Source organism: Pedobacter sp. MC2016-24 (assembly GCF_015223055.1).
Classification (GTDB): domain Bacteria; phylum Bacteroidota; class Bacteroidia; order Sphingobacteriales; family Sphingobacteriaceae; genus Pedobacter.
Genome location: NZ_JADFBX010000013.1, coordinates 1 through 115,343 on the forward strand (window position 1 = coordinate 1; position 115,343 = coordinate 115,343).

Consider the following 115,343-nt stretch of genomic DNA (forward strand, 5'->3'; position numbering starts at 1 on the left):
ATTGATACTGGTTAAAGTTGCAGGTACATTATCGCTAGCGGTAACACCAGTTTTTGCAACCGCATCTGTATTCGTTAAAGTAATATTATACGTCAATACATCCCCCGGCCTAACCGTAGCAGGATTACCTACAATTGTTTTAGTTGCGGCAATTTTATTAACAAGCAATGCTGACGTATTTGCTTTTATATTATTACACGCTACACCTAATCCATTATTTGCGCATTCATAATATGGATCCGTGGGTGGAATATTAGGATCGGGATTAGTGGCATCTGGATCCGTAACATCATTAGGTCTTAATATTGTTGCATCTACAGTTATAGTACCTGGGCTAGCACTTACAGGAACCACAACAATACTGTATGTCACCGTGCAACCATTAGCTAAATCAAGTTTGGAATTATAATGGCGTTCATCTCCACTTATTAAGGGTACCGTTTCACTCGAAGCTGGGCAAGACTTAATAAATGTCGCACCCGTTATTTTAAACCCTACAGGAACATTAAAGGCAAAAGGCGCACCTGTAACATCACTTGGGCCATCATTTTTAACCACAACAGTATATGTAATACTTTCGCCCAATATGATCTGATTCTTATCCGGGGATACGCTTTCAACCTTAAGATCTGCCTTTCTCGTATCGATCTGTGTATTCAAAGTTTCCTCATCCCCTAAAATAAACGTCCAGGTATCTATAGATTTGACATCACCAAAGGTATTCGAAGTTGGGCTAGCGTTTGTTCCCCATATATGTCCATTGGTACTACTTGAGGTGCCCCCCGGGATTACAAACTGACTGGCATTTCTAGGATTAGAAGGTTTATCATTTTGGGAATATAGTGTAATGTCAGTATCATTCCAATATACTATATCAGACTCAACGGTCGTAAGATCTTCTCCAAGAAGCTGCAGTTTAATACCTTTCGGATTTATTTCTACGTCGAAATACGGAAAATGCACTTCTGCACCTTGCAACTGTATTGTCAATTTAGCCGGAGCCAATCCAGCAGGTAAGGGTAGGTTATTTCCATCTTTACCATCCCAAGAAACAGAATTATTTCCACTTTGAGCAAAACCAGATATAGTTCGAGTAACAAAATATCCGGGATCGCCAACATTTTTCGTACTGATAATATTGATGGTATAACGCCCGGAAAGATTCGCAGTAAATTTGATATTACCCCCTTTATTACTTACCTGTCCTTCAGTACCATCAACACCAAATATTTTTAGGTTTGTAACTTTGGGTTTTAGCCGTAGATTTTTAAGCCAGGTTGTTCCTCCTGGAACTGCACCGCTAGCTGTTGCAGGTAAGTCCGCAGCAGGCTTGGTATAGAACATCTTATGTGTAACATCAGTCTGAGAATCTGCAGTGCTTGGATTTTTAACTTTTCCTGAAAGAAACGTTGCTGTTGAATTATCCAGACTTTTATAAAGTGGTTCACCTGCTGTATCAAAAAAACCTTTATTGTTTACGAAAAACTCAAAACTGATTCCATTATTTCCATTATTATCAACGTAGTAAACATAACCATCTTTAGTTAATACATACATTTTACCGTAATAACAGTAGGTGTCTGAAAAATTTGCAAATATATCTAAGTTCAGTACGTTTGCATAGACCCTACCACTAATCCAATCGTCTCCCACAGCATTTGCGACAGAGACATCCCAGGCGGCAATCATGATGTGGTTACTTGCCGGCGCAAGCCAATTGCTGCTGGCTAGAGTTCCACTACTTTCTCTACCATTTTGCGTATTTGCACTTTCACCTGCAGGGGGGACAAAATCGACGCTATAAATGCCATCTCCACCTATCGGTACAGTATAATAAATGGGTAAATAGCGGTTTCCACCGGCAGCCTGACCGGGTAACCTGGGACCCGCCACTTCTTCAGCTCGATTACTAATTTTACCAGATGTAGTAAACGTAGCAGCAGATCCGTCGGGCTTAACTATTTTAATTGCAGCACTTCCAGTTCCCATTACGCTACTTGCGAATGTGATTGTTTCACCTGCCTTCGCATAAACATAGTGTCTGTTCAGATTTGCAAATGGATACGAATCGGAGCTTGTAGTACTCGATCTCAATTTAGCTCTACCGCCAACTCCCGTGGCGTATAAATCCTTAGACCCATCAGCATAACTTAATTGAGCCGCAAACAAGAAGCAGATCAATAATGATGCGAAATAATAAAATTTAGTAAAGTGTTTCATGCGATAATTTTTCTCTTTATATTACGTTATGGTTTAACCGTATTATACAAGGCGCAAATATGAATGTAGCCAACATAAGTCCGTGCTTCATCCGAACGACAAGGCGTTCATCCCACACGGATGAAACGTTTTCAATAAAATCCATCCCGAATAAAAAACTCATTTTAAACAACTTAACCTGTACTCAGAAGGCGTAAGTCCTTTTAGGGCTTTAAAATGACGGTTAAAGGAGACCTTAGAATTGAAACCACTCTTTTCAGCAATATTTTCCAGGTTATCTATGGAATTTTTCTCCAGAAGTCTGCATGCATGTTCGACTCTCAGACCGTTCACATACTCATAGAAATTCATTTTAAGTTTTACATTTAAAACCTGAGTAATGTGATGCTTGGGAACACGCATCAGCTTGGCCAACTTCAGGAGTGATAAATCCTGATAAAGATAAACTTGCTGGATGTCCATCAAATACTCCAGTTTAATTAAATAAACCTCAAGCTGAGCTTCAGCAATAGCAGATTTTTCGTATTTGCCTTCAAATGGGCTTTCTAAAACCAGGTCTACGGCCACGATTGGTTCAGGCTCCACAACATCCCTGTTTACAAAATGGTAGAACCTATTGATCACCAAAACACTGCATGCCATGCATCCGTACATCACAAGTCTGAATAAATTCGCTGGGGTATTAAAACCATCAATACCACCATTATAGTATGCACCAACGAAAGTGACCATGGTAGCAAACAACAACAATACTGTAGCAATGATTACCACAAGTTTATGCTTTTTAAACTGCTCAGCTATAGATGTAGAATTGTGTAACATCAACCAGATCATGTAAGAGCTGAAGGAAAATACTGTAAACAAAGCAAAATATCTTCCATACAAAAAAGTAGGATATTCAGGCATGTCATTAAAGACAAGCATAAAATAACCCATGCAAAATGACATAAACGGGATCGAATGGATCAATACCTTCTTTGCAGAAATCTTACCGTTCAGAATGATGTAAAAAGCAAAATATAAAAAGGGACCATACATCAATGCAAATGGAGCTAAACGATCATACACGGGATTATTCTGAAAAAAGTACGCGATGATGAGTATACACAATGCGTGAAAACCAACGTACACATTTGCACTTCTCAATAAACGATCAAAGGGCTTCTCAGATTTGGAACGATGCCAAACGCTATAATTAAAAATGGCAAGGATAATAACGATAAGCAAAGTGCACTTTAACAAGGCCATTTGCATCATAGCTTAATCGATTCAGTTGACTTTTGTTTCAAAACTTTCAGCCCCCTGTATTCCTTAAAATAGGAGCCTGCGAATAAAATAAAAATGAGCGATTTTGTTTTCATTTTGCTTTTGATAGATTTTCCGCAAAATAAACTTACACCACTTAAAAATACGCTTCATCCAAACGACAAGGCGTTCATCCCACACGGATGAATCATATCTATAAAAAATGAAAAAGAGAAAGAATTAATTTAAACCTCTTAAATCGTGTTGGTTACGCGGTAGGCTGAGGGCGTAACCCCTTTTATAGACTTAAAATGGCGGTTAAAGGAGACCTTAGAGTTAAAGCCACTCTGTTCAGCGATATTTTCCAGCGTATCAAACGAATTTTCCTTTAAAAGTATACAAGCATGCTGAACCCTAAGTCCGTTAACATACTCGTAAAAATTCATTTTTAGTTTCAAATTCAATACCTGACTAATGTGGTGTTTAGGAATACGTGTTAATTGTGCCAACTTAAGCAAGGACAAGTCCCGATGAAGATAAACCTGCTCATTATTCATTAGCTTTTCTAATTTGGATAAATAGGAATCAAATTCCGCTTCAGCTAGAACTGATTTTTCGTATCTGCCATCTAAATTGTTTACCAAACCAAAATCAGCTTCTGGAACGGGGCTTATAGCAGCATTTGACACAACCAAACTATAAAAACGATGAATGATCAGGCTGCAGCAAAACATACATCCATACATCAGGAATCTTAAGAGGCCAACTGAGGTTGTGAAATTATCAACGGCCTCATCAGAAAAGGCGCCAACAAACATAATCATAGTTGTAAACAACAAAATAATGACAGCAATGATCACAACAAGCTTATGCTGTTTAAGCTGCTGTTTTATAGGTTTGGAGTTGTAAACTATCGCCCATATACTGTAGCTCGTAAAGGATAATACTGATGCGAGCCCCAAACACTTCCCATAATACTCAACCATATCTTCTGGTAATCCAAATATAATCAGTAAGATATATCCTAAATTAAAGACAGCAAAAGGACTTGAATGCAATAATATCTTCCAAAATTCAATATTTCTGTGATGGATGATAAATAGTGCAAAATATAAAAATGGGCCGTACATTAATGAAAATGGAGCCAAACGATCGTAAAGAGGGTAAGGAAGAAAAAAGTGCTCTATAATAAACACAAATAAGGCATGAACACCAAGATATAAATTTGTAATATTTAATAACTGGTCAAATGGTGTTTTAGACTTAAAACGAAACCATAAATTCTGATTGATAGCAGTTACCGCGATTACAAGAAGTAAGGTACTTTTCAGCAAAACAGTTTGCGTCATGTACCAACGAGTTCAATGGATTCTTTATCCAGAATCCTATTGCTGATATATTCAGACGGATTAAATCCAGTAATCTCTTTAAAATATCGGTTGAATGAAGTTTTGGAATTGAAGCCACATTCATGAGCAAGTGATTCGATTTTCAGCCGCCCCCCTTCATTTTTTAACCGTTCAATGGCGTAGGTTATTCGATATTCAGCGATGAAACTATAAAAACTTTTACCAATATGAATGTTAAAAATTTCTGAAAGGTAATGTTTAGAAATCTGAAGTTCTTTGGAAAGGATTTCTAGAGAAAGGTCTGCACGCAGAAAGCACTCGGTTGATTCGAAGTACCATTTGATCTGTTTTTTGTATCCTACTGCCTGCTCCTCTCCCAACCCGGAATTGATATAATTCTGTTCAAGCTTCTTTCTAAATGAAGTCAGGCGCCTTTTTTTCATCTTCGTCATTAACGAAGCATAGGCTAGTATGAACGCAGCAATAACCCCCAGCAAACCATAGGTAAAATATCGGTAATCAAAACCCATATCTATATCCAGGGCATACCAGCAAATGAACATCATCGAAGATAATACAGCAATGATCACATAAAACCCAGAAATAATTAATAACAATTCATATTTGGGCTCCAGGCTGTCCACATCTTTCGTTCGATCTGAAATAACCAATCCTGCATAAACCATGAGGGATATTGGAACTGCATAATAAAACCCCATGTACCCGTCATGCATTGGTTTTGACCAGGAGTAACCCAACCCATTTCCGACAAACACTGCTGTAAAGAACACAGCAGACACCAGGGCTGGCAAGAAGTGAAGCTTGTTTGAATAAACTGACCGTTCATCATCCTTTAAACAATTATTCGCAAAATAGACAAAAGGCCCTAGCAACAACCATCCCGGACTCCAAAGATTATCCGAAATCTGTATACCACTTGAGAAAAACTTTACCTTATAAAAAATATTGGCTACAATGAGGCAAAATATAACAAAAATGTTAAATTGATACCCTCCAACAGGCATTCTGAGTTGAAGGGAAGTAAATCTTGATCTACTTTTATTAAACATAACAGTTCGAGCTCGTTTCAGTAATAAATTATAAAGCTAATAAAATTTAATTATAAAAAATCTGTTGCGCGTTAAAGACATTCCAGATGTGATTTCAAATGTTCTTCTCCTATTATATCCAATAATTCTGTTATGCCATAATATTTAATAGCAGTAACAATATCAATATGGAATAGTATATCTTCAACTTTTAAACCGCCAATATAAACATCCGAAAAGTGTACATTTGAAGCCGAAGCAACATGTGCAATCTCTTCATTTTTTAAAGTCAAATTCATTTTATCAAAAAAAATTAAATTTCAAATACACTGTTAATTACGTTAAGCAGATTCTGTTTCATAGTTTTTTCAATTGAATTTTTGATGAGGTTGTCCATTTATACTTTTTAAGTTTAGGACCTGAATTTATGAGAAAAAAAAACACTTCATTACAACGATAAATGGAAACTAGGCATTATAACAAGAGCATGGTATATTATTTACGCAAATAGCAATAATTTGTGATATGGTTTATTATCTATACCTAAACATAACTTATTAGAACCGTGTAGTAAAAAATGGATGTTAAAGGGTTTACATTTATTTATTAACTATGCCAATTGTAAATATTTGTTGATAATTAGTAGATATTTATAACATATCGAATTTCGTATTTTTGTTACATTAGGTAAACTTATGGAGAAAGCCAATACAATAGCCATTGTCTTCGATGACCATCTTTTATTTGCCGATTCTTTCTCGGCACTGATAGAACGCTTGGAACTTTTTAGCGCTGTTCACACACTTAATGATAAAAGGGAATTGACACATTTTCTTATCAAACACTCAAAAATAAAAATTTACCTGTTTTTGGATTATTATCTGAAAAATGAAAACGGTCTTATGCTTATCAATGAGATAAAACGTTTGAATCGACAGCTTGTAATCATTGTCATGAGTTCAACTGTTAGCCCTGTAGTAGTTACAAATATTCTGGATTACAAGCCACAGGGATTTATTTCCAAATCATCCGGATTTGATACGATAATTGAGTGCCTAACTACGATAACAAATGGGCATCAATACATATGCCCGGTAATTAGTAAAATTGTTGATCATACAGATAACTCAACAAAAACACCACTTACAGCACGGGAACTGGAAATTCTACAGTACTTTGCGCAAGGATTATCCATCGCCCACACTGCCGAAAAAGCATATCTCAGCAAACATACGATTGTAGCGCATCGGCGCAACATGATGGCTAAGGTAAACGTAAATTCCATTACTGAGTTATTGTTATATGCACGCGAACAGGAATTAATCTAAACATGATCTGAAAAAATCTATACGATAAACCTAATGAAAAACAAATTTTGCCTCTTGTCAGGCAATATAGCTCTCCTTTTCTTATTTTTTCTCCTCGTCAGCAAAACTACTACGGGACAATCAACAGTCCGGGCAAGAAAGGAATTTGAAAAGCTGGCCAAGGCCTACCATACAAACCTCATTTCTGCAGACAAATATCTGGACAGTACCTATTCGTTAACACAACAACTGGTAAGTGAAGGAACCGAATTTAAAACGCAGGAATTGGTAGGTCTCCTTAGTTTGTATAAAGATATTGCCTGGGGGAAAAAGGAGTACGGACGTCCACGAGTAAAGTACTACAGGGCACTGGTTGATAATGCAGAGATATTCGGACAAACAGGTGCGGCTATGTATTATAATGAAAAACTAGCCCAGGAAATGGCGAAAAACGGCAAAATACGACCTTTGTTGGGAGACGTCTTTAAAATCAAGGCTTTCAATGAGCAAAGTTTATACGATAAAGTGATCTCCACGTATAAGGATAAAGAAGGATACATCAAGCATTTGCCGGAACAGTTGCGGAATAATAAAACAGACAATGTCAATGGAATGTATGCTATAGACATCTTAGCTGTGGCCATCGAAGCCTATATAAAGACCAGAGATACAGCGGCTGTTTATCGAACAGCCCTACTCGCGGATCAAATCGGCAATGCACTCAGAAGAAAATACCCAATAAACAGGCAGCACATGCTTTACAATGACTTTTATGCCCTGACCAGACATCACGACATTGCTCTTCTTGAGCATAACCAAATCAAAGTAGGATTATTACTGGATAGTATACAAACACTAAAAACCACATATGACGACCAGCCTATAACTTTTATAGAAGTACCCCTTTACCAAATGAAGACAGACCACTTCCTCATTTTAAAAAACCTGGATAGCGTCCGATCTTATATCGAAAAACTCGCATCACTTCCCAATTTTTTTAAAAGTCAGCAACCGATACTTGATGAATACAAAGCCCAACTACAGGCTATACAAGGTAATTTTCAAGGGGGCTATACATCGTTAACCAGCGCACTTGCACACGAGCGAAAAGCAAAATCGGTATTGATGGCAGAGATGGACTCTTTGCTATACGCCCATACCGTAGCTGAAAACACGAAGACTGAACTCAGGAAGTCAGAAGAAGTCAAACAACTAAGAACCAATTTGTTAGTACTCATTTCAATTGCAGCCTCTATTTTTATACTAACGATCTACCTGGTTATGATATATCGAAGCAGAAAGGCAAGTAAACAGATCGAAGCACTCAACAATGTAGCCAATATGCAAATCATCGCAATGGAAGAAGCAAAACACCAGGCAGTAAGAGAAGAACAGCAGCGGCTTGGACAAGACCTCCATGATGGTCTTTCTTCATCTATTGCCGCCATTAGGCATCAATTGGAGGTGTTATCGATGGATATCAATGATATCGCCCTGAAAAACAAATTAAATATGCTCCAACACGAAACGGAGAATGCCTATAAAGCGGCCCGAAACAAAAGCCATGAATGGTTTAGTGCCGGAGATGAACAACAAGAAGAGTCATTTGAAAAGCAGATTAAACTACTTACAGACAGTTCCCTGCCTGATAGTCGCTACGACAAAACTATCCACATCGACGATAGCGCTTTGAAATGTGTCGATATGGATACGCGAATAGCAATACTCCGGATCATCCAGGAGGCTGTCACCAATATCATCAAACATGCCAGGGCTAAACATGTAGAAATCTTGATTTATGAGGAAGAAGATACCCTCCTATTGACCATAAATGACGACGGGATAGGGTTAGATGAAAAGAGATCCAGAAAAGGAAAATCAGCTATGGGGTTACAATCCATCCGCCGCCGCGTTCAATCTCTTAACGGCGACACTAAGATACATTCAGATGTAAAAGGAACCGAAATAATCGTATCTATTCCATTGGTACACCCATAATTTAGTATTGACTATCAGAGGCATACTTACCTAAATCCATCAGCTTATAATGCTTATAATATCCTTGATGGCGTGCTCAACTTGCACAAACATAAATTGAAATCCGGCCTGTTGCAGTCGTTTAGGCAATACCCACCTGCTTTTTAAGATCAACTCGGGTTCAGTTCCAATAATCTTTGCACCCAAGGCGAGTAAAAAGGTAGGCGTTGGCAATCCGAACGGCATCCCATAGGCATGCCGCATCAATTTCATCAATGTGATATTTCTTAATGGCTCCGGTGCTGTACAATTGACTATCCCATTGATCTCTTCGTGATTCAATAAGAATTCCGTACATTTTGCGGCATCTTGCTCATGTATCCAGGAAACATACTGCATCCCATCACCTTGTTTTCCGCCTAAACCAAATTTCACCAGGTTCAGTAATCGTGGAAAAGCACCGTCATGCCGTCCGAAAACAATGCCCATTCGGAGCGCAATTTTACGGGTATGAGGTGTTTTGGTATGAAAGAAGCTGTTCTCCCATTGTTTACAAACCTCGATAGAAAATCCATATCCGATATCACCAAGGTCTTCGTCCTGGGCCCGGTCTTCTGCATGGCGGTAAATCGTTGCAGAGGTAACATTAATCCAAAGCAAAGGTGGATGTTTCAATTTGGTAATGGCTTTTCCTAAAAGCTGGGTTGGAATCACTCTCGAGCTGATAATTGCTACTTTATTTTTAGGTGTATAACGACAATTGACATTTTTGCCACATAAGTTAATCAGCAGATCCGCTCCTTCCAATTCAGAGACCCAATCCCCTTCCTCAACAGCATTCCAAACCACTGTTTTGATGCGATCGTCAACATCCGCAGCTTTTTTCCTGCTCAGTATAATGACTTCTGTAGCCAGGCTTTTATAATATTGTGCCAATACCTGGCCAAGGTAACCATTACCTCCGGCCAGCACTATTTTATTGTATTTCATCATGAAAGTATTTATAGAATACAGAAAAGAACGATCAATCGATACAGCACCCAGGTTAAAGTTAAGGTCCAGCCAATTTTAAGCAGTTTACTGCGTCGGATGTGCTCTAAACACATTAAGCCTGCAACAAGCATAAACCAGATGAGGTAACAGATTGGATTTATCTGAATCCAGGTAGCCAGGATTAATCCTGGCAGTAGCAACAATGCACCAGCAAAAGAGATGGTCATCATATTACCCAGGTAAGCCCATCTTTTTTCAGCGTTTACCAAGCTAATGACAATTCCTTGAAACACAATCTGCCCACCACAAATCAGATATTCCCGGTATGCATTTCCTGTAGGTAAATAGTTACCAAATAGCTGCGTGTATTTAGAAAGAATAGCCGCGGTGACTATCCATGTAAACAACAAATAAGCTAACCTATATTGCAACTTAAAGCTAGGCTGAATTTCAAAACTACTTTCGGCAAGACTGGCGGGTATTATGACACGTCTGTTGTAGGAAATAAAGGCATAAAGCTTAGTCATCAACCAGGTAAAAAACAGGTTGGCGAACAAAGGTTTGAATACAGGATAGGCTACTGCCAATACTTTGAAAAGACTTTGCACACCGTAGGTTACCTCACCTGTTTCCTGGTTAATCAAAGCAATTTCATTTGCAGCACGCTGCCTGTCCAGCATCGGACAAGCCTGGGCCGGGATTTCCTGATAAGCTGCCCTCCCCTTCACATCCAGCATACCCGTTGAAACAAACAATTGCGTATATACTTTGCACATTGGACATTCGGCGTCAAATAAGATCTGGTGGTTTTTTAGCGTATTCATGGTTTAAAATGTGACTTGGTACTATTTATTATTATTGTATTTTCAATAAAAACTGAAACATATAGCGATAAAAAAAATCTTACTTGAAGATTTTAAAAATAGAGCCCCAAAACCAGTTCTCTTCAGCTTTAAGCATGGTATCTAAAGTTTTATCCACATTTTTCGCTAATTTATTGATATCGGTAACAGACTTATTAAAGGTTTTAAATTCTGGATCATTGAGATCACCTTCCACTTTAGTCAGTTCGCCAAGAATCTTCAATACAGGATCCAGTTCTCTCTTTCTACGTTCCTTAGCGACTTGCCTGGCAATGTTCCAGGTGTCCTTATCTGCAAAAAAATATTCCTTGCGTTCACCAGCTTTGTGCTGCTTTTCAATTAAGCCCCAGCTGATGAGATCCCGCAAGGTCATGTTTGCATTACCCCTGGATATGTTTAATGTATCCATCACCTCCTCTGTAGTTAAAGCCTCAGGCGAGATTAATAAAAGTGCATGAACCTGTGCCATAGTACGATTAATGCCCCATTCAGAACCCAACTTACCCCATGCCTCAATAAACTTTAGTTTTGCCTGTGCTAATTCCATGCACAAATGTAATATAATAAATTAAACTTTCAATAATTATTGAAAGTTTAATTTATTATAATCCAAATCCGCCCAGGACATCCAATTCCCGACCTCTTTTGGGCTGGCCCTCCAGAATAGGTAAAGCCTGCAGTACCAAATCGGCTACCCCCTCGGTTTTAAGTGAATTGTCATGATCTTCTTTGCTGTCCCAGAATTCTGTGATCCTGAAACAATCTTTTTCATCCTTAACTGTACTAATGATATACATTCTACAGCCCTTAGTAGCAGATACTAATTTAGATGCCTGTAATAATATTTCGCCCAGCTTTTCGCCATTACCCGGAGTAGCTTTCAGCTTTCCCTGAAGTCCGTATTTACTCATTTATATTTGGTTTTATTGATATGTCTTCACATAGAACACAAAACTAAGATACAAATTTCTATTTCTTTATTGGCTGGATTTCGTAACATTTAGAATAGGCAGATACATAGAAACTGAATTAAAACCATACCTGGATTTAAAAAAGTAATATCCGGAAGTTTGAGGGGAAAAAATGAGCGAAAGACGAGATTCGAACTCGCGACCCCGACCTTGGCAAGGTCGTGCTCTACCAACTGAGCTACTTTCGCTTATATTTGACACGAAGATAGCTTTAGTTTTCATTTTTCCCAGCGCTAAATTTACCGTAGGGCCAAATCAACTGAATTTCAGCGGATAAATTTTTAATTTCTTAGTCCATTTCTTCAACCGCTGTTCCATTTTTTCGATTCATTTTAAAAATAGCAAACATCACCCCTACCGACAACAGGATCAAAATTAAATAACTATAGCTCAAATTACGTTCGTCACTTGCAGGTACGATGCTCACAATCCCATAACTCAGGAAAGAAACAATCACATAGGTGAAGCCACCTGTAAGTCCACCGGCAATACCCGCATTTTTAGGAAATTTACTCAAACAAAAAGTGAAATAATTGTTAAACGTATAACCTGCACCAATATGAATGATGAAAGCAAAAAAGATCAAGGAATATAAATTGCTGACGAAATTCAGACTGCCAATCATTAAAGCTACAAAAACGAGCTGGATGAACACGTTAATCACCAATCGTTTAAAAAATGGCCTGTTGATGGTAGCCTTGCCAATAAAACCGCCAACCATCCAGGCAAACCCCAATACCAATGAGCTGTAACCAGCAATCACCGGCGAGAGGTGTAAATGATGTTCAATGACAAATGGACCGGTCATGTTATAGGTCATAACCATACAATAGGCCAATCCCAACATTACAATCCCCAGCGTAAAACTTGTCGTTTTCATCATGTCGATATAGATATTGACAATTTTCCTGAAACTAAATTCGGTAAAATGCACCAACGTTTCTCCGCTAAACAACCATTCCAAAATGGCCAGCACCAGGGCAAAACCGGCAAGAAAATAAAAGTTAGATTCCCAGCCGAATACAGTTTGAAGATACCCACCAATAAAAGGTGCGATGATGGGACCGGTTGACCAAATGATCGAGAATAAACTTAAATAATGTTTGAGCTTATCGCCACTAAATACATCTACAAAATAAGCCCTTTTGGCAACTACAATCGCTCCGACCGTCAAACCATGTATAATCCGCATCACATAAATGATGTAAATGTTATGCGTTGTTGCAATGGCAATACTGGCTAAGGCAAAAATGATCAGAGAGATCAGACAAATTTTATACCGGCCAAAACTATCCAGTACACTCCCAATAAACAATTGCGAAACGCCATAGCTGATTAAAAAGATACTTAAAGTCAACTGAACCTGGACACTGCTCACGCTCATTTCACCAGCCATGGTAGGCAGAGATGGAATATAAATATCAGTAGCAAAACCAGATAAGGGAATTAATGCAAATGCCAAAATGGTTGCAATACCCTGGTTTTCCGTTTTTATGGATTTTGTTTTAGTCGTAATCGTCATCATATCTGATGCAAAATTAAGTTTTTAGTCACAACCGCAGGTTACAATCTCCAAACCAAGACTTATAAAATTCAAACAAAACAGTTAATACAAAAACACAAAAAATAGATAAATAAGCTCTAAACGATTTAAACATAGAAATCGAAAAATTAAAATTTACATTATTCAAACAAAATAAATTGAAATCTGCTGGAGGATGAATTGCTAAATCCTGGCTCTTGTTGATAAGATTACCACACAGGACCCCATGAGTGCAATAAAGACAAAGGCAATACGCAATGTAAAGGCACCTGATAAAAAGCCGATAACAGGTGGTCCGATTAAAAACCCGATGAAACTGATGGTAGATACCGCGGCAATCGAGGCTCCCGGGGACATGGTAGTCGATTTACCAGCTGCACTGTAAACCATGGGCACAACAGAAGAAACTCCTGCCCCTACCAACATAAACCCCATAATTGCTGTCGGCAGTGCAGGAAAAATCACGGCTATAAGCAAACCTATTGCGCTTAAAGTACCACTAACCTGCAGGGTTCTTTTTAATCCGAAACGTGCTGCAAATTTATCCGCAACAAAGCGACCCAGCGCCATGGTACACATAAAAGCAGTGTATCCGGCTGCCATCCAACCTTTTTCAGCCAGCACAATTTTCTTAAAGTAAATGACACTCCAGTCGAACATTGCACCTTCACAGATCATAGAACAAAAAGCAATCAGTCCGAGTGTAATCAATGATTTGTCCGGGATCGCAAAGGCAGAACCCGTATGTACAGGTTTACGGTCATTGTGCAAATACCGCCAGCATACTACAACAGAAATTACAGTAACTATCGCAATAAATATAAAGTGTGGCGCCGGCAGAATATTTTTACCGATCATGAAAGTACCAATACCTGCTCCGATAAACCCGGCTAAGCTCCATACACCATGAAAAGAAGCCATAATCGGCTTGCTATATAAACTTTCGGTAGCTACGGCCTGTGTGTTTACTGCGATATTAACAGCATTGCTCGCCAGCCCGAAACCGACTAAACAAATTACCAATTGATAAATTTCTGTAACCATACCTAGTGTGATGAGCATCAAACCATACATCACCAAGGCAGCAGCCAAAAGCCGCCGACTACCAATTTTGGTTACAGTCCAGCCCGATAAGGGTAAAGAAAGCATTAGCCCTACCGGTAAAGCAAATAACACTGCGCCAAGACCAGCATCTGATAAGGCCAATTTTTGTTGTATGGTCGCTATACGCGATGCCCAGCTGGAAAAACACAAGCCAGCCATAAAAAACATCGCAGCCACTGCGCCCCGGGTTATTTTTGGTGCGTAGCTCATCTATAGAAAAACAAATCCATCATCTGGCAAAGATGGGATTTTTATTGCTTAAAGCCATCTTTGGACGCTACATCGTAGGACTAATCGGCAACGGTTCAGTAACTTTCCACAGACGCTTCGTTTTATCTTCTACCAGACTTTTGATCGGTGTCTTTTTAGCCTCTGCCTTATTGGTATTCCAAACTATGGTAAATATGGTTTCCTTTTTGTCCTTGTCATCAATAAATATGATTTTTTTGGACTTCTTAGGATATTTTCCATCGTAATGGTATTTGCCATCCCGATATTCCGTTTCAATTAATCGGGCCATCACCACGTAACCTTCCTTAGCTTTCAAAGAATCTTGTGTATAGTTTGCCGGATACATTGCATTATTAATATTGATGCGGCCTCCACCATACCCACCCGGATTGAAATATATTTCCTGTACAATAAACGCAGAATCTGTTTTCAGATAAACGGGATCTGTTTTAAAAGCAACGTATAACTTTTCCAAGGGGTTTTCTTCCAATTCCTGCAATTCGCTCCAACTCGGCATTATTGGTGGCGGTGGGGGCACCTTGATCCGGGGTGGTGGCAAAGGTGCCTTCACTGGTTTCTTACTTTGCGCCTGCAGTTGGCCCGTCACCAGCAGTGCACAACTCAAAATGAACAGAACTTTATACATTTTCGCCATAGGTTTATCGTGTTATTTTTATTTCATACTCAAAAAGAGTACCGAACATATCAACAACCAGATAAAAATCAATTAACAGTGAAATGTCAATCGCTGCTTAAAACTTGATGGAAAGGCTTTCAGTAATCAGGCTAGCATTTTTATAATATTCAAAAACCCAATTGTTGTCTTTTTTAAATACAATTCCTTTTGCTGTACCATTATCTCCGATAAAATAATCCGCTGCAGAAGTCTTAAATAAGGACAGTACAATTTTTGGTGTATTGTCGATCAACTGAAAACCGGTACCTGTGGGTTGCGCATACAAAGTACCAGAAGCTACATTTGCTGTAGCCTGGGCAGGCACTGCTGTGATCACCGTGGCCGCTGTTGTCGTTGCATTAACTGCTGCCGCAACAGGTGTAGCAACCGGCTGAACAGGTGTAACCGTCGTAGCTACTGGTGGCGTTCCCCGAGTAATTTCATCTATAGAACCTACAGCGTCCATTAAAGCCAATGTAAAGGCTGGCTTGTATTCCTTTTCCCGGCTTTTACCTTCTTTACTTTTAACAATGATATTTCCTTTACAATCCTTCAGTACCAGTGTAAGATTGGTGCTAAACATGCTGTTTTTTTCCAATACCTCTGCACTTAAGGCCAGGCATTTATTATTGGCAATTTCAGTCGGTAAATTGGCATCATCCAGATACGCGATATAACCTTTATCTTCTAAAAGACTTTTAAGCCTGATATTTAAATTATATTGATTCTTCTCTTTCAGAAAGCCGAACTTTTCGGGTACCAGTACATATTTATAATTGGGAACCGGAATTGTGTTTTGGGCAAAACCAGAAAAAGAGAGTAGCAAAAGGAATAAAGAAAGGTACTTTTTCATATCGTATGTAATTAGCTATATACAAATATAGTTTTTTACTGAATAAATAGAAGCAGCGTTCAGGATGTTTGAAATCTTAGGTACTCCAGTGGCGTCTTGCCAGTATAGCCTTTAAAGTCTTTCAGAAAATGGTTTGAATCATAATAGCCATTTGATAACGCAATTCGCATCAAATCGACTTCCTCATCCCGGACCAATTCAAGATATGCATGGATAAAACGTTGGAGTTGGATGTACACTTTAGGCATGAATCCGATGTGCTGTGCAAAACTCCGTTCCAGCCATTTGTAATTTACACCGATGTCATTGGTCACATTGCGCACGGTACTTTGGCCTTTAATTTTATGGATATAATCTAATGTTTGATGAAGGGCCTCAGGTGTACAGTGCGCACTGAAAGTCGTATAAATATATTCTTCTAGAAATGCAGTCTTTTCTTCAATCGTATTGCATTTAAAAAAAGAGCTCATACTAAAATCACTGCATTTGGCAATAGACTCGAATGGCACAATCGGTTTGTGTTTAAAATGATGTGCATCTAAACCAAATAATGGATAAAAACTACCAGGATAAAAACGGACGATATATACCTGATTTATACTGGCATTGTATTTTATGTACACATTTTTAATTGCACCCGCACTTGCCCATCCTCCTTTAATTTCGAATGTTTTATTTTCTGCCAAAACTGACACTGTATCATCCGCTTCAGGCAAAAACACAAGCACAGGAAAACCATCATTAAATATAAGGTGAGTATCCTGCTTTTGATCTCTGGAGAAAACGTAGAATCCCTCAACAACAGATTCAACTACTTTTGAAGGATTAACTCTATAACCTTCCTCACTAAAATCCCCTAATTGTATCTTCTCCAGATAGTTTATCGGCATGTCACAAAATTAAGGGAAATATTCATGATCAAAGCATAATGTCATGTCTAATATTTACTATGGAGATAAATTTCATTTCATGATTTGCTTGATGCTTTTCAAGAATTCAGACTGCTGGTCGACGAAAGGATAATGGGAACAATTGCGAATGACATAAAATTTATCTTTACCGACGATTTTTTCCAGGTCTGACAATTGTCCGGGAGAGAAAACACCATCATTAGCCCCATAAACAGCAAACAGTTTTACGCCTTTAGCTGATAAACCCTTCAAAATTGGCTTTGTGTTGATATTCACGCGGGACTCGTTCTTATAGAATAAAATTGGCGCCTGGTCATTACGGATGTTGACTTTCGAAAATTTACCATGCTCATATTCTTGATTAACCCGTATGGATTCGTCCGTGGGCTTCGGCATTTTGAAATAACCAAAACGAGAAGCAATCTCATAAGTGAGTTGGCGATATGCCGCCCCGTTTTTATCTAAGGTATGGATGTGTTTGATCTTGTTCACAGAAGCAGAATCGTTTTGAGCCAGTGCCTGCTGTGCCGCGGTGCGAAGTATGTGATCATAACTTTCCTGTTGCGCAAAAAGAGCACCTATCAGGATCATGCGCTCAACTTTCCCTGGGTATTGGTTTGTAAATAAAGTCGAAACAATTCCCCCGAAACTGTGCCCGATCAGATTTACTTTTTTCAATCCGTACTGTTTGATCAGTTGATTGAGATCATCAAAAGCCTCAGTGAAGGTCACTTTGGCTGCAGGATCTGCTGAACGACCTTCAGCTCGTCTGTCGTACACGATCACAAAGAAGCCGAGGTCAGCTAGTCTTTGCGCAGTTGTCCCCTCAAATAGCGTCGCATTCCCCCTTGGACCACCATGAATAAAAATAATCGGTGGATTCTTGCGATCTCCATAGGCTTTGGTATATAAATTCTGTGCAAATGTTGAATGTAGGCAAGTACATACCATCACTGCAACGACCGTTAGTATTTTTTTAGCAAGCATAAAATAGGGCATATGAATTCTACGTAAAAAAATGAATCGAAAACCAAAAATCCCTCTCTACTTTCGTAAAGAGGGATCTGTACCCAGCGCCGGAGTCGAACCGGCACGGTTTCCCACAGGTGTTTGAGACCAGCGCGTCTACCAATTCCGCCAGCTGGGCTTGCTTATTCAGCGGGCTGCAAATATATGAATAGAATTATAAATTACAAATTATTATTTAAATTTTCTTCTTTAAGCTTTTTATCAACCCAAAAAGGGGCAAAAGGCAGCAAAGAAGCCACACCAATCATGGCTGATTTTTTAAAACTCCATTTATACTCTGTCCAGGCCATGATCAACAATACGATGTATAACATAAACAAGAGGCCATGTGCCCAACCGGTATATTTAACCGCCAGCGGCATATCTGCCCAATATTTCAAGGGCATGGCAATAAATACCAGTACAACATAGGAAAGACCTTCAGCAACGGCTATTTTTCTAAAAATGGATAATGTGTTCATATGCTTAATTTGAATGGCAAAGATATCCAAAGCAGCGTTTCAAAAAAGCTAAACCACAGATTTTGACAAAGATATAACAGCAAATTAAAGTGCGTTGGAGCTGTGCCCCGCCTTATCGATGCTTTCGCGAATTCTCCAAAGGTATTTGTTGCGGTAATAAAGATCTTTGATGGCATCAAGTGCCTGCTCCTGCCCTGTCTTATCCTTTTCATCAAAAGAGGTTGTTAAAGCCGCTATTTTACCTGTAATGTCCGCCTCTATCTTCCCAACCTCTTTATTCAATTCCGCAAGCCGAATGGCATCCGGGTCAAACTGCAGATCCATCAAGGATTCGTTCACATCCATCATCTCCATTAAAAAGGATTGAGGGAGCACATAATGCTCCCCTTCTACCACTTTACCTTTCAATTCTAAAATATAATTCAGGCGCTTCTGCGGATCCGTCAGCACCTGATAAGCTTTATTGTTCACCGTTGAAAGTTCTAAAACCTCCGCCTGCTTTTCCGCATCCTCATTGATGTAAAAATCAGGATGGTATTTTTTACTCATTGCATAAAATTTTTGCTTTACTAGCGCAGTATCCGGATTAAAAGAAACCGGCAAATCGTAAAATGCAAAATAATCAGTCATGATCGCTAATGTTTAAAAAAGGCTTTAAAAATATCATTTCCCAGCACAAACACCATTAGCGTTAGCAGCATCACAAAACCAACGATCTGCGCCCTTTCTAAAAATTTATCACCCAGTGGCTTACCTTTGATCATTTCAACCGTCAGGAATACCACATGTCCACCATCCAATGCCGGAATCGGCAACAAGTTCATAAATGCAAGTGCAATAGAGATGAAACCTGTAGAAGCCCAGAATCTGGACCACACCCACTCGCCGCCATAAACTTTGCGGGCAATCTCTACCGGACCAGAAAACGCCTTATTCGGCTTAATTTTACCGGTAATCACTTTCCAGATTCCCTTACCATTATCGCTAAACACTTTCCATGCCTGGTGCATACCAATTGGAAGTGAAGCAAAAAGCCCGTATTTAATGGTTTCCTCTTTAATCTCATTTACATTAAAGCCCATACCGATCTTACCGGCAGTATCCACGGCAACGTTATACCTCAGGTTTTCACCTGCACGATCTACATTGAACACTACAGTTTTGGCTTTATACTTTTGCAAAGCTTCGCGGACATCCACATCATACTTCACCGGAACCTCATTGATGGCGGTAATACGGTCCCCTTTTTTCAGGCCGGCTTTCTCCGCATTGTTAAATACACTGTCAATCGTAGTACTCAATAAAGGCATGCGGTTAATGAAAGCATCAATTCCCAGATCTGAAACCTTATTTAAAATATTATCAGGCACCTTTACATCGATGGTCTTATCGCCACGAATCACTGTCAGATTGGTATTTCCCAACAATACGTTCGAACTGATCAGCTCATCAAAACGGATCACTTTATTTCCATTCACAGCAATCACACGGTCACCTTTTTGCAAACCAATTTCCTGACCTATGGTACCCGGGTTAATCCCGTTCATCACCGAACTGTTTGGAATATAATTCTCTCCATATTTAAATGTCAGCATCCAGAAAATCAAAATACCAACAATGACATTCACGATTACCCCACCTAACATCACAATCAAACGCTGCCATGCAGGTTTAGACCTGAATTCCCAGGGTTGTGCCGGTTGTTTCATTTGCTCAGTATCCATAGACTCGTCTATCATACCTGCAATTTTCACATAACCACCCAAGGGTAGCCAGCCAATGCCATACTCACAATCTCCTCTTTTAAAGCTAAACAATTTAAAGCCCCAGGCATCAAAAAACAAATAGAACTTCTCTACCTTAATTCCGAAAGCACGTGCGGCCAAAAAATGCCCCAACTCATGTAAAATTACCAATATCGATAATCCCAGAAGTAACTGGGCCGCCATAATCAATCCACTCATATTTTTATTTTATGTTCTATTTTGATCTAAAAAATTCTATTTTGTTACTAGTTGATTCGCAAATATACGGGTATGTTGGTCCGTTTCTAAATAATTATTCAGGCTGGGCTGTGCAATAAAAGTCACCTCGGACATACATTCCTCGATTACATCACTCATTTGTAAAAATCCAATCCGGTCTTCTAAAAATGCTTTCACCACTACCTCATTAGCAGCGTTGATGATACAAGGCATATTACCTCCTGCGCGCAAAGCGGTATAGGCCAATTCTAAATTTCTGAAGGTATTCAGATCTGCAGGGTAAAAATTAAGCTCAGGGTAATCCATAAAATTAAACCGCTTAAAGTCTGTCTTAATCCGATCTGGATAAGCAAAGGCATAATGTATAGGCAGGTTCATGTCTGGCAGCCCCATTTGCGCCTTCATCGAGCCATCTGTAAACTGTACCAGAGAGTGCACAATAGACTGCGGATGGACAATCACATCAATCTGATCTACCTCCAGATCAAACAGCCATTTGGCCTCAATCACCTCCAGACCTTTATTCATTAAAGAGGCCGAGTCAATGGTAATCTTGGCACCCATCACCCAATTTGGATGTTTTAAAGCTTGATGTTTAGTCACATCCTGTAAAAAGCCACGGTCTTTCCCCCTAAAAGGGCCTCCTGAGGCTGTCAGGTAAATTTTCTCTACGGATTTCGGATCTTCACCTACCAGACATTGAAAAATGGCGGAGTGTTCAGAATCCACGGGAATGATTTTTACCCCATGAGCCTTAGCCAATTGATTGATCAGATCACCTGCAACCACTAAAGTCTCCTTATTGGCCAGAGCAATGTCTTTTCCAGCTTTAATCGCTGCGACGGTAGGCCTTAAACCAACAGACCCCATTAGGGCAGTCAGCACCAGATCGACCCCAGGTAAACTTGCTGCCTCACAAAGCGCTTCCTCTCCGCACAATACAACAATTCCAGTACCTGAAAGGGCACTTTGAACCGCCTGATATTTACTTTCCTCTCCAATCACCACCATAGCCGGCTTAAAAGCCAAAGCTTGTTCTATCAGCAGGTCCGCATTATGTTGAGCAGTCAGTGCCAAAACCTTGTATAAATCAGGATTGCTCCGGATTACCGTTAAGGCCTGGGTTCCTACAGAACCCGTAGCACCTAAAATGGATATATTCTTCAATTTATAAAACTAGTTAAATCATCTGCAATCTTCCTGTCATTTGCCAGGCGGGGCACCTTATTTTGTCCGCCAAGCTTACCCTGCGATCGCATGTAACTTACAAACGCATCTTTTTGCATGGATCGTATCACCAAAGGTTGCAGTATTTTCCCTTCAATCAGGTCAAAATAATAAATATTCTTCTTTTGTAAAGCCTCATCTACCTTTTTACTAAAGGCAACCAGGTCTTCAGGCACTTCAGCAAACTCTACAAACCACTCGTGGTAAGGCAATTCACCATCAGGCGCATTCACTTGAGGCGCTACTGTAAATTCCGTGATACCAATTCCGGCTTCATTGGCTACCGACAATAAAGCATGTTCCACTTCTTCCCCAATCACATGTTCCCCGAAAGCAGAAATGAAATGTTTGATACGGCCGGTCACCAATATTTTATAGGGATCTTTAGATACAAATTTCACAGTGTCGCCAATTACGTATCCCCATAAACCAGCATTGGTATTCATCACCAGTACATAATTGTGTTCCAACTCCACTTCTCCCAGGCTTAAACGCCTTGGGTTATCAGTATAGAAGTCCTCTGCGGGGATAAACTCATAAAATATTCCCGCTTTGGCCAGCAAAAGCAAACCTTTATCCTGCTGACTGTCCTGATAGGCAATAAAGCCTTCCGATGCGGGATAAGTCTCAATCGTATCTATCTTACGGCCGATACTGGCTTCAATTTTTGCACGGTAAGGTTCGTAATTTACGCCGCCGTAAACAAAAAGCTTGAAGTTTTTAAAAATGTCTTTGATCTTCTTTCCGCCAGATTTGGCCGACAAGCGGTCAAAATACATTTGCACCCATGGCGGTATCCCTGAAATCAGGGTCATATCCTCCTGAATGGTTTCTTCCACAATTGCATCTACCTTTTCTTCCCAGTCTTCAATGCAATTGGTCTGGTAAGAAGGCAATCTGTTCTTCTGCAAATAAGCAGGAACCAAATTGGCCACAATTCCGGACAAACGACCGACATTGATACCGTTCTTTTTGCGCATTACCGGGCTTCCCTGTAAAAAGATCATTTTACCATTGATAAAATCTACATTTCCCGTTTCATGGATGTAAGTCAACAGCGCATTCCTTGCTGCTTTGATGTGCTCAGGCATAGATTCTTTAGAGATCGGGATGTATTTCACACCTGAAGTTGTCCCCGATGTTTTGGCAAAATATTGTGGTTTTCCTTTCCACATGACATCGGACTCTCCCGCTACTACACGGTCTATATAAGGCCTCAGCTCTTCATAATCTCTGACAGGAACCTGCTTTTTAAAATCAGCATAGTTTTTAATTTCTGCAAAACCATGGTCTTTACCAAAGCTCGTGCATTTTGCCGCATTGACCAGGCTTACTAAAGTATCCTGTTGCGCCTGTACCGCATTTTTTTTCCATTTGTTAATGCCTTTAACTACAAAGGCAGCAAATGGCTTACTTAATGCCGCTTTTAATCCCATAAATACCCCCTAAACTAGGTTATGAATAATGTCAGGTTCACCTTCACCTTTGTATTCGCTCATCATTTTGCGGTAAGCAATGGTTAAAGCTACGCTTGACAATGGAACGATGATGAAAGAACTCAGAATATTGATAAAGAAAGCAATGATCGGCCATTGCAAATAACTCACAAACAGGTATAGCAAATGAAAACCGCCCAATACCAGTAATAGTAAAAATATCTTGGTAAAATTACCTTTGGTCGTTGCCAGGCTAAATTTGATGGACAAAAATGGCGACAAATCTTTATCGATGATAAAGAAAGGGAAAAAGGAAATTCTGATCCAGGTAATAAAAATGGCAACAATACCTACTGAAATTGCAATATTGGTGATGATGTGCATTTGTATTCCGGTATAAATGAAGGGAAAAGCCACGAGAATCACAACCGTATAAACCCCAACAATGCAAGCTGCAAAATACAACATGGCTACTAAAAAACGGATGATGTGCTTACGGCTCGGTATTGTACTTACAATACTCACCTCATGTTCCGCATCGTCCAGCAGGTGAAAAATGTATTTAAACAACGATAAGTTGATGGTAAAATAAAACATGACAAAGAAAAATGCCATCAATATGCTCAATCCCATGTTCACGTCTTTTAAAAAGAAGGCCATCAGTCCCGAAGCATTGGAGGTGATAAACATCAAAAAGCAAAGTGTGGCAATGGAGAAGTAATTCCTCTTGGTTACCCCCCAGGCTTTACTAATCACCTCATTTACAGTAAACGTACTTTCTTTTAAAAACTCTATCATTGTTGTTTTAATACTACTCTTTTAAAAAAATCCTGCATAAAACCTAAGCCATAGGCTGTCAGTTGTATAAACGAAGCAATAATACTCAAAAATGCAACTTTTAACGATTTATTAACCTGCCAGGAGTGAAAAAATATCAACAAAAAATACAGACCCACTATAAAATTACATAAGTATGCTAATGGCCAGTAAAATAGGTTCATCAATACAGTAAAGATCATTCCACAGGTTGCTATAGCCGGAAAGAAATGAACCAGCTTCAGTTCAGCTGGAAAATGTTTGTAAATATTGATCCTCGCACGGCCAAAAAAGTGTAGCTGTTTGTAAAATTGTGCAAAACTTGTTCGCCGCTTATGAAACACTTTAGCCCCAGGAATCAATCCGATTTTAAAGCCCTGGCTATGTATGCGAATGCTGTATTCAATGTCTTCACCCAATCTCGTCAAAATGAAGCCACCTACCTTTTCCCAAACTTCCCTGGACACGCCCATGTTAAAACTACGGGGGTGAAACTGGCCGATATGTTTGGCATTTCCCCTGATCCCACCGGTGGTAAAAGGCGAAGTCATGGCATAGCTGATTGCTTTTTGCACAGGTGTAAAACTATCGTGTGCAGCATCTGGCCCTCCATAAGCATCAAGTTTATGCTCAAACAGGTAATCGCGAACAATTTCCAGGTAGTCTGCCGGAATCAGACAATCAGAATCAAAGATGACGAAATAATCACCTTTGGCGCGTTCAAAACCATAGTTACGCGTAAAACCCTGTCCTTCATTCGGTTTCACAAAATATTTAACATCCAGCTTATTGGCATATTTTTCTACTATTGCCTTCGCATCAAGGCTTGATCCGTCTTCAATTACCAATACTTCAAACTGCAAATAGGTTTGCTTTGTGAGGGTATCCAGCAACTCATCAATTTCCTGGGGACGGTTGTAAAGGGGAATAATTATCGAAAAAAACATGGATTATAAAATCTCTTTTTCTATCAGGTAATGGTTACGCTCGCTCGCATTCCGGGTAACCAGTTCAGCTACAAAACCCGTTAAAAACAACTGTGAACCTACGATGATCGCAACCAGGGACAAGTAAAATAGAGGTTGGTCTGTCACATCCCGGTAATCAATATTCATCGATATGTGGTACAATTTCACTCCGATCAGCCAAAGTGCCATAAAAGTTCCGACCAGGAAACTCAATACCCCCAGCGAACCAAAAAAGTGCATCGGTCTTTTGCCAAACTTGCCTACAAAGAAAATGGAAAGTAAATCCAGAAAACCGTTGATAAAACGGCTTAAGCCAAATTTGGTAACACCGTATTTACGTGCCCGGTGTTCAACAACCTGCTCCCCAATTTTTTTAAAGCCGGCCCATTTGGCGATTACCGGAATATACCTGTGCATTTCGCCATATACTTCTATGGTTTTCACCACATCGTTCCGGTAAGCTTTTAAACCACAGTTAAAATCATTCAACTGAATGCCCGACATGCGGCGTGTGGCCGCATTGAATAACTTGGTGGGTATGGTTTTTGTAATCGGATCGTAACGTTTCTTTTTCCAGCCGGAAATGATATCAAATTTCTCTTCTTTAACCCTCCTGAAAAGTTCAGGAATCTCATCAGGGCTATCCTGTAAATCGGCATCCATGGTAATAACTACATCACCCTGTGCCGCAGCAAACGCGACATTCAGTGCGGCTGACTTACCGTAATTTCGCCTAAACTTAATGGCTTTAACGGCCGGATATTCAGTTTTCAGCTGCTCAATTACAGCCCATGAATTGTCTGTACTACCATCATCTACAAATAAGATCTCGTATACAAAGCTATGCTCCCGCATCACCTTGACAATCCAGGTGGTTAATTCAGGAAGAGATTCGTCTTCATTATATAATGGTATAACAACAGAAATATCCATATGAGGTGATAACACTTAAAACAATTCGCAAACTTAATAAATTTTAATTGGATATATTCACCCCTTCCAATCGCAGGGAATGTCTGATTGATCTAGAAACAATTACAACAACAGCATTGCAAGAAGGCTAAGTTAAAAGCGCTAACCTCTACCTCCTCGTTTTATTTACTTACTTGATAAAGCTCTTCTAATAAGTACGATTGCTAATTCGCTTCCTGTCCTGAGCTACAAAAGAAATGTAACCTACATACTCATTTAACAGTTCAGGTAAGGTCATCTTCATCAACCAGCATATTTTTTTGGCGCTGAACAAAATTAAATCCTTGGCCAACCTAAAGGACAAAATATTCCAGTTCGCTCAAAATCGCATTTTCAAGATTTTTTTCGCTATTTATTTACACACTGCGTACACAATTGATTCCGAAAAAATCAACCCATGAGTCTTTTAGTAGCAGATTTAGTTAATGGTATTTAACTTTATGTAGGATAGTAATTGTTTTCGATAATTAGTACTCAATGAGATTTTCAGGTTTCCAACCATAGTAATTACATTATTGTCGATATGGATAAGGTAGTCTAAAGAAATTAAAAACGATCTATGCACCTGCGTGATGTATGAATAATACATTAGTTGTCTTTTCAATTCCGAAAGTGTGATGTGAGTAGTTATGGACTTGTGGATTGTAAATATTTCTAAATAATTCTTTCTACATTCTACAGCAACGATGTCTTTAATATTGATTCTGGCTAAACAATTGTGCCCTTTCACTTTTACGAAAAAGAAATCTTTTTTTTTGTTACTGGCTCCATATTCAAATAATTCGGCCGACAATCTTTCTTTTAATGTGAAAGGAGAATTTAGTATTGTACTTGAGGCAATGCATAAATCTGAATGATTGTAGAACTGGCTACGAAATGCACAATGTATATAAGTCGTTGTAAGAATGATGCTCTTAACTTTTTGTGAAGCTAGGTGTGCCAGAGATGAATCCGAAGTTATACACATAAAAGTATCAACAAATAAAACGTCTATAACTTCAGTTAATTCTATTTTTTCTGAAGCTTCAGCTATAGATGTGAAACATCCAAGTAACTGATAATTTGGCGTTAATGATATACACTCGTTTAATAGTTTTAGAATCTGAATATCTTTTCCAATGGCAATGCAATAAGTAGGCATATTTGATTTACAGAGCTTAATTTTAGCCAAAATAAACAATTTCTAATAACAATCCTGTGATTTCTAATAAAAAAGAATCTGAGTTCAATTGTAGAGCTGTAAATATCTATAACTAATGTTTATGTCCCTATATCAAGTTTATTAGTCCCAATCTGATATCATTTCATCCTTAATTTTTTTATACTAAAGCAATACAAACTAGGTTTAAAAACATCACAACAAACTGTTTATCAATTTGATAAAAAAAATACACTTTCAATTTCTATAATAAATCTAGTTGGACACCTACTTAAGGGGCATACAATACTCAACTTCCCTTTTATTGCTTTTAACCTATAAGTTTGCCGTGTAGTTAATATTTTTTAAGAAAGGGATGCATATGTAATAAAGCTCACATATTATTAGGAAAAATCCAGGATTTTATCCTTGTGAAATAGATATAAATTATAAAAATTAAATTAATAAAAATGAAATTTAAAATAACACTTTCAATTCTGCTAACGACTATTTTTCTTTTTAGCAGTATCACTACAAAAAGTTTAGCAGCAACTAATCCTTGCCATGATGCTTGCATTGTAGAATATAATGATGCATATTATGATGTAGTTTCAAATTATAGAACTGAAATCTACGAATGTTTTCCGTCAGCACCATGGGTTACCGACGTATACAACTTATGGAGTGCGGCCAATTATCAAATGCCATTACTTGAGGTCCCTGGCATCGTTGAAATAATATTATCATCTGATACTAGCGTACTAGGTTGCCTGGGAGAAGTTGAGAGCTTACATAATGGTGCATTTGAAGGCATTGCAGATGGTTTGCAACGTTGTATTGAAGATTGCCATTAGTTTATTTGCAGACCCTATTAAAAAAACAGAAACCATCATGGTCTTTCAAATCACACGGTCGAATGAGTAAGATCATGATAGCTTCATCACAGCTAAAAAACAAATTATCAACAGATGAAAAATTTATCATTTATAGCGATTGCTTTCCTAATCTTGATTACCTCCTCTTGTACTAAAGAGGAAAAAGAAAGTAACATATTATCAAGTAAAATTCCTTACCGCAAAATGTCTGCATCAGAGAAAATCTTATTCAAGAATCAATTGGCACAGAAACTAGAGGTAGACTCAAATTATATCAAGTTTGATGACAATGTACGCAAACTCGTATCTATTCGCATAGAGGCTCACAAAGCGCATAAAAAGTCTTTATCACAAAAACAGATAGTAGAATCATATACCAATATGAATTACAAAGACGAAGCGACAATGGCTAGACGTGCAGTTTTTGAGCGACTATTATTATTACATATAACAGTTCCTGAATTGAAAACGTTAGATCGTTCCGCTAGAAAAGCTGTTTTTGAATTGGCTTCGAAAAATAGAAGTATAAAATAAAACTAAACCAAATTGTCCACGCGAGCGTGGACAATTTGAAAGACTAGTCTTGAGCTTTAATATTGCGTACATCTTCAGTTAAATCGTGATTTTCCCTATTCCCGAATGAGATAAAATTACTGATTCCATCATATTCCCCATTTCAGTATACGTTTCTGATATTGGAAAAATAAAGTGGTTTTTAATGAAGTTTGTCAAATACATTTTAAAACTTGCAACTTTTTTTGCCGCTTTCCATTGATTTACAATTTATTCGCAAAAGAACATCCCGACTCTTATGTCTCACTTTACTATTTAGATCAAAACACCAAGGGCGTTCTTGCCAACTACGAAACTACCTATCCTTATTTTTCAAAGTTAAGCCCTGATGTACAGGCCACGCCACTTGGAAAGGAACTTGCAGCAAGATTACTTGCTGTGAAAGGTAAGTTGACAGGTCGGCCTTACCTCGACTTCGTGTCCACCACCCCAGAAGGTAAGCAGCTAAGTCTGAAAGAAGTGCTCAGTAAAAACAAATACACACTGGTTGACTTCTGGGCAAGCTGGTGCGGCCCCTGCAGAAAGGAAAATCCAAATGTAGTTAAGGTTTATAATGCTTTTAAGGAAAAAGGATTTACGGTTTTAAGTGTATCCCTTGATGAAGATGCAACCAAATGGAAAGCGGCAATTGAAAAAGATGGGATGCCATGGTATCATGTTTCAAGCCTGAAAGGCTGGAAAGAGCCTGCCGCCGAACTTTACGGTATTCGTGCAATTCCGCAAAATGTACTGGTAGATGCTGAAGGAAAAGTTGTAGCGACCAACCTCAGGGCAGAAACGCTGTATAAGAAGATTCAGGAGCTGACTAACTAATTGATGCAACATTTAATAAATTCACCTAAAGGGCGTATCAAAACATGATACGCCCTTTTAGGTTCTACCTTACCTGGCTAAATTTCATTTGAGAAAGCAACCACGACAGGAATAATTCCAGACATTAACCAGATAAATTTGGATATCAAATTTAAACATCGTAATATTGCGATACAAAATATGGGACTTACCAAATCAGAAATATTCACAGACGAGCAGAACCAACTTTCGCAATTGTTGAAAGCCATGGCGCATCCGGCCCGTATTGCTATTTTACAGCAAATCATATCGGCCAACGCCTGCATTTGTGGAGAATTGGTAGATGAACTTGGTCTGGCTCAAGCCACCATATCACAACATTTAAAAGAACTTAAAAACGCCGGGATTATCCAGGGTACCATAGAAGGTGTAACCGTATGTTACTGCATCAATCCGGTAACCTGGAAAGTATTGGAAACACGGCTTGGTGCATTTTTAAACTCTTTCAAAAATCCAAATACCTGCTGCTGACCTTTTTTTAACCACATCAATCGTAAAATTGCAATATTATGAATACTAAAGAATTATTAACCTGGAACACCTTTAAAAGCACTTTGGAAAAAAATCCGGATCTGACGCTTCAGTTTCAATATGCGGCAGACAAATGGGTAGATGCTTCCTATCACATTACCGAAATTAAACAGGCACCTATTGTTTCCGTAGACTGCGGAGGTGTAATGAATACCTGGACTGAAATTATTGTGCAGCTTTGGGAACCTGCCATTAAAGAAACAGACAGGGCCATGCAGGTCAGCAAAGCGCTTAAGATCATCAGCCTGGTTGAGAAATCGTTTCCACTAAACCCGATTGCTGTGGTTAAAATAGAATTTGGGAACTCCCAATTTGACACCCGTCAAATGTATCCGGGGGATTTCCTTAAAGATGGTGATCAATTGATTGTAAATCTGAATCCGGATTTCACCCAGTGTAAGGCCATCAACAGAGGTGAAAGCTGCGGTACAACCGAAACAGGTGAAGCATGCTGCACAACAGAACCAGAAAAACCAAAATTAGTGATGATGAATTTGGCTGGGGATGGCAATACCTGCACGCCAGGATCAGGTTGCTGCTAATTACAAAACGATGAAGAATATATTGATATTATGTACCGGCAACAGCTGCAGAAGTCAGCTTGCTGAAGGTTACCTGCGCCATTTTGCAGGTGAAAATGCACAAATCTACAGTGCGGGAATTGAAACGCATGGAGTAAATCCCAGAGCCATTGCTGTAATGGCCGAAATTGGTCTGGATATCAGTCGCCATACTTCCAACCATGTAGACGAGTATAGCGGAATCCAATTCGACTACCTCATTACAGTATGCGACAATGCGAATGAAGCCTGCCCTTATTTCCCCGGTCAGGTAAAGCGCTTCCATTACAATTTTCCTGATCCGGCAAAGGCGAGGGGAACAGAAGAGGAAATTATGCAGGAGTTTAGAAAAGTGAGGGATATGATCAGAGCTTACAGTTTTGATTTTGTTGAAACGCAATTAAAAGCCTAAGAAATTTATCATGTCAGCAAATCATTGTGCCCCGGCAAACAGGAAACAATTGTCGTTTTTAGACCGGTACCTAACCTTATGGATTTTTCTTGCCATGGGCACAGGTATTGCCATCAGCTATTTTATTCCCTCCTCTACAAATTTCATCAATTCCCTTTCAAGCGGCACAACCAATGTTCCGCTGGCCATTGGCCTGATCTTGATGATGTACCCTCCATTGGCCAAAGTAAACTATGCACAAATGGGCAGGGTATTTAAAGATACCAAAGTGCTGGGCGCCTCACTCCTACTGAACTGGATTGTCGGCCCACTTTTAATGTTCATCCTGGCCATTACCTTTTTGAGAGAGGAACCAGCGTACATGACCGGCCTGATCCTGATCGGCCTGGCCCGCTGCATCGCAATGGTGGTGGTATGGAATGAACTTGCTGAAGGGAACCGCGAGTACGCAGCTGGCTTAATTGCCTTGAACAGCATTTTCCAGGTACTGTTTTACAGTGTACTTGCCTATTTTTTCATCACCGTGTTGCCACCCTGGTTTGGCGTACAGGGCTTGGAGGTAAAAATCTCCATGCTGGAAATTGCGGCAAGTGTAGGTATCTATCTGGGGATTCCTTTTATACTTGGGATCATTAGCCGCTATGTCCTGATCAACTGGAAAGGTGAAAAATGGTTTATAGATAAATTTGTAGCTTTCATTTCGCCAATTACCTTAATTGCCTTATTGTTTACCATCGTGATCATGTTTAGCCTAAAGGGCGCGCTTATTGTTCAGATTCCTTTTGATGTATTGCGCATTGCCCTTCCCTTGCTCATTTACTTCGTACTGATGTTCATCATCAGCTTTTTTACAGGTCGGTATTTCGGTGCAGACTATGCCAAACGAACTGCCATTGCCTTTACCGCAACCGGAAACAACTTTGAATTGGCCATAGCCGTAGCGATAGGGGTATTTGGGATCAACTCTGGACAGGCATTTGCTGGCGTTATCGGGCCCTTGGTAGAAGTACCGGCACTAATTGCGCTGGTCAATCTGGCCTTCTGGCTTCGGAAAAAACAACAGGACTAAACCCTTTACTGTTTCGCCAGACGTTTAATGTCGTCAATCTCCAGAATATGTTTAGGGTAGCCTTTAAGTACACTATTGATCATCGCCAAGCCAACTTCCTGCATCGTGCAAACCTGACCTGGTAAAAGTAAACGCAGCACAGGATACATCCTACTGATGATTTTATAATAATTTTTGATATTCTTTTGCCCGTTTGTAGGCTTCATAAAGCCAGGTCTGAAATTATATACAGATTTGAATGGCAAACGCAAGAGCGCATTTTCAGTCTTACCTTTTACACGCGCCCACATGATCTTTCCAGTTTCGGAACTGTCACTGTGGCCACCAGATACATGACTAAACACCATCTCCGGATTGAGCTTTAACAAAGTATTGGCAAAATGCATGGGCGTATCAAAAGTTACCCGGCTGTAGTCTTGTTCGTTCATTCCTCTTGAACTGATCCCAGCGCAATATAAACAGGCATCATAGCCACTTAATTGTTCTTTAAAGCTTTCCAGATTAAAAAAATCAGGAACGATGCATTCCTTCAATTTTTCATGCTTTTTCCCGGTGTAGGATTTACGACCTACGATTAATATTTCTTTGACATCCGGGTGCTCCAAACATTCAAACAATACACCCTCGCCTACCAAACCTGTAGCACCTGTAATGATTACCTTGATATCCATATGTCAAGATATGGATAATCAAGGTAAAATAGGTTATAAAATAATTATCCTTCGCTGGTATCGCCAAACTGCAAAGGCGGGTCTTTTCTAAAAATAGCCCCAAATATTAGTGAAACCACAAAAATGATAATCACACCAATCAAATGACCTTGTACAGTTTGCATAAACGTACCGTTACTCTTTTTCTCAAACTCGGCATTCATCTCCTCTTCCTTCTTATCAATCTCCTCTTCAGAAACCCCTTGTTTTTTCATCAATTGCAAACTCGCATTAACTACACTCCGCTGTATTTTTGAGGACATATCTTTCTCAATCAACTTGTTGAAAACAAAGTTTCCGCCAACCGATATGACATAAGAAACCAGGAACATGATAAAGATGCCAGAAGTAGCCTGCCTTAAATTCCAGTATCCACCAATCTTTTTACGCAGATCTCTCGCAAAAAAGATAGCAATAACAATGGGAATGATGATACTAATTACAATTGGTGAAACAAACACTACCGCCATCGAAGTCGTACTCACCAGTATATAAGATGAAATGATACCCAAAATCAGGGCGATTAACCCAAATCCAATCCCGTTTTTTGCGGCTTCTGGCTTTAAGTTTTCTAAACTTTGCAATTGATCTGTTTTCATGAGCAGCGAAATTAAGCAATATTAAATGCAGCAATTAATACATAAACCGCAATGTCAAATTCTTTATTGGCACTGTAAGTTTCCAATTCTTTAATGATCTGATCACTTGCTTTAGGCTGGTGAAAAAAGGTCATAAAAGGAACAAATAACTCTTCCATTTCCTCACTCAGATCGATCATACCGGCATGACTGCAAATATCCTCTACACTGCTGTCTACCAGGTTCTGATTCGTAATCAAATCCTCATAAATATGGAACTCATCCTGGAACTCATCTTCCTCTACCAATAAAAACTCTTTCAGGAAATCTTCCAGATCTGGCTCAATCTGCTCATCGTGGCATTCGTTGATGTACAACAACAAGTTTAGCAATTCTGTACCTCTGTCTATGGTTTCTTCTTCAATGTTGGACCATTCATCAGATTCCAGGTAATCCTCTTCCAGTTTGTACACATCACTGGCAAAGAAATTGATCATCAAAAGATCAAAAAACACTTCTCTCAACTCTTCAAAAGCCGGATACTCGTCAAAAGCTTCGTCAAATTCCTCCAGCTTCTCCATAAAGCCCAGGTCTTTACTAAACACTTCAATCAGCGTCTCTTCCAGTTTAATTGAATTTTGTCCTGAGGCCTCCGCAAACTTATCTAAAGATGCGATGAGGGCCGTTTTTACGTGATTATCCATACGTTTGTAATTGTTTGTTGTTATATACCAGTTTTACCTGGCCTGTCAGTTTTTTATTTAATAAAGGCGAGTTGGCAGATTTAGAATAATTGCTTGTGGCAGTATAATCCCATACTTTAGCAGGGTCATATACCGTAAAATTCGCATCTGCACCTACTTCGATCACCGGCGGATATATGCCAAGTACCAGACGTGGGTTGATGGATAGTTTTTCTGCAATCTGTTCAGCATCCAGTCCTGCTTTGATCAACAAAGGCAATACGGTTTGTAAAGAAATGATGCCATAAGCAGCGATCTCAAATTCCACATCTTTAAATTCTATCTCATGCGGACGGTGTTGTGAACTTATCGCATCGACCACCCCTTCTTTCAATCCATTGATCAAGGCCTTCACATCAGTTTTACTACGCAAAGGAGGTTTTATCTTGTAATTGCTGTCAAAATCGTTAAGCAATTCTTCTGTGAATACCAGGTGATGTACCGCAACGTCGCAGGTAACTTTTAAACCATCCTTTTTTGCTTTCTTGATCAGCGCTACTGAACCCGCAGTTGAAATGTTACTGAAATGAATTTTAGCATCATGGTAGGTTGCCAGGAAAATATCACGGCTAATGTGCATTTCTTCTGCCAGCGCAGGCAGGCCTTTCATACCAAGCAGCACACTATTTTTACTTTCGTTAATTTGTGATTTTCCAGCGATAGATTTGTTTTCCGGATAAACCATCAGCAAACCTTTAAAACCTTTGGCATATTGTAAAGCGCGACTCATAAATCCGTCATCTACAATCGGTTTATGACCATCTGAGAAGGCAATAGCGCCAGCTTCCTGCATATCGTACAATTCGGCCAGTTCCTTACCTTCCAGGTCCCTGCTGATGGCTCCTATCGGCAGTACATCAACCAGGTTACCTTTTGCTTTGTTAATCAGGTAAGCGACCTCACCTTTGGAATGCACCACAGGTTTACTGTTTGGTAATACTGCCAATCCGGTAAAACCTCCTGCCGCAGCAGCAGCAGTAGCGGTATACACATCTTCTTTAGTTTCAAATCCAGGATCTCCGATTGAACAGTTCAGATCAAAAAAACCAGGCGAAAGTACTGATCCCATCCCATCAACAACGGTTTCCCCCTGATCAGCTTTAAAGGTACCCAATGTCGTGTTTATAGCGGTTATTTTACCCTGTTCTACACGTACATCACATTTCTGTTTGTTAAACTTACTGTTGGGATCGGCTATCGTTACGCCCCTGAGGAGAAGATTCATGTCGTTGTTCTATTTTTTGGATTATTAAAAAATCGGATCAGTAGTATTTCTATTGCGATGAAAATGATTGCCAAAATTAGGCAAAGTTTCCATAATTCGCTGCCGCTGTTTTTGAGCTGCAGATTTAAAGCATTGATATCAGTTGTCTTTAATTCTTTTTCAGTCGCATAACGTAAATCAGATTCTGCACGATTGTCGTTAAACGCGACAACAGCTATCAGGTCGTTTCCATTTTTCAATTCGTAAAAGCCGGATTTACGAACCTGGTCTGCCACATACAACAAAGTTTTACCTGGTGTTTGCCTCACTTCCGGAATTACCTCAAACTGCTCGGATACCAGTTTTAAATGTTGATTGGCCATCAGTCTGATCTGATCACTCTCCAACAAAGTGCTCTTACCCACTGTATAATACAGCGGCTGCTCCTGTTTACTTGAAAAAGCGAAATTAAACATCAGTGGTACAAATACAGGGTGCCTGGCCAGGTTGCCATTTTTCTCGTTGAGATCACTGGAGGATAGATAAATGCGACCCGCACCTACATGGTATTGTGCAATAAGAAATCTGTTTAATGGCAAAGACAACACATTTTCTTTATGGTCTGAGCGCTGTTCCGCATAACTGAAATAACGGCTTACCTGAGGCAGATCAATGTTTTTAGGGATGTCCTCAAAAGCATCTTTAAAAAACGGACTTTTCAGGTCCATACTACTGGCAATTGCCGGCCCGCTAACCAGTTCTTTAACAGCTGGCAGCGACAATGTCTTTAAAAATGGACTATATACATTTGCCCCAGCTTCCAGATCAGGAAAAACAACAACCGAACCTCCAGCCTCAACATAAGCTTTTAACTGTTGCGCAAGGCCCGAAGCAGGATTCGTTAATCCAGTCAGCACAATCAGGCTGTAATTGGAAAACTCAGTATACCGGATATTGGATTCGGGCATTTCGCTGAGCTTAAAATAAGCATCCGCAGCAAACAACGACCTCACAAAACGCCCCGAAGCATTCCCCGTAACACTTAAAACCTTCAACTCCGGATCTACTTTAAAACTAAAATTCAAAGCATCATCAAAAGTTAAAGGAAAATCTTTAATACGAAGTACACCCTCTTGCCAGCCGGCAGTTAAACCACTAAACGAAAGGGTATCTCTCACTGCTTTTCCTGCAGGAATTTTAACATTTGCGACAGCCTTCTGCTGGCCGTTTACCGTTAATTTTAAAGGAATATCAGCCGCATCGGTTTCACCATAATTTCGAAGTTGAACTACAAACTGTTCTGGCTGACCCGGCCTGTGTACAGGCGATAAAGACCAGACGCTATCAACAGATACGTTGGGAATGCTGTTTGCTTTTAAACGCACATAGGAATAGGCTACCTGCTTATCGGTTTGAACCGGTTTATCACCCACAAAGTTTTGTTGAAAGTCTGACAGTATATAAGCTTTTTCATTTCTATTGGCAGAAAGATCGGACTGCAGACGGTTAACCACCTGCTGTAAATCCGGGCTATTGGCTGAAATCTTAACTTCATCCAGCAATTGGATAAACTCCTCTTTATTGACCAGACGCTGATGTTTACCTTCAAAATCATTGGTCAGCAACTTGAACTGATCCGTAATCGGATAAGCGGCAGCAATTTCCTTCGCCTTACGTTTCGCCTCATCCAGCAGCGTGCCCTCTTTATTGAGCATCCCCATACTGTAAGAATTGTCGATATACACCCGGATCAGGTTACTCAGACCTGCCTTCTGTTCCCCGCCTTGCTGTAAGTAGGGCTGTGCAAAGGCCAGTACCAGGAATACAATGGCCAGGATACGGCTGATCAATACCAGCACATGCTTTAATTTTTCGCGGGAAGAATTCTGTTCTTTGGCTTCTTTAAGAAATTGGACATTGCTGAAGTAAACCTTCTTGAATTTCCTGAAATTAAACAGGTGAATTGCAATAGGAATGGCTATTGCCAGCAGTGCAAAAAGAAAACCTGGGTATAGGAAATTCATTAAAAACCAAAGGTAGAAATTTTACATGAATTTCTTCATAGCTGTCCACAAAGTTTCATCCAATCCGTAAACATCTGGTCTGAACTGCATCGCACCATGGTCTGACCAGGCTGTTACATAGTTGATAATCAAAGGAATTGGTTTTTTAACGCCAAACCATTTCGGTTTAAGTTGAAACACATTAACTGTATCCGATTTTTTGGCCAGCTTTTTACGGAATACATCCATTTTGGTAGTATCAAGCGGTGGCAGGTTCACTTCCATGCGCAGTTGGTCAAATTGATATTTATCTTTCACCATCGTCTGCGCAAATTCCAAAGGCTTCTCTACGCGCACGCAACCGTGACTAATGGCACGATTGGCTCTTGCAAATCCACTTTTATTATTCGTATCGTGCAGGTAAATACTGGATCCATTATCGAATATAAATTTAAATTTCCCCAGTGCATTACCTTCACCAGAACCTTGTTTAAATTGAAAAGGCAATTTCTCCCGGGGGTATTTATTCCATTGTATGGTATCCGGATCCCTGACTTCCTTACCTCTGTAATAGACTTTGATGTTGTTGTTGGACAGGTAATATGGATCTTTAACCGCCTGCCAGTAAATCTCGCTCTGGGCAATGCTCACCGGAATGTTCCATACGGGATTGACCTGGATGGAATTCAGTTTACTATACAAAATCGGGGTCTCATGGTTTTTAGGTTTGTCATCCAGACGCCCACTTTTAGCATAAGCTTTCAGTTTTTCGGCATAATCCTTCTCGCGGGCGCCGCCTACACATACCTTCATATGGGTTAGTGTATCCTGATGACTAAACCAGGTTAAAGAAAAATCAGGAATATTCACTTCTACGTATTCTTCACCCAATTCAGGAATTTTCCAGCGCAAACGCTCCATATTAACCCGGATGGTCTTCGCCTCCGCGCCATTTCTATCCGGACCTTCACTGGCAAGCACCTGTTGCAAAGCGATGTACTGCTCAGATTTGGGCTGGATATCCTCCAGTAGCTTACGCAGATTATCTGTATTTAAGACTTTGTTGATGGAAGCACTATCCGGCCGCTGAACAGGTACATAATAACGTGAAAAAACTTTCCTTGGGTTAACTACCCCGTAATAAAGATAGTTGTTGTATTTAATCAGACTTTCTGCAGCATTCAACTCCAAATCAGCAATTACAGGATATACCTCTTCAATGGATTTGAACTTATTGGCATTCAGGCTTTCCAATAAAGCGGAAAGTTGCTTATACCGGAAATTATCCGGATTAAAGCCGTGTTCTTCGCTTCTGCTGACATAATCCTTCAAGGTATCTAAACCACCTGTAGGAAAATACCTGTTGACCAGTTTCGGTTCCAGGTTATGCACCAAATAAAAATGAGTCAGCAATTTGGGATTTGAGAATTTACCGGCCAAAGAATCCAAATGCTTTTTAAAAACCACATTGTAAACGGCAGTATCAAACTTGTTGTAGAGTTTATTATTGAAATGGGTAGCAAGCATAGTACCTACTTCCGGTACTTCCTTAAACCAGTTACAAGAGCTTATTAATAATAAAAAAGGGAATAAAATGGGCAGTAATCTTTTCAAAACGGTGTCAATTAGCGGCAAATTTAGCTGTTATTAATAACAATACTTTGCTTAACTCAAATTAAATGCCAGTTTAAAACGTAATCAGCCGGAGACTCCATTCCGAGGCAAAAGAATTAAAACCAAATTTTATTTGGATTTGCAATTTCAATGTATATATTTGCAATCCCCAAGCATTGCTAGCCATTGTTGATAAGGGACTTAAATAACATTATGAACACAGCTTTGAACCATCATTTACATTTGCACCATCGCCAATTGGCGATGTATATGTAATGTTTTGTACTTCAAAACTTGTTTCCGAAAAATTATTTCTTGTCCAATACAACAATCTTAAATTAGCAATTTGAAAACACTTAAAATAGCTATCCAGAAATCGGGTAGATTAAACGAAAAATCAGTAGAAATTCTTAAAAATTGTGGTTTATCTTTTGAAAACTACAAAAGCTCACTCATCTCAAGCGTAACTAACTTTCCTTTGGAAATTCTCTTTTTAAGAGATGACGATATTCCGGAATATGTACAGGATGGCATTGCCGATCTGGGTATAGTTGGTGAAAATGTAATCGTAGAGGCCGGAGCAGAAGTGACCTATTTACAAAAGCTGGGTTTCGGAAAATGTACTTTAAAAATTGCCATTCCTAACGAAAGCCGGATTACTGAAATTGCACAACTGGAAGGCCAGGCGATTGCCACTTCTTATCCGGTTATTCTGGAAAAATACCTGAAAGAAAATCATGTAAATGCGGACATTCGTACCATTTCCGGTTCAGTAGAGATTGGCCCTGGTCTGGGGCTGAGTGATGCGATTTGCGATATCGTTTCTACGGGTGGAACCTTAAAAAGCAACGGACTGAAACCTTTTGCCGAAGTGATGAAATCTGAAGCAATCCTGATTGGAAAAGCAGGTTCAGAATTGTTACCTGAAGTGCAGGAATTGCTGCAAAGAATTCGCTCTGTACTGCGTGCAAAAGAAACCAAATATGTGGTACTGAACGTGGCTAAAACCAATCTGAAAAAAGTGGTGGATTTATTACCAGGTGTGAAAAGTCCGACGGTTGTGCCTTTATTTGATGAGGAATGGGTAGCAGTTCACTCGGTCATTGCAGAGCACGATTTCTGGGAAAAAATCAACAGCCTGAAAGCTGCGGGTGCCCAGGGCATTGTGGTAATGCCGATCGAAAAGATCATCGCTTAAGGCTGTTTACAGAAAAACAGCCCTTAACCATTAGTTAAACATAAAACATAACAAATTGAAAATCTACAGTTATAACAACTTATCTAAACAGGAAATTGAATCAATCTGTTTACGACAGCTGGAAGATGACACCACCATACAGGAGCGGGTAAAAAGCATTGTGGCTGAAGTAAAAGCTCAGGGCGATCAGGCCCTTTTCAATTATGCACTGGCATTTGACCAGGTACAACTGGCTCAATTGTTCATCACCGGCGAAGAGATTACCAGCCTTGCAGCATCGATTCCTGTAGCGGCAAAAAATGCAATTGATACCGCTTACCATAACATCAAAGCTTTTCATGCGGCACAAGCCGTTAAAGAAGCAAAAATAGAGACCATGCCAGGGGTAACCTGCTGGAGGGAAAGCCGGGCCATTGAAAGTGTAGGACTTTACATTCCGGGCGGAACAGCAGTTTTACCAAGTACCTTCCTGATGCTGGGCATACCGGCAGTATTGGCCGGCTGCAAAGAAATAGTAGTGTGTTCACCACCTCAGAAAGATGGAAAAACGAATTGTTACCTCGCCTATTGCGCACAATTATTGGGCATAGAAAAGATTTACCTGGTAGGCGGGGCACAGGCTGTAGCGGCCATGGCTTACGGAACAGAAAGCGTTCCTAAAGTTTCTAAAATATTTGGTCCGGGTAACCGATACGTAACTCAGGCCAAGCAATTGATCCAATCGGCTACCATGACGGCAATCGATATGCCTGCTGGCCCATCAGAGGTTTTGGTGCTTGCCGATGAGACTGCCAATCCGTCATATGTAGCCTCAGACCTATTGGCCCAGGCCGAACATGGCACTGATAGTCAGACGATTTTAGTGGCTACCTCCAGGGAAATCATAACCCAGGTAGTTGAACAAATAGACCTTCAAATTAAAGCTTTACCCAGACAGGACATCGCGGCGGCAGCCATAGCCAACTCTTACGCCGTATTGGTTGATGATCTGCTGCAGGGAATAGCCTATAGCAACATGTATGCGCCTGAACACCTCATCCTTTCAACAGCGCATTTTGAAAAACTTATCCCCGAAATTGAAAATGCAGGTTCTGTATTTTTAGGAAACCTGACGCCGGAAAGCGCTGGTGATTATGCATCAGGAACCAACCATACCCTGCCAACCAGTGGTTTTGCCAAGGCATATTCAGGTGTTTCACTGGATTCTTTTGTAAAAAAGATCACCTTTCAACACATCAATACCATTGGACTGAAAAACATAGGCAATACCGTAGAAATACTTGCCGCAGCAGAAGGATTGGACGCGCACAAGAATGCAGTAAGCATTCGTTTAAAATCATTAGAGGAGTTATAGTCATGATGGACATCAATAAATTACAAAGAGAAAACATTAAAAACCTTCGCCCCTACTCTACCGCGAGGGATGAATATAAAGGACAAGCCAGTGTATTTTTAGACGCAAACGAAAATAGTTACGGCTCCCCATTGGAAGAAAACTACAACCGTTATCCAGATCCTTTACAACTGGATCTGAAAGATGCCATCGGCAAAATCAAAGGTGTTCCAATTAAAAATACTTTCCTTGGAAACGGAAGTGATGAGGCCATAGATCTGTTGTTCCGGGCGTTCTGTGAACCGGGAAAAGACAATGTCGTTATCCTGCCACCAACTTACGGCATGTATGAAGTTTCAGCAAACATCAACAACGTAGAAATCCGCAAGGTAAACCTATTGCCCAATTATCAGCTTGACCTGGATAAAATTGCCGAAGCGATCGATGAAAACACCAAACTGATCTTCATCTGCTCACCGAATAATCCAACGGGAAATTCAATCATCAGAACAGATATAGAAACCATTTTAGCCAATTTTAATGGCCTGGTCGTGATTGATGAAGCCTATATCAATTATGCCAGACAAAGGACTTTCATCCAGGAACTCACCGAATATCCTAATCTGGTAATCTTACAAACCTTTTCGAAGGCATGGGGACTAGCTGCCTTACGCCTGGGCATGGCCTTTGCCGCCCGGCCTGTAATAGATGTACTCAATAAAGTGAAACCGCCTTATAACATCAACCAGGCTACACAAGACATTGCATTAAAAGCACTCGCCAATATTGAACAGGTCAATGAATGGATCAAAATTACCGTAGCTGAAAGAGACAGCCTGAGCAAACAGCTGGAAGCTTTGCCTATGGTGAAAAAAGTACATCCCTCTGATGCCAACTTCATCCTGGTTGAGGTTGCCGAAGCACTTAAAACTTATGATGCGCTGGTAGCACAGGGAATCATTGTCAGGGACCGCTCAAAAGTGACACTTTGCGAAGGGTGCCTGCGCATAACAATTGGAACAAAAACCGAAAACGAAACACTTTTAAATGCGCTTAAATCAATTTAAAAGCTAAACTCAGAACCAAAACAATGAAAAAAGTATTATTTATCGACAGGGACGGAACGTTAATCATCGAACCAGAAGATCAGCAGATAGATTCCTTCGCCAAACTTGATTTTTATCCAAAAGCGCTATACTATCTTTCTAAAATCGCAACAGAACTGGACTATGAGCTTGTTATGGTGACCAACCAGGATGGCCTGGGTACCAATTCTCATCCAGAAGAGAACTTCTGGCCAGTACATAACTTCATCATGAAAACTTTAGCCGGTGAAGGTATTGAATTTAAAGAGGTGATCATCGACAAAACTTTTGCACATGATAACGCCCCTACACGCAAACCAAATACCGGATTGCTGCAGCACTTTTTTAATGAAGGCTATGACCTGGCGAATTCCTTTGTGATCGGCGACCGCATCAATGATGTGATCCTGGCCAAAAATCTCGGTGCAAAAGCGATCTGGTTGCGCAATAACGATCTGTTGGGTGCCAATGAAGTATTGGAAAAGGCTGAAAATCTGGCCCACTTCATTGCTTTGGAAACACAATCCTGGGTAGATATTTATACCATGTTAAGAGCCGGGACCCGTACCGTACATCATGAACGGAACACCAACGAAACGAAGATCAGCATTGATATCGATCTGGACGGAACTGGTAAAGCCGAGATCCATACGGGACTGAACTTCTTTGACCACATGCTGGACCAGATTGCACGTCACGGCAGTATCGATTTGAAAATCAAAACTGATGGTGATTTACACATTGATGAACACCATACGATAGAAGATACTGGTATTGCTTTGGGCGAAGCTTTCAGCAAAGCAATTGGCAATAAACTGGGTCTGGAACGTTATGGATTTTGCTTGCCTATGGACGATTGTTTAGCCCAGGCAGCGATTGATTTTGGCGGTCGTGCATGGATCGTTTGGGATGCAGATTTTAAACGTGAAAAAGTAGGTGATATGCCGACAGAGATGTTCTATCATTTCTTTAAGTCTTTTACTGATGCAGCAAAGTGTAATCTGAATATTAAAGCTGAAGGCGATAACGAACACCATAAAATTGAAGCGATTTTTAAAGCTTTTGCCAAAGCAATTAAAGTAGCGATTAAACGCGACCCCGATAAATTAGTCTTACCAAGTACAAAGGGAATCTTATAATGATTGGAATTGTAAACTATGGAGCCGGAAATATCTTTTCTCTGACCGCAGCGTTAGAAAGACTGGATATTCCTTTCGGCATGGTCAATACGGCCGCAGAGCTTGACCTGTATACCCACATCATCATTCCCGGTGTAGGACATGCCGGTACGGCCATGAATAAACTCCTGCATACCGGATTGGTAGCTCCAATTAAAGCGCTAACCAAACCTGTGCTCGGTATCTGTGTAGGTATGCAATTGCTTACCCAACATTCTGAAGAAGGTGATGCCGACCTGATGAATATTGTACCCATCAAAACGCGGTTATTCAATAAGGATCAAGGCATTAAAATTCCGCACATGGGTTGGAATAATATCGAACACCAAAACAATTCTTTGTTTGAAGGTGTTGAAAACGGTACACAATTTTATTTTGTGCATTCGTACTTTATTGAATATAACGCTACTTTTGACATCGCGACTGCAAACTATGGGATGCCATTTTCAGCAGCTGTAAAAAAAGACAACTTCTACGGTGTACAGTTCCACCCAGAGAAATCTGGAATCGCCGGAGAAAGGCTATTAAAAAATTTTTCAAACTTAAAACAGTAAAATGTACATTATTCCAGCAATTGATATCTTAGATGGAAAAGTAGTTCGCTTAAGAGAAGGCGACTATGACCAGAAAACAGTATACGATGTTTCCATCGCCGAAATGATAGAGACCTACCGGTCTAACGGTACAGAATTCATACATATTATTGACTTAAACGGCGCCAAAGGTGATTTCAGCAATCAAAAAGCGCTGTTTGACATCATCAAAAAAACGGATATGCGTGTGCAATATGGTGGCGGAATCCGCACCATAGAGCAGGTGACCAATTTACTTGATGCCGGTATACACCGCGTAATTGTGGGTACACAAGCCATCACCAACCCTGATTTTTTAAAAGAACTGAGTACCGAAGTGGGCAAAAAATACGATTATGCCAACCGCATAGTCATTGCGATTGATGTACTTGACGAAGTGATTAAATATTCAGGATGGATGGAAAGTTCTCCAATCAAACTGATGGACTACGTGGATAAATGTTTACAACTGGGCTTTTTCAGATTTCTTTGCACAGATATCAACAAAGACGGAAAATTGGGTGGCGCAGCGGTTGATCTGTACAAAAAACTATTGGAGCACAGTCCTTTCATTAAATTGATCGCTTCTGGTGGTGTAAGCTCAATGAAAGATATTGAGGAACTGGATAAATATGACATCCGTTCTGTAGTAGTTGGAAAAGCCATTTACGAGAACCGGATTACGATCGAGGAGATTAAAGAATGGAATTTGAAGCAAATGACTTCTTTATAGCCCATGCTCAGTAAACGCATTATCCCCTGCCTGGATGTAAAAGATGGCAGAACGGTAAAAGGAGTGAATTTTGTAGACCTGAAAGATGCCGGCGATCCGGTGGAGCTGGCCTGGCAATACGCGCAACAGGGTGCTGATGAACTCGTATTTCTGGATATTACGGCTACGCATGAGCGCAGGGGAACAACAATTGAAATGGTCAAGGCAGTTGCCCGGCAACTCAATATCCCCTTTACCATCGGTGGCGGCATTACCTCGGTAGCAGATGCAGAAGCCCTGTTAAACTCAGGTGCTGATAAGATCAGCATCAACTCTGCCGCAGTCAGGAACCCGCAATTGATCGAAGATTTAGCTAAAGCTTTTGGTGTACAGTTTGTGGTGCTTGCTGTAGATACCAAACTGGTAAATGGCCGCAATATGGTTCACCTGAATGGCGGCAGACTGATCACAGAACTGGAAACGGAAGATTGGATTTTGAAAGCGGAAAGTCTTGGGGCTGGTGAAATTTTATTAACCTCTATGGACCATGATGGTACTAAAAATGGTTTTGACTGTTCATTGCTCGATAAAGTAGCCCGTTCCATCAACATTCCGGTGATTGCCTCTGGCGGTGCAGGAACAATGGCTCATTTTACAGATGTATTTTTACAAACTGGTGTAGATGCAGCATTGGCCGCTTCGGTATTCCATTTTGGTGAAATTCCGATCCCCGACTTAAAAGAAGAATTAAAGAAACACAACATACCGGTAAGGTCATGAAAATAGATTTTGAAAAAACACAGGGTTTAGTACCTGTCATTATACAGGATGTACAAACCCTGGAGGTTTTAATGCTGGGCTACATGAACCAGGAAGCCTGGGAAAAAACACAGGCAGAAGGTAAAGTAACCTTCTTTTCCAGGTCCAAAAACCGGCTCTGGACTAAAGGAGAAGAAAGTAGAAACTTCCTTTTTGTAAAGGAAACACACATCGACTGCGACAACGATACCATCTTGATTAAAGCCAGTCCGGTTGGGCCAACCTGCCATACCGGCTCACGCAGCTGTTTTAAAACCGATTACAACCAGAATTTTATTTTTGAGCTGGAGCAGATCATTAAAGACAGGTATGATAACCCTTCAGACGAATCTTACGTCAATAAATTGCGTAATAAAGGATTGAACAAAATTGCCCAAAAGGTTGGTGAGGAAGGTGTAGAAACCGTAATTGCTGCTTTAAATGAAACCGATGTTGATTTTGTCAATGAAAGTTCTGACCTGATTTTTCATTTACTGGTATTGTTGAGGGAAAAAGGAAAAACCCTGGCAGATATTGGTATAAACCTGGAAGGTAGACATAAGAAATAAACCCATGCTTAAACACCTCCATACCCTTAGCGGCCACCAAAATCCAATATATGCCTTAGCCTCTGCTGAAGATCCTACCCGATTTTATAGTGCAGGTAACGATAAAGGTGTGGTAGAATGGTCGCTAACCGATATGGCTTTTGTGAAGATTATTGTACCTGTGCAAAGTTCCGTGTATGCTTTACACAGGTACAACAACCTGCTTTTCATCGCGCAAAGAAGTGGCCTCATCCTGGTATTTGATTTAAAACAACAAAAGACCCTGGCTACACTGAGTCACCATCAGAAAGGTGTATTTGACTTAAAAACCATCGCACACAAAGACGAACTGATCAGTACAGGAGAAGATGGTATCGTCGCCATCTGGTCGTTAAAAGACTTTAGTTTGTTGTATCACTTCCCTGTGATCCCAAACACCGTTCGGGTGATTGCGGTAAGTACGGATGAACAACAAATAGCCATTGGCGCAAAAGACGGCATCATCAGGATATACCGTACTGAAGACTACAGTCTGGTTAACGAATTGCAGGAACATACACTGCCCATCACTGCCCTGCAATATGCCCCAAATGGCGATTACCTGATTTCAGGCAGCAGAGATGCGCAGCTCAAAGTTTGGAGCTTACCAGAATACACCCTGATCAATAGCATTCCTGCACACATGTTTAGCATTTATGCCATCGTCTTTCACCCCAGTTTACCTTATTTTGCCACCTGTAGTCAGGACAAGAGCATTAAACTATGGAGCAGTACAGATTTTAAGCTATACAAGATTTTAAGCATTGAAAAAGGCACAGAAGGTCACTTCCACTCCATTAACAAAATGATATGGAGTCAGGACGGCCGTCAGCTGATCTCAACAGGAGACGACCGCCAGGTGATGGTCTGGGATGTTACCGCCTAGGCAAAACCTGCCGAAACTCAGTTAACCTGCACCCTTTTCATCCCTTCCCTGCCATAAAATACAGGAAAATACATCATTTCTGCTTTTGCAGGATTCAATACATAACTTCCTGAGTACCTTGGCATCAATTCCACATCAAAAGTATACTTTCCTTTTTTCAGCTTGGTACAAAATATGGATGTTTTTTGCTTAAAATATTCCCTGTGGGTTTCTACACCCCAAAAACTTTGCATTTTATTCTCGTAAGAACAGCCTGCCGGAACCGGGATCTCAATCATCACATAATCTGCATCAGCCCGAACTTCTACTTCAGTCCTCAATACGACCAATGTGCCAGCTTTCAGTTTTTTAACCACGTCGCCTTGTTGTACAAAGGAAGTTTTAACTGTAAAATCTTTACTTACTTTTTCCGGATTCGGATTATGAAACTGCTGGTAAGCTGTAAAATAAACCGGCGCATTCCCTTTTTGTTTCACCTGTACTTCCCCTGCTTCCATTACTTTATGGAAAGGGAATTTGGTAATCGTTTCCGTTTGGTTCAAAACCAATGATGCAGGTTCCGGTTTTTTACCCTCCACTATCAGATCGGGCAAAATGGTTTCCAGAATTAATGAAGATTCATAAGTATTGCGCCATTGCCCATCTCTGCGCTGCTCTAAAAAATAGCGTTGAATATGGTCCAGCTGTTTTGGATAACCACCATTCCTTTTCAAAATCTGGTAAGCCAGCAAGGAGTTCTGGATGCTGTTGTCCCAGAACCGGTTACTTTCCGCGCCCCAATAAATGTTACCAAACATCGTTTCTTTCTTCAGGTCCAGCATCCATTTCAGGTCGACAGAGATTCCAGCCAACTGCTTCAATTGCACCAGTTGTAACCTTTCATACAAAGGTTGTTTGGCTAGTTCCGGCATATCCGGATGTTTTTTGCGCTCCAAAGCATAACTGGCCTCCAGATCTGTCCTTTGCTTTTCAAGCGCTAAAACCCAGTCCTTCAGGTAATATTTATCATCGAGCAGGTGCAGCATTTTAATGCCATAAACCTGGTTAAAACCCGGATTACTGGCCATTTTATCCACCAGGTAATTGTACAACCGATCTTTATCAAAACTGACGGTATAACCTTGTTTTTGTGCTTCCAGTAAAGATTCTACTACATGCAGACTGATCCACAATTCTTCGTTACTATTTTGCCACCAGCCCCAGGTACCTTGTGGCGTACGGCTGTCCACCAGCTTTTTCAGCAATTTTTGAATGTTCTTTTCCTCTTTAAATTCCTCGCCAAGGTATTTGCGGATCTTTTTCTCCAGCAGCAGCGCTTTCAATTTAGAAGCCGTTTGCTCATTACACAAATACTCATAACGGTTTACCTTTTCAATCTCATCCAGCAAAGTCGGAAAAACAGAAGCTTCGGCATTGAGCGTTACTTTGCCCAGTTTCGCATCAAATTGATAAACAGCAGCAGTATCTCTCGACAATACATCGAAATAACCTTTAGTCTCCAGAACGCCCTTTTGGAATAAAGGAATTTTACGCAGTTCCCCATCAAAATAGCCGCTTTTTTGTGTCATGGTATAGGTAAAACTTAAGCTATCCAGTACGCCCACATGTTCCGGACTAACCTTCATTCCAGCACCTTTGGCTACAATTGAAATGGTATCAATTTTAGCGTTTTTAAATTTTACAGCAGTATTGAGCAATTCGGCACCATTGTAACTAAATTTACGGATCACTTCCTCTTCCGAAGGACCATAATTCATCAGTTTACCGATCACCCTAATGCTATCTCCTGCCAAAGCAAACTGCGGCGAAACAAAATTAGCGCTCAACATTTTAAAGGACTTGATATTGCTTTCTGCCTGTCCACTTTGTTTGCGTCCGTTCATGGCCACAACCCTGGTATTCCAATTGGTGATGTCATCTGGAAACCTGACGGTAAACGTCGCATTTCCAGCAGCATCAGTTAACAATTTAGGTTGCCAGATGGCATAATCAGAAAAATTAGTCCGCATGCTACCCTTTTGTTGTACCAATTCTCCAGCTGCATTTGCCATCGCGTTTCCACCCTTGGTTTTAATAATGATCACACCTGCCGCTGCACTGCTACCATAAATGGCAGTTGCCGCGGCATCTTTTAATACATCGATGGAACTGAGAGTAGCCGGATCCAGAGCCTCCATGTCGCCGCTAAATGGCACCCCATCAACGATAATCAAGGGCTTCTGACCGCCTACCGGGGCCATCCCACGAATCATTATTTTTTTATCAGCATTGGAAATTGCAACACCAGCTACCCTTCCGGCGAGTGCATTTCCTATCGACATTTCTGAAACAGAGCCTGTTAATAACTGTTTGCGTTGTGTACCATAGCCAACCACCACAACTTCGTTTAAAGATTCATAGCTTTCAGCAATGATGATGTCTCCTGCATCTGCATTTGTTAAAGGAACTTCTTTACGTTCATAACCAATATATGAAATAACTAGCATGCCGCGTTCAGGAATCTTGATTGTAAAATAACCCTGAGCATCTGTAGTTACTGTATTTTTCGTTCCTTTAATGATCACCACAGCACCCAATATCGGCTTCTTGTCAGATTCAGCAAGCACGCGGCCCCGCATCACGCCTTTAAGCGTAGCCGGATCGAAATAAACCGCATTGATGTCTTCGACAATATTATCCCTGGCAGTATATTGACCATACGGGTTACTGCCAATATTTACACTTTTGATCTGAAAGTCTATTTTACGGCTCAGTTGATCTGCAGGATGGATCTTTAAACCTTCCCATTTCACATAATTCACACCGGCTGATCTGATCTCCAGCTGCTCAGCCACTACATACCTGTTGTCTTTAAACAAGTAAATAACCCGGTATTTGCCCTTTTCCAAAGGATTAAACTGATTTGTATTTCCCGGATAGATCTCTAAAAAGTCTGGCTGATCATAGCGATAGATGAGTATATTTTTGAGGTAAGGAAGTTGTTTCAGTATGGTGGTATCCAGGTTCATGACCAATCGGCCATATTGCTTATCGTAACTACGGGAATTGGAAAAGAGCGTAGTGGTACTGCTTCTCAAATCCAGATATTCATTCCAGATGCGGTCTATTTCTCCCCGGCTTACCGGATATGCCTTGTAATCCACGCCAGGATTTGAACCCGACGCCAGCTGCCTGTTGAAACCATATTTGCCAGCGTAGGATTTCTGTTTAAGCAATCCCGGCAAGAATGTATACGTATAACCTGGTTCCTTTAGAAAATTCATATTCAAAATACCAGAACTGAAAGACAACAGATTTTGACGAACCGGCCCAACCAATAAGGCATTTTGATCGCCTTGCGGATTACGGTAAAGACTTTGCAAGCTACTCATCCGCTCAGTTAGCGGAGGGTTTAACAACAGCGTATCGCCCTCCATAGCGAGCAAACTCTTATCGCCATGAAAATTATCGGCGATACGTATCATGTACTGGCTCAAAGCATTCGCTTCCTGCTCACTCAGTTCACTTTTCTCTTTAATTACCCTGGCCACGGTATTTTTAACATCGGCCAATACACTGATGATTGTCTTTTTACCCTGCGGAAATGAATAGTCATCCAGGAAAACAGAATGGTTAGCTGTACGCAGCTGAATGCTATGACTCCCGGGACTAACCTCAAAGGCGTAACGTTGTAATTGGTTGGCCTGACTAAAATAAACCGGAAGCCCGTCAATGTATAAAATATGCACCGGTTCAATGGCACCATCTTTTATAACAAATGGGGCAACTACTGCTTTGAGCCGATCATTTCCATCTTCCTGTAAAGTATAGACGCTCTTTGTTTGCGTAAACTTATAATATTCAATGGTATCCAGGTTCATCGATTTTGCCCATTTATCCCAGTTGAGCTGCAAATCTCCAGTCCACTGCAGCACCTGCGCATTCGCCATTGGCTTCAGTTTACGCGCATAATGCCCTTTTCCAAAATTTGGCAGGCCAGGCGCATAACCATTTTTAAACTTAGCGGTATAAGCATAGGCGGTCACATCAGTTTTAGGAACAGGCTTGTTTTCTGCGTCGGTGACATTAACCAACAGATTAACCTGCTGACCAGGGTAAACCACATCAGGCCCAATCAACTTCACATTTAACAAATTGGGCATGTAATACGTACTGTTTTCCAGGCTCATTTCCTTACCGGCCCACAAATAATTGATCCTGACATGCACAGCTTTTGCGGTACCGTGTTTAAATAAAGTATCCAGATTACGGGTGTAGCCCTTAGACAATATGGAATTCCCTGAAAAAACCGTAAACCAGAAAGGCACGCGGTGCGCATTGTTGACTACAATACGAACTGAATCTTTACCCTGGGCAGCAGCGATGCTAATTCCCGGTTGCAGGCTTGTTATTTCAATCTCCTGGCGATAACCACTGGCTGTTTTTATCACGTAAGCCTCAGCGTTATAATTGAGCTTAATGGCCGTTGGAAGCTGAATACCCAGCGTATCGAAGGCTTCTTTATTGGGATATTTCCTTTGCAAAACAGCCGGTTGTGGAACAGGTTTTTCATCAACGAGATAGTCCAGGTACAAGCTGTCATTTTTAAATTCGTATTTAATGCGCTTGTTTTCATAGTTATACTTTAACCGTTCTGATGCTGTTTTTCGCTCATTATTGCTGTTCAAAAAGGTAAAATAAGCTGTAAAATTCAGGTCGGCCTTTGGAAAAACGCTATCTGGGATCACCAGTTTCGTTTCACCAACCGGGTCCATAGTCACCGTAGTTTTCCACAAGGAATCTTTTACAAATACGCGGCCCTGGTGGTATTTAAACACATCGTCAGCACGTAAAATAACTTCCACCCGGCCGTCCGGCACCACCAGTTCATTCTCGTCGGTAGCCTTCATAAACACAGTAACCGGACTGCCAGGCCCATAGCTTTTCTGATCAGACCGGACTTTAAAACTGACCGATTTCAATTCATAATCTTCATACCTGAAACTGCCCGTATAAACGGTTTCCCAATAATCCCCTTTTGGCTGTTCTAAACTGATGGTATAGTGCTGGTCTAATTGCAATTTCAGACTGTCGGCCAGAACAAAACTATAGGTATAACCACCCTCCCGATAGGGATCCAGATTGGTTAAAATCCTCTTTTTCTGGCCATAATTATCCAGGGAAACCCGTAAAGTTTTATTGTACAAAGATGTGCCGTTTTTGTCGACCAGGTAGGCTTTAAATTTCACTGTATCCAAAGGCTTATACATAGGCTTATTGAATACCATGTATCCTGGTAAAGTACTGTTTTTTATCTTCCTATTCCCATAACGATCCGGGTTAAACCACCTGCGAAATGGCATCCAGATGTATTTGACTGGTGCACTATAAATGAATTTTTTAAAAAAAGAGTTTTGACGACGGGCATAGACATTGTTGTTATTTCCGACTTCATATGTAAAATAATTGCTTACGCCAGCGTATTTTACGGCAATCACCTTTATTTTTTGTCCGTAATTTGATTTGTAAAGACCGGCTTTTGCATCAAATTTTACAGTTTTCCCCTTCCCTATTTTGACCTCTGCATCGTCTATCCGGTTCCCCTTTAAATCGGTCACCATAAATTGAAACTCCTTTCGGTTATTGATGAATTCCAGATTTACATTTTGAACCGGCTTTAACGTATAGGTTAGTTTATTTTGAACTGCCGTTACGTATAAATAGTTTCCAAAAGGCAATTTTCGGTTCAGGGGCTTTGCAGAATCGGTATAAAAAGAATCAATCCGGCTGTGTAAAAAGCTTTCTTGCACAATAGCACTTGATTTTGAGGCAATGGCAAAAGCTTCATGATCTTTAATCTGATAGATATAAGTATAGTAAGCTGCCTCCCGGCTACTGCTTAATTTTTTCTGGGCAAAAACTGCGTTGAAGCTGCATAAAAATAGCAGGAATGAGCGTAAAAATAGTTTCATAGAATTGCATTTATATATGGATGCAGAAACCTGCATTTTCCATAAACATAAACACAATTTACATTAAAAAAATCGTTTTACAATTCTCAGTTTGTGCGAATATCGCCCCAATTCAGCACTATAAATACCTTCAGTATCCATTTTATCTATTTTTACCCGGCCCGAGGCATGGATAATTTCACTTGCGCTGAGCATAATACCTACATGGATGATGCGTCCTTCAGCATTATCAAAAAAAGCAACATCTCCTGCTTTTACTTCCGGCAAAAAATCAACCGAATTTCCTTGTTCGGCCTGCTGCCAGGCATCTCTTTTCAGGTCAATACCGTTCAGTTTGAATACAGTTTGTACAAAACCAGAACAATCTATTCCATAAAAATTCCTTCCGCCCCATAAATAAGGTGTATTCAGGAACAATAAAGCATCATTTAGCAGCTGTGCGGTAACTACCTGTGCTGGTGCAATAACCGGCTCAAAGTTAAGTTTAAACTTTTCAGGGCCCAGTGTACAAAAGCCGGCATCAAATGCAGGTAAATTACTACCAGGCGATAAGTAGTAATTTCCTCCTGTTGAATCTGTAACGATATTCAGCATAGCGGCAGGTACCAGGTATTTAGAATTTTTACCTTTCAGAAATTCTGTTTCCGAAATTTCGTAGACTTGCTTAAAGTCCATCCAGCCTTCGTAACCATCATAAGCATTCCGAACCCTCAACCAGCGATCCGTCCTTTCCAGGATTTCCACATGGTCGCCAAATAGCAGCTGTGAACTCATTTCTGCCTTGTCCGCATCTGCTACTCTTAAAGGGGCTATTGCCACTCTGCAAACTCCGTATTGTTGCTCCATAATTGAATTATCAGTGCATAAAATTAAACTTTTACATGGTTATTTTGTTAGTTTTATAGTAAACTTTAATTCAAAAATCATGAACCTCAAAAAAATCTTAATTGCTGTTGATAACAGTACCTGTTCAGAAAAAGCTGCAAAAACAGGTTATGAAGTAGCAAAAACTTTTGGAGCAGAGGTTGCGCTGGTAAACATCATAGAGCCTGTTCCGGCTAACATTAATCCGGATCTGACACTGGCACCTGTTTTCCTGGAAGCGTACGACAATAGCGAAGAGAACAGCAATATATTATTGCGGGAATTGGAGTCAAAATACAGTTTAGGAATTAAAACAACTTATTTAAGTGTCATTGATAGTGCCGCACATGGAATCATCAACCAATCTGATGAGTGGGGATCTGACCTCATTGTGATCGGTACTTACGGCCGTACCGGTCTATATCATTTTTTAATGGGTAGCGTAGCAGAACACGTGGCCAGAAAATCGGCCTGCCCGGTTTTGATCATTCCAAATAAATACGAGGAAAAAACTGAGTAAAGCCAGCGTTATATGCTAGTCGTATCAACGTCGTATTTACGGGGGCTTTGATGGGGCCTTTAAGCGGCGTTGCCGGGGCCTTGCTGGGGCTAAAACCTCCGAAACACCGTGTCATCGCCTGCTCAAAAATAAAGAAAGGCCTTCCCTATTCCAGAGAAGGCCTTAATTATACATTAACCGGCTTAATTTTCCTGGTGTAACCAGGCTTTTTTAGCCAAAAGTTCATCTTCGGTTTCGCGCACATCTTCATCATCCACACAACAATCAACCGGACATACCGCTGCGCATTGAGGCTCGTCATGAAAACCCTTACATTCTGTACATTTATCAGATACGATATAATAAACTTCATCAGATACCGCTTCCTGCGATGCCTCTGAATCTATTTCTTTACCACCGAAATCTATGATCCCATTTAAATTGGTACCATCAGAAAATCTCCAGGCTGTGCCTGCATCATAAATTGCATTATTAGGGCATTCAGGCTCACATGCTCCGCAGTTAATGCATTCGTCTGTTATTTTAATAGCCATGTCTTCGTCTAAATCTATTTGCTAAGTTTACCTTTGCAGCAGCAAATATAACACATAAACTTTAAAATTGTTGGAATATGCCCATCCTAAATAGCGAAAAACTAATTATTGCATTAAAAAAACTTAACGAATTCCTGGTTAATCCCGATGAAGATTTTAAAAACCTGATGTACTCAGCCTCCAATAAGAACGCCTGGTTTAACCTTGAAGAAGTAGAAAAAGCAGTAAAGGCATTGCAACAAATGCTGGATCCACAGGATCTGGAGTTGTGGTTCAGAGATATTGTGGTCAGCAATACGCCTAAAAAAATTGGTTTAATCCTCGCGGGAAATATTCCGATGGTGGGCTTTCACGATGTGATTTCTGTATTGGCCACCGGAAACATCGCATTGATTAAATTGTCTTCTGCAGATGACCAGTTACTTCCTGCCCTATTGAAAAGGCTGATTGCTGAAGAACCTTTGCTCGAAAAACACATCATCTATGTAGAGCGTTTGAGCGGCTTCGATGCGGTAATTGCTACCGGCAGTAACAATTCTTCACGTTATTTCGATTACTATTTCGGCAAAGTACCACACATCATCCGAAAAAACAGGAATAGCGTGGCTGTCATCACCGGAACAGAAGCACCGGAAAAACTGGCCTTACTTGGTCACGATATATTTGATTACTTCGGTTTGGGCTGCAGAAACGTCTCTAAAATTTATATTCCGGAAGATTATGACATTAAGCATTTCTTTGAACCGATCGAGTCATTCCAGAACATCATCAACCATTTCAAATACAACAACAATTACGATTACAACAAGTCCATTTACCTGGTTAACCTGACACATCATTACGACAATGGCTTTTTATTGCTGAAAGAAGATTCCAGTCTTTCCTCGCCCCTGGCTGTTTTGTATTATGAAAAGTACAGCAATCTGGCAGAGCTCGAAGCCCTGCTCAATGGCCAGGCTGAAAACATTCAATGTGTAGTGAGTGCAACGCCTTTAAAACTGAAAGTCCCGGTACTGGGTTTTGGACAGAGCCAGACACCCAAGTTGTGGGACTATGCCGATAATGTCAATACAATTGAGTTTTTGAACAGCTTAAATTAATATGCTTTAGCTAAATCTCATTTTGAAATACTATTTTTGAACAATGTATGTTATTAAAGTAAAAGGTATAGCCAAGATTCCCGACTACGTACAGTTGCGGGATGACAAGTTTACATTGCTTGCCTATTTCAGGGTTGACCGCCCGGATAAGTCCCTGGATAAACTAGGCCTTGGCGATCGGTTACCGGACATAATGAATTTTATAAATGATTTGCCCTTCGGACAAATTGCTAAATTAGAGATCTAAAATGACAGGAAACGCAGTTATAAGTTTAAAGAATGTAGATGTATTTCAACAAAAACACCTGGTTTTATCTAACGTAAATTTAAGCGTAGATAAGGGTGAATTCGTTTTTTTAATCGGCCAGACCGGTTCTGGTAAAAGTAGTTTACTGAAAATCATTTATGGAGATTTACACATCGGTAATGGCGAAGGTCAAATTGCCGGTTTTGACCTGAAAAAACTGGCTGGTAAGGAAGTGCCTTACTTACGCAGAAAGCTGGGTATCGTATTCCAGGATTTTCAATTGCTGACGGATAGAACCGTAGAAAAAAACCTGGAATTTGTATTGAAATCAACAGGTTGGACCGATAAGGCCCTGATCAGTGAACGCATCAAGGACGTATTGGAAAAAGTTGGTTTACGCTCTAAAATCCGTAAAATGCCTCATGAACTTTCGGGTGGTGAGCAGCAACGCGTAGTCATTGCCCGTGCTTTATTAAACAACCCTGAAATTATCCTGGCCGATGAGCCAACCGGAAACTTAGATCCGGATACTTCTGAAGAAATTGTGAACCTGTTGAAACAGATCAGTCTGAACGGGACTGCCGTTTTAATGGCCACCCATGATTATCACATCATCCGTACACTGCCTTCCAGAATCATCAAATGTGAAAACGGCGTTGTACATGAAGATGCCAAAATAGTGTAAACCGTTTTCTGACAAAATTTTCTTAATCAGCCATTCTGGTCAGTCTTTTCCAATGAAAACTGACAGCATGGCTGATATTACCTATTGGCAAACCTTTTGAGTTTATCACCAAAAATTCTACTATACCATGTTTAGCAAGAAGAAAAAAAACGAAAATCAAGATCCAACTGAGCAAAATCAAGATCCGATCACGGAGAATGGCGCAGATGCCCAAGTGAACAACGGAGAAAATAACGCCGAAGGCGCTGAAAATACCGAGGCTGCTCCAGAGCTGTCTGCAGAAGAAAAGCTGCAACAAGAGAACGCTGCTTTGAATGACAAATACCTACGCTTATTTGCTGAATTTGACAATTATAAACGCCGTACCCAAAAAGAACGTGTAGAGCTTCTTCAAACTGCTGGTAAAGATGTAATTGTTTCTTTATTACCTGTACTGGACGATTTTGACCGTGCAAATAAAGCCATGGAAAATAACAATGCAGATTTGAATGCCATCCGTGAGGGTGTAGCATTGGTTCACAATAAATTAAAAGGCCTTTTAAATCAAAAAGGTTTGAAAGAAATGGAAAGTGTCAATACCGTTTTTGATACAGATCTTCATGAAGCCATTACCAAAATACCTGCTCCAAATGAGGATATGAAAGGTAAAGTAATGGATGTATTGGAAAAAGGATATACTTTAAATGACAAAGTAATACGCTTTGCCAAAGTAGTAGTGGGTAGTTAATATTTTATGAGTAAGAGAGATTATTATGATGTGCTTGGTGTCACAAAAAGTGCACCTGCTGACGAGATTAAAAAGGCTTATCGCAAATTAGCCATCAAATATCACCCGGACAAAAACCCGGATGACAAAACTGCTGAAGACAAGTTTAAAGAAGCAGCTGAGGCTTATGAGGTACTGAGTAACCCGGAGAAGAAACAACGCTATGACCATTATGGTCATGCCGGTGTTGGTGGTGCTTCGGGCGGCGGCGGTTATGGCGGCGGCGGCATGAACATGGAAGATATCTTCAGTCAGTTTGGAGATATTTTTGGTGGCGGCGGCGGCAGTCCTTTCGAAAGCTTTTTTGGTGGCGGACAACAACAGTCGCGTGGTGGCAGACGGGTAGCTAAAGGCAGTAACCTGCGCATCAAAGTAAAACTTACTCTGGAAGAAATTGCCAACGGTACCGAGAAAAAAATCAAAGTAAACAAACAGGTAACCTGTAAAACCTGTGATGGTAGTGGTGCTAAAGACCGCTCATCCATCAGTACTTGTAAAACCTGCGGTGGCAGTGGTGCAGTACGCCGGGTAACCAATACCATTCTTGGCCAGATGCAAACCACCTCTACCTGCCCTACTTGTAATGGCAGTGGTTCACAAATTACTTCTAAATGTACTTCCTGCCATGGCGAAGGCATTACCAGGGGTGAAGAAACCATTACCATCAATATACCTGCAGGTGTTAGTGAGGGCATGCAATTGAGCATGAGCGGTAAAGGTAATGCAGCACCAAATGGCGGCGTACCGGGAGACCTGATCATTTTGATTGAAGAAACTCCGCATGAAACCCTGAAGCGTGAAGGAAACAATGTGGTGTATGATTTGCACGTATCCATCATTGATGCCGCCCTTGGTTATAGTGCTGAAGTACCTACCATCGATGGAAAAGCTAAAATTAAAATCGAACCGGGTACGCAGAGTGGAAAATTATTGCGCCTGAAAGGTAAAGGTATTCCGGAAATCAATTCATACCATCGTGGTGATGAGATTATCCACATTAACATATGGACACCAAAAGCTTTAAGTTCAGAAGAAAGAAGCATGTTGGAAAAACTAAGGGAATCTCCAAACTTCAAGCCTCAACCGGGTAAGAATGACAAGAGTTTCTTTGAAAAAATGAAAGAATATTTCGAGTAACAGCAAAAGGCCACTGCATCAAGTGGCCTTTTTTTATGCGCTATTGGTAACAAGATTCAGGATTTAATGTCTAATATTACATTAAACCATTAAGAGCCAATGAAGGTAGCTGTCATCGACCTGGGAACCAACACATTCCACCTTATTATAGCCGAAATCACTGCTTCCGCAGTTGACATCATCTACAAAACCAATTTACCAGTTAAACTTGGTGAGGGTCGGATCAACGACAATGTCATCATTCAGCCCGCTTTTGAACGCGGCCTACTCGCCCTGGAAGAATTCGCAAATCAGATTAAGGCCCATGATGTGACTGTGGTTAAAGCTACCGCAACATCGGCTGTACGCAGTGCCGAAAACGGATCAAACTTCGTCAAAGCCGCTAAATCTTACGCAGGAATAGAAATTGATGTCATTACCGGAGATCAGGAGGCTGATTACATTTACCAGGGTGTAAAAGCAACGGCTGCAATCAAAGCTACCTCCCTCATTATGGACATTGGCGGTGGAAGTACAGAATTTATCATTTGCAATCAAGAACGATTGCTCTGGAAAAAGAGCTACAACATTGGCGCCGCAAGATTGACACAGGCTTATTTTAAATCTGATCCGATCAGTGCAACTGAACAACTGGCCATACAAACGCATGTAGAAGCGGCTCTGGCCGATCTGATCCAGGCTTGTCAATTGCACCAGCCAAAACAGCTGATTGGCTCTGCAGGAGCTTTTGAGACCTTCGCAGGCATGTTGGATAAAGATTTAGATTTGAAGACGGTTAAGGCTGCGCCTATTGACTTACCGGGCTATCGTCAGCTGGCAACCCAGCTCATTCAGGCTACCCATGCCCAGCGTGCTGTGATGCCAAACCTGATCGCATTGCGCGTGGACATGATCGTTGTTGCCGCATTAATTACCAATTATGTCATCGATCACACTAAAATAGAAACGATCACATTATCGACCTACGATTTAAAAATGGGTGTTTTGCACGAATTGACCGCTTTATAGCCGGGCTAAAGCCTTGTACAGTTTTTCTGTAGGCAGGCCCATCACATTGGTATAAGAACCCGTAATTTTCTCAACAGCAACCAGGCCAATCCATTCCTGAATACCATAGGAACCTGCTTTATCATAAGGAAGGTATTGATCTACATAATAAATGATCTGCGCTGCAGAAAGTGTATTAAAAGTAACTTCGGTCAGGTCGTAAAAAGAGGTGATTTGACCTCGATAATTGATGCTAACCCCTGTATATACCTGGTGTACTGCGCCCGATAGTTTAGTCAGCACTGCTATGGCTTCCGCCCGATCGGCAGGTTTACCTAAAATGTCTGGGCCAAAGGCAACAATCGTATCAGCAGTGATGACAATGTGATCCGCATCAAGGTCATTAAAAGCCAGTGCTTTTTTTTCTGCGATATAAACGGCTATTTCTGCAGGACTTAAATCAGCAGGATAACTTTCATCCACATCTTTAAGTACAATTTTAAAATCCAGCCCCATGGCTTTAAGCAATTCCTGACGGCGTGGTGATTTCGAAGCAAGTATAATTGGAAGCTGTTGTTGATACATAAGTATGATTTACGCCAGGTAATGGTGAACCGTGACGTTTGGGCGAAAATAATAAAAGCGACCATAAGTCGCCTTTATTATTTATCTTTTTTTCAATACTGATTACTCAGTACCGCCGCCAGCTGGTTTACCCGGACCGCCGTTCATTCTTTTTTTCATGTTCTCAGCCCTTTCCGCTTTCCAGTCGGCATAAGCTTTTTTCTGATCGTCGTTTAACACGGCATTGATTTTAGTGTCGTTCTCTTCGTTTAAAGTTTTCATCTTGGCCATCATCCCTTCTCTGTCACCTTTGCTTTCTTCACGCATTTTAACCATAGCGGTTGCCTGATCCAACAGTATCGCTTTCACTTTGGTTTGCTGATCAGCAGAAAGGGTCAGTTTCTTGGTCAGTTGTTCTGTGCTTCTGGTCGCCCGTTCTTCAGGAGTAGGCATTTTACGATCACCACCACCTTGTGCTTGTGCAAATGTTATTACACTAAATAACAGTCCGCAAATCATTAATAATTTTTTCATCTGTTTACTTTTTTTGGTTTTACAGCTATCTAAGCTCGGTGGTTAGAGCACAAGCGGAGGCCATAGGTTTAACCAGCATAAGCAACATACCTGTTACAAAGAAGAAATGTTTATTTGCCGGAATCGGCAGCAGAGGGATTGGCATCAAACCATTGATGCTGTACACGGAGTACTTTTTCAACGACGTCCCGAACTGCGGTTTTTCCGCCATTGTAAGGGGAAATATATTTTGAAATGGCTTTGATTTCCGGAACGGCATCAGCCGGACAGGTTGGTAATCCAACAAGTTGCATGACTTTGAAATCCGGAATGTCATCTCCCATATAAAGAATCTGCTCTGGCTCAAGCTGGTATTTAACTACGAGTTGCTGGTAAACAGCCACTTTATCAGCAACACCCAGAAAGATCTCAGTAATACCCAGGCCTTCAAAGCGTTTTTGCATGGCCTGACCACTTCCACCGGATATGATGGCAACCTGGTAGCCTTTTTTTACGGCCAGTTGTAAAGCATATCCATCTTTGATGTTAAATGTACGCAGGTATTCACCAGAATCGGAAGCAATGATGTCTCCGTTAGTCAATACGCCATCAACATCAAAGATGAATGTGGTAATTTTTTCCAGTTGCGTTAAAAACATCAGTGGTTAATCCTGGTTGTCTCTCCATTCGTATACCCAGGCCGATTGGATTTGTTCCAAATGTCCTTCCGTACTTTCTTCCCTGGTACCTTTAAAATTAGGCAATTCCAATATCCATTCTAACAATTCAGTGAAACGGATACGGTAAATTTTAGCTTCGTTAAACTCGTCGCCGAATTTCTCATACAACTCCTGAGCAATGTCTTCGTGGTCGTTCCAGTGTATAGGTAAGGCAAATTTATCCTGCATGTTATGTTATAGTTTATTGGTTTGTAATTAATGACCTAAGAATTCTGACTGATCCGGAATGGTGACTTCAATATCTCCGTTGATCACCACACACTGGCAACCCAAACGTGAAGTAATTCTTGGACGCACCGCCCGGTCAATGAAATCTTCCTCTTTATCCGATATCTCCTGGATATTATCCATGCCTTTTTGTACATAAACATGGCAGGTACTGCAACCACATACACCACCGCAGTTGTGCTGCAGCTCTATTCCATTATCCAAACAAACGTCTAAAACCGACTCTCCACCTGCTATAGGCAGTTCTATCGATTCTTTACCTTGTTCTTCAAAATTTATCTTTAATTTAAAAATACTCATAATTGTGTTCAAAAATAAGCACCAAAATTGGCAATTACATTATGAATGCGTCTTTTTAATGCTTTTACTTAAAAATTTATATATTTCCTGTAAATCGGTACGATTTTCAAGTAGAGAAATGTGCCTTTTCATAGTTTCCTGATCGTCCCGCACTGCAGGACCGGTCTGTACTTGGATTGTTAATGCGGCCTGCACCTTTTCTGCAGTTTGCATAATCAGGGGCCTGAGCATCTCAAAATCCATTTGATGCTCCGCCAGAATTTCCCCACCCAAATGGTACAAATGGTTCACAAAGTTACAGGCAAAAACCGCAGCCAAATGCAGGATTTTTCTCTGCCCGCCATCTATTTCGTAAACCAATGGGGACAAGGTTTGCGCAAGGGATTTCAATACATCCAGATCATCAGCATCCTTTGCTTCCAGACATAAAGGTACATTGGCAAAATTCAGGTCCCTGGATTTAGAGAAAGTTTGCAAGGGATAAAACACCCCATAGTGTTGGATTCCGGCATCCGATAAGACAGACATGGGCGTAGCACCGGAAGTATGAACTACCATACCATTTACCCCAGATAATGCATGCGCCACAGTAGTGATCGCATCATCCTTCACTGCAATCAGGTAAAGGTCTGCCTCTCGGTTCAATGCGGCCAGATCAGCGATTGCCTGGGCGCTGGTTTCCTGTGCCAGTAAATCTGCATTTAAAAGATGAGCACTATATACCTGCACAATTCGGGCTCCGCTCGCTTTAAAAGCTTTCGCCAGATGTGTTGCCACATTTCCCGAACCGATGCATACAATATCCATTATACAGTTTTAACTTCTTTTTGTCTCCTGAATATAGAAATCAGGAATCCGATAACCATCACAATCGTACCTACCCAATACAAATTGATATACGGGAATTCGATCGATTTAAATACCACCCATTCTTTTGCCTGTTGTGGCTTTTCATACACTTGCAACTCTACTTTCTGTTGTTCAGGCAGGATTTTGGTGAAACGGAACCTCAAGCCCAGTTCATCAACATTTCGCGCAAAGTCAAAGGTATTGTTGCCCTTAATCAGGAATATCGGTTCGGTTTTATACACTTTACCATTCAGATCAATCTCCAATGGCAAACCGACAGCCAGATCACCCGGAGCAAGAACCAGACTTTTCGCTTTTGGCTGATTGTTTAAACCTTTAATCGTTACAATTCCACTGCTGGTGTGCAAGGTATCCCCCGCTTTTACATTGACAATCCTTGGCGCCTTGTAGTTCTCTTCTTCCGCATGGCCTTCATGATCGTCGTGGGTATCTCTTTTATCCGGAGCACTGGTGATGTGGGTATAAATATCGTAGGTTAAGTAATGTTTGGTATCCGGAGAGGCAATTAAACCCATTTTTTCATTCACCTGCACATGCGGGTTGAGTTCAAAATCTTCCTTAATTTTTCCGGTTTTCTCATCAATCACTTTAAAGTTCAGCTTATAGAAAGTATTTGGGGCAATGGTTGTATCACTTACATAAGTTACCGTATAGCGCCCCATTTCCTTAGGCTCATTTCTATACAGTACGATGTTCTGTCCGGGTTTTTCTACCTTTTCAAAATCTTTAACCGGGATAAAATTACTTACGTTCAATGAAATCGGCTTATTGGTTGCCGCAGCCACCAAAGCACCCAGCAACAACAAGGCAAAGCCAATATGTGCTACTGCTGCACCCACCAGTTTACGTTTTCCAGCCAGTGCTTGTGATAAGATCCGCGCATTGGAAATGACTGCAAAAACACAACTGAAAGTGAGCAAAATATACATCAGGTTATGGTATACATCTGTAATGTAAACAAAGCCTGCTGTGATGACCACAGAGAAAACAATGGAAGCAATCAGACTGCTGTAAAATTTACGCATGTCTGTACGCTTATATTTTAAAAACTGCGAGAAACCGGAAATGATGGTGACCAGGATGGCAAAAGGTGCCTGCCATTGGTTGTAGTATTTAATGGCATCAATAGGTGGGGCAAACTTAGTTCCGAAAGCCTTGTTAAATACCGGTACCGATGTAGAGAAAATAACCTGGATACAAGCTACCGTTACGACCAGGGCACCAATAAACATCCAGAATTCCCTGGAATAAGTTTCTTCATCTTTATTGGTGATCGGTAACTCTTTCCAACGCAATACCAGCAATACCGCAGGTATACTCAGAAAGACTACATTATAGAGAATCAATTGCCAGAACATGCCCAGATCGGTAAACGAGTGGACTGAAGTTTCGCCCAACACACCACTTCTGGTTAAGAACGAAGCATAAAGCACCAATACAAAACTGATCAATACCAGGACGATGGCGGTAAAAAATGCATGGCCAGTATTTTTAAAGGCGATCATCACATGTAAACCGGCAACAAGGGTCAGCCAGGGAATGATTGAAGCATTCTCTACAGGATCCCATGCCCAGAAGCCTCCAAAATTCAACGCTTCATACGCCCAGAATGAGCCCATGATGATACCTGTACCCAAGATCATGACTGCAAAAAGTGCCCATGGCATGGCTACCTTAACCCAGTCTTTGTATTTCTTTTGCCACAAACCGGCTACTGCGTAAGCAAAAGGAACCACCATACTTGCAAATCCCAAAAACAAGGTTGGCGGGTGAATCACCATCCAGTAGTTCTGCAATAGCGGATTTAATCCTTTACCGTCAGTAATAAATTTCAAATAGTTCTTATAATTTTCAGGATCAGCAAAAATGGGTACCGTTTCCTTTAAGTTCATGGCATCCCGCAACAGGATAAACGGAGAACTTCCGATACGTTCACCAAATATTTCTACGCCCAGCAACATCGAGGTTAAAAACACTTGCGAAAAAGCAATCACGGTCATCACACCATTCTCCCAGCTCTTAGCTTTCCAGATCAGGATTCCGCCCAGTAAAGACTGCCAGAATGCCCAAAGCCAGAAACTCCCCTCCTGTCCTTCCCAAAAAGCGGATACGATATAATAGACCGGAAGTGCTTTGGAAGAATGAGAATAAACGTAATAATACTCGTTTCTATGATTTAAAATAAGGGCAAACAGTGTTACACCAATCCCAATTACACTTACCCAGTTGATGAAAAATGCAGCACGACCAATGCGGTTCCAGGACTGGTCTGCCAGGTCTTTGTTACGGGTGGCAAAAAAATAGGAAATGGTGGAAAGTAAAGAAGCGGCAAATGCTAAAACAATAAAGAACTGGCCGATTTTACCGGGTAGGAGGTTCTCTCCAATAAACTGTATATCCATTAAAATTAATTGTATTTTTCTACTTTACCATCCTTTTTAACCTCTACCAGGTTATCATTATATTTAGATGGGCATTTCATTAATATTTTGGAAGCATAAAAAGTATCATCCTGCATTTTACCGATCAACACCAGTTTTTCAGAGCGCTCAAAGTCCTGAGGTTTGGTACCAGCATAAATCACTTTGTTCACCCGGCCTTTTTCATCCTTCATAAAAAACTCAAAACGGTTGGCATCTTTTAATGCATCATAGTGCATGCCTTTCTGCTTTTCCCAGTAGCCCATAATGTGGAACTCACGGTTATCTTTGGCAGCTTCACTAAAGGTAGAATAGGTATTTGTATCTGCGTTTAAGCTTACCAGAAAGCCCACACATAAAGCAATAGTTATTAAACCAATAATTGCACTTTTTCTCATTTTTACGCTTTATTTTTGTCAATGGTCATGAGGGTATCCCGTACAGTTTTAAAAAGACCACCACAAAGATAAAAATTATAAGTACCTAAAGTCTTTTAGCTCAATCCAAAATGGTATGATGACAGTTTATTGATAGTTCTCTGACAAAAACCAGATATTCAGGGGAGCGGAAGGAAAAAACACGGATTCACAGCTCAGTTGAGGTACTGGCTTTTGATCAGTCCGGGCATTTCAGCCCTCAATTTAAGAACTTTGAGCCGGGAGACATTTCTAATGTAAGGGTCCCAGAGGTTATTGGGATAGAAATCCTGGTGTTTCATCTCTGCACCATACATGGTTTTAAAGGGAAGCAATTCTGTAGCCACCGGATTTGCATATTTTCTGGAAGCATCTATTTTTTTAACCAACCGGCTAATGGTTTCAAATTCCGCCTTAGTCCTGAAAAAGGCAATGGAACGATAATCGCTGCCAATGTCAGGCCCCTGACGGTCAACCTCGGTTGGATCATGCGAATTAAAAAAGGCTTCGCTGAGCTGTTCAAAACTAATCACCTCCGGATCATAGTATACCTGAACGGCTTCCGCATGACCTGTAACCTTACTCAAAACCTGTTCATAAGAAGGATTCACGGTGTTTCCACCAGCATAGCCACTGATTACTTTATGTACTCCTTTCAGTTCTATCATACATTCCTGCATGGCCCAGAAACAGCCGCCGGCATAGGTCGCAACAGCCTCTCCTCCTTTTGGTTCTGGAATCAAGGCAAAGCCGCTTTTACTGTCCAGTTGCTGTCCTTTATGCTGACAGGATGGCAACAAGCCGAACAGCACACAAACCAACACACCAATCAGAATCCCTTTCATGGTAACAAGATACCAAAAAAAAATCCGCAATGCCATGCGGCATTACGGATTTTCTGAATTATTAAACCGACTTAAGGCCAAACACCAAGGTTCATGTAAGACACGGCGATCTTATCAATTGAACCCACAAAAGCTGCTGTTCTTAAAGTCTGAACACCTGGTTTTGTAATCAGGTTTTCCCTGATCTCATGGTAAGAATGAATCATGGTATCTTCCAGTCCGGAATTAACCAGTTCCATTTCTGATGCACCTTTTACAATCATCAAACGGTTTTCAGCAGGAATTTTCTTACCTGTCAAGTTCTCCAATGTGTTGATCAGGTTGGCATTTGAGTTTTCAGCATAACGGTTTTCCATACGGCCAAACGCTACGTGTGAAAGGTTTTTCAACCATTCAAAATAAGATACGGTAACACCACCGGCATTGCAATACATATCAGGGATGATGATACCACCCATTTCTGTAAAAATAACTTCAGCCTCTGGTGTACATGGACCGTTTGCGCCTTCAGCAATGATCTTTGCCTTGATATTTCTGATGTTGGCTTCAGTAATCTGGTTTTCAAGTGCTGCAGGTACCAGGATGTCGCATGGTTGCTCCAAACCTTCCATCGAGTTTTTAAATTCTTTAGCACCAGGGAAACCTAAAATAGAGCCTGTATTTTTACGATGTGCAAATACTTCATCGATGTTTAAACCATTTTCATTGTAGATTGCTCCTTCAAATTCGCAAAGACCAACAATGGTAGCACCAAATTCTGCCAGGAATTTAGCCGAGTGGTAACCCACATTTCCTAAACCCTGAACAATAACCCGCTTATCACCTAAACCTGCTTTAAAGCCAAGTTTAGCCATATCTTCAGCTACGTTTACGCATTCTTTAATGGCATAAGCTACACCACGACCGGTAGCTTCTTTACGACCACGGATACCGTGCAAAGCAATTGGCTTACCGGTTACACATCCCAATGCATCCAGTTGTCCGGGATTCATGGTGATGTAAGTATCCGCAATCCAGCTCATTTCACGTTCACCAGATCCATAATCAGGAGCCGGAACGTCAATACCAGGACCAATAAAATTCTTCTTAATCAACTCGGTAGTATAACGACGGGTGATGGTTTCCAGTTCCGCAATCGTATAGTTCTTAGGATTGATGCAGATTCCACCTTTGGCACCGCCAAAAGGCACGTTTACAATTGCACATTTATACGTCATCAAAGCCGCCAATGCCATAACCTCATCCTCATTAACCATCTCACTGTAACGGATCCCGCCTTTAGTCGGACTCATGTGGTGAGAGTGTTCTACGCGCCATGCATCGATAACCTCAAATCCATTTCCTCTACGGATCGGGAATTGGAAACGGTAAACACTGTTACAAGCTTTAATCTGATTGAGCAAGCCCTCTGGATGGGAGGTGAATTGCGCGGCATTGTCAAAATTCTTACAAACATCTGCAAAAAATTTTGTCTCATTTGCTGTATTAGCCATTATTTGTTTTTTATGAATTTGAAATAAGTTCTCAGTTATAGTACAAAATTGCACTAAAAAAAGTGATTAATGCAAATAAAGAATAACTTAGTGTAAGTCCAACACCAGCCCCTCAAGGGGTCAAAAACAAGGGCTAAACGATTTAAAATTAGTTTTTGGTCGCAGATTTACGTTCTAATTTTTTTAATCTTTTTTCTATAGAGAACAGAAAGAAAAGTAAGCCGAACAGAATTACAGCAGCGCAAACCAAAACAACTGTTATTTTCCCGGACTTATGCATGCTCTGTGTAACCGCAGATTCCTGTTCCTGGGCAAAGAGCTGCACCGTCATCAATAACATGGAAAGGGTAATTAAAAATCGTTTCATAACTAAAGGTTGTTGTTCTTTTCTAATAAACGTACTCTAAACAATAAGGTGTAAATCCAGCATCCCACCAGGATCCAGCCCAAACAGGCCGGATAAAAAACCAGTCGCATGTGACTGTCCAGATCATAAGAATTGAAGCCCGGGTTTCCGCCATTTCCAGGATGGAGTGAATCTGATAAACGCGGCAATACAAACAGCAGCACCACCATCATCGGAAAAGCAAAAATATTATAGATTGCAGAGATCTTGGCTCGCTTCTGTTCTTCATCAATGGCATTCCGGAGTACCAGGTAGGCGAAATACAACAGCAGTGAAATGGCAGCAAAATTTTGCTTCACATCAAAGCTCCAGGCTTGCCCCCAGGTAAACTTAGCCCATATGGCACCGGTAACAATGCCCAGAATTCCAAACACTACACCTACATTTACACTTTGAACGGCCTTCATGTCGTCAATTTCACTATTGGTGCTCAGGGTTTTCACACTATAAAACACCGATACCCCAAACAATACAATCATGGCAAACCACATCGGCACATGAAAAAACAAGTTCCGGATCGTCTCGTACAGATTTTGCTTATAAGGGAAGCTGAAATGTTTCGGTTTATCCTGTTCAATGCTCAGTTCATCTTTACGCAATACCTGGTCGCGATTAACCATTTCCTGATCAACAATAACAGCTTCACTCAGGCTCATCACCCCTTCATTGGCACTTGTACCAATTAAATGTAAAGTACTGTTGTGGAATGCTGCGGGCAGGTTAAACGTAACCTTAGCCAGCTGGTTATTCAATGGTTGTACAGCCACTGCCTTGAGCAATTGTGTTTCATCCTGAAGGTAAAATTCCAGACTTTTGGCATCATCTGCAAAAAGGGTATTGTAACCATTCACGGTAACTTCCAGCGGTTGGTTGGGAATTAACTTGCCATAAGCAATATTTTCAATACCCGGACGTAAAGGAATTGCAATCCCTGCAATTGTAGCGTACACTACCAATAGTGCACCTAATATTTTCCACCAATTTTTATACATATATCAATCTCTCCAAAGATAAGGAAATAACAAGAAAGAAACAGCGCCAGCCATTACATTCACAATAAGCAGGGTCGCAATTTCATCCAGACTTACACTTCTGTCTAAGCCATCAATGGCATTTTTTGCGAGTTTAATCAACACAATCAATACCGGGATCACCAGGGGAAAACTCAGCACAGCCATCAGCATCCCGCCATTTCCAGCTTTGGAAGCTATAGCCGAAACCATGGTAAAAATGGTTGAAAAACTCAGGCTCCCCAATAATGCCGCTACAAAATACATGGGCAGATCACGTGGCACCAGTCCGAATACCAGGCTGTAAAACAGCAAAGCAATACAAGTTAGCACCGTCATGAGCATCACATTGTATAAGGTTTTGGCAACAATCAGGGCCAGCGGACTCGCAATGGTATAAATATACAGCTGCCGCCCCTTACTCTCCTGCAAAAAACTCTTGGCTACCGCATTAATTGACGCAAAAAGCATGATGATCCAGAACAATGCGTTCCAGGTAATCTTATCAATGCTCACAAAAGACAGGAAACAGACAAAAACAGTAGAAACCACGTAGAGTAAAACACCGTTTAATGCATATTTTGAGCGCCATTCCAACAACAGCTCCTTCTTAATTAAGAATTTAACCTGATTTAATAAATTCATCCAAGCGCAAAGATAATTTTAAATCACTTATTTTTATTTCAGGGAAGACATTTGTAAATTAAATATCTATAATATTGTATTCCAATGATAAATTCGGTGAAACCATGAACCCATACGTAGACATTATCCTCCGAAGCCTTGCTGTTTATGTTTTTATGCTGGTAGCCATCAGGCTAACCGGTAAAAAAGAACTTTCGCAATTGAACACGACCGATGTGGTCTTGATTTTACTGATCAGTAATGCGGTTCAAAATGCAATGGTTGGTACGGATACCAGTTTGCAGGGCGGATTGGTTGCTGCAGGCGTGTTGTTCCTGCTCAATTACATCCTGAAGAAGCTGATGTTTAAAAACAAAAAGCTCAGAGACCTGATCTCTGAGCATCCTGAAATATTAATCCGGAATGGAAAACTCAATTTTGATAAACTCGGCAAGCTGGACATCACCAACGAAGAGCTGGAAGAAGCCATGCGCGAACATGGTGTAGACAATTATAAAGATGTCAAGCTGGCCATTATGGAAGTTGATGGGAACATCAGTATCATTACAGGCAATCAACAACTCAGGCAAAGCCAGTATAAGCGCAAAAGACAGCACAAAACACTGGGCGATCTTCCTTAGTTCTTTATGCAACCATGCCGCCGGCCGGCTGCTCAGGCGTCAGCACCACAACTTTAGGTTTCCGTACTGTAATCATCAGAAAAGCACCAGCCACAATCACATACCAGCCCCATTTGTATTTAACCATACCTGCGGCAAAGTTTACAACCTTTTTGAAATGCAAAAAGCCAAATGAATCATGAGCTTTAAAGTATACGCCGGCCAGTGTAATGCCAACTAAAACAAGTCCGGCCCAGCCGGTAAACTTAATGAATGAAGCCTTGCCCAGAAAAACACCAAGCAATCCGATCGCCACCAATACGTAAAAAGCAATGGCCAGACGCTGGTCCAGATCAAAATAATTCCAATTGCCCATAATTGGAACACGTACCAACGGACACATGCCGCCCAGCGCCATTAAAACTGCGCCAACAATCCCCTGTGTTCTCATTTTCCGGTTATCCTTTGGTATTTATACCCATTTTATCAGCAAAATGTGCACAGTAATCGCGCAAATCTTCGATAATTAAAGTCTCACCCGTTGCCTTCAGGAAACTATCTCCCATGGTTTGCAAAGTTTCATAAAAGAACCTTTTCATTTCATCAACAGGCATATCTTTGGTCCATAGGTCGATACGCATGGAATTTTTATAATTGTGGTCCCAAAGGGCCAGCATCATCGATTTTACAGGTACCTTTTCTTTATTTTCTGCGTCTGTAGATTCCCAAAGGATATTTTCCGGCACATTGTGATCATCCAGTTCAACGGTGATCTTAATTTCTGCTTGCTTCATTACTATAATAAACTAACTTTTAAAATAAACATTAAAATGATGGTGATGAGGATCATCATCCCTTCTACAATCCACAATTTCTTGAGATCAGGGATAAACTTCCTGAAAATCAGGTCTGACACAAAACCAACTACCGCTATCAAAATACAAAACCCGACCATAAATCCGGTCATATTTACATGTTGTGGCTGTTGTGGTTCAGGCTTAACCAGCAACAGCACCGCTGCAACAAGGCAGGTGGCCGAAGTCAGGTTAAGGGGGGTTAATTTTGCTTTCAATGGGGTACCGGTATCATTACTTTTTAAACTTCCTTCTTTTCCATGCCGGTTCTTTAGCCGGTTTCTTCCTGGCAGCAGCAGCAATCGCAGCAGCATGTTTTTTCTCGTGGAAAGCGCCTTTAAAATCAGGATCTTCCTTACGCTTCTGATCGTCTATTGCACGTGCAATGGCTTGTTTTTCTTCGTAAGGGGTTTCTTCCACAAAAACTTCTGCCGGCAAAGGTAAAACAGGAATCGTTTGACGGATTAGTTTTTCTATCTTTTTTAAGTAATATTTTTCTGCTTCGGTGTAAAAGGTAAGTGCATCACCCTTGGCATATGCCCTACCGGTACGGCCAATGCGGTGAACATAATCTTCAATAATAATCGGCACATCAAAATTGATCACATGGCTCACTTCGCTCACATCAATTCCTCTGGATGCCACATCGGTAGCCACCAGAACCCTGATGTTTCCTTCTTTAAACGCATTGATGGAATTGATCCGGGTATTCTGACCTTTATTGGCATGGATTACCCTTACAGCTTCCTCTCCAAAACGTCTCACAATAAAACTGTGGATGTTATCGGCTACTGTTTTAGTTTTACAGAAAATGATCAGGCGCTTAAACTCTTCATCATTTTTCAGCAAATGCTGCAACAGGTTAATTTTAGTTTTGAAATTGGGCACCTCATACAATACCTGTGTAACGGTTGCCGCTGGTGTAGCTTGCTCCCCTACCTCAATGATTGTTGGATTCTTTAAAAAATCGCCTGCTATTTTCTGTACCAGGTCGCTCATGGTAGCCGAGAACAACAAGTTCTGTCTTCTGCGGGGTACAATTTCCAAAATCCGGTGTATGGAGCCTATAAAGCCCATATCCATCATTTTATCTGCCTCATCAAGTACCAGGAACTTCAGGTATTGTGTATTGATGTGTCCGGCCAGGTAAATGTCCAGGAAACGTCCGGGGGTTGCAATAATAATATCTACACCCGCTTTAATTTGTTCAATTTGTGTTTTAGGGCCAATGCCGCCAAAAACCACAACCGACCTGAGGTCGGTATAGGTAGAAAACATTTTCACATGCTCAGCGATCTGCATGGCCAGTTCTCTTGTTGGCGCCAGGATCAATGCCCGGGCCGAATCGCCCTGCGCATATTTTAACTGCATTAAAATCGGCAACACATAAGCAGCGGTCTTTCCTGTTCCGGTCTCAGCGATACCAAAAATGTCCTGTCCCGATAACACCGGAGCAATTGCTTTCTCTTGTATCGGAGTAGCCTCGGTAAATCCGGCATCAGCTACAGCGTTTAAAATCTGCCTGTTTAATTTAAAATCCTCGAAATTCTTGGCCATTTTACAAAATTAGGCAAAATTTTCTTAGCGGCCGTACTATTTAACTTCGGCAGGGCTTACATTTTCCTGATGCTTTGCGCCAATTGGTACATAAAACCCTTACTTTTGGATAGATCAAAAGGAACGAAATGCAAAAATACAGCCTCCTATTATTGGCCATGGTGATGCTACAGCTCAGCACCAAAGCCCAGGATTTATATCTGCCAAGAAACATCAAAAAGGCCTATCAAAATGGCACCAGATCAATGGATGGTAAACCAGGAAAAAACTACTGGCAGAACAAAGCAACCTTTGACATGATGCTTTCTGTTAGCCCGGAGACCAAAACGGTAACCGGAACCGAAACCATCGCTTATACCAATAACAGTCCGGATACACTATACCAGGTAACCATCAGGTTTGTCAACAACATTCACAAACCGCAATCTCCCCGGGCTGGATATGTCAGTCAGGACTTCCTGACCTCGGGATTGAACATCAGTGCATTTGCGGTTGATGGTAAGAAATACGCTGTAGACAGTAAAAACTGGGGCACCGTTGCCGATGTAGCACTTAAGAATCCCATTTACCCCGGGCAGACCAGCAAATTCGATATCGCCTGGACCTACCCGCTTTCTAAACAAAGTGGAAGAGAGGGACAACTGGACAGCAGTACATTTTTTGTGGCTTATGCTTTTCCAAGAATTTCCGTGTACGACGATTACAACAAATGGGACAAAATACCGCATGCAGACCGCAATGAGTTTTACAACGATTTTAACGACTATAACTTTACGGTAAAAGCACCCAAAAATTATGTGGTATGGGCCACGGGCGATTTACTTAATCCGGAGGAAGTACTGCAAGCCAAATTTGCCGATCGACTGAAAAAATCCCAGACCAGCGACCAGGTCAGCAACATCGCTTCTGCACAGGAAATGGCGAAGCATGAAGTCACCCAACAAAATGAATGGAACAGCTGGAAATTTACAGTGAAACACATCACAGACGTTACTTTTTGTTTAAGTGATCACTACGTATGGGATGCGGGCAGTGTGGTTGTAGATACCAAAACCGGAAGAAGGGCCAGTACCCAGTCTGCATACCATGTAAAAGCGAAGGATTTTCCACATGCCGTAAGCTGGACCAACCAGGCCCTGGCCTGGTTCTCTGCAAACTGGCCGGGCGTACCCTATCCTTTTGCTAAAATGACTGCAGTACAAGGTTTTGCCGATATGGAATACCCCATGATGGTAAATGATGCCAGTACGGATGACCTGGAATTCTCACAATTTGTCCTCAACCATGAAATTGCACATACTTATTTCCCCTTTTATATGGGTACCAACGAAACACGCTATGCACATATGGATGAAGGCTGGGCCACCACGCTGGAATACCTGATTGCCATCGACCAGCTGGGCAAGGAAAAGGCCGATGAGAATTATAAAAACTTCCGGGTTAAAAAGTGGATCAATGACAATGCTACGGAACAGGACCAGCCAATCATCTCTTTATCAACCCAGGTTTCGGGTGTAGGTTACGGCAACAATGCCTATGTGAAACCCTCACTGGCTTACCTGGCTTTAAAGGACATGCTGGGCGATGCATCCTTCAAAAAATGTTTACTGGCCTATATGGATCGCTGGAACGGCAAACATCCCATTCCATGGGATTTCTTTTACAGCATCAATGACATTTCGGGAGAAAACCTGAACTGGTACTGGAACAACTGGTTCTTCAGCAACAATTACATTGATCTGCGTATAGATAAAGTAACCAAAAAAGGAACTGAGTTTAAACTTGACCTGAAAAACACAGGTGGTTTTGCCATTCCATTTGATGTGATCATCACCTTTGCCGATGGTAAAAAACAGATGATCCACCAAACACCATCCGTCTGGAAAGCAGATCAGAAAGCCGTAAATATCTCCTTTAAAGCCGCACAAACGGTATCAGAAATCCGCATAGACGGGGGCATATTTATGGATGCCAACCCAACAGACAACACTTGGAAAAGTAATTGACATTTTTTTTATTTAAGTTTGCCTTCATGAACTCTATTCTGATAAAAGGGGCCTCTATAGTAAACGAAGGCCAGATATTTGTAGCCGACGTACTCATCAAAGACGGATTTATTGAAAAGATTGCAGCAAATATTGAAGCTGGCAGTGCACAGGAAATCGATGCTGAAGGTTTACACCTGTTTCCGGGAATGATTGATGACCAGGTCCATTTCAGAGAACCTGGCCTAACCCATAAAGCAGATATCTTTACCGAAAGCATGGCCGCGGTAGCTGGTGGCATTACCTCTTTTATGGAAATGCCCAATACGGTTCCAAACACTTTAACACAGGAGTTGCTGGCCGACAAATATGCCATTGCCTCAGAAATGTCGCTGGCCAATTATTCGTTTTTCATGGGCGCTTCCAACAACAACCTGGAAGAAGTACTCAAAACAGATCCTAAAAATGTTTGTGGCATTAAGGTTTTTATGGGTTCATCGACAGGAAACATGCTGGTTGACAATGAAAAGGTACTTGAAGACATTTTCAAACAGGCACCCATGCTGGTGGCTACGCATTGTGAGGACGAGGCAACCATACGTCATAACCTGGCAATTTACAAAGAGAAATACGGCGATAATCTGACCATTGACATGCATCCCCTGATCCGCAGCGCCGAGGCCTGTTACAAATCCTCTGCTTTAGCTGTTGAACTTGCCAAAAGATACCAGACCCGCCTGCACATCCTGCACATTTCAACTGCAAAAGAAGTGGGCTTATTTGACAATACCACTCCGCTGGCAGATAAAAAAATCACTGCAGAAGCTTGTGTACATCATTTGTGGTTTAATGATCAGGATTATGCAACCAAAGGAAACTGGATCAAATGGAATCCGGCAGTAAAAACAGCAGCAGATGGCGCCGGTGTGCTGAAAGGATTATTGGACGGGCATATCGACGTGATTGCTACCGACCATGCGCCACATACCATCGAAGAAAAAGAACAGCCTTACAGCAGTGCACCCTCTGGTGGTCCCCTGGTACAGCATGCTTTACCGGCATTATTTGAAATGTATCATCAGCAAAAAATATCATTAACCCAGATTGCTGAAAAGACAGCGCACAATGTGGCCGTTTGTTTCAACATAGATAAAAGAGGTTTCATCAGAGAAGGTTACTGGGCAGACCTGGTATTGGTGAACCTGAATGATCCATTCAAAGTAACCCGTGCCAATGTACTGTATAAATGCGGCTGGTCGCCTTTCGAGGGACAAACCTTCCAGGCCGAAGTAACCCACACCATTGTTTCCGGTAACCTGGCTTATCAGAAGGGCAGATTTACCACGCAGGAAACCGGAAAAAGATTAGCTTTTAACCGATAGATGAACGCGGCTTACAAACCTTCGGTTAAACGGTTTTCCTTATTGCTGGGCATTACCATCCTGGTTTATCTTTTTGGGATGGACAGCAAACGTGTGGAGCACTTCTACTCCGAAGGTTTTTACAGCATCAGTTCCGTTATCCAACGGGCCATTAGTGGAATCGTCCCTTCCCCCATTGGTGATTTGCTGTACATCCTCCTGGTTTTTTATATATTAAGGCGCATTTATTTGTTTTTCCGGAAGCTAAAAAGCCGGAAATTAAAAAAAACAGACTGTTTGGTGATACCGCTGCAGGTGCTGAATTTGCTGTTGCTTTTGTACCTGACATTTAAAATATTATGGGGCTTGAACTATTCCCGCATTCCCATTGCCCGGCAACTGGGGATTCAAAATGAAAAATACAACACGCCAGAACTGGTATTGTTAGGCCAATATTTCGTCAGACAGGTTAACGCACTGCAAAACCTGCAAAGAGCAGATTACAACATTAACGACCTAAAAACAAATGCCAAAGCAGCTTACGACAAGCTGGCTAAAAAACAGGTGTTTTTTAAATACAGCAGTCCGAGTCTAAAACCGGTACTCAACAGCTGGCTCATTACCCGATTGGGCACCGAAGGGTATTACAATCCTTTATCAGGCGAAGCCAATTTAAACATGCGCTTACCTGCCATTAATTTACCCTTTGTAACCTGTCATGAAATTGCCCACCAATTGGGTGTCGCCCGCGAAGATGAAGCCAACCTGGTCGGCTATTTGGTGGCCATAAATAGCGATGATCCGATATTCCGGTATTCTGCCGCCTACGCGATGCTGAGAAGTATTTTATTCGAGATCCGGGTTAAATCACCCGATGATTTTGACCGGCTGTTTAAAACCATCAATCCGACCACGATCAAAGATTTTGAAACCGATAAGAAATTCTGGCAGGCGTATAACGGCAACATGTCGGAATATTTTGGTGCCATATTCGACCGCTTTTTAAAACTGAACGACCAGCCTAAAGGAACAGATAGCTATCAGGATATTGTGATGTGGCTTTACAATATCCATAAAAAGGACATTTAAGCAAGAAAACCATTAAAACATTACAACCTTAAAACAAAAAAACAGTTAAACATTCCTAAATTTGCCGCACTATGGCAAAGATCTCTATAAACCTGGCGACAGGTTCACTGCAAAAAGAAGAAATCATCGTTGGGATTGATTTGGGTACAACCAACAGCCTGGTGGCATTCATCAACCCGGATAAAAACCCACAGGTTATCAATGATACCGGCAAAGGCCTTTTGGTACCCTCTGTTGTACACTTTAATGCGCAGGGCGATGCCCTTGTAGGTAATGAAGCCAAAGAATTCCTGATCACTGATCCGGAGAACACCATTTTTTCTGTAAAAAGATTACTCGGCCGTTCCTATAAGGATGTAGCCAATCATCAGGATACTTTCTCTTATAAAATCATTGACGATGAGAATGATTCACTGGTCAAGATTAAAGCAGGTGATAAATTTTATACACCGATAGAACTATCCGCTCAAATACTAAAAGAACTTAAAGCCAGGGCTGAACATGCACTAAAAACTCCGGTTAACCGTGCTGTAATTACCGTTCCGGCTTATTTTAACGACAGTCAGCGCCAGGCAACACGCGATGCTGGTCGCCTTGCCGGACTCGATGTACTCAGGATTGTGAACGAACCTACAGCAGCAAGCCTGGCTTACGGCATAGGCCTGGATCCAACCCAGCGCAAAACCATTGCCGTATATGACCTGGGTGGCGGAACATTTGACGTTTCCATTCTGGACATCCAAAATGGCATTTTCGAAGTTTTATCTACCAATGGCAATACCTTTTTAGGTGGCGATGATTTTGACCGTGCCATTGTCCATTATTGGATAGAAAAAAACAATTTAGATACGGCTGAACTGAATGCCAATGGCGGATTGATGCAATCCTTAAGGTTAAAAGCCGAGGAAGCGAAAAAAGCATTGACAACCCAGAATCTTTTCAACGAAAAGTTAGGCGAGATCTGGTGTACTTTAGATAAGCAGACCTTTGAACAGTTGATTGCTTTTAAAGTAGCAGAGACCATACAGGCCTGCGAACGTGCATTAACCGACGCTAAAATCACGATAGAAGATATTGATGAGGTGGTATTGGTGGGTGGTTCAACCCGTACACCATACGTTAAAAAACAGGTAGCAGAGTTTTTCCACAGGGAACCACACGATCAGATCAACCCGGATGAAGTTGTTGCCCTGGGTGCAGCCATCCAGGCTGATATCCTTGCTGGTAACCGGTCAGACATCCTGTTACTGGATGTCACCCCACTTTCTTTAGGCATTGAAACTATGGGCGGCCTGATGGATGTCATCATCCCAAGAAATGCCAAAGTTCCGACCAAAGCGGGCAGACAGTATACCACTTCTGTTGACGGGCAGGTAAACATGAAAATTTCCGTTTATCAGGGTGAACGCGATCTGGTACAGGAGAACCGTAAACTGGCAGAATTTGACTTGAAAGGCATTCCGGCAATGCCTGCAGGACTACCTAAAGTAGACATTAACTTTTTACTGAATGCCGATGGAATTTTAACTGTACAGGCCATTGAACTTCGTTCTGGTGTAAAACAGGAAGTGGACATTAAACCGAGTTATGGTTTAACTGACGATACGGTAGAAAAAATGCTGATTGACAGCATCACGCACGCCAAAAGTGATGTGGCACAAAGGATGCTGATTGAAGCCAGAAGTGAAGGTGAACAATTGGTTTATACTGCAGAACGTTTTATAGATAAACATGCTGTTTACTTAAGCGAGCAGGAAATTTCAGACACCAAAATTTATATTGAAGCCCTAAAAGCCGCTTTGGCCAGTCAGGAAAAAGATGACATCCTGAAAAAAGCAGATGAACTGAACGAATTTACCCGGCCATTCGCTGAACGCGTGATGGACATGGCCGTCTCCTCGGCGATGAAAGGAAAAACAATTGAGTAAAGTGGTTTAACCGTTTTACTTTTGATAGGTTTACAATAATGAAACGTTGTTTTATTATTGTAAACCTTTTTTTATGCTTGCTGCTCTGCACGTCCTGGGGTTTCTTTGCCCATATGCGCATCAATAAACTGGCTGTTTTTACACTCCCTGCAGGCATAAACCGATTTTATAAGTCCAACATCAGGTACATCAGTGATCACGCAGTAGACCCCGACAAAAGGCGCTATGCCGACACCGCAGAAGCAGCCAGACATTACCTGGATGTAGAATGCTACGAAAACCATATCGACAGTATTCCACGCAAATGGAATGATGCCGTAGCACGTTATGGATTAAAGAAACTCAACGACAACGGCATTTTACCCTGGCAAATTCAAAAAAGTTATTACAAACTGGTGAAGGCCTTCCAAACCAGGGATTCTTTGAAAATCATGATTTACTCGGCATACCTGGGCCATTACATTGCCGATGCACATGTACCCCTGCATACCACGCAAAACCACAACGGTCAGCTGAGCAACCAAATCGGGATCCACGCATTTTGGGAAAGCCGGCTACCCGAGTTATTTGCTAAAAACTACAATTATGTAGTTGGAAGTGCCCGATATATCGACAATCCCTTAAAGGAAGCCTGGAAAATCATCAGCCATACCCACAAACAAGTAGATACGGTATTGAAATTCGAAGCAGCGCTAGCGAAGCGCTTCCCGGCTTATCGAAAATTCAGCTTTTCAAAACGCAACAACCAAATTGTCAGACAGTATGCGGAAGCGTATGCCAGAGCTTACCACGACGAAATGGACCACATGGTAGAACGCCAGATGCGTGCAGCGATCTTATATACTGGATGCTACTGGTATTCGGCATGGGTTGACGCCGGTCAACCCAGCCTTGAAAATCTGGTTAAAAGAGAAACTGAGGATGATGATCAGCAAGCCATAGAAAAGGCTTACCAAAAAGGAAACATCCTTGGCCGCGAAAATTAAGCTTTGTTTTCTTCTTCAGCGATCACTTCAGTAGCCACCACTGGTTTCTTTTTAAATTTCGAACGAAGCGCGGCGAAGATCGCAGGGAAAAAAGTAACCACAGCAATCACGATGATCACAACATCAAAGTTCTTTTTAACTACCGGAATTTGTCCCAGTAAATAACCTGCCATTAACAAACTGGCAATCCAGGCTACCCCACCAACAACGTTAAAGAAAGTAAACCTGCCAAAAGGCATTTTGGCTACTCCGGCTACAAAAGGTGCAATGGTTCTGAAAATAGGTAAGAAACGGCTAAAAATAATCGCTTTTCCGCCATGCTTTTCAAAAAACATGTGCGACTGGTTGTAATATTCCAATTTTAGGATTTTATTGCTCTCCTTGAATACCTTAACGCCAAAATAAGTACCCAATTTGTAATTCAATGAGTTACCGGCAATTGCGGCTACGATTAACAAAACCAGCATTACCCAAATGCTCAATCCGGTATTACCGCCGGCAATCAGGGTTCCCATAGCAAACAACAACGAGTCGCCTGGCAAAAACGGGGTAACCACAAAACCTGTCTCGGCAAAAATGATTAAGAACAAAATGGCGTAAGTCCAATTTTGATAATCTCTGATGATCTCTTCCAGGTGCTTGTCAATGTGCAGGAGGAAGTCTATTAAAAAAGTGAAAAATTCCAAGTTTTGTAGATTAAGCCCAAAATTAAAAATACCATGGCAATAACCATGATATTTTTAACATAGATGTGTAATTATTAGATGCTATTGACTAATTCTGTAAAATCACGTGTCCGGTTAAATTGGCAGCAGAACTTCCATCAACCCAAATGGTATAGTTTTTACCTGCAACAATCCCAGGATCAAAAGTAGGCGCATCAGTAACACCAGGTGATGCAAACGTAAATTTGGTTCCCGGATCAACCGATTGATAGATGGCATTGGTCAAATCACCATAGGCAAGCGAAGGGATAAAAGCTGATGTCTGGCCGGTTGAAGAAACTGCAGTCACTGCGATGGTGTTGCTACCGCCAAAACTATTGATATTTAAAAACCTTACTTTGGCTTTATTTACCGCAGGTGATGACATGTCATCGCCAACAACAAAGGCACCAATTGCTGAAGAGTTTTTGCTTTGATAGTTGAACACAGTGATATTGATACCCAATGGGATATTGTAGGCTTCAGTTTGTGCCTTTACAACGGTAGTACCAGCATCATAAAACTTAAATACGGTATTTCCAGAAGTCATTGTGAAATATTCTGAGGCATTACCATAGGCAACACTTGTTGTATTTTTCTTTGTATCATTGATGTAAAGATCTTGTGCAGCAGAGCCTTGAAGTGTATTCACATATCTAACCCTAAGGTCTCCAACTGGATCAGGTACCGGATCACTCTTTTTGCTACAAGCAGCAAACAACAATACCAAACTTGAACAAACCAATAAAAACGACTTTTTCATATGCATATTTTTTTAATTGAATCCTAAAGAAAAGGCCTGGTCAAAAACCAAGCCATTTCTTTATTTATAATGTTATAATTAATTGTAATTGTTTAACATAACTGGCATTACCAACATCAGTACGTCTTCGTTTTCGTCATTGGTTTGCGGAATCAACAGACCTGCACGGTTTGGTGTAGAAAGCTCTAAAGTTACTTCTTCACCACTCAGGTTACTCAACATCTCGATCAGGAAACGTGCATTGAAACCGATTTCCAGATCTTCACCTTCATATTGACAACTTAAACGCTCATGCGCTTCGTTTGCAAAATCCAGATCTTCTGAAGAGATGTTCAACTCACTTCCATTGATTTTCAACCGAACCTGGTGTGTGGTTTTATTCGCAAAAATAACTACCCTGCGTAAAGTATTCAGGAATAAAGCGCGGTCGATTACCAGTTTATTTGGATTGTTGGCAGGAATTACTGCTTCATAATCCGGATAGCGCTCATCGATTAAACGGCAAACCAGGTTAATGTTGTCAAATTTAAAGAAAGCACTGGTTGCATTATAGTCCACAGATACATTGACATCTGTTGAAGGTAAAGCTGCTTTCAATAAAGTCAGTGCTTTTTTAGGCAGGATAAACGACGAAGACTTGTCAGCTTTGCTGTCCATTCTTCTATACCTTACCAATTTATGTGCGTCTGTAGCTACAAAAGTGATGAACTGCTCAGAAAGTTGACAAAATACGCCTGTCATTGCCGGACGCAGCTCGTCGCTACTCACTGCAAAAATGGTTTTAGTAATGGCTTCTGTCAATACCGAAGCTGGTAAATTTACAGATGACGCATTTTCAACAACCGGGATTTTAGGAAAATCATCACCGTTCTCTCCACTCAGCTTGTACTTACCGTCACCAGCACTGATCTCAATCGAGAATGTAGCATCGTCAATATTGAAAGAAATTGGCTGATCTGGCAGTGTTTTTAAAGTGTCCAGTAAAATCCTTGCCGGCACAGCAACTTTTCCGCCCTCTTTAGACTCAACGGTCAAAGATGTGGTCATGCTGGTCTGTAAATCTGTAGCAGAGATGGTTAAATTTCCATCTTTAATCTCAAACAGGAAATTCTCCAGTATAGGCAAAACAGTACTGCTGCTTGACGCACCGTTAACTGTTTGCAAATGTTTTAAAAGCGTTGATGTGGATACAATAAATCTCATAGTATGATCTTGTCAGTTCTCAAAAATATAAAAATTACCTCGCATACTTGCGCCTGCGGTAATAATGTTGAAAAATTGCGAATGATATTAACAATAGCAAGGGCAGCCCTACATTGATCAGCTGCCATTGGAATTTTTCAGTACGTAAACGTGCCCTATCCAATAACCTGATTTTGACTTCTTTATTGCGCAGGGCGATTAAATTATCATCATTACACAGATAATCAGCTAAATTTAGCAATAAGGCTTTATTGCCATAATTTTTTTGGGTGTAACGGTCAAATCCCAATGGAAATACCGAGCCATCCTTAGCACTCACCTGATTTTTAAAAATATCCCCGTCCCCGATTACCACCATTTTAGTGGCTTTACCTGAGGCCGGTAAAGGGTAAGCTTCGGGAATACCCGGCGGCACAGAACGGTTCAAAAACACAGAGGAAAAGTTTCCTTCCAGCAATACGCCCATCACCTGGGGCCTACTGGCATAGGATCTGGGATCCGGCTGCTCTGCCACCATCTGTAAAGACAGCATTTTTGGTGTGCTGAAAACCTGATTAAAGGCAGAACTGTGTAAAATTGCCTGTTTATGGATGCCTTTTACACCAATGGTATCTACAGTACTCGCAAACTCACCTTTAAGTGCATCAATATTTTTCACCAGGTTACTGCTGGTATCCGGAAGCAACAAAGGATAATAAACCCAGGGTGCCAGTTGAATCTGGCCTTGTCCGCCTCCTGTGGCAACCGGAATCTCCACGCAGTTCGCATCGGCTATCAAATTGTAATTTACCCTTGCACCATACACAAACAGCATGTCATCCAGGTTCAGCTTTCTGTTAAAAGCCAGTTGCTGTGTTGCACCTTTCAGACTATCGAGCTCTGCGCCAACCTGATCGATACTCCAGATCATCCGGCCACCGTTCATGACAAAGTAATTGAGCTTATATTTCTGTGCTTCAGTAAATTCCTTTTGAGGTTTGGCTATCACCAGCAGCTTCAATTTATCAAGGCCGTTGCGGTCAATCTGATCCAGATTTACCCTGCCTACCTCATAACTGTCTGATAAACTCTTGATCGCATCACTTAGATATGGATCAGCCAACTCTCCGTTCCCCTCGGTAAAACCGATCCTTAAGCTTTTTCCGGCTAAAACCTTTTGTATCCCCGAAGTAAAGACATACTCCAGATTTTGAATCGAATTGTTGATGTTCTGTTCATAACTACCACCAGCATCCAGGTTCTGTAATAATTTAACCGGGAGTTGTCGACCATCGGCCGTAATCATAGCCATCGGAAAAATGGTCTTTTGTGCAAAACCATTGTCGTTTTTAATATTTAAAGTGGTGGCTTCTATACCTACCTGATACAGGTTTTGAATGGCCGTATCCTGTTCTGCCAAAGATAATCCAGCAATCGGATCTGCAAATACCACCTGGATATCCGCAGCAGAATAAGCCCGGTAGTCGGCCAGTAAATCCCTGGTCGCATTTCTCAGACGTTTAAAAGGAGCTGGCAAATCGCCATCCAGAAACACCGTAATGGTGACCGGCTTTTTTAAACCCTGTAAAATTTCCTTCGACTTAGGATTTAAAGTATACCGCTTTTCCTTTGTAAAATCAATTCGGGTATACACATATTGAGCAGCAACATTCAGCAGGATCAATCCGAGTACAAAAACAAGAATGCCTTTCCAGCCTTTCATTTTTACCATTTCCGACCTCCGATCAGCAATTTGGTCAGGCCCAGAAAAACAGCAGAAAAGCTGATGAAATACACCAGGTCGCGCGTATCTAAAACCCCACGTCCGATAGACTGGTAATGTTCATTGACACTTAAGCCAAGTAATATCCCTTCTGCAAATTGCAAAGCAAATAATTTGCTCAGGGCCTCAAAACCGTTATAACTGATAAAACAGCTAAAAACAGCAATGGCAAATGCCACAACCTGATTTTTGGTGATGGCAGAGGCAAATACCCCAATAGCGGCAAAACATGAGCCAAGCAACAGCAAGCCGATGTATGCGCCAGCCACTGCTCCGCCATCTACGTTTCCCTTGGGAAATCCCAATTGCGCTATGGTATAATAATAAATTAAAGTAGGCAACAGGGCGAACAGTACCAATACCAGGCAGGAAAAGTATTTGGCCAGCACAATTTGCCAGACCGTAAGAGGCCGTGTAGCCAATAAAATGTAAGTCCCCTCCCGCCTTTCTTCTGCAAAACTACGCATGGTAATTGCCGGAATCAGGAACATAAATAAAAATGGCGCCAGACTAAAAAAACCATTCAGCTCGGCATAGCCATATTCCAGCACAGAGGTATCCGGAAATACCCAAAGCAACAGGCCAAGCGCCAATAAAAAAACACCGATGGTCATGTAAGCCATCAATGAATTCAACAAACTAAATAACTCCCGTTTAAAAACTGCGTACATGCCCTTCATTATCGTAAAATGGTACCTCCACAAGAACCGGTAAAGTTATTTTTTTCAAAGCTAAAATCTTAAATCTTCAGCGATATTATAAAAATTAAAGGGACTTACCAAACCGGTATCCGGACTTATTACACATACCTTCACTATAGAAACAGGCTAAAGCCGATTAATTTGACTAATATTGTCGATGATTAATAAACAGACCTTAACTAAAGTACAGGCGGACTTTATAAAGAAACACAAAATCTCTGACGATTTATTGATAGATGCCCAGGGTAATGTGTTCTCTGAAGACTTACAAAATGAGATGTATGCGCATCAAAAATCCATAGCATATAACGTTACAGGTTGCCCTGAAAATGATAATCATAGTTTTCAAACCATAGATGGATATTGCCCGGAATGCGATTTGACAAAACTGGCAGTTGCCCTGATCGAAAACAAAACCGGTTACATGTACATCTCTGGATCTATTAAAGGAAACCTGATCCAGGTTGGATCTGCAGTTGAAGCAAAAGACAAAATTAAAACCATCAACAGCTTTAGCGCAAAATATGCAGGTTTCGACGATTGGGAGCTTTTGTTCTATGCAAAAACAGAAACCCTGGGTAAGGCTGAGCGTTTAACCCATCAGAAATTAAGCGACTATAAAGCTGTTCATGTACAGGAAAAAGCCACCAAATTAAAAAATGGCATTGAAATTTACAGATGTTCCTACAATAAAGCCAAACTGGCCATGAGCGAACTTTTGGATGCGGAGCAATTCGAATTCACGCAAATCAATGAAAAAAGACATTTCACACCAGACTATCAGTTCAAAAACCTGATTTCTAAATCTGAACCCAGGTCAGTACCGATGTAATGGACAGGTCAAAGCTGTATCATTGATCACCTATACATTAATGATACAGCTACGATACAATCCTTTCATTATCTGGCTTTAAGCCCCTTATTTCAAAATAATCCTTTCTGTATTTGGCTTTTTCCTTAATTTCGGCCAATAATCAATAACAGCCAAATTCAATGAGACCAGCTTTTAACTGCCTGTATTACCTGGAAGATGGTAAAACTTGCATCGTAGAAATAAAACGTACCGATCTGACAGCGGATGCAGATATTTCAGAAGTTTTCAGGTGGCTGATGGTTGATGTGCAGTCGGCCAAAGTATCGGGGCTCGACTTTCGTTCTCTCGATCGGTCAGACAATGTAGAAGAACGCTTCTTTGACCAGGGATACCTGAAATTCAATCCGGAACAAGGTACTTTCATAGAAAAGTTCAATTCCGCACAGCACCAACTGGAAAACAAAACCAAAACTGAATTACCTTCAAATATCAGGACTGCCATAGCGCATTTTTTACTGGCAAGTTGAGCAGGCAAGTCGTGTAAAAAGCAAAAAGGCATATCCATCGGATATGCCTTTTTTATGTTAAGCAATCGGCTTATTGTATGACTACAAGCCAAAGTTAAATGCAGCTCTTAAACCGATGAATCCATTGGTTCCACCGCTGTAAGACCAACCTTCGTAACGCGCACCGATTTCGATACCGCCTGTATCAGAAACTGGAAATTCTACACCTACACCTGGAGCATACGCGAAACCTGTTTTACCATTTTTCTCTGTACTGATGGAAGCACCTACTTCACCAGCTGCGAAGAAATTCTCACCGAAGTAATATCTTGCACCAGCTTTTACCGGGATAGAACCAGAGTTAACCTTAACACCTAAAACTTCTTTGCTCTGAAAGTTAATATATCCAGCACTACCTGTTACCAGCAAATTCGCTGCAACCGGATGTTGATACTGCAAGGAACCACCATAACCTAAATTCATGACATCGCCAAAATCACCCATAGGAAAAGCAAATTCAGCACCAAGGCTTAATTTAGGGCTTTTAGTTTGTGCATTTACGCTAGAAAACGCAAATAAACCTGCAACTGCTGTTAGTAAAAATAATTTTTTCATGTGTTTAAAAGATAAAATTTGTTATAATTTATCCCTTTGATGCAAAAACTCGGCCATAGTTACAAAACCTGTTATTTTTTTTTACAACAGTTTCATCTTAAGAAGCTAAAGAACGTTTCATTGGTCCTCAGTAATAAATATGGGGCTATTTGATCTGATCAGGCTGTCAGTTTCTTAAAAATCTCCTCCAGAGAAGCATTGCCGTGTAAATGCTTGAGTTCGGCAATCGGATGATTCGCTACAACTGCACCTTTATTGATGATAATTACGTCATCGCAGAGCGCCTCTACTTCCTGCATGATGTGTGTAGACAGGATGACTGTTTTATCTTTGCCCAGGCTTTTGATCAGGTCCCTGATTTCTGCAAGCTGGTTTGGATCCAATCCTGAGGTAGGCTCATCAAGAATTAAAACTTCCGGGTTGTGGATAATGGCCTGCGCTAAACCTACCCTTTGTTTGTAACCTTTGGAAAGCATGCCGATTTTCTTGTGTTGCTCAGTCTCCAGCCCTACCGCTGCTATCGTTTCCACAACACGTGACTTCACGTCTTTTAATCCGTAAGTATGGCCTACAAACAACAAAAACTCCTGTACATACATATCTGTATATAAAGGGGTATTTTCCGGAAGATAACCCATCAAACGTTTGATCTCCAGATTTTGTAATTGCGTATCAAAACCACACAAACTGGCCGTTCCCGAACTTGGCTCAAGATACCCGGTCAACATCCGCATGGTGGTTGATTTCCCGGCACCATTCGGGCCTAAAAATCCAAGTATCCGTCCAGGCTTCGCCTCAAAACTAATCCCGTCAACAGCTTTTTGTGTTCCAAAATATTTTGTCAATTCCGTTACCCTGATGCTCAATTTGTTCTGTTTATCTAGTTAAAATTCTAATCGTCAAAAGTAGCAAAAGTTTATGGCCTAAATCTTATATATTTGCATCATTATGGCAAAGAATAATAACGACGAACAATTTAAAAATGTAATATCGCACGCAAAAGAATACGGTTTTGTATTCCAGAGCAGCGAAATTTATGATGGACTAAGCGCCGTATATGATTACGGACAATTGGGTGCAGAACTAAAAAACAACATCAAAACATATTGGTGGAAAGCCATGGTGCAAATGCACGAAAACATTGTCGGCATCGACTCTGCCATTTTCATGCACCCTAAAGTATGGAAAGCAAGTGGCCACGTAGACGGCTTTAACGATCCCATGATCGATAATAAAGATTCCAAAAAACGTTACCGTGCCGATCAGTTATTAGAAGATAAAATCACCCGTTACGAAAAGGACGGTAAAACAGATAAAGCGGCAAAATTACAGGCCGATATGGATGAGGCCCTGAAATCCGAAAATTTACAGGAGCTGAAAACCTTAATTGAACAACATGAAATCGCCTGTCCGGTTAGTGGTACAAAAAACTGGACAGAGGTTCGTCAGTTTAACCTGATGTTCAGCACCCAGTTTGGCGCCATGGCTGAGGGTTCTGAAGAAGTATACCTTCGTCCTGAGACCGCACAGGGTATTTTTGTAAACTTCTTAAATGTACAAAAATCTGGACGGATGAAAATTCCTTTTGGAATTGCTCAAATCGGTAAAGCTTTTAGAAATGAGGTGATTGCCCGACAGTTCATCATGCGGATGCGCGAGTTTGAACAAATGGAAATGCAATTCTTTGTTCGTCCGGGTGAAGACCAGAAATGGTTTGCTTACTGGAAAGAAGCCCGTCTGAAATGGCATAAAGCCCTGGGTACACCTGATGAAAAATACCGTTTCCACGATCACGTAAAGCTGGCCCACTATGCCAATGCCGCTACCGATATCGAATTTGAATTCCCGTTTGGATTTAAGGAAGTAGAAGGAATCCATAGCCGAACGGATTTTGATTTGACACAACATCAGGAATTCTCTGGCAAGAAAATGCAGTATTTTGACAACGACCTGAACGAAGAAGGTAAACCTTATGGAAACTATGTTCCTTATGTGATTGAAACTTCGATCGGCTTAGACCGTATGTTCCTGTTAACCATGATCAATGCTTTTGAAGAAGAAGACTTAAGCACAGCAGAGAAACAAGACAGCAGAACCTTATTGCGCTTACACCCTTGCTTAGCCCCGATCAAAGTTGCCATATTCCCTTTAACCAAGAAAGATGGCCTGCCTGAAAAAGCAAGACAAATCATGGATAACCTGAAACTTGATTTCAACTGTGCTTATGAAGAAAAAGATGCGATTGGTAAACGCTACCGTCGTCAGGATGCCATTGGTACACCTTTCTGCGTAACTGTTGATCACCAGACCCTGGAAGATGATACCGTAACCATTCGTCACCGCGATACCATGGAACAACAACGCATTGAGATTAAACACCTGGATGAATTGATTGCCAGTAAAACGAGTTGGAAAACCTTACTGCGTAAAGAAATGTAAAAGGAAACGGGGATGTCTCCTCCGAAACACCCCCGTCTAAATTAACGCTCTCACCTATATAGACGCGCATACTTTAATATTATTGTATGCGTGTAAATATTTTTTTATCAACTATTTATTGGGCGTAAATATCCACATGTCATCAAACCTTAAGCTGCCGTTCCGTCCGGTAGTTACATAACCCTTATCCCCCAGGGAAAAGCCAATTGCAGCTTCCCTTACTGTCCCTTTAAAGGCCTGATACTCTTTCCATGCATCTATATTCGGATCATAACGCCATGTTGTGCCCAATACCTGTCCATTGCTTCCACCGGTAATGTATCCCTTATCACCGATTACAAAAGTTGCAGCATACTCCCTTTTCAGATTGTACTTATAATCGTCCTCGTTCCGGTTGAGGTCTTTTAGCTTAACCCAGTCATCAGCCTTGGCATCATAACGCCAAAAATCCGTTAAATAAATGCCGTTGCTTCTTCCTGCACCAATATAGGGACGATCTCCAATGGTAAATGTAAAGGCATTTGCCCTTTTGGTTCCCGGTAAACTCATCACCTGTTTCCAGGTATTGGTTTCAGCACTATAGCTAAAAAAATCTTTAAGATCACCCTGTGTATTGGTACCACTGCCTACATAACCTTTACCATTGGTACTGAAAGCAATGGCGCCATACCTGGCTTCGCCCGGAAAATCTGCTATGGCTTTCCATTTGTTTGTCGCGGGATCAAATTCATAGAAATCGCGCCTGGCATCCGTGCCATCGGCACCTGTACCTACATAACCTTTGCCGTTTAAAGCAAATGCAACAGCATAGTTCCTGGCTTTCCCCGGAAAGTCGGCCTCCACAATCCTGAACCAATTCCGTTTTGAACTGTCGTAATACCACAGATCGGACAAGCGTTTCTCCCCATCAAAACCACCAACAATATACGTTCTTCCATTCAGGGTAAAACTCGCCGCGGCACTTCTTGCAATCCCCTCAAAGTCAGATCCCGCTACCCATTCATCCGGATCATCTTTTTTATCTTTTTTACAACCGGATGCCGCCAGGAGCAGCAGGGCAATCAACGAAATGTTTAATAACTTTTTAAGCATGTTTATAAGATTAGAATTTAGTGTATAAGATTTTTGTTTTAATAGATACGGCTGGTTTATTGCCTTTAATCAGGAGCCGGTCCAGACCGTTCATGAGTCCGGATAAAGGCACACTCAGTAATAATGAGGTATTTTTATGCTCGCCTTTTTTAAGCTGGTACGCATAATCTGCCAGTTCAAAAACATACCTTCCGTTCGAGCCGGCCTCATTTCCTTTTTGAAAAGAAGCTTGCTGAATTGCATCAGAAAACTGAGCTTTTACAATAGATTTGGGCGTATTTGAAGAATTGGCGATAAAAAGAATCAGTGATGAAGGTGCTTTAAAAGTGCCATAAGTATCCGGTTTGGTCTCAATGATAAGTTGGACCTTATTGATCACAATTTTGGGTTCTTTGACAAATTCCAGCAGCCCCGGCAATTGTAGCTTGGTCACAATGCCGGTCCCACCCTGTATGACAAGCTGATGATCAGTAAGTTCAGACTTCAGTTCCCGATGTTGATAGTTCAGTTCGCTAAGTTTGGTGTTTTTACGATCCGTTTCTATATGGTTAAACTGATGGGTTTTTAAATTCAGCGAAAAAGCAATCTTGCTTTTCTTCAGCATTCCGTCATTGCTTCTGTAATTATAATAAAGGTAAATTTTTGCGGAATCAGCTTTAAAACCGTTGATGCTTTTTCCGTTTTCAGAGCGGATCACAATGCCTTTAAAATAGTCCTGAAACTCTTCCGCATCGGTGATCCTTTTATCCTTGTTTACAATCATCTGGAACATTTCTGCACCCAGCGCTTTATTGAGGTTCACAATAACGCTATCTGATTTTTTTGGTCTTGGTGTGAACAACCGCTCGCCCAGCGCAACCGGTTCATATTTAAAACTGCTGGCACTGTAAATGGCATCTCCTTCTACAAAAACAGGACGTTCTTCGTCCTCTATGCCGCCTTTTACTTTACGCAACACAATGCGCTCGGTAAGCCTGTTTACCAGCAGGCGCTGTGCGGCCAGGGTATCACCATAAGTATATCCATTGTATTTGAGTACCAGGTTTAGCGAATCATAAACGGCTCCATCTTGTAAAGCACCTGTGGTAAAATCTGTTTTAAACTGCATGTAAGATGAAACGTTGGTCTTACCCAGGTCGTTGTCGTTCAATTCACCCAACAGGATGCTGCCGGTATTGGATGTTGGCAGAGAATCCAACAGGTAGGTAGAGCCGATAACCTGAATACTGTCCGCCAGTTCCAGGCTCAGACCATCATCGTTTCCCATATTGATGGTACCATTGCTTTTACAAGCTGTAAATAAGGAAAAAAAGCAGGCTAAAAGTATCGGCAAATATTGAAATAGTTTGTTCATAATTGGTTTATTGGTATAGGTAAAAACATGGGACAAATATGAGGGAGCCCAATGTTAATGAATGTTACAAATTGTTAAATTGAGTTAAGGGAGGTACCGGGGAAACAAAAAGGACTGTATCAAATTTTCCTGATACAGTCCCCCCTGCCGCTGACCTGACCTCAGGCCTTAAGGTTTAGATTTACTTTTCTGGATCTTGATGGTGTCTTCCGGAAAAACGCGTGGCTCCAATGATTCAACAGCAGATACTGTTGGCATTGTTCTGGCAAAAACACCGCCTAAAACAGAGCACTGATGTTGCATCATACATGGGCACATGTAAACATAAACCACCTGGCCCATTGGAGCCTGGCTTAAATACACCATATTCCCTTCCTGGGGCATACCCTCAACTCTGGTTGCAGCTACTCCTGGTACTGCAGAGAAAGTTGCTGGTACAGCAGGTGTTGAGCGCGTTGATACTGTAGGGAGTGTTGGTGCTGCCTGAAATGACGCTGCATTTTTCGGTTCTGCGGATATACGCGGTTGTACTTGCTGCGCCTTTGCAGTGGCGAATGCGAAGATTAAGACCAGGATGCCATAAAACTGTTTTTTCATACTATCTATTTTTAAGTGATTGAATACCCCAAAGGTCTTACAGCCAATTGTTAACCATTGTTATAAATTGTTAAAACGATATGCCGCTACGCCCGGGCCCTGTATGCTTTCCGGCGAGAAATGTTAATTAATGTTACAATTTGTTAAATAAGGTTAAGGGCTGCGGTTAGCCAGTACGCTTGCTATACATTTGCCCTGAAACCAACCACACCATGTTACATCGAATCAAATACATTCAGTACTTAATGATCTTTTGTATCCTGGGGGTAATTCTTACCCAGGGATACTGGTTGTATAAAGATTACAATTATTATAGCGGACAACCCCTGTTTTCAGCGGATTACAGTTTTTTTCAAAGGGTGCAGACTGTAAGTACCATTCCGGCATCGGATTTGCAAATTGTAAAAGGCAACCCTGCAAATGCCGCAGGCTTTACGCCAATGGGTAAACTGATCAATGCCGGAATACAGGTGCACGCAGTTCCGGCGAGCAGAATGCCACCAGATTCGGTCGCAAGTACCAGCCTGCCTTCAATTGTGGCTTATCCAAGTACTACAGCTCAAACCCTACCGGCCGGTGTCACACCCAGACTAAATGCGGTATCTATGGGTATACCGGCAATGGCCTCCACCTCCCTTTACAAACCTGTTCTTTACAAAGCACCGCTTTCTTACGTTTTGCAAAAAATGAAATTGCAGTTTGGGGTTTCCATCCTGCTGATTTTGTTTACGACCACCTGCTTTATTTTCATGTCCATCACCATATTCCGACAAAGCAAGCTATCTGTCGCGAAAAACAACTTCATCAACAACATGACCCATGAGCTTAAAACACCCCTGGCTACAGTTTCGGTAGCTGTAGAAGCCATGCGGAATTTCGGTGCCTGGGATGATCAGCGTAAAGCACAACTTTATTTAAACATTTCAAAAAATGAAATAGACCACCTCTCCAAGCTGATTGAGCTGATCTTGCAGCAATCCATCTTCGAATCGCACAAAATGGAGCTCAGCATCAAATTTACCGATGTAAACAGGATTTTGAAAGATGTGACCGACAATTATGCTTTATCCAATAAACAGGTACAGATTTTCGTGACCTGTGCAGCAGACATTCCTTTGATACCGGTTGATGCAGTACATATGAGTAATGTATTTAGAAACCTGATTGACAATGCCATCAAATACTCATCAGAAGAAAAGATCATCAGAATCAACAGTGAATTCCAGAACCAGCACTGGAAATTGAGTGTAAGTGACAATGGCATAGGCATACCGAAGATCTATCAAAAGGATGTTTTTGAACGCTTCTTCAGGGTACCCAATGGGGACGTGAATCCGATAAAAGGTTTTGGTCTGGGCTTATCCTATATTAAACAAGTGGTTAGCCTGCACAACGGCAGTATTAGTCTCCAGAGTATTGAGCACTATGGCAGCGTATTTACCATTTCAATTCCATTTAAACAAAACAGCCTGACATGAGCATCCTATTAGTTGAAGACGAGGCCGGACTGGCAAAAATAGTAACCGACAGCCTGGAATTTAAAGGCTATTCGGTACGCCATTGTTTAAACGGAAAAGAAGGTTTAGCTAGTTTTATGGCTGAGAAACCCGACATCATCATTCTGGATGTCATGATGCCTCATATGGATGGCTTTAACCTGGCTATTAAAATCAGGGCACAGGATACAAAAACACCCATTATATTTCTAACGGCAAGAACACAAACCACAGACGTACTGAAAGGCTTTGAAATTGGCGCAAACGATTACATCAAAAAGCCGTTCAGCATTGAGGAGCTCATTGTAAGGATCAACTTTCAACTCAAACAGACCGAGAAAAGCATTGATAAAAAATATACAATCGGCAATTACAATTTCGATGGTAAAAATCAATTGCTATCAATTAACGATCAAGTCAGAACCTTATCTTACCGGGAATCTGAATTACTAAGGAAACTGTGTGAACATCAACATGAAATCCTGACCAGGAAAGACCTTATAGACGACCTCTGGGAACATGAAAATTTCTTTACGGGCAGAAGTCTGGATGTATTCATCAGCAGGATCCGAACGTATTTGAAAGAAGACCCGCAGGTGCGCATCATCAACATCCGAAAAGCAGGTTACCAATTGGTCATCAAAAAGGATGAGTTCGCAGTGAGTCCACAGTGAGTCCACGGTGAGTCCACGGTGAGTCCACGTATTTACTGAAAATAGGTGGACTCACCCTGGTTTCATGATGCTTTGATGGTGCTGTCAACTACTACCGTTCCAGAGCCACTACAGGTTTCATCTTATTTTCCAGACCGCTGATATTAAAAACATAAATCCCGCGTTTAACATGACAGATGAAACTTGCATACCTGCTTCTCCTTCTTTTTATTCCCTTGCTGCAGCCAAATACAGTTGCAGCTCAGCAAAGCCGTTATTCCTTTACAAAGGAAGAATTGAAGATGGCCAATACGGCTGGCAATGCTGGTTATTTAACCGGGCAAGAGAAAGACATGGTCATGTATATTAATCTGGCGCGCATGGATGGAGAAAAATTCTTCTATACTTATTTTGAGCAGTTTATAGATGACTACAATCAGGACATGCGGCAATACAACAATTACAATGAACTTAAAGTAAACAGGAATACCAGTTATTACCGAAGTCTAAAAAAAACGCTGAGCGAGGTTAAAAACCTACCCGTTTTTTGGCCCGACGAAGCATTGACGCAAATTGCCAGAAACCACGCAACGGACTTAAACCGGAATAACTTTGCAGGGCATCAATCCAGCAATGGGAGAAGTGTAAAAGATCGCATCGACACCGTATATCCCAATAAATCAAGTGCTGAAAACCTGGCTTTTGGATTTCCTACTGGCCTGGGCAATGTCTGCATGCTTTTGCTGGACAAGGGCGTTCCCGACCTCGGGCACCGCAAGAGTTTGCTCAACACGAATTTAAAGTTAAACCGGATCGGCGCCTGCATCGGGCCACACCCAGCGTACCGCTATTGTGCAGTGATAGACCTCGTTTCACTACCCAATTAATAAAAACATAATTTACAAGGTCTTTTTTTTTGAAATCAGCAAAAACATACCGAGATTTGCGCCATGAATTTCAATTCCGCTAAAGACTTTAACTACTAAGCCCCGATTTGAGCATATTTTAATGCGAGGGGCCTCCTCCCAAAATGATCATTTATTCATCAATTTATTTTATTTCAGATCTATAACATCTGTTATTCTTAGTTTCTATGGAACACAAATTTCGTTCAGTAATTGGAAAAGTGCTGCTTTGGATGGCACTTTGCGGTGTGGTGGCTTTAATTGCTGCTGCTTTTTACCAGGCATCTTCATTTTATCTGATGATCGCCTTACCATTGGTACTGATCACGGCCCTGGCCTACGACCGTTTTCAATCTAAACACGCGGTATTGCGTAACTATCCCATTGTTGGCCGGCTGCGTTATTTCTTTGAGGCGATCCGACCGGAAATGCGTCAGTATTTCTTTGAATCTGAGTTAGATGGGAAGCCGTTTAACCGTCGCCAACGCTCTATTGTTTATCAACGTGCAAAGAATGAACGTGAAACCGTAGCCTTCGGTATGCAGGTTGACCCCTATCTGCAGGGCTACGAGTGGGTATCACACAGCATTTACCCAAAGAAATTAAAGGATACTGATTTGAGAATTACGGTGGGTAACGCTTCATGTGAACAGCCTTATAGTCTGAGTGTATTGAATATTGGCGCCATGAGTTTCGGTGCTTTAAGTAAAACAGCCATCCTTTCTTTGAGCCATGGTGCCAAATTAAGTGGCTTTGCACACAATACTGGCGAAGGTGGAATTAGCCCGCATCATGTAAAAGGTGGCGGCGACCTGATCTGGCAAATCGGTACCGGTTATTTTGGCTGCCGGGATGCAGAAGGGAAATTTGATCCGGCTTTGTTTGAGAAGAACTCCAAAAGGACCTATGTCAAAATGATTGAGCTGAAATTGTCGCAAGGTGCTAAGCCTGGTCATGGTGGGATTTTACCTGCGGCTAAAAACACACCGGAAATTGCGGAAATCAGGAATGTGGTAGCTGGGACGACCATTTTGTCTCCGCCTGCACACAGTACTTTTAACAATGCAAGTGGATTGATGCGTTTTATTGCAGAACTCCGGGAGTTGTCTGGTGGTAAACCTGTGGGTTTTAAATTGTGTATTGGTAGTGAAGCAGAATTTATTGACATCTGCGCGGCCATGATCTCTACAGGTATCACGCCTGATTTCATCACCATTGACGGTGCGGAGGGTGGAACTGGTGCTGCACCATTGGAGTACACTGATTACGTAGGTATGCCTTTGCTTGACGCCCTGGCTTTTGTAAACCATACCCTATCTGAATACGATTTAAGAGACCGGATTAAATTGCTGGCCTCCGGTAAAATCATTACGGGTTTTGACATCATGAAAGCCCTGGCTTTGGGCGCTGACGCGTGTTACAGTGCACGTGGTATGATGATGGCACTGGGTTGTATCCAGGCTTTAAAATGCGATAGCGGCAAATGCCCCGTAGGTATTGCTACCCAGGAAAAAAGTTTGTACAAAGGAATTGATGTAACCGATAAGAAGCACCGCGTAGCCAATTTTCACCGCAACACCATCCATGCTACGGTTGAATTGATGGAAGCCTGTGGTTTTGGTGACCTGGAAGAAATTGATCCGGAACGTTTCCACCGCAGAATTGACAGCACCAGGACGATGAATTTCAAAGACATTTATTTCCCTAAAATACGTAAATTGGCTGCCTCAAATTAAAAACACTTGAAAAGAAAAAATACAATCGAGGTAAACCTGTATATCGCCCTTGCCTATCGTTTTTTAGTCATCATGGTTTTATACACCCTGTGCAGACTAGGTTTTTATTTCTTTAACCAAAGCCTTTTCCAGCACATTACCTTGCCTAAGTATTTATACATGATGTGGGGTGGATTGAAATTCGATGTATCTGCATTGATTTACATCAATATCTTATTCATCCTGATGCAGGTACTGCCCTTCCCTTTTCGCTACCGGAAGGGCTATCAAAGTTTTTGCAAGTGGCTGTTTATCATCAGCAACAGCATCGGGATCTTTGCCAACTTTGCTGATTTTGCTTATTATAAGTATACATTAAAGCGTACCACAGCAACTGTTTTTAGTCAGTTTAGCAATGAGCAGAACAAGTTTAAACTGTTTGTAGACTTCCTTGGTGACTACTGGTACCTGGTGATTTTATTTGCCATTTTTGTCTGGCTGTTTGTTAAACTGTACCAGTTGGTACAGGTAAAAAATGTGGTTAAGTTTACCTGGCCAGTCTATATCTTGCATACCGCACTGCTGGTAGCCATAGCGCTGGCCTGTTTAACCGGTGTACGTGGTGGCTGGGGCTTTGGTACGAGGCCCATTACACTCAGTAATGCAGGTGAATTTGTAGACACGCCCGACCAGATGAGCCTGGTGCTAAATACGCCCTTCTGTATTTTCAGAACGTTGAAAGCTTCGAAATTGAAACCGATCGACTATTACGATGACCAAACACTGAAGGCCCTGTATAATCCCATTCATCAACCTGCAGACAGCGGTTCATTTAAGCAATTGAATGTCGTGTTCCTGATTATTGAAAGTCTGGGAAAAGAACATGTGGGCAGCTTAAATAAAGATTTGATGGGTGGAAAATACAAAGGTTATACGCCGTTTTTAGATTCCCTGATTTCGCAGAGTTATACCTTTACACATACCTACGCCAATGGCCGTAAATCGATAGATGCGATTCCATCGGTAATTACAGGCATCCCTTCAATACGTGAACCATTTATCCTGTCCATCTATTCTGGCAATAAAACCACCAGCATCGCCAAGCTTTTGGGTGATAAAGGTTATGAAACTGCCTTTTTCCATGGCGCACCGAATGGTTCAATGGGTTTTTCATCTTATACACACCTGGCCGGGATCAAACATTATTTTGGTCAGAACGAGTATAAAAAAACCGGCGATTCTGATGGTACATGGGGCATTTGGGATGACCCTTTTATGCAATACATGGCACAAACGATGAATACGTTGAAACAACCGTTTTTCTCGAGTTTCTTCTCTTTATCTTCGCATCATCCCTTCCGTTTACCGGAGGAGTACAAAGGTAAATTCCCGAAAGGTCCGCTGCCGGTACAGGAAATATTTGGGTATACCGATATGGCGTTGCGCAATTTCTTCAATACAGCATCGAAAATGCCATGGTACAAAAACACCTTGTTCGTTTTGTGTGCAGATCATGCTACGGTATCGTATTTTCCGGAATACCAGACCACTCCCGGGTATTTCTCTATTCCAATTGTATTTTACCGCCCTGGTGGAGAATTAAAAGGAATGAGTGATAAACTGGTGCAGCAAATTGACATCATGCCTACTGTATTGAACTACCTGCATTATGACAAGCCTTATTTTGCCCTGGGGTTTGACGCTTTCAATCAGCGGAAAGACAATTTTGTGGTGAACAACAATGATGGTAATTTTAGCTTTTACCAGGGTGATTACATGCTGGTTAACGATGGAAAATTGAATATTGCACTGTATAATTTGAAAACAGACCGCTTAACTAAAAACAACATTCTGGAAAAAGAACCGTTAATTGCAGCAGGAATGGAAAAATACCTGAAAGCATTTATACAACAGTACAACAACAGGATGATTGCGAATAAATTAACGGTTAACTGAGTATGCGTAAAGTTTTAATGAAAATCATCGATTTCTTTTATCCGCCTTTTTCCCGCTGGTTATCGCCGCATACGTTCAGATACCTGGTCTCGGGTTGTACAACGGCTGCCTCTGGCATTGTTGTTTTTTACATTGCATATAACTGGATTCTGAAACAACAAAATGTACGGGTAGATTTGCCTTTTTTGCCAAAAATGATCTCTGCGCCTGTTGCTGCACTGGCCATTGAATCGGTGATTACCTTTATGATTGGCTTTATGCTCAACAAATACCTGGTTTTCACGAAGTCAAACTTAAAAGGACGCGTACAGTTGTTCCGGTATGCATCGGTAGTCATCACCAATATTTTGCTCAACCTGGCTTTACTAAAATATATGGTGGAGGGTTTGCATTTTTATCCGACTGTGTCTAAAGCGATCATTACAGTGGTACTGGGCGTACTGAGTTATTTTTCGCAAAAACATTTTTCGTTTAAAGTCAGGAAGTAGATCATTTTAGCGTCACACCCTAACCTATTATTTGTTTAACTTTACGTATCCGATTATATTGGGCTAACTAATTTATTTATTTGTAATGAGCGATTTTAATGATTTTAATAATCCGCAGGTAGCCAGATTGCCCCGACATTTGAGGCAATTCATTGTGGAACAACACTATGAAAAGTACACACCGGTAGATCAGGCCGTATGGAGATATGTCATGCGTCAAAATTATAGTTATTTAAAACATGTTGCTTATTACCCATATATCAAAGGACTTCAACGTGCAGGTTTGAGTATCGAATATATTCCTGATCTGCAAACGATGAATGATAACCTGGGTAAAATTGGCTGGGGTGCCGTGACGGTAGATGGTTTTATTCCACCCGCTGCTTTTATGGAATACCAGGCCTACCGGGTATTGGTAATTGCGGCTGATATCCGACAGATCAACCACATTGAATATACGCCCGCACCGGATATCATCCATGAATCGGCAGGCCATGCGCCAATCATTGCCGACATGGATTATAACAATTACCTGAGCTATTTTGGCTCTATTGGTGCAAAAGCCATGTTCTCTTCCAAAGATTTTGAACTGTACGAAGCCATCCGTCACCTTTCTATATTGAAAGAGGCAGTGGATGGGAACGAGGCCGAGATCCTGAAAGCTGAGCAGCATTTACATTTCGTAGCAGACAATATGGGCGAGCCATCTGAAATGGCTTTATTGGGTCGCCTGCACTGGTGGACTGTAGAATATGGTTTGATCGGGACACTGGATAACCCTAAAATTTATGGTGCCGGTCTACTCTCTTCTATTGGGGAAAGCTCAAGTTGCATGCGCGAGGATGTAGAAAAAATCTGGTACAATATAGATACCATCAAATATGGCTATGACATTACCAAACCGCAGCCACAGCTATTTGTCACGGAAACCTTCCAGAACCTGATTGATGTTCTGGAACAATTCGCAGACACCATGGCCTTTAGAAAAGGGGGTTCGGAAAGTTTGTTGAAAGCAATTGAATGTAAGAATCCGGCTACAGCAGTTTACAGCTCAGGCTTACAGGTTACAGGTGTATTTACAGACCTGGGGATTGACCAGCAAGATCAGCTTACGTTTATCAAAACTACAGGCCCCTCGGCACTGGCCCTGGATGGCAAACAGCTTGCTGGGCATGGTAAACACCACCATAAGGATGGTTTCTCATCGCCGGTTGGTCAATTGCAGGGCATGATGAAGCCGCTGGAAGATTGCTCGGATTCAGATCTGGAGGCTTTTGGTTTAGGAAAAGGCAGCCGCGCTGATTTTACATTTGAAAGTGGCATCCATGTAACCGGAGCGGTGAAAGAGATCTGGAGAAATGGCGACAAGCTGGCTTTGATTACTTTTGAGGATTGTACGGTTAAAGAAAGTAACGGAAATGTGCTGTTTCAACCAGATTGGGGTGTATATGATATGGCGGTTGGCGCAAAGGTGATTTCAGTATTTAACGGTGCTGCCGATAAAGATGCCTACGAAGAACTGACGCATGTGAGTGAAAAACAAACGCATAAAGTGGTTTACGATGAGAAGACCCAGGATTTGCACTCCATTTATAAGCTGGTTCGCCAGATTAGAGCTGAAGAAGCAGATGATACGTTGTTGGCAGGGCTGTTTGAAAGGCTAAAAACAGTTCATCGTTACGATTGGCTATCGGCTTTGGAAATTCTGGAGATCCTGTATCACAGGCAACATGATCCGGAACTGGAGAAAGAGATCCGGATTTACCTGGAGCTCAAAGCAGCATCGGAGCCCGACCATAGCAAACTGATTCATGACGGTTTACATGTGATTCAAAATCCGGTTACGCAATTGATTACGGAAGAGGATTAGATTATTTAAGAATTAAAAGACATTTAATGAATATTGTATTAACTGGCGCCAGCAGTGGAATTGGCTTCGAAGCAGCACTGGAATTTGCCCTGCACAATGAAAATAAAGTGGTCTGCATTGCAAGATCGGCTGATAAACTGCGTAAACTTTTAGAGATCGCAAAAGGGATTAACCCCGACTGCACCTTATTACCGGTAGAATTTGACATTGTGAATGACGATTATACGGCTCTGGTACCTTTTTTACAGGAACGCCTGGGCCATGTGGATATTTTGATCAATAATGCTGGTGCACTGATCAATAAGCCTTTTCTGGAAACTACAGAAGCTGATCTGGCAAGTATGCTGGAAAGCAATGTGATGGGACATTTCAGGATGATCAAGAACCTGATGCCTTTGCTTAAAAGTGGCAGTCACATTGTAAACATCGGCAGCATGGGCGGTTTTCAGGGCAGTGTGAAATTTCCCGGACTAGCGGCTTATTCTGCCAGCAAATCGGCACTGCATACTTTAACAGAATGCCTGGCTTTTGAACTGGCAGACACGGGCATTAAGGTGAATTGCCTGGCCCTGGGATCAGCACAAACAGAGATGCTGGAACAAGCTTTTCCGGGTTATGAATCTCCGGTTATGGCTTTCGAAATGGGCAAGTATATTGCTGATTTTGCGAAGACCGGACATCGGTTTTTTAACGGAAAAACCCTGCCTGTTGCAGTAACAACACCGTAATCAACAAGTTATCAACATCATGGTGGGCTAAAGTATATTTTTAATATCTTTAGCCCATTAGTATGAAGAAACACCTTAGCATTTTCTGTTTTCTTTTTATCATTGCTGCGACAGCTCAGGCACAAACTACTGTCCCTGTTCAATACCAGCAACTTGTAGATAAACTAATTAAGGCACAATCGCCTGCCGATGTCATTCCGCAACAAACAGAATCACCCAACCGCTTACTGGAATTTGCCAAATCGATGCTGGGCATTCGTTACAGAACGGCATCAAGCAGCCCAAGTCGTGGTTTCGACTGCTCTGGTTTTGTGAATTACGTATTCAGTAATTTTGGATTTAAAGTTCCGCGGTCTTCCAGGGAGTTTGCCACCAGTGGCGAAGATAAAAGTCTGGCAGAAGCCAAAATTGGCGATGTCATCTTATTCACAGGAACGAACAGCAGGTCGAGGACACCGGGACATGTAGGCATCATTTATTCGATTAATGGCGACGAGGTGCGGTTCATTCACTCTTCGTCTGGCAACGCCAAAGGCGTTACCATTTCCAGTCTGGACGAAGGTTTTTATAAAAAGCGTTTCTTAAAAGTGGTTAGTATTTTATAGCAACACCACTTTCAAGGCATCCATTACATTTCCTTGTTTCAACCATTGTTTAGCAAGTTCGTGCAGCTCACGTTCACGGTTACTGGCATCACCAATAGTGGCATCCAGTACTTCTTTAACCTGTACATTGGCGCGCATGGCATCTACCGCTTCATCTGTTGGCAAATGTTCTACATTGCCCAGCATCCCCAGATCATTTCCGGTAAGGACATTGGAATTGCGTACGGTTTTGGGTAAAGCATCGACACCCACACCAAGTGTAGTTAAGGGTTTGGCTACTTTAAACAGATTTTCTGGCGTAACGCGGCAATACCAATCGCCACCCAAACGGGCCACGAGGTCGATTTTAGCCTGGTCAATTTTGCCATCCGCATCAAGAATATCTTCTTTAATATGGATCAGCTTAATTTCTGCCAGAATCAGGTTTCCTGCCCCTGGATTTTCACCCATATGGATCACCTCGGTGACGATGCATTCCATTTGAACAGGGGCTTCAGCTACACGTGGCGGTTTAACCAGTTGGGAGGGTAGCATGGTAAAACCAGATTTTTCAAATTCATTTACCCCCCTGGCATATTCGGTGCTGGCCAGACTCATTTGCTGAACCATGGGATAGTTGACGATATTGATGACGCATTCTTTAACCTCCAGCACATTTTCTAAGGTATGTTTGGTGGTATTGTCCCGCACCCTTCTTGCCGGTGAAAAAATGCACATCGGCGGATTGGTGCTGAACATGTTGAAGAAGCTAAAGGGACTAAGATTGATGTTGCCCTGCTGGTCTATTGTTGTGGCAAAGCATATTGGTCTGGGCGCAATTGCATACTGCAAATAGTTTTGCAATTGCGCCGGACTTAGCTCTGATGTATTTACGGTCAGCATTATTTTTTAAGTGCCAATATGGAAAAATCAGTATCTGCTTTTTTGATGACATTAATTAACCTGCCTAAACCGGTAATTTCCATTTCTACTTCATCACCATCCTGTAACCATTGCGGTTTAAAATCAGGATCGTTCAATAAGCCTGTTCCGTTCAGCTCCAGGAAACAGCCTGTACCCACAGTTCCGGAACCGATCACATCGCCGGGAAGAATATCCACACCATACGCACAGCGTTCAATAATTTCGGCGAAAGTCCAGTCCATATCGGCCATATTACCAGCAGAAACTTCTACCCCATTTACGGTGCAGGTCATTTTCAGATCGTATGCAGCACCAACGTGCCCTGGCTTAGCAGCAGTTTTATATTCTTCCAGTTCATCTGGTGTAACCAGCCACGGACCAATTACTGTAGAAAAATCTTTCCCTTTAGCCGGACCGAGGTTCAACAACATCTCTTCCATCTGTAATGTTCTGGCACTCATATCGTTCATCACCATATAACCAGCAATATACTGATCAGCTTCAGCAGCAGTAATGTTCCGTCCTTTTTTACCGATTACAACAGCTACTTCAAGTTCAAAATCAAGCTTTTGAAAATGATCAGGCATGCATTCAATTTCACCCGGGCCCTGAATGGCATTGTGGTTGGTAAAATAAAAGATGGGATATTGATCAAATTCAGCGATCATGTCTACTTTCCGGTTGCGACGCGCTGCAGCTACGTGCTGGCGAAAAGCATAACCGTCTCTGCAAGAGCTTGGGTGTGGCACCGGTGCCAGCAGCTCAAAGAAAACTTCCTGTTTAGGTTCGATCTCTCCGGCTTTAATTTGCGCATCCACCTTTTTGGCGCGTTCCATCAGCACATCGCCACCTTGCAGGAAAGCACTCATTTCATCTGGCAACAACTTGTCGCATGAATTCAAATTATAAATGTGTCCGTTTACAAAAACACCAAGGTGCTCTGTATCTTCAGTTTTATAGGATACCAGTTTCATATGTCAATAATTTATTAGTCGTTGCCCAAAGCTATATAAAAATACAAATAAACACAGCATATCAAGTCCCACTTAAATATCCATTTGATTTGGGCAGGTAACATTTACATGTCAATTGGCACTACCGGCATAAAATATAGCATATAGTTTGGTGATTCAGATATTAAATACTTAATTTAGCACCATAAAGAAAATGATACAGCACAGTTTCACATATCAGAATGACGTAGCCAAGGAAGCCCTTGCTGCATTCAGGTATGCTATGCTTTCCAAAATCATTTTCGCTCAATATTCCTTTTAATTTCCTGAACAGACTTTTTCATTAAAGCTCTGGATCAAAATGTTTACAACGTTTTGATGTGATTGCATTTCCGTTTCTAACCAAAATACCTAAAGTTATGCCAATATATCATACATTAGGAACCATACCTGCTAAACGCCATACCGTTTTTCGTAAACCAGATGGCAATTTATACGCAGAAGAACTGGTTTCCACAGAAGGTTTTTCAAGCTTATATTCGCTTGTTTATCACTGCCACCCGCCTACCCTGGTTAAGGAGCTGGGTGAACCTTATTCTGTTGAGCCGAAAATTGCGAGGGAAAAGCATTTAAAGCATACCAGTTTAATTGGCTTTAACATCAAACCTGAGGACGATTACCTGAAAAGCCGCAAGCCGGTACTGGTGAACAACGACCTGCACATTTCCCTGGCCGCACCGAGGAAATCTATGACCGATTATTTTTATAAAAACAGTCAGGCAGATGAAGTGATTTTTATCCATGAGGGATCCGGAACCTTAAAAACAGGTTTTGGTAAACTCCGTTTTGCCTATGGTGATTACCTGGTGGTTCCAAGGGGTACAATTTATCAGATGGAATTTGACGATGAGCAAAACCGGTTGTTCATTGTGGAGAGTTTTAGTCCGATCCGTACACCAAAGCGGTACCGGAATGCCTTTGGACAATTAGAAGAGCATGCTCCATTTTGCGAAAGGGACATCAGACGCCCGCAAGATCTGGAAACCATTGACGAATATGGAGATTTTAAAGTCCTGATCAAAAAGCAGGGCATCATGTATCCTTATACCTATGGTACCCATCCTTTTGATTTTGTAGGCTGGGATGGTTTTCATTACCCATGGGCATTTTCGATCCATGATTTTGAACCGATTACCGGGCGTTTGCACCAGCCGCCTCCCGTACACCAGACTTTTGAAGGGCACAATTTTGTGATCTGCTCTTTTGTACCACGTAAATACGATTACCACCCGCTGTCTATTCCGGCGCCATATAACCACAGCAATGTGGATAGTGATGAAGTGCTTTACTATGTAGATGGCGATTTTATGAGCAGGAAAAGTGTGGTAAAAGGTCAGATTACGCTACATCCGGGTGGTATTCCACACGGGCCACATCCAGGCACTGTTGAAAAATCAATTGGCAAAGAAAGTACGGAAGAGCTGGCAGTGATGATTGATCCTTTCAGGCCATTGATGCTGACAGAGGACGCCATTGCGATTGAAGATGAAAGCTATTTTAAGAGCTGGGCACAAAAATAAAAAAACGGTCAGTCTAACTAGCTGATCGGTAAGTATAAAAACTAACTTATTATTAAATAAAAAAACAAAAATGTCAACTCAAACATTTGCAGAAAAAATTGCTAAAGCGCAGGATTTTCTTCCGATTAACGGAACTGATTACATCGAGTTTTATGTAGGAAATGCCAAACAGGCAGCGCATTATTACAAAACCGCCTTTGGCTTTCAATCATTGGCTTATGCTGGTCCAGAAACTGGTATTCGCGACCGTGCATCTTATGTTCTGAAGCAAGGAAAAATCAGATTGGTATTGACCACCGCTTTGAAATCTGAGCATCCGATTTCGGAACATGTGAAGCTTCATGGTGACGGGGTAAAGGTATTGGCTTTATGGGTTGATGATGCCTATAGTGCTTTTGAGGAAACTACTGCGCGGGGTGCAAAGCCGTATATGGAGCCTGTAACGAAGACGGACGAGCATGGTGAAATCCGCATGTCGGGCATTTACACTTATGGCGAAACGGTACACATGTTTATTGAACGCAAAAACTACAATGGCACATTTTTACCAGGCTATATCGATTGGAAAAGCGATTATAACCCTGCAGAGACCGGTTTATTATACATTGACCATTGTGTGGGTAATGTGGGCTGGAACCGGATGAATGAGACTGTACAGTGGTATGAGGACGTGATGGGTTTTGTAAACATCCTTTCTTTTGATGACAAACAGATCAATACAGAATATTCGGCATTGATGAGTAAGGTAATGAGCAACGGGAATGGCTTTTCGAAATTCCCGATCAATGAGCCTGCTGAAGGCAAGAAAAAGTCGCAGATTGAAGAGTACTTAGAATTTTACGAAGGCGAAGGGGTGCAACACATTGCTGTAGCGACAAAAGATATTTTGACGACAGTGAAGGAATTAAAAGCTCGAGGGGTTGAGTTTTTAAGTGCACCCCCGGAAGCCTATTACAATATGATGCCTGAGCGTGTGGGTGAAATAGATGAAGAAATTGCTCAGCTTAAAGAACTGGGAATTTTAGTGGATTGTGACGAAGAGGGCTATCTGTTACAAATTTTCACCAAACCGGTAGAAGACCGTCCTACCCTATTTTTCGAAATTATTGAGCGTAAAGGTGCCCAGTCTTTCGGGGCCGGCAATTTCAAAGCTTTATTTGAGTCCTTAGAACGCGAACAAGAGCTAAGAGGGAATTTATAATACCCCTCTTATTCATTCAAAAACGGGGCGGGCATTCCAGTGGGATGTCCGCTTTTTTATGCACAACACATCAGGAGTTAAAAAAAATAGTTATTTTCGGGCTTTAAGGCAATATGCGGGGCATGGAAATCAACTTACTAAATACAACAAAGCTTTTCTTTACCCGTTTTTCTGCGGCATTTAAATTATTTCAAAAAAATGACCCGCTACGCCTGGCAGGCGCCACGGCTTTTTTTACCAATTTCGCATTACCACCCATATTGTTGATTCTGATCCGGCTTTTTGGCTTTTTCATCGACCGGAAAGAACTTGCCAAACGCATTTTTGAGCGCCTGGCAAGTATACTGGACGACGGAAGTACACTTCAGGTGAGGCAAACGCTCAGGAACATCCGGGGAATCGATCAGCATTGGTATGCAACCTTAATCAGCTTTGCTTTCTTCCTGTTCGTGGCCACCACCCTTTTTAGCGTGATTAAAAATTCAATGGACCAGATTTGGTCAATTGGCATTAAAGCACACTCCGGATTTCTGTTTAAAATGAAACTGAGGGCACGTTCGTTTGTCATTATTTTACTTGCAGGAATTTTGTTTTTTGTTGGTCTGCTGACTGACAGTGTTCAGGCTTTTATTGGTGCCTATTTAAATACTGCGTCGCCTACTTTCGGCCGGATATTTTTATCTGTACTCAACCAGCTGCTGTTCATCGCTATTGTAACCGTCTGGTTTTCTGTTTTATTCCGTTTTTTAACCAATGGGCGTCCTACCTGGAAAGCTTCTATCCACGGCGGGCTGCTTACAGGGATACTTTTTACGGTAGGAAAATACATCCTCCGCATCATGCTTCCATTGAGTGGCATTGGTAGCGTATACGGAACCTCTGGATCAATTGTACTGATCATGCTTTTTGTATTTTACTCTTCGTTCATCTTTTATTTCGGGGCTTGTTATGTAAAAATACTGAGTGACGACAAAGACACCCCAATACGCCCCATTAAAGGAGCATTTCATTACGAAATAAAAGAAGTAACCAAGAAAAATACCAAGGCTTAGTGGATGGCAACCTGCTCAAACCCCTGCATTTCGAACACCGCAAGCTTATTTAAAATGTTGTAGTGTAAGGTGCCAAAAAAGTTAACAATGCCATCTTTATTTTTACCCTCAATGCAAATACTTTCCTTTACGATATCCTGATGTTTCAAATACTGGTCAGACAAGATCATGTCTTCATCCTGGATTTTTACATCATCTGCATTGATTGAAAACTGTTTTAATAGCTCAGCGAAGCTATTTCCATTTAATAATAACTCTTTTAGTTTCATAGCCGTATTAAATTAAGTTTAGGGGATTTGGCAAGATCAAAATTAAAGCCAAAAAGAAAGGGTAAACAGCTAATGTTTACCCTTTTACACATAATGTGGAAAACTTTTTCTTGCTAGAACAATCTGTAGGCAAGTCCGAAAGTGAACAAACCTAATTTGGTATCGTCATAACCGTCTTTTCCGATCTTGGAAAGACCAGCTTCATATCTTAAATCCAATCCCAATTTACCAACGTCTAAACCAGCACCAAACTGCCATGCAAATGACTGTCCTTTGAAATTTCCGTTGAAAACGTTACCAACTGCTGTTTTTACAGTTTGTTTATCATCTACAATAAAGGACACTACCGGACCTGTATTTAAACGAAGGCCAACACCAGCAGCACCAATTTTAGTACCGACTAAAACAGGTACATCAACACTGGTAAATTTAACATCAGCTTTATCACCACTCGATGTTTTCAAGGTTGTATTTTTACCGCTGATGTATAGCTCAGGTTGTAAATGTATCCCTGCAGCACCTATGCGCGCCCATAAACCTGCGTAATAACCGGCTCTATTGTCGCTGCTAAAAGTATTTTCGGTACTCAGTTTTGACAAGTTGGCACCACCTTTAATACCCAATTGGAAGCTTGGTAATGCCTGACTAAAACCAGCTACACTGAAGGAGAGCAATAATGCAGAAAGGATTATTTTTTTCATACGATAGTAAATGAGTGTTTTTTATTTTCAATTATTTACGTAAAACTAAGAATATTTTCAATTCAAAACTAAATTATGTAGTTTTATCTTTATAACCAACACTATTCCTAAACGCTCCAGCTATTTGGCTAATCTTTTTGTAAATGGACTTCATATTTAACCCTTACGCCATTACATTAATTTTTTGCAGCACCATTACTATTTTTTTTTCGGCACGACTTCTTGGTAGAAAAGGGGAAGCCGTCAGGTGGTTCGGTTTCATGCTCCTGTCGAATGCACTCTGGTCTATGGCCTATGGTTTTGAACTGGCCAGCCAGAATCTGGAACAGATCAAATTCCTGATCAGGGTAGAATATGTTGGCATCACCACGCTTCCGCTTTATTGGTTTCTTTTCTGTTTACAATTGTCGGGAAAGGAATGCTGGTATAAGAAAAAGCGAAATATCGCTGTATTGATCGTCGTAACCGTGCTCACGAATGTGATGGTGTGGACAAACGACTATCACCATCTTCACTATAAAAGTCTGACCCTGGACACTTCGGGCGATTTTCCCATGGTACATATTGTACGTGGGGTCTGGTACCAGCTGTTTACCCTTTATTTCTATCTGATGCTGGCTATGGGCAGTTACTTATTGCTGATGCGCATGCGCAAATCAGACCAGGTATATAGAAAACAAAACTTCACCATTCTCTTTGCAGCACTCATTCCATGGCTATCCAACCTTGCTTATTTATTGGGTTTCAGGCCGCTTAAAAATTTGGACCTCACACCATTTGCTTTTATTGTGACGCTAATTTTAACTGGCCTGGCGATATATAGGTTCAGGCTTTTTGACATTTTACCTGTAGCCAGGGAAAAGGTTCTGGACTTAATTCAGGACAGTTACCTGGTTATCGATGGAAAAAACAGGGTACTTGATTACAATCAATCGTTCAAGAAATACCTGGTCGACTACCAGGGTAAGAAGCTGATCGGCATGGAAATGCAGACCTTATTTCCTGAACAGGACGGGTTAATGAATTTCCTGAAAAACCACCAATCGGGTAAAACAGAACTAACCATCAAAACATCTATGGGCTTCTATGAGCTGGAGGCGGAGGTCATGCATTTAAATGAGAACCAGCTAAACAATGAAGTAACTGTAATTAAATTGCAGGATCTGACGAACCTGAAACAGGAAGCGCTGAAATCAAAACTGCAGACTGAAGAGCTTGGCAAACTGAATCAGCTAAAAGACAAGATCTTTTCTATCATTGCCCATGATGTAAGAGGCCCCCTTGTCAATTTGTCTGAAGTGTTAAAAATGGTTTCAAATGACACGATCAGTCTGGAAGAAATTAAACAAATTGCCCCGATCCTGGGTAAGGATATCTTATATACGACAGATCTTTTAGAGAATATTTTGCATTGGTCCCGAAGTCAGCTTAAAGGCTATGGCATCAACAAGGTGGTATTCGACTTAAGAAACATGATTTTAAACGAGGTAAACTACCATTTACCCTCTGCAACATCCAAGCACATCCATATCATCCACGATGTTTTTCCGGGGCTCATGGTATATGCGGACATGATTATGATTCAGATTGTGGTCAGGAACTTATTGAACAATGCCATTAAATTTTGTAGTGAAGGATGTGAAATTCACATTACAGCGGTATATAAACCTGAAGGGATGATTATGCTTTGTATTGCTGACAATGGCATTGGCATATCAAAACCTGCATTAGAGAAACTATTCACGGGCCTGAATAACTCTACCCGAGGAACCATGAATGAAAAAGGAACTGGCCTGGGCTTACAGGTATGCAAAGATTTTATGGAGCGAAATAATGGTCAGATCTGGGCCGAAAGTGAGGAAGGCAAAGGAGCCAGCTTCTATCTGACATTACCTATTGGCTTTAAGGTTTAAAAAAACAGGACCGCATTCATGATACGGTCCTATGATTTTAGCTATTAATGTCCGGTAGCCTCATTGATGCTCTGTTGTTCTTTCAGCGCATCCACATTGTTTTTGTTTCCAAAATTCTGAGTTTTATCAGCGAAGTAATCCAGAATGGTTACAATGGTATCTAAATTATCTGATACCCTTTGATGCATATCCGGGAGATCTTTTTCTAATTTTTTATCCCCCAGTTCTATATTATCAACTTCTATTTTCCCTATTTTTTGAATAATTGCTTGTTGCGAGTGTTGTAAGTCTTCTAGTTCTCTTACAATTTTCTCCATCAATTCAAACTTCTTTAAAGTATCCATATGCGTTTATTGTTAATATTTAACGTTATATATCTATTGTAATAACCAATTACCCTGCCAGTATGTTTTTTTTTATTTCCAGGCGAGTCTGTTGCCAGTCAGATTTTGGAAAAAAAGCAATTAGATTTGTAAAGCAGTACAATACCTAATACTTTAGTTTAAAATTAAGATAGATCATGAAGCAGCTGTTCGTTTTTTTCGCCATTTTATTTAGTTGTCAATTGGGCATCGCTCAATCTAAATCGGGTATTGACCGGGAGAAATTATTGGATTATTACCAGAGTCAGCGTTATGCCGAAGCCGCAGCTTATTTGCAAAGTTATTATAAGGAAGATACCCAGGATGTTAAAGCACTTTCTCAAATGGCGTACGCGAATATTATGGCCGGGAAATTAGCAGAAGCAGAAAAGTATTATATAACACTCAATACCTTACAGCCCAACAATATCCCTACATTATTTAGCCTGGCCGGCATCAGCTCGAGGAGAGGAAATGTGGAAAAGGCAAAAATCTATTATCTGGAAGTACTGAAAAATGACAGCACCAGCTTCAGTGCATACAAACAACTGGCAGACCTGGACCGGGAAGGAATCAGCCTGGTACGCAATCATTACCTGGAAAAGGCAAATGCATTGATGCCAGCGGATGCAGATGTCGCTTTTGACCTGTGTGAAGTTTATTTTAAGATGAACTTTTTTGACAAAGCCAAACTGGTATTGGAACCAGCCTTGGCGGCAGACAGCAGCAACCTAAAGCTGTTAAAAATGAAGATGCCCATCAGTATGGCTGGCAGAAATTATCCTGAGGCTATTAAGACAGGGCATTTGCTGTTAAATTATGGAGACAGCTCGACATTTGTATTGAACAACCTGGCCAAAAGTTATTTCCTTTCTTTAGATTATCCAAATGCATTAAAGTACTTTCTGATCATTAAGGACAAAGCTTTTGACAATGAGGGTTTGTATTATCACATCGGCTTAAGCTACCGGGGTGTAAAAGACTTTAAAAATGCGATTCCCTACCTTGAAAAAGCCATTAAGGAGGGGATCTCGCCAAAGATTGCAACCTATTACGGTCTCTTAGGTGATTCGTATGAAGGCGTTAATCAAAATGAGACTGCAAATAAAGCTTATAAGAAAGGCCTCCAGTTTGAAAACAATGGAAGCCTGCTCTATAATATTGCCTTGGTGTATGAAACCAAGCTTAATGACAAAAAGAATGCGGTTAATTATTACGATCAATACCTGAAGACCATAAACCCTAAAGAACAGCCTAAGCTCATTTCTTTTATTAAAAACAAAATTGAGGAGCTTAAAAAGTAATTTACTTTTGAATCAACCGGGCAACGTACTTGCCAATGATGTCAAATTCTATGTTGACGGTATCTCCGACCTCAACCTCATGAAGGTTGGTGTGTTCGAAAGTATAAGGAATAATAAATACAGAAAACTGATCTGCAGCAGAATTCACCACAGTTAAACTGATTCCGTTGACGCACACTGATCCCTTTTCAACCGTAACATTGCCGTTTGAGGCATCGTATTGAAAGCGGTACTCCCAGCTGCCATCCAACTCCTCACGCTTGATGCAGACCGCAGTCTGGTCGACATGGCCTTGCACAATATGTCCGTCCAGACGCCCGTTCATTTGCATACAACGTTCCAGATTAACCTTACTCCCCTTTTTAAGGAATTGCATATTGGTCTTTTCCAGGGTTTCCTGTATGGCAGTTACGGTATGTGTATCTTCATTTAAAGCAACCACAGTCAAACAAACGCCGTTGTGCGCAACACTCTGGTCAATTTTTAAATCTTTGCTAATGGCGGATTGTATGGTAAAATGAAGGTTTGTTCCTTCAGCACGTATATCTTTGATCTCTCCTGGTGTTTCTATAATTCCTGTAAACATAATTTGAATTGGGCTTATTTATTGATTCTGTTCTTTCTCCAATTGCTGGTACTTTCCTGTTGCAGCGCTATACTGCCAGACATCTTTTCTTTTTTTAGGGCAGATACCGCAAAAATTGCCGCCATGAGTGCTTCGGTCTCCTCTTCATTTTTCAGGCTATCGGCGTTGAAATACTTATTGACAAAGTGGGTATCAAAATTACCTGATGTGAATGCCTCGTGCTTCATTACAAAACGACCAAAACCGAGTGTGGTTTGTATGCCAGTGATCTGATATTCATCTATTGCCCTTATCATTCTATGTATGGCCTCTTCCCGCGTCTGACCGTAGGTGATCAGCTTGGCAATCATGGGATCGTAATAGATTGGAATTTCCATACCTTGCTCAAAGCCGTCATCCACCCTTACGCCATTGCCTTTGGGTGTATTGTAGGTTTGCAGCGTACCGATATCAGGTAAGAAATTATTTTCGGGATCTTCAGCATATACCCTCAATTCTATGGCGTGTCCATTGATCTGCAAATCTTCCTGCTGATAGCTTAACCGTTCTCCCCTGGC

113 protein-coding genes, 2 tRNA genes and 2 pseudogenes (1 of these 117 running past the window's edge) are annotated in these 115,343 nt (G+C 41.2%); 48 read left to right on the forward strand and 69 right to left on the reverse strand.

What is annotated here, in order from left to right; genetic code table 11:
* The 5 genes and pseudogenes from IM797_RS21945 to IM797_RS21965 all read right to left on the reverse strand — a co-directional run.
* A pseudogene (locus IM797_RS21945) lies at window positions 1-2,220 on the reverse strand (DUF11 domain-containing protein); the annotation flags it as partial.
* Between the two features lie 159 nt (window positions 2,221-2,379).
* Window positions 2,380-3,447 carry a helix-turn-helix domain-containing protein gene (locus IM797_RS21950; protein WP_194129348.1) on the reverse strand — a complete coding sequence of 356 codons (1,068 nt, stop codon included), beginning with the start codon at window positions 3,445-3,447 and terminating at the stop codon, window positions 2,380-2,382.
* Between the two features lie 272 nt (window positions 3,448-3,719).
* Complete coding sequence (locus tag IM797_RS21955) at window positions 3,720-4,814, reverse strand: helix-turn-helix domain-containing protein (RefSeq protein ID WP_194129349.1); 1,095 nt, start codon at window positions 4,812-4,814, stop codon at window positions 3,720-3,722.
* Window positions 4,811-5,548, reverse strand: a complete 738-nt coding sequence (locus IM797_RS21960; protein WP_194129350.1) for an AraC family transcriptional regulator — start codon at window positions 5,546-5,548, stop codon at window positions 4,811-4,813. The genes IM797_RS21955 and IM797_RS21960 overlap by 4 nt, the downstream gene beginning before the upstream one ends.
* Window positions 5,549-5,955: 407 nt before the next feature.
* Complete coding sequence (locus IM797_RS21965) at window positions 5,956-6,162, reverse strand: hypothetical protein (RefSeq protein ID WP_194129351.1); 207 nt, start codon at window positions 6,160-6,162, stop codon at window positions 5,956-5,958.
* Window positions 6,163-6,558: 396 nt separating this feature from the next.
* Here IM797_RS21965 and IM797_RS21970 point away from each other — a divergent pair, with 396 nt between their 5' ends.
* Complete coding sequence (locus IM797_RS21970) at window positions 6,559-7,191, forward strand: response regulator transcription factor (RefSeq protein WP_194129352.1); 633 nt, start codon at window positions 6,559-6,561, stop codon at window positions 7,189-7,191.
* A 33-nt stretch (window positions 7,192-7,224) separates the two neighbouring features.
* Window positions 7,225-9,168: a sensor histidine kinase gene (locus tag IM797_RS21975; RefSeq protein WP_194129353.1), complete on the forward strand. Its 1,944-nt coding sequence runs from the start codon at window positions 7,225-7,227 to the stop codon at window positions 9,166-9,168.
* Window positions 9,169-9,207: 39 nt separating this feature from the next.
* Here IM797_RS21975 and IM797_RS21980 read toward each other — a convergent pair whose 3' ends face one another.
* The 21 genes from IM797_RS21980 to IM797_RS28795 all read right to left on the reverse strand — a co-directional run bounded on the left by IM797_RS21980 (window position 9,208) and on the right by IM797_RS28795 (window position 27,327).
* Complete coding sequence (locus tag IM797_RS21980) at window positions 9,208-10,140, reverse strand: TIGR01777 family oxidoreductase (protein WP_228099040.1); 933 nt, start codon at window positions 10,138-10,140, stop codon at window positions 9,208-9,210.
* A gap of 8 nt (window positions 10,141-10,148) precedes the next feature.
* Window positions 10,149-10,964: a DUF393 domain-containing protein gene (locus tag IM797_RS21985; protein ID WP_194129354.1), complete on the reverse strand. Its 816-nt coding sequence runs from the start codon at window positions 10,962-10,964 to the stop codon at window positions 10,149-10,151.
* Window positions 10,965-11,043: 79 nt separating this feature from the next.
* Window positions 11,044-11,550 (reverse strand): GbsR/MarR family transcriptional regulator, encoded by a 507-nt coding sequence (locus IM797_RS21990; RefSeq protein WP_194129355.1) that lies wholly within the window; start codon window positions 11,548-11,550, stop codon window positions 11,044-11,046.
* 55 nt (window positions 11,551-11,605) lie between these two features.
* Window positions 11,606-11,914: a putative quinol monooxygenase gene (locus tag IM797_RS21995; RefSeq protein WP_194129356.1), complete on the reverse strand. Its 309-nt coding sequence runs from the start codon at window positions 11,912-11,914 to the stop codon at window positions 11,606-11,608.
* 175 nt (window positions 11,915-12,089) lie between these two features.
* Window positions 12,090-12,162: transfer RNA gene (locus tag IM797_RS22000), tRNA-Gly, on the reverse strand.
* 101 nt (window positions 12,163-12,263) lie between these two features.
* Window positions 12,264-13,499: an MFS transporter gene (locus tag IM797_RS22005; protein WP_228099042.1), complete on the reverse strand. Its 1,236-nt coding sequence runs from the start codon at window positions 13,497-13,499 to the stop codon at window positions 12,264-12,266.
* A 201-nt stretch (window positions 13,500-13,700) separates the two neighbouring features.
* Window positions 13,701-14,831 (reverse strand): MFS transporter, encoded by a 1,131-nt coding sequence (locus tag IM797_RS22010; RefSeq protein WP_194129357.1) that lies wholly within the window; start codon window positions 14,829-14,831, stop codon window positions 13,701-13,703.
* Between the two features lie 67 nt (window positions 14,832-14,898).
* Window positions 14,899-15,498: a hypothetical protein gene (locus IM797_RS22015; protein ID WP_194129358.1), complete on the reverse strand. Its 600-nt coding sequence runs from the start codon at window positions 15,496-15,498 to the stop codon at window positions 14,899-14,901.
* A gap of 106 nt (window positions 15,499-15,604) precedes the next feature.
* The gene (locus IM797_RS22020) at window positions 15,605-16,381 is read right to left on the reverse strand and encodes a hypothetical protein (RefSeq protein ID WP_194129359.1); all 777 of its coding nucleotides are present in this window, start codon (window positions 16,379-16,381) and stop codon (window positions 15,605-15,607) included.
* A 59-nt stretch (window positions 16,382-16,440) separates the two neighbouring features.
* Window positions 16,441-17,271 carry a helix-turn-helix domain-containing protein gene (locus IM797_RS22025; RefSeq protein ID WP_194129360.1) on the reverse strand — a complete coding sequence of 277 codons (831 nt, stop codon included), beginning with the start codon at window positions 17,269-17,271 and terminating at the stop codon, window positions 16,441-16,443.
* 72 nt (window positions 17,272-17,343) lie between these two features.
* Complete coding sequence (locus IM797_RS22030) at window positions 17,344-18,279, reverse strand: alpha/beta hydrolase (RefSeq protein ID WP_228099043.1); 936 nt, start codon at window positions 18,277-18,279, stop codon at window positions 17,344-17,346.
* Between the two features lie 80 nt (window positions 18,280-18,359).
* Window positions 18,360-18,439 (reverse strand) — tRNA-Leu (locus IM797_RS22035).
* 43 nt (window positions 18,440-18,482) lie between these two features.
* Window positions 18,483-18,782: a DUF3817 domain-containing protein gene (locus tag IM797_RS22040; protein WP_194129361.1), complete on the reverse strand. Its 300-nt coding sequence runs from the start codon at window positions 18,780-18,782 to the stop codon at window positions 18,483-18,485.
* Between the two features lie 84 nt (window positions 18,783-18,866).
* Window positions 18,867-19,412: a Fe-S protein assembly co-chaperone HscB gene (gene hscB / locus IM797_RS22045; protein ID WP_194129362.1), complete on the reverse strand. Its 546-nt coding sequence runs from the start codon at window positions 19,410-19,412 to the stop codon at window positions 18,867-18,869.
* Window positions 19,413-19,417: 5 nt separating this feature from the next.
* A complete protein-coding gene (gene rseP, locus IM797_RS22050; protein ID WP_194129363.1) occupies window positions 19,418-20,746 on the reverse strand; it encodes an RIP metalloprotease RseP in 1,329 nt (442 codons plus the stop codon).
* A 36-nt stretch (window positions 20,747-20,782) separates the two neighbouring features.
* Window positions 20,783-21,934 carry a 1-deoxy-D-xylulose-5-phosphate reductoisomerase gene (locus tag IM797_RS22055; protein ID WP_194129364.1) on the reverse strand — a complete coding sequence of 384 codons (1,152 nt, stop codon included), beginning with the start codon at window positions 21,932-21,934 and terminating at the stop codon, window positions 20,783-20,785.
* A complete protein-coding gene (locus tag IM797_RS22060) occupies window positions 21,931-23,430 on the reverse strand; it encodes a GH3 auxin-responsive promoter family protein (protein WP_194129365.1) in 1,500 nt (499 codons plus the stop codon). Before IM797_RS22060 ends, IM797_RS22055 begins: the two co-directional genes overlap by 4 nt.
* A gap of 9 nt (window positions 23,431-23,439) precedes the next feature.
* Complete coding sequence (locus IM797_RS22065; RefSeq protein ID WP_194129366.1) at window positions 23,440-24,228, reverse strand: hypothetical protein; 789 nt, start codon at window positions 24,226-24,228, stop codon at window positions 23,440-23,442.
* A complete protein-coding gene (locus IM797_RS22070; RefSeq protein WP_194129367.1) occupies window positions 24,225-25,193 on the reverse strand; it encodes a glycosyltransferase family 2 protein in 969 nt (322 codons plus the stop codon). Before IM797_RS22070 ends, IM797_RS22065 begins: the two co-directional genes overlap by 4 nt.
* Before the next feature lie 3 nt (window positions 25,194-25,196).
* On the reverse strand, window positions 25,197-26,147 hold the full coding sequence (locus IM797_RS22075) for a glycosyltransferase family 2 protein (protein ID WP_194129368.1): 951 nt from the start codon (window positions 26,145-26,147) through the stop codon (window positions 25,197-25,199).
* 457 nt (window positions 26,148-26,604) lie between these two features.
* Complete coding sequence (locus IM797_RS28795) at window positions 26,605-27,327, reverse strand: LytR/AlgR family response regulator transcription factor (RefSeq protein ID WP_370583110.1); 723 nt, start codon at window positions 27,325-27,327, stop codon at window positions 26,605-26,607.
* A 467-nt stretch (window positions 27,328-27,794) separates the two neighbouring features.
* Between IM797_RS28795 and IM797_RS22085 the strand changes: the two genes are divergently transcribed.
* The 7 genes from IM797_RS22085 to arsB all read left to right on the forward strand — a co-directional run bounded on the left by IM797_RS22085 (window position 27,795) and on the right by arsB (window position 32,196).
* On the forward strand, window positions 27,795-28,178 hold the full coding sequence (locus IM797_RS22085) for a hypothetical protein (RefSeq protein WP_194129370.1): 384 nt from the start codon (window positions 27,795-27,797) through the stop codon (window positions 28,176-28,178).
* 114 nt (window positions 28,179-28,292) lie between these two features.
* Window positions 28,293-28,733, forward strand: coding sequence for a hypothetical protein (locus IM797_RS22090; RefSeq protein ID WP_194129371.1), 441 nt, complete (start codon window positions 28,293-28,295; stop codon window positions 28,731-28,733).
* A gap of 237 nt (window positions 28,734-28,970) precedes the next feature.
* Entirely contained in the window at window positions 28,971-29,585 is a 615-nt protein-coding gene (locus IM797_RS22095; RefSeq protein ID WP_194129372.1) for a TlpA disulfide reductase family protein, read from the forward strand.
* 180 nt (window positions 29,586-29,765) lie between these two features.
* Window positions 29,766-30,095 (forward strand): helix-turn-helix transcriptional regulator, encoded by a 330-nt coding sequence (locus IM797_RS22100; protein ID WP_194129373.1) that lies wholly within the window; start codon window positions 29,766-29,768, stop codon window positions 30,093-30,095.
* 38 nt (window positions 30,096-30,133) lie between these two features.
* Window positions 30,134-30,697, forward strand: a complete 564-nt coding sequence (locus IM797_RS22105) for a DUF6428 family protein (RefSeq protein ID WP_194129374.1) — start codon at window positions 30,134-30,136, stop codon at window positions 30,695-30,697.
* Between the two features lie 10 nt (window positions 30,698-30,707).
* Window positions 30,708-31,127, forward strand: coding sequence for an arsenate reductase ArsC (locus IM797_RS22110; RefSeq protein ID WP_194129375.1), 420 nt, complete (start codon window positions 30,708-30,710; stop codon window positions 31,125-31,127).
* A 10-nt stretch (window positions 31,128-31,137) separates the two neighbouring features.
* A complete protein-coding gene (gene arsB / locus IM797_RS22115; RefSeq protein WP_194129376.1) occupies window positions 31,138-32,196 on the forward strand; it encodes an ACR3 family arsenite efflux transporter in 1,059 nt (352 codons plus the stop codon).
* Between the two features lie 5 nt (window positions 32,197-32,201).
* Here arsB and IM797_RS22120 read toward each other — a convergent pair whose 3' ends face one another.
* The 6 genes from IM797_RS22120 to IM797_RS22145 are packed head-to-tail and all read right to left on the reverse strand — an operon-like array spanning window position 32,202 to window position 39,048.
* Window positions 32,202-32,867 (reverse strand): NAD-dependent epimerase/dehydratase family protein, encoded by a 666-nt coding sequence (locus IM797_RS22120; protein ID WP_194129377.1) that lies wholly within the window; start codon window positions 32,865-32,867, stop codon window positions 32,202-32,204.
* Between the two features lie 44 nt (window positions 32,868-32,911).
* Window positions 32,912-33,505 carry a DUF4199 domain-containing protein gene (locus tag IM797_RS22125; RefSeq protein ID WP_194129378.1) on the reverse strand — a complete coding sequence of 198 codons (594 nt, stop codon included), beginning with the start codon at window positions 33,503-33,505 and terminating at the stop codon, window positions 32,912-32,914.
* An 11-nt stretch (window positions 33,506-33,516) separates the two neighbouring features.
* The gene (locus tag IM797_RS22130; RefSeq protein ID WP_194129379.1) at window positions 33,517-34,188 is read right to left on the reverse strand and encodes a hypothetical protein; all 672 of its coding nucleotides are present in this window, start codon (window positions 34,186-34,188) and stop codon (window positions 33,517-33,519) included.
* Window positions 34,181-35,452 (reverse strand): dihydroorotase family protein, encoded by a 1,272-nt coding sequence (locus IM797_RS22135; RefSeq protein ID WP_194129380.1) that lies wholly within the window; start codon window positions 35,450-35,452, stop codon window positions 34,181-34,183. The genes IM797_RS22130 and IM797_RS22135 overlap by 8 nt, the downstream gene beginning before the upstream one ends.
* The gene (locus IM797_RS22140) at window positions 35,449-37,455 is read right to left on the reverse strand and encodes a BatA domain-containing protein (protein WP_194129381.1); all 2,007 of its coding nucleotides are present in this window, start codon (window positions 37,453-37,455) and stop codon (window positions 35,449-35,451) included. The genes IM797_RS22135 and IM797_RS22140 overlap by 4 nt, the downstream gene beginning before the upstream one ends.
* A 21-nt stretch (window positions 37,456-37,476) precedes the next feature.
* Window positions 37,477-39,048 carry a L,D-transpeptidase family protein gene (locus IM797_RS22145; RefSeq protein ID WP_228099045.1) on the reverse strand — a complete coding sequence of 524 codons (1,572 nt, stop codon included), beginning with the start codon at window positions 39,046-39,048 and terminating at the stop codon, window positions 37,477-37,479.
* A gap of 346 nt (window positions 39,049-39,394) precedes the next feature.
* Here IM797_RS22145 and hisG point away from each other — a divergent pair, with 346 nt between their 5' ends.
* From hisG to IM797_RS22190, 9 genes are read left to right on the forward strand one after another with little or no spacing between them, the layout of a single operon-like run.
* Window positions 39,395-40,246, forward strand: coding sequence for an ATP phosphoribosyltransferase (gene hisG / locus IM797_RS22150; protein ID WP_194129383.1), 852 nt, complete (start codon window positions 39,395-39,397; stop codon window positions 40,244-40,246).
* 55 nt (window positions 40,247-40,301) lie between these two features.
* A complete protein-coding gene (gene hisD / locus IM797_RS22155) occupies window positions 40,302-41,600 on the forward strand; it encodes a histidinol dehydrogenase (RefSeq protein WP_194129384.1) in 1,299 nt (432 codons plus the stop codon).
* Between the two features lie 5 nt (window positions 41,601-41,605).
* Window positions 41,606-42,646 carry a histidinol-phosphate transaminase gene (gene hisC / locus IM797_RS22160; protein WP_194129478.1) on the forward strand — a complete coding sequence of 347 codons (1,041 nt, stop codon included), beginning with the start codon at window positions 41,606-41,608 and terminating at the stop codon, window positions 42,644-42,646.
* 23 nt (window positions 42,647-42,669) lie between these two features.
* The gene (gene hisB, locus IM797_RS22165) at window positions 42,670-43,803 is read left to right on the forward strand and encodes a bifunctional histidinol-phosphatase/imidazoleglycerol-phosphate dehydratase HisB (RefSeq protein ID WP_194129385.1); all 1,134 of its coding nucleotides are present in this window, start codon (window positions 42,670-42,672) and stop codon (window positions 43,801-43,803) included.
* Window positions 43,803-44,396: an imidazole glycerol phosphate synthase subunit HisH gene (gene hisH / locus IM797_RS22170; RefSeq protein ID WP_194129386.1), complete on the forward strand. Its 594-nt coding sequence runs from the start codon at window positions 43,803-43,805 to the stop codon at window positions 44,394-44,396. Before hisB ends, hisH begins: the two co-directional genes overlap by 1 nt.
* Before the next feature lies 1 nt (window position 44,397).
* On the forward strand, window positions 44,398-45,147 hold the full coding sequence (gene hisA / locus IM797_RS22175) for a 1-(5-phosphoribosyl)-5-[(5-phosphoribosylamino)methylideneamino]imidazole-4-carboxamide isomerase (RefSeq protein ID WP_194129387.1): 750 nt from the start codon (window positions 44,398-44,400) through the stop codon (window positions 45,145-45,147).
* Window positions 45,148-45,150: 3 nt separating this feature from the next.
* On the forward strand, window positions 45,151-45,906 hold the full coding sequence (gene hisF / locus IM797_RS22180) for an imidazole glycerol phosphate synthase subunit HisF (RefSeq protein ID WP_194129388.1): 756 nt from the start codon (window positions 45,151-45,153) through the stop codon (window positions 45,904-45,906).
* Entirely contained in the window at window positions 45,903-46,493 is a 591-nt protein-coding gene (hisIE, locus tag IM797_RS22185; RefSeq protein WP_194129389.1) for a bifunctional phosphoribosyl-AMP cyclohydrolase/phosphoribosyl-ATP diphosphatase HisIE, read from the forward strand. The genes hisF and hisIE overlap by 4 nt, the downstream gene beginning before the upstream one ends.
* 4 nt (window positions 46,494-46,497) lie before the next feature.
* The gene (locus IM797_RS22190) at window positions 46,498-47,397 is read left to right on the forward strand and encodes a WD40 repeat domain-containing protein (protein ID WP_194129390.1); all 900 of its coding nucleotides are present in this window, start codon (window positions 46,498-46,500) and stop codon (window positions 47,395-47,397) included.
* 17 nt (window positions 47,398-47,414) lie between these two features.
* On the opposite strand, the gene IM797_RS22195 is transcribed toward IM797_RS22190, so the two are convergent.
* The gene (locus IM797_RS22195) at window positions 47,415-53,348 is read right to left on the reverse strand and encodes a carboxypeptidase-like regulatory domain-containing protein (RefSeq protein ID WP_194129391.1); all 5,934 of its coding nucleotides are present in this window, start codon (window positions 53,346-53,348) and stop codon (window positions 47,415-47,417) included.
* Window positions 53,349-53,411: 63 nt separating this feature from the next.
* Window positions 53,412-54,194 (reverse strand): C40 family peptidase, encoded by a 783-nt coding sequence (locus IM797_RS22200; RefSeq protein WP_194129392.1) that lies wholly within the window; start codon window positions 54,192-54,194, stop codon window positions 53,412-53,414.
* A 79-nt stretch (window positions 54,195-54,273) separates the two neighbouring features.
* Between IM797_RS22200 and IM797_RS22205 the strand changes: the two genes are divergently transcribed.
* A complete protein-coding gene (locus IM797_RS22205) occupies window positions 54,274-54,732 on the forward strand; it encodes a universal stress protein (RefSeq protein ID WP_194129393.1) in 459 nt (152 codons plus the stop codon).
* Window positions 54,733-54,914: 182 nt separating this feature from the next.
* Here IM797_RS22205 and IM797_RS22210 read toward each other — a convergent pair whose 3' ends face one another.
* The gene (locus IM797_RS22210) at window positions 54,915-55,265 is read right to left on the reverse strand and encodes a 4Fe-4S dicluster domain-containing protein (RefSeq protein WP_194129394.1); all 351 of its coding nucleotides are present in this window, start codon (window positions 55,263-55,265) and stop codon (window positions 54,915-54,917) included.
* A gap of 77 nt (window positions 55,266-55,342) precedes the next feature.
* Between IM797_RS22210 and IM797_RS22215 the strand changes: the two genes are divergently transcribed.
* From IM797_RS22215 to IM797_RS22240, 6 genes are all read left to right on the forward strand, one after another.
* Window positions 55,343-56,365 (forward strand): acyl-CoA reductase, encoded by a 1,023-nt coding sequence (locus IM797_RS22215; protein ID WP_194129395.1) that lies wholly within the window; start codon window positions 55,343-55,345, stop codon window positions 56,363-56,365.
* A 43-nt stretch (window positions 56,366-56,408) separates the two neighbouring features.
* The gene (locus IM797_RS22220) at window positions 56,409-56,612 is read left to right on the forward strand and encodes a fructose-6-phosphate aldolase (RefSeq protein WP_194129396.1); all 204 of its coding nucleotides are present in this window, start codon (window positions 56,409-56,411) and stop codon (window positions 56,610-56,612) included.
* Window position 56,613: 1 nt separating this feature from the next.
* Window positions 56,614-57,297 (forward strand): cell division ATP-binding protein FtsE, encoded by a 684-nt coding sequence (locus IM797_RS22225; RefSeq protein ID WP_194129397.1) that lies wholly within the window; start codon window positions 56,614-56,616, stop codon window positions 57,295-57,297.
* 127 nt (window positions 57,298-57,424) lie between these two features.
* Window positions 57,425-58,024, forward strand: a complete 600-nt coding sequence (locus IM797_RS22230) for a nucleotide exchange factor GrpE (RefSeq protein WP_194129398.1) — start codon at window positions 57,425-57,427, stop codon at window positions 58,022-58,024.
* Between the two features lie 6 nt (window positions 58,025-58,030).
* Window positions 58,031-59,200 (forward strand): molecular chaperone DnaJ, encoded by a 1,170-nt coding sequence (gene dnaJ / locus IM797_RS22235; RefSeq protein WP_194129399.1) that lies wholly within the window; start codon window positions 58,031-58,033, stop codon window positions 59,198-59,200.
* A 99-nt stretch (window positions 59,201-59,299) separates the two neighbouring features.
* Window positions 59,300-60,208: an exopolyphosphatase gene (locus tag IM797_RS22240; RefSeq protein WP_194129400.1), complete on the forward strand. Its 909-nt coding sequence runs from the start codon at window positions 59,300-59,302 to the stop codon at window positions 60,206-60,208.
* Here the strand turns inward: IM797_RS22240 and IM797_RS22245 are convergent.
* The 13 genes and pseudogenes from IM797_RS22245 to IM797_RS22305 form a co-directional block, all read right to left on the reverse strand.
* Complete coding sequence (locus IM797_RS22245; RefSeq protein WP_194129401.1) at window positions 60,203-60,772, reverse strand: Maf family nucleotide pyrophosphatase; 570 nt, start codon at window positions 60,770-60,772, stop codon at window positions 60,203-60,205. The genes IM797_RS22240 and IM797_RS22245 overlap by 6 nt on opposite strands.
* Window positions 60,773-60,874: 102 nt before the next feature.
* Window positions 60,875-61,285, reverse strand: a complete 411-nt coding sequence (locus IM797_RS22250; RefSeq protein WP_194129402.1) for a hypothetical protein — start codon at window positions 61,283-61,285, stop codon at window positions 60,875-60,877.
* A 110-nt stretch (window positions 61,286-61,395) separates the two neighbouring features.
* Window positions 61,396-61,923 (reverse strand): HAD family hydrolase, encoded by a 528-nt coding sequence (locus IM797_RS22255; RefSeq protein WP_194129403.1) that lies wholly within the window; start codon window positions 61,921-61,923, stop codon window positions 61,396-61,398.
* A gap of 6 nt (window positions 61,924-61,929) precedes the next feature.
* Window positions 61,930-62,172, reverse strand: a complete 243-nt coding sequence (gene iscX, locus IM797_RS22260) for a Fe-S cluster assembly protein IscX (protein WP_194129404.1) — start codon at window positions 62,170-62,172, stop codon at window positions 61,930-61,932.
* A 27-nt stretch (window positions 62,173-62,199) separates the two neighbouring features.
* Window positions 62,200-62,532, reverse strand: a complete 333-nt coding sequence (locus IM797_RS22265) for a 2Fe-2S iron-sulfur cluster-binding protein (RefSeq protein ID WP_194129479.1) — start codon at window positions 62,530-62,532, stop codon at window positions 62,200-62,202.
* A gap of 39 nt (window positions 62,533-62,571) precedes the next feature.
* Window positions 62,572-63,339, reverse strand: coding sequence for a Rossmann-like and DUF2520 domain-containing protein (locus IM797_RS22270; protein WP_194129405.1), 768 nt, complete (start codon window positions 63,337-63,339; stop codon window positions 62,572-62,574).
* Window positions 63,339-65,804 carry a heme lyase CcmF/NrfE family subunit gene (locus IM797_RS22275; protein WP_194129406.1) on the reverse strand — a complete coding sequence of 822 codons (2,466 nt, stop codon included), beginning with the start codon at window positions 65,802-65,804 and terminating at the stop codon, window positions 63,339-63,341. Before IM797_RS22275 ends, IM797_RS22270 begins: the two co-directional genes overlap by 1 nt.
* Window positions 65,805-65,809: 5 nt before the next feature.
* Window positions 65,810-66,220, reverse strand: a complete 411-nt coding sequence (locus tag IM797_RS22280; RefSeq protein ID WP_194129407.1) for a cytochrome c maturation protein CcmE — start codon at window positions 66,218-66,220, stop codon at window positions 65,810-65,812.
* Window positions 66,221-66,414: 194 nt separating this feature from the next.
* Entirely contained in the window at window positions 66,415-67,083 is a 669-nt protein-coding gene (msrA, locus tag IM797_RS22285) for a peptide-methionine (S)-S-oxide reductase MsrA (protein ID WP_194129408.1), read from the reverse strand.
* 71 nt (window positions 67,084-67,154) lie between these two features.
* Window positions 67,155-68,576, reverse strand: coding sequence for a Glu/Leu/Phe/Val dehydrogenase (locus tag IM797_RS22290; RefSeq protein ID WP_194129409.1), 1,422 nt, complete (start codon window positions 68,574-68,576; stop codon window positions 67,155-67,157).
* A 148-nt stretch (window positions 68,577-68,724) separates the two neighbouring features.
* A complete protein-coding gene (locus tag IM797_RS22295) occupies window positions 68,725-68,943 on the reverse strand; it encodes a CcmD family protein (protein WP_194129410.1) in 219 nt (72 codons plus the stop codon).
* A gap of 2 nt (window positions 68,944-68,945) precedes the next feature.
* Window positions 68,946-69,512: pseudogene (ccsA, locus tag IM797_RS22300) on the reverse strand (cytochrome c biogenesis protein CcsA); the annotation flags it as partial.
* 465 nt (window positions 69,513-69,977) lie between these two features.
* Window positions 69,978-70,637, reverse strand: coding sequence for a heme exporter protein CcmB (locus IM797_RS22305; protein WP_194129411.1), 660 nt, complete (start codon window positions 70,635-70,637; stop codon window positions 69,978-69,980).
* 104 nt (window positions 70,638-70,741) lie between these two features.
* Between IM797_RS22305 and IM797_RS22310 the strand changes: the two genes are divergently transcribed.
* Window positions 70,742-71,257 carry a DUF421 domain-containing protein gene (locus tag IM797_RS22310; protein WP_194129412.1) on the forward strand — a complete coding sequence of 172 codons (516 nt, stop codon included), beginning with the start codon at window positions 70,742-70,744 and terminating at the stop codon, window positions 71,255-71,257.
* A 4-nt stretch (window positions 71,258-71,261) separates the two neighbouring features.
* Here the strand turns inward: IM797_RS22310 and IM797_RS22315 are convergent, their stop codons facing one another.
* Genes IM797_RS22315 through IM797_RS22330 form a run of 4 tightly spaced genes read right to left on the reverse strand, consistent with a single transcriptional unit; the run spans window position 71,262 to window position 73,647 of the window.
* Window positions 71,262-71,687: a hypothetical protein gene (locus IM797_RS22315; protein ID WP_194129413.1), complete on the reverse strand. Its 426-nt coding sequence runs from the start codon at window positions 71,685-71,687 to the stop codon at window positions 71,262-71,264.
* Between the two features lie 7 nt (window positions 71,688-71,694).
* Window positions 71,695-72,030 carry a gliding motility protein GldC gene (gene gldC, locus IM797_RS22320; protein WP_194129414.1) on the reverse strand — a complete coding sequence of 112 codons (336 nt, stop codon included), beginning with the start codon at window positions 72,028-72,030 and terminating at the stop codon, window positions 71,695-71,697.
* A 2-nt stretch (window positions 72,031-72,032) separates the two neighbouring features.
* Window positions 72,033-72,308 carry a hypothetical protein gene (locus tag IM797_RS22325; protein ID WP_194129415.1) on the reverse strand — a complete coding sequence of 92 codons (276 nt, stop codon included), beginning with the start codon at window positions 72,306-72,308 and terminating at the stop codon, window positions 72,033-72,035.
* A 16-nt stretch (window positions 72,309-72,324) separates the two neighbouring features.
* A complete protein-coding gene (locus IM797_RS22330; RefSeq protein ID WP_194129416.1) occupies window positions 72,325-73,647 on the reverse strand; it encodes a DEAD/DEAH box helicase in 1,323 nt (440 codons plus the stop codon).
* A gap of 128 nt (window positions 73,648-73,775) precedes the next feature.
* On the opposite strand from IM797_RS22330, the gene IM797_RS22335 reads away from it, so the two are divergent.
* From IM797_RS22335 to IM797_RS22355, 5 genes are all read left to right on the forward strand, one after another.
* Window positions 73,776-75,653, forward strand: coding sequence for a M1 family metallopeptidase (locus IM797_RS22335; RefSeq protein ID WP_194129417.1), 1,878 nt, complete (start codon window positions 73,776-73,778; stop codon window positions 75,651-75,653).
* Window positions 75,654-75,679: 26 nt separating this feature from the next.
* Window positions 75,680-77,014, forward strand: a complete 1,335-nt coding sequence (locus tag IM797_RS22340) for a dihydroorotase (RefSeq protein WP_194129418.1) — start codon at window positions 75,680-75,682, stop codon at window positions 77,012-77,014.
* Window positions 77,015-78,082: a DUF3810 domain-containing protein gene (locus tag IM797_RS22345; RefSeq protein WP_194129419.1), complete on the forward strand. Its 1,068-nt coding sequence runs from the start codon at window positions 77,015-77,017 to the stop codon at window positions 78,080-78,082.
* Window positions 78,083-78,153: 71 nt separating this feature from the next.
* A complete protein-coding gene (gene hscA / locus IM797_RS22350; RefSeq protein ID WP_194129420.1) occupies window positions 78,154-80,010 on the forward strand; it encodes a Fe-S protein assembly chaperone HscA in 1,857 nt (618 codons plus the stop codon).
* A gap of 113 nt (window positions 80,011-80,123) precedes the next feature.
* Window positions 80,124-80,996, forward strand: coding sequence for a zinc dependent phospholipase C family protein (locus tag IM797_RS22355; RefSeq protein WP_228099047.1), 873 nt, complete (start codon window positions 80,124-80,126; stop codon window positions 80,994-80,996).
* Here IM797_RS22355 and IM797_RS22360 read toward each other — a convergent pair.
* The 5 genes from IM797_RS22360 to gldF form a co-directional block, all read right to left on the reverse strand.
* Window positions 80,993-81,682: a DedA family protein gene (locus IM797_RS22360; RefSeq protein WP_194129422.1), complete on the reverse strand. Its 690-nt coding sequence runs from the start codon at window positions 81,680-81,682 to the stop codon at window positions 80,993-80,995. The two genes, IM797_RS22355 and IM797_RS22360, sit on opposite strands and share 4 nt — an antisense overlap.
* An 88-nt stretch (window positions 81,683-81,770) precedes the next feature.
* On the reverse strand, window positions 81,771-82,463 hold the full coding sequence (locus IM797_RS22365; RefSeq protein WP_194129423.1) for a DUF4397 domain-containing protein: 693 nt from the start codon (window positions 82,461-82,463) through the stop codon (window positions 81,771-81,773).
* Window positions 82,464-82,541: 78 nt separating this feature from the next.
* Window positions 82,542-83,666 carry a DNA polymerase III subunit beta gene (gene dnaN, locus IM797_RS22370; RefSeq protein ID WP_194129424.1) on the reverse strand — a complete coding sequence of 375 codons (1,125 nt, stop codon included), beginning with the start codon at window positions 83,664-83,666 and terminating at the stop codon, window positions 82,542-82,544.
* A 34-nt stretch (window positions 83,667-83,700) separates the two neighbouring features.
* Window positions 83,701-85,368 carry a gliding motility-associated ABC transporter substrate-binding protein GldG gene (gldG, locus tag IM797_RS22375; RefSeq protein ID WP_370583109.1) on the reverse strand — a complete coding sequence of 556 codons (1,668 nt, stop codon included), beginning with the start codon at window positions 85,366-85,368 and terminating at the stop codon, window positions 83,701-83,703.
* Between the two features lie 2 nt (window positions 85,369-85,370).
* Window positions 85,371-86,099, reverse strand: a complete 729-nt coding sequence (gene gldF / locus IM797_RS22380; protein ID WP_194129426.1) for a gliding motility-associated ABC transporter permease subunit GldF — start codon at window positions 86,097-86,099, stop codon at window positions 85,371-85,373.
* 187 nt (window positions 86,100-86,286) lie between these two features.
* On the opposite strand from gldF, the gene IM797_RS22385 reads away from it, so the two are divergent.
* Together IM797_RS22385 and IM797_RS22390 are read left to right on the forward strand one after the other, a co-directional pair.
* Window positions 86,287-86,961, forward strand: coding sequence for a GIY-YIG nuclease family protein (locus tag IM797_RS22385; protein WP_194129427.1), 675 nt, complete (start codon window positions 86,287-86,289; stop codon window positions 86,959-86,961).
* 161 nt (window positions 86,962-87,122) lie between these two features.
* Window positions 87,123-87,470, forward strand: coding sequence for a hypothetical protein (locus tag IM797_RS22390; RefSeq protein ID WP_194129428.1), 348 nt, complete (start codon window positions 87,123-87,125; stop codon window positions 87,468-87,470).
* Between the two features lie 81 nt (window positions 87,471-87,551).
* Here IM797_RS22390 and IM797_RS22395 read toward each other — a convergent pair whose 3' ends face one another.
* Window positions 87,552-88,064, reverse strand: coding sequence for a hypothetical protein (locus IM797_RS22395; protein WP_194129429.1), 513 nt, complete (start codon window positions 88,062-88,064; stop codon window positions 87,552-87,554).
* A 158-nt stretch (window positions 88,065-88,222) separates the two neighbouring features.
* A complete protein-coding gene (locus tag IM797_RS22400) occupies window positions 88,223-88,930 on the reverse strand; it encodes an ATP-binding cassette domain-containing protein (protein WP_194129430.1) in 708 nt (235 codons plus the stop codon).
* Window positions 88,931-89,012: 82 nt separating this feature from the next.
* Here IM797_RS22400 and IM797_RS22405 point away from each other — a divergent pair, with 82 nt between their 5' ends.
* Window positions 89,013-90,503, forward strand: a complete 1,491-nt coding sequence (locus IM797_RS22405; RefSeq protein WP_194129431.1) for a glycine--tRNA ligase — start codon at window positions 89,013-89,015, stop codon at window positions 90,501-90,503.
* 111 nt (window positions 90,504-90,614) lie between these two features.
* Here the strand turns inward: IM797_RS22405 and IM797_RS22410 are convergent, their stop codons facing one another.
* The 3 genes from IM797_RS22410 to IM797_RS22420 form a co-directional block, all read right to left on the reverse strand.
* The gene (locus tag IM797_RS22410) at window positions 90,615-91,595 is read right to left on the reverse strand and encodes a kelch repeat-containing protein (protein ID WP_194129432.1); all 981 of its coding nucleotides are present in this window, start codon (window positions 91,593-91,595) and stop codon (window positions 90,615-90,617) included.
* A gap of 10 nt (window positions 91,596-91,605) precedes the next feature.
* Window positions 91,606-92,949: a DUF4270 family protein gene (locus tag IM797_RS22415; RefSeq protein ID WP_194129433.1), complete on the reverse strand. Its 1,344-nt coding sequence runs from the start codon at window positions 92,947-92,949 to the stop codon at window positions 91,606-91,608.
* A 168-nt stretch (window positions 92,950-93,117) separates the two neighbouring features.
* Window positions 93,118-93,546: a hypothetical protein gene (locus IM797_RS22420; RefSeq protein ID WP_194129434.1), complete on the reverse strand. Its 429-nt coding sequence runs from the start codon at window positions 93,544-93,546 to the stop codon at window positions 93,118-93,120.
* A gap of 212 nt (window positions 93,547-93,758) precedes the next feature.
* Between IM797_RS22420 and IM797_RS22425 the strand changes: the two genes are divergently transcribed.
* The 9 genes from IM797_RS22425 to IM797_RS22465 all read left to right on the forward strand — a co-directional run bounded on the left by IM797_RS22425 (window position 93,759) and on the right by IM797_RS22465 (window position 103,962).
* Window positions 93,759-95,024 carry a sensor histidine kinase KdpD gene (locus tag IM797_RS22425; protein WP_194129435.1) on the forward strand — a complete coding sequence of 422 codons (1,266 nt, stop codon included), beginning with the start codon at window positions 93,759-93,761 and terminating at the stop codon, window positions 95,022-95,024.
* The gene (locus IM797_RS22430) at window positions 95,021-95,716 is read left to right on the forward strand and encodes a response regulator transcription factor (RefSeq protein ID WP_194129436.1); all 696 of its coding nucleotides are present in this window, start codon (window positions 95,021-95,023) and stop codon (window positions 95,714-95,716) included. The genes IM797_RS22425 and IM797_RS22430 overlap by 4 nt, the downstream gene beginning before the upstream one ends.
* A gap of 176 nt (window positions 95,717-95,892) precedes the next feature.
* Window positions 95,893-96,582 carry a CAP domain-containing protein gene (locus tag IM797_RS22435; protein WP_194129437.1) on the forward strand — a complete coding sequence of 230 codons (690 nt, stop codon included), beginning with the start codon at window positions 95,893-95,895 and terminating at the stop codon, window positions 96,580-96,582.
* A gap of 206 nt (window positions 96,583-96,788) precedes the next feature.
* Entirely contained in the window at window positions 96,789-98,336 is a 1,548-nt protein-coding gene (locus IM797_RS22440) for an FMN-binding glutamate synthase family protein (protein ID WP_228099049.1), read from the forward strand.
* Window positions 98,337-98,342: 6 nt separating this feature from the next.
* Window positions 98,343-100,271, forward strand: coding sequence for an LTA synthase family protein (locus tag IM797_RS22445; protein WP_228099050.1), 1,929 nt, complete (start codon window positions 98,343-98,345; stop codon window positions 100,269-100,271).
* Between the two features lie 2 nt (window positions 100,272-100,273).
* The gene (locus IM797_RS22450; RefSeq protein ID WP_194129438.1) at window positions 100,274-100,759 is read left to right on the forward strand and encodes a GtrA family protein; all 486 of its coding nucleotides are present in this window, start codon (window positions 100,274-100,276) and stop codon (window positions 100,757-100,759) included.
* Between the two features lie 85 nt (window positions 100,760-100,844).
* Window positions 100,845-102,629: an aromatic amino acid hydroxylase gene (locus IM797_RS22455; RefSeq protein ID WP_194129439.1), complete on the forward strand. Its 1,785-nt coding sequence runs from the start codon at window positions 100,845-100,847 to the stop codon at window positions 102,627-102,629.
* A gap of 26 nt (window positions 102,630-102,655) precedes the next feature.
* Entirely contained in the window at window positions 102,656-103,357 is a 702-nt protein-coding gene (locus IM797_RS22460) for an SDR family oxidoreductase (protein ID WP_194129440.1), read from the forward strand.
* A gap of 62 nt (window positions 103,358-103,419) precedes the next feature.
* Window positions 103,420-103,962 carry a C40 family peptidase gene (locus IM797_RS22465; RefSeq protein ID WP_194129441.1) on the forward strand — a complete coding sequence of 181 codons (543 nt, stop codon included), beginning with the start codon at window positions 103,420-103,422 and terminating at the stop codon, window positions 103,960-103,962.
* Here the strand turns inward: IM797_RS22465 and IM797_RS22470 are convergent.
* On the reverse strand, window positions 103,957-104,844 hold the full coding sequence (locus IM797_RS22470) for a flavin reductase family protein (RefSeq protein ID WP_194129442.1): 888 nt from the start codon (window positions 104,842-104,844) through the stop codon (window positions 103,957-103,959). The genes IM797_RS22465 and IM797_RS22470 overlap by 6 nt on opposite strands.
* The gene (locus tag IM797_RS22475) at window positions 104,844-105,839 is read right to left on the reverse strand and encodes a fumarylacetoacetate hydrolase family protein (RefSeq protein ID WP_194129443.1); all 996 of its coding nucleotides are present in this window, start codon (window positions 105,837-105,839) and stop codon (window positions 104,844-104,846) included. Before IM797_RS22475 ends, IM797_RS22470 begins: the two co-directional genes overlap by 1 nt.
* Window positions 105,840-106,237: 398 nt before the next feature.
* Between IM797_RS22475 and IM797_RS22480 the strand changes: the two genes are divergently transcribed.
* The 3 genes from IM797_RS22480 (at window position 106,238) to IM797_RS22490 (ending at window position 109,651) form a co-directional block, all read left to right on the forward strand.
* Window positions 106,238-107,398: a homogentisate 1,2-dioxygenase gene (locus IM797_RS22480; protein WP_194129444.1), complete on the forward strand. Its 1,161-nt coding sequence runs from the start codon at window positions 106,238-106,240 to the stop codon at window positions 107,396-107,398.
* A gap of 70 nt (window positions 107,399-107,468) precedes the next feature.
* Window positions 107,469-108,599: a 4-hydroxyphenylpyruvate dioxygenase gene (hppD, locus tag IM797_RS22485; RefSeq protein ID WP_194129445.1), complete on the forward strand. Its 1,131-nt coding sequence runs from the start codon at window positions 107,469-107,471 to the stop codon at window positions 108,597-108,599.
* A 122-nt stretch (window positions 108,600-108,721) separates the two neighbouring features.
* Window positions 108,722-109,651 (forward strand): YihY/virulence factor BrkB family protein, encoded by a 930-nt coding sequence (locus tag IM797_RS22490; protein WP_194129446.1) that lies wholly within the window; start codon window positions 108,722-108,724, stop codon window positions 109,649-109,651.
* Here the strand turns inward: IM797_RS22490 and IM797_RS22495 are convergent.
* Complete coding sequence (locus IM797_RS22495) at window positions 109,648-109,920, reverse strand: hypothetical protein (RefSeq protein ID WP_194129447.1); 273 nt, start codon at window positions 109,918-109,920, stop codon at window positions 109,648-109,650. The genes IM797_RS22490 and IM797_RS22495 overlap by 4 nt on opposite strands.
* A 113-nt stretch (window positions 109,921-110,033) precedes the next feature.
* Window positions 110,034-110,621 (reverse strand): porin family protein, encoded by a 588-nt coding sequence (locus IM797_RS22500; protein WP_194129448.1) that lies wholly within the window; start codon window positions 110,619-110,621, stop codon window positions 110,034-110,036.
* Window positions 110,622-110,764: 143 nt separating this feature from the next.
* Here IM797_RS22500 and IM797_RS22505 point away from each other — a divergent pair, with 143 nt between their 5' ends.
* Window positions 110,765-112,534 (forward strand): histidine kinase N-terminal 7TM domain-containing protein, encoded by a 1,770-nt coding sequence (locus IM797_RS22505; RefSeq protein ID WP_194129449.1) that lies wholly within the window; start codon window positions 110,765-110,767, stop codon window positions 112,532-112,534.
* 44 nt (window positions 112,535-112,578) lie between these two features.
* Here IM797_RS22505 and IM797_RS22510 read toward each other — a convergent pair whose 3' ends face one another.
* Entirely contained in the window at window positions 112,579-112,878 is a 300-nt protein-coding gene (locus tag IM797_RS22510) for a hypothetical protein (protein ID WP_194129450.1), read from the reverse strand.
* Window positions 112,879-113,054: 176 nt separating this feature from the next.
* Between IM797_RS22510 and IM797_RS22515 the strand changes: the two genes are divergently transcribed.
* Entirely contained in the window at window positions 113,055-114,200 is a 1,146-nt protein-coding gene (locus IM797_RS22515) for a tetratricopeptide repeat protein (RefSeq protein ID WP_194129451.1), read from the forward strand.
* 1 nt (window position 114,201) lies between these two features.
* Here the strand turns inward: IM797_RS22515 and IM797_RS22520 are convergent, their stop codons facing one another.
* Together IM797_RS22520 and accC are read right to left on the reverse strand one after the other, a co-directional pair.
* The gene (locus tag IM797_RS22520; RefSeq protein WP_194129452.1) at window positions 114,202-114,786 is read right to left on the reverse strand and encodes a riboflavin synthase; all 585 of its coding nucleotides are present in this window, start codon (window positions 114,784-114,786) and stop codon (window positions 114,202-114,204) included.
* A 14-nt stretch (window positions 114,787-114,800) separates the two neighbouring features.
* Window positions 114,801-115,343: the end of an acetyl-CoA carboxylase biotin carboxylase subunit gene (gene accC / locus IM797_RS22525; protein WP_194129453.1), read on the reverse strand. It continues 942 nt past the right edge of the window; only the last 543 of its 1,485 coding nucleotides appear in the window; its start codon lies off the right edge, out of view — the gene reads right to left on this strand; its stop codon occupies window positions 114,801-114,803.

Bases quoted from the DNA above. Each gene is read 5' to 3' on its own strand.
- IM797_RS21955 (WP_194129349.1), bottom strand. From the start codon at position 4,814: ATGACGCAAACTGTTTTGCTGAAAAGTACCTTACTTCTTGTAATCGCG.
- IM797_RS21960 (WP_194129350.1), bottom strand. From the start codon at position 5,548: ATGCATGACGGGTACATGGGGTTTTATTATGCAGTTCCAATATCCCTC.
- IM797_RS21965 (WP_194129351.1), bottom strand. From the start codon at position 6,162: ATGAATTTGACTTTAAAAAATGAAGAGATTGCACATGTTGCTTCGGCT.
- IM797_RS21970 (WP_194129352.1), top strand. From the start codon at position 6,559: ATGGAGAAAGCCAATACAATAGCCATTGTCTTCGATGACCATCTTTTA.
- IM797_RS21975 (WP_194129353.1), top strand. From the start codon at position 7,225: ATGAAAAACAAATTTTGCCTCTTGTCAGGCAATATAGCTCTCCTTTTC.
- IM797_RS21980 (WP_228099040.1), bottom strand. From the start codon at position 10,140: ATGATGAAATACAATAAAATAGTGCTGGCCGGAGGTAATGGTTACCTT.
- IM797_RS21985 (WP_194129354.1), bottom strand. From the start codon at position 10,964: ATGAATACGCTAAAAAACCACCAGATCTTATTTGACGCCGAATGTCCA.
- IM797_RS21990 (WP_194129355.1), bottom strand. From the start codon at position 11,550: ATGGAATTAGCACAGGCAAAACTAAAGTTTATTGAGGCATGGGGTAAG.
- IM797_RS21995 (WP_194129356.1), bottom strand. From the start codon at position 11,914: ATGAGTAAATACGGACTTCAGGGAAAGCTGAAAGCTACTCCGGGTAAT.
- IM797_RS22005 (WP_228099042.1), bottom strand. From the start codon at position 13,499: ATGATGACGATTACGACTAAAACAAAATCCATAAAAACGGAAAACCAG.
- IM797_RS22010 (WP_194129357.1), bottom strand. From the start codon at position 14,831: ATGAGCTACGCACCAAAAATAACCCGGGGCGCAGTGGCTGCGATGTTT.
- IM797_RS22015 (WP_194129358.1), bottom strand. From the start codon at position 15,498: ATGTATAAAGTTCTGTTCATTTTGAGTTGTGCACTGCTGGTGACGGGC.
- IM797_RS22020 (WP_194129359.1), bottom strand. From the start codon at position 16,381: ATGAAAAAGTACCTTTCTTTATTCCTTTTGCTACTCTCTTTTTCTGGT.
- IM797_RS22025 (WP_194129360.1), bottom strand. From the start codon at position 17,271: ATGCCGATAAACTATCTGGAGAAGATACAATTAGGGGATTTTAGTGAG.
- IM797_RS22030 (WP_228099043.1), bottom strand. From the start codon at position 18,279: ATGCTTGCTAAAAAAATACTAACGGTCGTTGCAGTGATGGTATGTACT.
- IM797_RS22040 (WP_194129361.1), bottom strand. From the start codon at position 18,782: ATGAACACATTATCCATTTTTAGAAAAATAGCCGTTGCTGAAGGTCTT.
- hscB (WP_194129362.1), bottom strand. From the start codon at position 19,412: ATGACTGATTATTTTGCATTTTACGATTTGCCGGTTTCTTTTAATCCG.
- rseP (WP_194129363.1), bottom strand. From the start codon at position 20,746: ATGAGTGGATTGATTATGGCGGCCCAGTTACTTCTGGGATTATCGATA.
- IM797_RS22060 (WP_194129365.1), bottom strand. From the start codon at position 23,430: ATGGGATTAAAAGCGGCATTAAGTAAGCCATTTGCTGCCTTTGTAGTT.
- IM797_RS22065 (WP_194129366.1), bottom strand. From the start codon at position 24,228: ATGATAGAGTTTTTAAAAGAAAGTACGTTTACTGTAAATGAGGTGATT.
- IM797_RS22070 (WP_194129367.1), bottom strand. From the start codon at position 25,193: ATGTTTTTTTCGATAATTATTCCCCTTTACAACCGTCCCCAGGAAATT.
- IM797_RS22075 (WP_194129368.1), bottom strand. From the start codon at position 26,147: ATGGATATTTCTGTTGTTATACCATTATATAATGAAGACGAATCTCTT.
- IM797_RS28795 (WP_370583110.1), bottom strand. From the start codon at position 27,327: ATGCCTACTTATTGCATTGCCATTGGAAAAGATATTCAGATTCTAAAA.
- IM797_RS22085 (WP_194129370.1), top strand. From the start codon at position 27,795: ATGAAATTTAAAATAACACTTTCAATTCTGCTAACGACTATTTTTCTT.
- IM797_RS22090 (WP_194129371.1), top strand. From the start codon at position 28,293: ATGAAAAATTTATCATTTATAGCGATTGCTTTCCTAATCTTGATTACC.
- IM797_RS22100 (WP_194129373.1), top strand. From the start codon at position 29,766: ATGGGACTTACCAAATCAGAAATATTCACAGACGAGCAGAACCAACTT.
- IM797_RS22105 (WP_194129374.1), top strand. From the start codon at position 30,134: ATGAATACTAAAGAATTATTAACCTGGAACACCTTTAAAAGCACTTTG.
- IM797_RS22110 (WP_194129375.1), top strand. From the start codon at position 30,708: ATGAAGAATATATTGATATTATGTACCGGCAACAGCTGCAGAAGTCAG.
- arsB (WP_194129376.1), top strand. From the start codon at position 31,138: ATGTCAGCAAATCATTGTGCCCCGGCAAACAGGAAACAATTGTCGTTT.
- IM797_RS22120 (WP_194129377.1), bottom strand. From the start codon at position 32,867: ATGGATATCAAGGTAATCATTACAGGTGCTACAGGTTTGGTAGGCGAG.
- IM797_RS22125 (WP_194129378.1), bottom strand. From the start codon at position 33,505: ATGAAAACAGATCAATTGCAAAGTTTAGAAAACTTAAAGCCAGAAGCC.
- IM797_RS22130 (WP_194129379.1), bottom strand. From the start codon at position 34,188: ATGGATAATCACGTAAAAACGGCCCTCATCGCATCTTTAGATAAGTTT.
- IM797_RS22135 (WP_194129380.1), bottom strand. From the start codon at position 35,452: ATGAATCTTCTCCTCAGGGGCGTAACGATAGCCGATCCCAACAGTAAG.
- IM797_RS22140 (WP_194129381.1), bottom strand. From the start codon at position 37,455: ATGAATTTCCTATACCCAGGTTTTCTTTTTGCACTGCTGGCAATAGCC.
- hisC (WP_194129478.1), top strand. From the start codon at position 41,606: ATGGACATCAATAAATTACAAAGAGAAAACATTAAAAACCTTCGCCCC.
- hisB (WP_194129385.1), top strand. From the start codon at position 42,670: ATGAAAAAAGTATTATTTATCGACAGGGACGGAACGTTAATCATCGAA.
- hisH (WP_194129386.1), top strand. From the start codon at position 43,803: ATGATTGGAATTGTAAACTATGGAGCCGGAAATATCTTTTCTCTGACC.
- hisA (WP_194129387.1), top strand. From the start codon at position 44,398: ATGTACATTATTCCAGCAATTGATATCTTAGATGGAAAAGTAGTTCGC.
- hisF (WP_194129388.1), top strand. From the start codon at position 45,151: ATGCTCAGTAAACGCATTATCCCCTGCCTGGATGTAAAAGATGGCAGA.
- hisIE (WP_194129389.1), top strand. From the start codon at position 45,903: ATGAAAATAGATTTTGAAAAAACACAGGGTTTAGTACCTGTCATTATA.
- IM797_RS22190 (WP_194129390.1), top strand. From the start codon at position 46,498: ATGCTTAAACACCTCCATACCCTTAGCGGCCACCAAAATCCAATATAT.
- IM797_RS22195 (WP_194129391.1), bottom strand. From the start codon at position 53,348: ATGAAACTATTTTTACGCTCATTCCTGCTATTTTTATGCAGCTTCAAC.
- IM797_RS22200 (WP_194129392.1), bottom strand. From the start codon at position 54,194: ATGGAGCAACAATACGGAGTTTGCAGAGTGGCAATAGCCCCTTTAAGA.
- IM797_RS22205 (WP_194129393.1), top strand. From the start codon at position 54,274: ATGAACCTCAAAAAAATCTTAATTGCTGTTGATAACAGTACCTGTTCA.
- IM797_RS22210 (WP_194129394.1), bottom strand. From the start codon at position 55,265: ATGGCTATTAAAATAACAGACGAATGCATTAACTGCGGAGCATGTGAG.
- IM797_RS22215 (WP_194129395.1), top strand. From the start codon at position 55,343: ATGCCCATCCTAAATAGCGAAAAACTAATTATTGCATTAAAAAAACTT.
- IM797_RS22220 (WP_194129396.1), top strand. From the start codon at position 56,409: ATGTATGTTATTAAAGTAAAAGGTATAGCCAAGATTCCCGACTACGTA.
- IM797_RS22225 (WP_194129397.1), top strand. From the start codon at position 56,614: ATGACAGGAAACGCAGTTATAAGTTTAAAGAATGTAGATGTATTTCAA.
- IM797_RS22230 (WP_194129398.1), top strand. From the start codon at position 57,425: ATGTTTAGCAAGAAGAAAAAAAACGAAAATCAAGATCCAACTGAGCAA.
- dnaJ (WP_194129399.1), top strand. From the start codon at position 58,031: ATGAGTAAGAGAGATTATTATGATGTGCTTGGTGTCACAAAAAGTGCA.
- IM797_RS22240 (WP_194129400.1), top strand. From the start codon at position 59,300: ATGAAGGTAGCTGTCATCGACCTGGGAACCAACACATTCCACCTTATT.
- IM797_RS22245 (WP_194129401.1), bottom strand. From the start codon at position 60,772: ATGTATCAACAACAGCTTCCAATTATACTTGCTTCGAAATCACCACGC.
- IM797_RS22250 (WP_194129402.1), bottom strand. From the start codon at position 61,285: ATGAAAAAATTATTAATGATTTGCGGACTGTTATTTAGTGTAATAACA.
- IM797_RS22255 (WP_194129403.1), bottom strand. From the start codon at position 61,923: ATGTTTTTAACGCAACTGGAAAAAATTACCACATTCATCTTTGATGTT.
- iscX (WP_194129404.1), bottom strand. From the start codon at position 62,172: ATGCAGGATAAATTTGCCTTACCTATACACTGGAACGACCACGAAGAC.
- IM797_RS22265 (WP_194129479.1), bottom strand. From the start codon at position 62,532: ATGAGTATTTTTAAATTAAAGATAAATTTTGAAGAACAAGGTAAAGAA.
- IM797_RS22270 (WP_194129405.1), bottom strand. From the start codon at position 63,339: ATGGATATTGTATGCATCGGTTCGGGAAATGTGGCAACACATCTGGCG.
- IM797_RS22275 (WP_194129406.1), bottom strand. From the start codon at position 65,804: ATGGATATACAGTTTATTGGAGAGAACCTCCTACCCGGTAAAATCGGC.
- IM797_RS22280 (WP_194129407.1), bottom strand. From the start codon at position 66,220: ATGAGAAAAAGTGCAATTATTGGTTTAATAACTATTGCTTTATGTGTG.
- msrA (WP_194129408.1), bottom strand. From the start codon at position 67,083: ATGAAAGGGATTCTGATTGGTGTGTTGGTTTGTGTGCTGTTCGGCTTG.
- IM797_RS22290 (WP_194129409.1), bottom strand. From the start codon at position 68,576: ATGGCTAATACAGCAAATGAGACAAAATTTTTTGCAGATGTTTGTAAG.
- IM797_RS22295 (WP_194129410.1), bottom strand. From the start codon at position 68,943: ATGAAACGATTTTTAATTACCCTTTCCATGTTATTGATGACGGTGCAG.
- IM797_RS22305 (WP_194129411.1), bottom strand. From the start codon at position 70,637: ATGAATTTATTAAATCAGGTTAAATTCTTAATTAAGAAGGAGCTGTTG.
- IM797_RS22310 (WP_194129412.1), top strand. From the start codon at position 70,742: ATGAACCCATACGTAGACATTATCCTCCGAAGCCTTGCTGTTTATGTT.
- IM797_RS22315 (WP_194129413.1), bottom strand. From the start codon at position 71,687: ATGAGAACACAGGGGATTGTTGGCGCAGTTTTAATGGCGCTGGGCGGC.
- gldC (WP_194129414.1), bottom strand. From the start codon at position 72,030: ATGAAGCAAGCAGAAATTAAGATCACCGTTGAACTGGATGATCACAAT.
- IM797_RS22330 (WP_194129416.1), bottom strand. From the start codon at position 73,647: ATGGCCAAGAATTTCGAGGATTTTAAATTAAACAGGCAGATTTTAAAC.
- IM797_RS22335 (WP_194129417.1), top strand. From the start codon at position 73,776: ATGCAAAAATACAGCCTCCTATTATTGGCCATGGTGATGCTACAGCTC.
- IM797_RS22340 (WP_194129418.1), top strand. From the start codon at position 75,680: ATGAACTCTATTCTGATAAAAGGGGCCTCTATAGTAAACGAAGGCCAG.
- IM797_RS22345 (WP_194129419.1), top strand. From the start codon at position 77,015: ATGAACGCGGCTTACAAACCTTCGGTTAAACGGTTTTCCTTATTGCTG.
- hscA (WP_194129420.1), top strand. From the start codon at position 78,154: ATGGCAAAGATCTCTATAAACCTGGCGACAGGTTCACTGCAAAAAGAA.
- IM797_RS22355 (WP_228099047.1), top strand. From the start codon at position 80,124: ATGCGCATCAATAAACTGGCTGTTTTTACACTCCCTGCAGGCATAAAC.
- IM797_RS22365 (WP_194129423.1), bottom strand. From the start codon at position 82,463: ATGAAAAAGTCGTTTTTATTGGTTTGTTCAAGTTTGGTATTGTTGTTT.
- dnaN (WP_194129424.1), bottom strand. From the start codon at position 83,666: ATGAGATTTATTGTATCCACATCAACGCTTTTAAAACATTTGCAAACA.
- gldG (WP_370583109.1), bottom strand. From the start codon at position 85,368: ATGAAAGGCTGGAAAGGCATTCTTGTTTTTGTACTCGGATTGATCCTG.
- gldF (WP_194129426.1), bottom strand. From the start codon at position 86,099: ATGTACGCAGTTTTTAAACGGGAGTTATTTAGTTTGTTGAATTCATTG.
- IM797_RS22385 (WP_194129427.1), top strand. From the start codon at position 86,287: ATGATTAATAAACAGACCTTAACTAAAGTACAGGCGGACTTTATAAAG.
- IM797_RS22390 (WP_194129428.1), top strand. From the start codon at position 87,123: ATGAGACCAGCTTTTAACTGCCTGTATTACCTGGAAGATGGTAAAACT.
- IM797_RS22395 (WP_194129429.1), bottom strand. From the start codon at position 88,064: ATGAAAAAATTATTTTTACTAACAGCAGTTGCAGGTTTATTTGCGTTT.
- IM797_RS22405 (WP_194129431.1), top strand. From the start codon at position 89,013: ATGGCAAAGAATAATAACGACGAACAATTTAAAAATGTAATATCGCAC.
- IM797_RS22410 (WP_194129432.1), bottom strand. From the start codon at position 91,595: ATGCTTAAAAAGTTATTAAACATTTCGTTGATTGCCCTGCTGCTCCTG.
- IM797_RS22415 (WP_194129433.1), bottom strand. From the start codon at position 92,949: ATGAACAAACTATTTCAATATTTGCCGATACTTTTAGCCTGCTTTTTT.
- IM797_RS22420 (WP_194129434.1), bottom strand. From the start codon at position 93,546: ATGAAAAAACAGTTTTATGGCATCCTGGTCTTAATCTTCGCATTCGCC.
- IM797_RS22425 (WP_194129435.1), top strand. From the start codon at position 93,759: ATGTTACATCGAATCAAATACATTCAGTACTTAATGATCTTTTGTATC.
- IM797_RS22430 (WP_194129436.1), top strand. From the start codon at position 95,021: ATGAGCATCCTATTAGTTGAAGACGAGGCCGGACTGGCAAAAATAGTA.
- IM797_RS22435 (WP_194129437.1), top strand. From the start codon at position 95,893: ATGAAACTTGCATACCTGCTTCTCCTTCTTTTTATTCCCTTGCTGCAG.
- IM797_RS22440 (WP_228099049.1), top strand. From the start codon at position 96,789: ATGGAACACAAATTTCGTTCAGTAATTGGAAAAGTGCTGCTTTGGATG.
- IM797_RS22450 (WP_194129438.1), top strand. From the start codon at position 100,274: ATGCGTAAAGTTTTAATGAAAATCATCGATTTCTTTTATCCGCCTTTT.
- IM797_RS22455 (WP_194129439.1), top strand. From the start codon at position 100,845: ATGAGCGATTTTAATGATTTTAATAATCCGCAGGTAGCCAGATTGCCC.
- IM797_RS22460 (WP_194129440.1), top strand. From the start codon at position 102,656: ATGAATATTGTATTAACTGGCGCCAGCAGTGGAATTGGCTTCGAAGCA.
- IM797_RS22465 (WP_194129441.1), top strand. From the start codon at position 103,420: ATGAAGAAACACCTTAGCATTTTCTGTTTTCTTTTTATCATTGCTGCG.
- IM797_RS22470 (WP_194129442.1), bottom strand. From the start codon at position 104,844: ATGCTGACCGTAAATACATCAGAGCTAAGTCCGGCGCAATTGCAAAAC.
- IM797_RS22475 (WP_194129443.1), bottom strand. From the start codon at position 105,839: ATGAAACTGGTATCCTATAAAACTGAAGATACAGAGCACCTTGGTGTT.
- IM797_RS22480 (WP_194129444.1), top strand. From the start codon at position 106,238: ATGCCAATATATCATACATTAGGAACCATACCTGCTAAACGCCATACC.
- hppD (WP_194129445.1), top strand. From the start codon at position 107,469: ATGTCAACTCAAACATTTGCAGAAAAAATTGCTAAAGCGCAGGATTTT.
- IM797_RS22490 (WP_194129446.1), top strand. From the start codon at position 108,722: ATGGAAATCAACTTACTAAATACAACAAAGCTTTTCTTTACCCGTTTT.
- IM797_RS22495 (WP_194129447.1), bottom strand. From the start codon at position 109,920: ATGAAACTAAAAGAGTTATTATTAAATGGAAATAGCTTCGCTGAGCTA.
- IM797_RS22500 (WP_194129448.1), bottom strand. From the start codon at position 110,621: ATGAAAAAAATAATCCTTTCTGCATTATTGCTCTCCTTCAGTGTAGCT.
- IM797_RS22505 (WP_194129449.1), top strand. From the start codon at position 110,765: ATGGACTTCATATTTAACCCTTACGCCATTACATTAATTTTTTGCAGC.
- IM797_RS22510 (WP_194129450.1), bottom strand. From the start codon at position 112,878: ATGGATACTTTAAAGAAGTTTGAATTGATGGAGAAAATTGTAAGAGAA.
- IM797_RS22515 (WP_194129451.1), top strand. From the start codon at position 113,055: ATGAAGCAGCTGTTCGTTTTTTTCGCCATTTTATTTAGTTGTCAATTG.
- IM797_RS22520 (WP_194129452.1), bottom strand. From the start codon at position 114,786: ATGTTTACAGGAATTATAGAAACACCAGGAGAGATCAAAGATATACGT.